This window comes from Anditalea andensis, assembly GCF_000714815.1.
GTDB classification, from domain to species: Bacteria; Bacteroidota; Bacteroidia; order Cytophagales; family Cyclobacteriaceae; genus Anditalea; species Anditalea andensis.
This window is the reverse complement of the sequence record NZ_JMIH01000014.1, coordinates 461,370-576,712: the sequence shown is the minus strand read 5'-3', so window position 1 is coordinate 576,712 and position 115,343 is coordinate 461,370. Positions and strand designations below refer to the sequence as shown.

At 38.8% G+C, this 115,343-nt stretch carries 98 protein-coding genes and 1 other RNA gene (2 of these 99 cut by a window edge); 54 read left to right on the top strand and 45 right to left on the bottom strand.

Translation table 11 applies throughout. The annotated features are described in order from the left end of the window. The 6 genes from EL17_RS06085 to EL17_RS06060 all read left to right on the top strand — a co-directional run. Nucleotides 1-649 carry the 3' portion of a hypothetical protein gene (locus tag EL17_RS06085; RefSeq protein ID WP_164674968.1) on the top strand. The gene continues 338 nt to the left of window position 1, outside the view, so 649 of the gene's 987 nt are visible here — the last part of the coding sequence; its start codon lies off the left edge, out of view; the stop codon is at nucleotides 647-649. A gap of 29 nt (nucleotides 650-678) precedes the next feature. After that, nucleotides 679-1,380: a class I SAM-dependent methyltransferase gene (locus EL17_RS06080; protein WP_035071448.1), complete on the top strand. Its 702-nt coding sequence runs from the start codon at nucleotides 679-681 to the stop codon at nucleotides 1,378-1,380. A 395-nt stretch (nucleotides 1,381-1,775) separates the two neighbouring features. Beyond that, entirely contained in the window at nucleotides 1,776-3,359 is a 1,584-nt protein-coding gene (locus EL17_RS06075) for an acyl-CoA carboxylase subunit beta (protein ID WP_035071447.1), read from the top strand. Between the two features lie 225 nt (nucleotides 3,360-3,584). Continuing rightward, the gene (locus EL17_RS06070; RefSeq protein WP_035071446.1) at nucleotides 3,585-4,652 is read left to right on the top strand and encodes a M28 family peptidase; all 1,068 of its coding nucleotides are present in this window, start codon (nucleotides 3,585-3,587) and stop codon (nucleotides 4,650-4,652) included. A 191-nt stretch (nucleotides 4,653-4,843) separates the two neighbouring features. Beyond that, entirely contained in the window at nucleotides 4,844-5,614 is a 771-nt protein-coding gene (locus EL17_RS06065; RefSeq protein WP_035071445.1) for a hypothetical protein, read from the top strand. Nucleotides 5,615-5,779: 165 nt separating this feature from the next. After that, complete coding sequence (locus tag EL17_RS06060; RefSeq protein ID WP_035071444.1) at nucleotides 5,780-6,538, top strand: ABC transporter substrate-binding protein; 759 nt, start codon at nucleotides 5,780-5,782, stop codon at nucleotides 6,536-6,538. On the opposite strand, the gene EL17_RS06055 is transcribed toward EL17_RS06060, so the two are convergent. From EL17_RS06055 to ald, 8 genes are all read right to left on the bottom strand, one after another. After that, a complete protein-coding gene (locus EL17_RS06055; protein WP_035071443.1) occupies nucleotides 6,539-7,387 on the bottom strand; it encodes a prephenate dehydrogenase in 849 nt (282 codons plus the stop codon). It lies immediately after the preceding gene. A gap of 13 nt (nucleotides 7,388-7,400) precedes the next feature. Continuing rightward, nucleotides 7,401-8,549: a pyridoxal phosphate-dependent aminotransferase gene (locus EL17_RS06050; protein ID WP_035071442.1), complete on the bottom strand. Its 1,149-nt coding sequence runs from the start codon at nucleotides 8,547-8,549 to the stop codon at nucleotides 7,401-7,403. Further along, nucleotides 8,546-9,388 carry a prephenate dehydratase gene (locus EL17_RS06045; RefSeq protein WP_035071441.1) on the bottom strand — a complete coding sequence of 281 codons (843 nt, stop codon included), beginning with the start codon at nucleotides 9,386-9,388 and terminating at the stop codon, nucleotides 8,546-8,548. The genes EL17_RS06050 and EL17_RS06045 overlap by 4 nt, the downstream gene beginning before the upstream one ends. A 2-nt stretch (nucleotides 9,389-9,390) precedes the next feature. Beyond that, on the bottom strand, nucleotides 9,391-9,759 hold the full coding sequence (locus tag EL17_RS06040) for a DMT family protein (protein WP_035071440.1): 369 nt from the start codon (nucleotides 9,757-9,759) through the stop codon (nucleotides 9,391-9,393). A 19-nt stretch (nucleotides 9,760-9,778) separates the two neighbouring features. Beyond that, a complete protein-coding gene (locus tag EL17_RS06035; protein WP_035071439.1) occupies nucleotides 9,779-10,984 on the bottom strand; it encodes a 3-phosphoshikimate 1-carboxyvinyltransferase in 1,206 nt (401 codons plus the stop codon). Then, entirely contained in the window at nucleotides 10,959-12,017 is a 1,059-nt protein-coding gene (gene aroB, locus EL17_RS06030) for a 3-dehydroquinate synthase (RefSeq protein WP_035071438.1), read from the bottom strand. Before aroB ends, EL17_RS06035 begins: the two co-directional genes overlap by 26 nt. Before the next feature lie 68 nt (nucleotides 12,018-12,085). After that, nucleotides 12,086-13,183, bottom strand: coding sequence for a chorismate mutase (locus EL17_RS06025; protein ID WP_035071437.1), 1,098 nt, complete (start codon nucleotides 13,181-13,183; stop codon nucleotides 12,086-12,088). Between the two features lie 459 nt (nucleotides 13,184-13,642). Next, nucleotides 13,643-14,761, bottom strand: a complete 1,119-nt coding sequence (gene ald, locus EL17_RS06020; protein WP_035071436.1) for an alanine dehydrogenase — start codon at nucleotides 14,759-14,761, stop codon at nucleotides 13,643-13,645. Between the two features lie 443 nt (nucleotides 14,762-15,204). On the opposite strand from ald, the gene EL17_RS06015 reads away from it, so the two are divergent. After that, nucleotides 15,205-17,619: an alpha-ketoacid dehydrogenase subunit alpha/beta gene (locus tag EL17_RS06015; protein ID WP_035071435.1), complete on the top strand. Its 2,415-nt coding sequence runs from the start codon at nucleotides 15,205-15,207 to the stop codon at nucleotides 17,617-17,619. A gap of 72 nt (nucleotides 17,620-17,691) precedes the next feature. Here the strand turns inward: EL17_RS06015 and EL17_RS06010 are convergent, their stop codons facing one another. After that, nucleotides 17,692-18,366, bottom strand: coding sequence for a hypothetical protein (locus EL17_RS06010; RefSeq protein ID WP_035071434.1), 675 nt, complete (start codon nucleotides 18,364-18,366; stop codon nucleotides 17,692-17,694). A gap of 84 nt (nucleotides 18,367-18,450) precedes the next feature. Between EL17_RS06010 and EL17_RS06005 the strand changes: the two genes are divergently transcribed. Continuing rightward, nucleotides 18,451-19,449, top strand: a complete 999-nt coding sequence (locus EL17_RS06005; protein WP_035071433.1) for a phenylacetate--CoA ligase family protein — start codon at nucleotides 18,451-18,453, stop codon at nucleotides 19,447-19,449. 24 nt (nucleotides 19,450-19,473) lie between these two features. Here EL17_RS06005 and EL17_RS06000 read toward each other — a convergent pair whose 3' ends face one another. Continuing rightward, nucleotides 19,474-19,863, bottom strand: coding sequence for a Dabb family protein (locus EL17_RS06000; RefSeq protein WP_035071432.1), 390 nt, complete (start codon nucleotides 19,861-19,863; stop codon nucleotides 19,474-19,476). A 274-nt stretch (nucleotides 19,864-20,137) separates the two neighbouring features. On the opposite strand from EL17_RS06000, the gene EL17_RS05995 reads away from it, so the two are divergent. Then, complete coding sequence (locus tag EL17_RS05995; protein ID WP_051719828.1) at nucleotides 20,138-21,112, top strand: endonuclease/exonuclease/phosphatase family protein; 975 nt, start codon at nucleotides 20,138-20,140, stop codon at nucleotides 21,110-21,112. Nucleotides 21,113-21,136: 24 nt separating this feature from the next. Here the strand turns inward: EL17_RS05995 and EL17_RS05990 are convergent, their stop codons facing one another. The 4 genes from EL17_RS05990 to EL17_RS23430 form a co-directional block, all read right to left on the bottom strand. After that, entirely contained in the window at nucleotides 21,137-22,351 is a 1,215-nt protein-coding gene (locus EL17_RS05990) for a GTP-binding protein (protein ID WP_035071431.1), read from the bottom strand. Next, a complete protein-coding gene (locus EL17_RS05985; RefSeq protein ID WP_035071430.1) occupies nucleotides 22,332-22,778 on the bottom strand; it encodes a hypothetical protein in 447 nt (148 codons plus the stop codon). Before EL17_RS05985 ends, EL17_RS05990 begins: the two co-directional genes overlap by 20 nt. A gap of 241 nt (nucleotides 22,779-23,019) precedes the next feature. Continuing rightward, nucleotides 23,020-24,132 (bottom strand): Gfo/Idh/MocA family protein, encoded by a 1,113-nt coding sequence (locus EL17_RS05980; protein ID WP_035071429.1) that lies wholly within the window; start codon nucleotides 24,130-24,132, stop codon nucleotides 23,020-23,022. A gap of 49 nt (nucleotides 24,133-24,181) precedes the next feature. After that, nucleotides 24,182-24,406, bottom strand: coding sequence for a Lacal_2735 family protein (locus EL17_RS23430; RefSeq protein WP_240485941.1), 225 nt, complete (start codon nucleotides 24,404-24,406; stop codon nucleotides 24,182-24,184). A gap of 595 nt (nucleotides 24,407-25,001) precedes the next feature. Between EL17_RS23430 and thrA the strand changes: the two genes are divergently transcribed. The 4 genes from thrA (at nucleotide 25,002) to EL17_RS23425 (ending at nucleotide 30,029) form a co-directional block, all read left to right on the top strand. Next, on the top strand, nucleotides 25,002-27,443 hold the full coding sequence (gene thrA, locus EL17_RS05970; RefSeq protein ID WP_035071421.1) for a bifunctional aspartate kinase/homoserine dehydrogenase I: 2,442 nt from the start codon (nucleotides 25,002-25,004) through the stop codon (nucleotides 27,441-27,443). 111 nt (nucleotides 27,444-27,554) lie between these two features. Then, complete coding sequence (locus tag EL17_RS05965; protein ID WP_035071418.1) at nucleotides 27,555-28,493, top strand: homoserine kinase; 939 nt, start codon at nucleotides 27,555-27,557, stop codon at nucleotides 28,491-28,493. Next, nucleotides 28,494-29,789: a threonine synthase gene (gene thrC / locus EL17_RS05960; protein ID WP_035071415.1), complete on the top strand. Its 1,296-nt coding sequence runs from the start codon at nucleotides 28,494-28,496 to the stop codon at nucleotides 29,787-29,789. A 96-nt stretch (nucleotides 29,790-29,885) separates the two neighbouring features. Next, a complete protein-coding gene (locus EL17_RS23425) occupies nucleotides 29,886-30,029 on the top strand; it encodes a hypothetical protein (protein ID WP_164674967.1) in 144 nt (47 codons plus the stop codon). 824 nt (nucleotides 30,030-30,853) lie between these two features. On the opposite strand, the gene EL17_RS05955 is transcribed toward EL17_RS23425, so the two are convergent. Both EL17_RS05955 and rnpB read right to left on the bottom strand, forming a co-directional pair. Continuing rightward, the gene (locus tag EL17_RS05955; protein WP_035071412.1) at nucleotides 30,854-32,011 is read right to left on the bottom strand and encodes a sigma-54-dependent transcriptional regulator; all 1,158 of its coding nucleotides are present in this window, start codon (nucleotides 32,009-32,011) and stop codon (nucleotides 30,854-30,856) included. A 25-nt stretch (nucleotides 32,012-32,036) separates the two neighbouring features. Further along, nucleotides 32,037-32,439: RNase P RNA component class A (rnpB, locus tag EL17_RS22595), an RNA gene on the bottom strand. Between the two features lie 228 nt (nucleotides 32,440-32,667). On the opposite strand from rnpB, the gene EL17_RS05950 reads away from it, so the two are divergent. Together EL17_RS05950 and EL17_RS05940 are read left to right on the top strand one after the other, a co-directional pair. After that, on the top strand, nucleotides 32,668-35,097 hold the full coding sequence (locus EL17_RS05950; protein WP_035071409.1) for a TonB-dependent receptor: 2,430 nt from the start codon (nucleotides 32,668-32,670) through the stop codon (nucleotides 35,095-35,097). A gap of 317 nt (nucleotides 35,098-35,414) precedes the next feature. Next, nucleotides 35,415-35,978, top strand: coding sequence for a DUF3109 family protein (locus tag EL17_RS05940; RefSeq protein WP_035071403.1), 564 nt, complete (start codon nucleotides 35,415-35,417; stop codon nucleotides 35,976-35,978). A gap of 36 nt (nucleotides 35,979-36,014) precedes the next feature. Here the strand turns inward: EL17_RS05940 and accC are convergent, their stop codons facing one another. The 8 genes from accC to EL17_RS05900 form a co-directional block, all read right to left on the bottom strand. Then, nucleotides 36,015-37,364, bottom strand: coding sequence for an acetyl-CoA carboxylase biotin carboxylase subunit (accC, locus tag EL17_RS05935; RefSeq protein ID WP_035071400.1), 1,350 nt, complete (start codon nucleotides 37,362-37,364; stop codon nucleotides 36,015-36,017). Between the two features lie 32 nt (nucleotides 37,365-37,396). Continuing rightward, on the bottom strand, nucleotides 37,397-37,891 hold the full coding sequence (gene accB / locus EL17_RS05930; protein ID WP_035071397.1) for an acetyl-CoA carboxylase biotin carboxyl carrier protein: 495 nt from the start codon (nucleotides 37,889-37,891) through the stop codon (nucleotides 37,397-37,399). An 86-nt stretch (nucleotides 37,892-37,977) separates the two neighbouring features. Further along, nucleotides 37,978-38,541: an elongation factor P gene (efp, locus tag EL17_RS05925; protein ID WP_035071394.1), complete on the bottom strand. Its 564-nt coding sequence runs from the start codon at nucleotides 38,539-38,541 to the stop codon at nucleotides 37,978-37,980. Between the two features lie 24 nt (nucleotides 38,542-38,565). Beyond that, complete coding sequence (locus EL17_RS05920; RefSeq protein WP_035071391.1) at nucleotides 38,566-39,564, bottom strand: beta-ketoacyl-ACP synthase III; 999 nt, start codon at nucleotides 39,562-39,564, stop codon at nucleotides 38,566-38,568. Between the two features lie 333 nt (nucleotides 39,565-39,897). Further along, nucleotides 39,898-40,089, bottom strand: coding sequence for a 50S ribosomal protein L32 (gene rpmF, locus EL17_RS05915; RefSeq protein ID WP_035071388.1), 192 nt, complete (start codon nucleotides 40,087-40,089; stop codon nucleotides 39,898-39,900). A gap of 18 nt (nucleotides 40,090-40,107) precedes the next feature. Next, on the bottom strand, nucleotides 40,108-40,677 hold the full coding sequence (locus EL17_RS05910) for a YceD family protein (protein WP_035071386.1): 570 nt from the start codon (nucleotides 40,675-40,677) through the stop codon (nucleotides 40,108-40,110). Nucleotides 40,678-40,748: 71 nt separating this feature from the next. Then, nucleotides 40,749-41,771 carry a 4-hydroxythreonine-4-phosphate dehydrogenase PdxA gene (pdxA, locus tag EL17_RS05905; RefSeq protein ID WP_035071384.1) on the bottom strand — a complete coding sequence of 341 codons (1,023 nt, stop codon included), beginning with the start codon at nucleotides 41,769-41,771 and terminating at the stop codon, nucleotides 40,749-40,751. Beyond that, nucleotides 41,761-43,209, bottom strand: a complete 1,449-nt coding sequence (locus tag EL17_RS05900; protein WP_035071382.1) for a leucyl aminopeptidase family protein — start codon at nucleotides 43,207-43,209, stop codon at nucleotides 41,761-41,763. The genes pdxA and EL17_RS05900 overlap by 11 nt, the downstream gene beginning before the upstream one ends. Before the next feature lie 53 nt (nucleotides 43,210-43,262). Here EL17_RS05900 and rsmA point away from each other — a divergent pair, with 53 nt between their 5' ends. From rsmA to EL17_RS05830, 14 genes are all read left to right on the top strand, one after another. Next, nucleotides 43,263-44,045 (top strand): 16S rRNA (adenine(1518)-N(6)/adenine(1519)-N(6))-dimethyltransferase RsmA, encoded by a 783-nt coding sequence (rsmA, locus tag EL17_RS05895; RefSeq protein ID WP_035071380.1) that lies wholly within the window; start codon nucleotides 43,263-43,265, stop codon nucleotides 44,043-44,045. Next, nucleotides 44,033-45,400 carry a magnesium transporter gene (mgtE, locus tag EL17_RS05890; RefSeq protein ID WP_035071378.1) on the top strand — a complete coding sequence of 456 codons (1,368 nt, stop codon included), beginning with the start codon at nucleotides 44,033-44,035 and terminating at the stop codon, nucleotides 45,398-45,400. Before rsmA ends, mgtE begins: the two co-directional genes overlap by 13 nt. A 39-nt stretch (nucleotides 45,401-45,439) precedes the next feature. After that, the gene (locus EL17_RS05885) at nucleotides 45,440-46,366 is read left to right on the top strand and encodes a 2-hydroxyacid dehydrogenase (protein ID WP_035071376.1); all 927 of its coding nucleotides are present in this window, start codon (nucleotides 45,440-45,442) and stop codon (nucleotides 46,364-46,366) included. A gap of 199 nt (nucleotides 46,367-46,565) precedes the next feature. Next, a complete protein-coding gene (locus EL17_RS05880) occupies nucleotides 46,566-47,363 on the top strand; it encodes a hypothetical protein (protein WP_051719826.1) in 798 nt (265 codons plus the stop codon). 131 nt (nucleotides 47,364-47,494) lie between these two features. Then, nucleotides 47,495-49,339, top strand: a complete 1,845-nt coding sequence (locus EL17_RS05875) for a gamma-glutamyltransferase family protein (protein WP_035071374.1) — start codon at nucleotides 47,495-47,497, stop codon at nucleotides 49,337-49,339. A 262-nt stretch (nucleotides 49,340-49,601) separates the two neighbouring features. Then, the gene (locus EL17_RS05870) at nucleotides 49,602-49,838 is read left to right on the top strand and encodes a hypothetical protein (protein WP_035071372.1); all 237 of its coding nucleotides are present in this window, start codon (nucleotides 49,602-49,604) and stop codon (nucleotides 49,836-49,838) included. Beyond that, nucleotides 49,823-50,116: a type II toxin-antitoxin system RelE/ParE family toxin gene (locus tag EL17_RS05865; RefSeq protein ID WP_035071370.1), complete on the top strand. Its 294-nt coding sequence runs from the start codon at nucleotides 49,823-49,825 to the stop codon at nucleotides 50,114-50,116. Before EL17_RS05870 ends, EL17_RS05865 begins: the two co-directional genes overlap by 16 nt. Before the next feature lie 820 nt (nucleotides 50,117-50,936). Next, nucleotides 50,937-51,782 (top strand): GLPGLI family protein, encoded by an 846-nt coding sequence (locus EL17_RS05860; RefSeq protein ID WP_035071368.1) that lies wholly within the window; start codon nucleotides 50,937-50,939, stop codon nucleotides 51,780-51,782. Nucleotides 51,783-51,920: 138 nt separating this feature from the next. Next, nucleotides 51,921-52,172 (top strand): hypothetical protein, encoded by a 252-nt coding sequence (locus EL17_RS05855; RefSeq protein WP_035071366.1) that lies wholly within the window; start codon nucleotides 51,921-51,923, stop codon nucleotides 52,170-52,172. Nucleotides 52,173-52,247: 75 nt separating this feature from the next. After that, nucleotides 52,248-53,060: a GLPGLI family protein gene (locus EL17_RS22540; protein WP_051719825.1), complete on the top strand. Its 813-nt coding sequence runs from the start codon at nucleotides 52,248-52,250 to the stop codon at nucleotides 53,058-53,060. Between the two features lie 290 nt (nucleotides 53,061-53,350). Further along, nucleotides 53,351-55,747 (top strand): hypothetical protein, encoded by a 2,397-nt coding sequence (locus EL17_RS05845; RefSeq protein ID WP_164674966.1) that lies wholly within the window; start codon nucleotides 53,351-53,353, stop codon nucleotides 55,745-55,747. A gap of 66 nt (nucleotides 55,748-55,813) precedes the next feature. Further along, nucleotides 55,814-56,008: a type II toxin-antitoxin system VapB family antitoxin gene (locus tag EL17_RS05840; RefSeq protein WP_035071362.1), complete on the top strand. Its 195-nt coding sequence runs from the start codon at nucleotides 55,814-55,816 to the stop codon at nucleotides 56,006-56,008. 570 nt (nucleotides 56,009-56,578) lie between these two features. Further along, the gene (gene greA / locus EL17_RS05835; protein ID WP_035071360.1) at nucleotides 56,579-57,052 is read left to right on the top strand and encodes a transcription elongation factor GreA; all 474 of its coding nucleotides are present in this window, start codon (nucleotides 56,579-56,581) and stop codon (nucleotides 57,050-57,052) included. A gap of 51 nt (nucleotides 57,053-57,103) precedes the next feature. Continuing rightward, nucleotides 57,104-57,499, top strand: coding sequence for an HIT family protein (locus EL17_RS05830; RefSeq protein WP_035072108.1), 396 nt, complete (start codon nucleotides 57,104-57,106; stop codon nucleotides 57,497-57,499). A gap of 71 nt (nucleotides 57,500-57,570) precedes the next feature. On the opposite strand, the gene ispE is transcribed toward EL17_RS05830, so the two are convergent. Beyond that, on the bottom strand, nucleotides 57,571-58,380 hold the full coding sequence (ispE, locus tag EL17_RS05825; RefSeq protein ID WP_035071358.1) for a 4-(cytidine 5'-diphospho)-2-C-methyl-D-erythritol kinase: 810 nt from the start codon (nucleotides 58,378-58,380) through the stop codon (nucleotides 57,571-57,573). Between the two features lie 531 nt (nucleotides 58,381-58,911). On the opposite strand from ispE, the gene ilvD reads away from it, so the two are divergent. The 10 genes from ilvD (at nucleotide 58,912) to truA (ending at nucleotide 71,139) form a co-directional block, all read left to right on the top strand. Further along, the gene (gene ilvD / locus EL17_RS05820) at nucleotides 58,912-60,594 is read left to right on the top strand and encodes a dihydroxy-acid dehydratase (protein ID WP_035071356.1); all 1,683 of its coding nucleotides are present in this window, start codon (nucleotides 58,912-58,914) and stop codon (nucleotides 60,592-60,594) included. A 25-nt stretch (nucleotides 60,595-60,619) separates the two neighbouring features. After that, nucleotides 60,620-62,314 carry a biosynthetic-type acetolactate synthase large subunit gene (ilvB, locus tag EL17_RS05815; protein ID WP_035071354.1) on the top strand — a complete coding sequence of 565 codons (1,695 nt, stop codon included), beginning with the start codon at nucleotides 60,620-60,622 and terminating at the stop codon, nucleotides 62,312-62,314. 119 nt (nucleotides 62,315-62,433) lie between these two features. Beyond that, a complete protein-coding gene (ilvN, locus tag EL17_RS05810; protein ID WP_035071352.1) occupies nucleotides 62,434-62,934 on the top strand; it encodes an acetolactate synthase small subunit in 501 nt (166 codons plus the stop codon). A 21-nt stretch (nucleotides 62,935-62,955) separates the two neighbouring features. Then, nucleotides 62,956-63,999, top strand: a complete 1,044-nt coding sequence (ilvC, locus tag EL17_RS05805) for a ketol-acid reductoisomerase (RefSeq protein WP_035071350.1) — start codon at nucleotides 62,956-62,958, stop codon at nucleotides 63,997-63,999. 1 nt (nucleotide 64,000) lies between these two features. Further along, complete coding sequence (locus EL17_RS05800; RefSeq protein WP_035071348.1) at nucleotides 64,001-65,509, top strand: 2-isopropylmalate synthase; 1,509 nt, start codon at nucleotides 64,001-64,003, stop codon at nucleotides 65,507-65,509. A 2-nt stretch (nucleotides 65,510-65,511) separates the two neighbouring features. Continuing rightward, entirely contained in the window at nucleotides 65,512-66,939 is a 1,428-nt protein-coding gene (leuC, locus tag EL17_RS05795) for a 3-isopropylmalate dehydratase large subunit (RefSeq protein ID WP_035071346.1), read from the top strand. After that, nucleotides 66,926-67,519, top strand: a complete 594-nt coding sequence (gene leuD / locus EL17_RS05790) for a 3-isopropylmalate dehydratase small subunit (RefSeq protein ID WP_035071341.1) — start codon at nucleotides 66,926-66,928, stop codon at nucleotides 67,517-67,519. The genes leuC and leuD overlap by 14 nt, the downstream gene beginning before the upstream one ends. A gap of 30 nt (nucleotides 67,520-67,549) precedes the next feature. Beyond that, on the top strand, nucleotides 67,550-69,133 hold the full coding sequence (locus EL17_RS05785; protein ID WP_035071339.1) for an alpha-isopropylmalate synthase regulatory domain-containing protein: 1,584 nt from the start codon (nucleotides 67,550-67,552) through the stop codon (nucleotides 69,131-69,133). Beyond that, nucleotides 69,102-70,184, top strand: coding sequence for a 3-isopropylmalate dehydrogenase (gene leuB, locus EL17_RS05780; RefSeq protein WP_035071337.1), 1,083 nt, complete (start codon nucleotides 69,102-69,104; stop codon nucleotides 70,182-70,184). Before EL17_RS05785 ends, leuB begins: the two co-directional genes overlap by 32 nt. Nucleotides 70,185-70,347: 163 nt before the next feature. Next, nucleotides 70,348-71,139 (top strand): tRNA pseudouridine(38-40) synthase TruA, encoded by a 792-nt coding sequence (gene truA / locus EL17_RS05775; RefSeq protein ID WP_035071335.1) that lies wholly within the window; start codon nucleotides 70,348-70,350, stop codon nucleotides 71,137-71,139. Between the two features lie 182 nt (nucleotides 71,140-71,321). Here the strand turns inward: truA and EL17_RS05770 are convergent, their stop codons facing one another. From EL17_RS05770 to EL17_RS05735, 8 genes are all read right to left on the bottom strand, one after another. Further along, nucleotides 71,322-72,137 carry an enoyl-ACP reductase FabI gene (locus EL17_RS05770; protein ID WP_035071333.1) on the bottom strand — a complete coding sequence of 272 codons (816 nt, stop codon included), beginning with the start codon at nucleotides 72,135-72,137 and terminating at the stop codon, nucleotides 71,322-71,324. 76 nt (nucleotides 72,138-72,213) lie between these two features. Then, a complete protein-coding gene (gene recN, locus EL17_RS05765) occupies nucleotides 72,214-73,866 on the bottom strand; it encodes a DNA repair protein RecN (RefSeq protein WP_035071331.1) in 1,653 nt (550 codons plus the stop codon). A gap of 27 nt (nucleotides 73,867-73,893) precedes the next feature. Then, nucleotides 73,894-74,796 carry a type IX secretion system protein PorD gene (gene porD / locus EL17_RS05760; protein ID WP_035071329.1) on the bottom strand — a complete coding sequence of 301 codons (903 nt, stop codon included), beginning with the start codon at nucleotides 74,794-74,796 and terminating at the stop codon, nucleotides 73,894-73,896. A 40-nt stretch (nucleotides 74,797-74,836) separates the two neighbouring features. Next, a complete protein-coding gene (gene coaBC, locus EL17_RS05755) occupies nucleotides 74,837-76,045 on the bottom strand; it encodes a bifunctional phosphopantothenoylcysteine decarboxylase/phosphopantothenate--cysteine ligase CoaBC (RefSeq protein WP_035071327.1) in 1,209 nt (402 codons plus the stop codon). A gap of 3 nt (nucleotides 76,046-76,048) precedes the next feature. Continuing rightward, the gene (locus tag EL17_RS05750) at nucleotides 76,049-76,360 is read right to left on the bottom strand and encodes a DNA-directed RNA polymerase subunit omega (RefSeq protein WP_035071325.1); all 312 of its coding nucleotides are present in this window, start codon (nucleotides 76,358-76,360) and stop codon (nucleotides 76,049-76,051) included. A 14-nt stretch (nucleotides 76,361-76,374) separates the two neighbouring features. Continuing rightward, the gene (locus tag EL17_RS05745; RefSeq protein ID WP_035071322.1) at nucleotides 76,375-77,316 is read right to left on the bottom strand and encodes an outer membrane protein assembly factor BamD; all 942 of its coding nucleotides are present in this window, start codon (nucleotides 77,314-77,316) and stop codon (nucleotides 76,375-76,377) included. Between the two features lie 68 nt (nucleotides 77,317-77,384). Continuing rightward, nucleotides 77,385-78,101, bottom strand: a complete 717-nt coding sequence (locus EL17_RS05740; RefSeq protein WP_051719824.1) for a T9SS type A sorting domain-containing protein — start codon at nucleotides 78,099-78,101, stop codon at nucleotides 77,385-77,387. 164 nt (nucleotides 78,102-78,265) lie between these two features. After that, on the bottom strand, nucleotides 78,266-79,909 hold the full coding sequence (locus EL17_RS05735) for an OstA-like protein (RefSeq protein ID WP_051719823.1): 1,644 nt from the start codon (nucleotides 79,907-79,909) through the stop codon (nucleotides 78,266-78,268). A gap of 48 nt (nucleotides 79,910-79,957) precedes the next feature. On the opposite strand from EL17_RS05735, the gene tilS reads away from it, so the two are divergent. The 4 genes from tilS (at nucleotide 79,958) to EL17_RS05715 (ending at nucleotide 85,726) form a co-directional block, all read left to right on the top strand. Then, nucleotides 79,958-81,277, top strand: a complete 1,320-nt coding sequence (gene tilS / locus EL17_RS05730) for a tRNA lysidine(34) synthetase TilS (RefSeq protein WP_035071315.1) — start codon at nucleotides 79,958-79,960, stop codon at nucleotides 81,275-81,277. Then, complete coding sequence (locus EL17_RS05725; RefSeq protein ID WP_035071311.1) at nucleotides 81,277-81,792, top strand: Crp/Fnr family transcriptional regulator; 516 nt, start codon at nucleotides 81,277-81,279, stop codon at nucleotides 81,790-81,792. Before tilS ends, EL17_RS05725 begins: the two co-directional genes overlap by 1 nt. A gap of 141 nt (nucleotides 81,793-81,933) precedes the next feature. Beyond that, nucleotides 81,934-82,872 (top strand): malate dehydrogenase, encoded by a 939-nt coding sequence (gene mdh / locus EL17_RS05720; RefSeq protein ID WP_035071309.1) that lies wholly within the window; start codon nucleotides 81,934-81,936, stop codon nucleotides 82,870-82,872. Between the two features lie 124 nt (nucleotides 82,873-82,996). After that, entirely contained in the window at nucleotides 82,997-85,726 is a 2,730-nt protein-coding gene (locus EL17_RS05715) for a hypothetical protein (protein ID WP_051719822.1), read from the top strand. Nucleotides 85,727-85,831: 105 nt separating this feature from the next. On the opposite strand, the gene EL17_RS05710 is transcribed toward EL17_RS05715, so the two are convergent. After that, the gene (locus EL17_RS05710) at nucleotides 85,832-86,548 is read right to left on the bottom strand and encodes a VTT domain-containing protein (protein WP_035071306.1); all 717 of its coding nucleotides are present in this window, start codon (nucleotides 86,546-86,548) and stop codon (nucleotides 85,832-85,834) included. Between the two features lie 81 nt (nucleotides 86,549-86,629). Here EL17_RS05710 and EL17_RS05705 point away from each other — a divergent pair, with 81 nt between their 5' ends. Further along, entirely contained in the window at nucleotides 86,630-87,775 is a 1,146-nt protein-coding gene (locus EL17_RS05705; protein WP_035071304.1) for a cystathionine gamma-synthase, read from the top strand. Here the strand turns inward: EL17_RS05705 and EL17_RS05700 are convergent. From EL17_RS05700 to EL17_RS05685, 4 genes are all read right to left on the bottom strand, one after another. Continuing rightward, nucleotides 87,772-88,602 carry a hypothetical protein gene (locus EL17_RS05700; RefSeq protein WP_035071302.1) on the bottom strand — a complete coding sequence of 277 codons (831 nt, stop codon included), beginning with the start codon at nucleotides 88,600-88,602 and terminating at the stop codon, nucleotides 87,772-87,774. The two genes, EL17_RS05705 and EL17_RS05700, sit on opposite strands and share 4 nt — an antisense overlap. Before the next feature lie 3 nt (nucleotides 88,603-88,605). Then, a complete protein-coding gene (locus EL17_RS05695; RefSeq protein ID WP_035071300.1) occupies nucleotides 88,606-89,559 on the bottom strand; it encodes a Smr/MutS family protein in 954 nt (317 codons plus the stop codon). A 74-nt stretch (nucleotides 89,560-89,633) separates the two neighbouring features. Further along, complete coding sequence (locus EL17_RS05690) at nucleotides 89,634-90,929, bottom strand: cryptochrome/photolyase family protein (RefSeq protein ID WP_035071298.1); 1,296 nt, start codon at nucleotides 90,927-90,929, stop codon at nucleotides 89,634-89,636. 56 nt (nucleotides 90,930-90,985) lie between these two features. Next, nucleotides 90,986-95,608, bottom strand: coding sequence for a translocation/assembly module TamB domain-containing protein (locus EL17_RS05685; RefSeq protein ID WP_035071296.1), 4,623 nt, complete (start codon nucleotides 95,606-95,608; stop codon nucleotides 90,986-90,988). Between the two features lie 8 nt (nucleotides 95,609-95,616). Between EL17_RS05685 and tsaD the strand changes: the two genes are divergently transcribed. From tsaD to EL17_RS05665, 4 genes are read left to right on the top strand one after another with little or no spacing between them, the layout of a single operon-like run. After that, nucleotides 95,617-96,627: a tRNA (adenosine(37)-N6)-threonylcarbamoyltransferase complex transferase subunit TsaD gene (gene tsaD / locus EL17_RS05680; RefSeq protein ID WP_035072105.1), complete on the top strand. Its 1,011-nt coding sequence runs from the start codon at nucleotides 95,617-95,619 to the stop codon at nucleotides 96,625-96,627. Nucleotide 96,628: 1 nt separating this feature from the next. Further along, nucleotides 96,629-97,093 carry an SsrA-binding protein gene (gene smpB, locus EL17_RS05675; RefSeq protein WP_035072104.1) on the top strand — a complete coding sequence of 155 codons (465 nt, stop codon included), beginning with the start codon at nucleotides 96,629-96,631 and terminating at the stop codon, nucleotides 97,091-97,093. Continuing rightward, nucleotides 97,059-97,868, top strand: a complete 810-nt coding sequence (locus EL17_RS05670; RefSeq protein WP_035071294.1) for a C40 family peptidase — start codon at nucleotides 97,059-97,061, stop codon at nucleotides 97,866-97,868. The genes smpB and EL17_RS05670 overlap by 35 nt, the downstream gene beginning before the upstream one ends. A gap of 7 nt (nucleotides 97,869-97,875) precedes the next feature. Then, nucleotides 97,876-98,385 carry an HNH endonuclease gene (locus EL17_RS05665; RefSeq protein ID WP_035071292.1) on the top strand — a complete coding sequence of 170 codons (510 nt, stop codon included), beginning with the start codon at nucleotides 97,876-97,878 and terminating at the stop codon, nucleotides 98,383-98,385. Between the two features lie 63 nt (nucleotides 98,386-98,448). Here EL17_RS05665 and EL17_RS05660 read toward each other — a convergent pair whose 3' ends face one another. Then, the gene (locus tag EL17_RS05660; RefSeq protein WP_164674965.1) at nucleotides 98,449-99,384 is read right to left on the bottom strand and encodes a DUF6929 family protein; all 936 of its coding nucleotides are present in this window, start codon (nucleotides 99,382-99,384) and stop codon (nucleotides 98,449-98,451) included. 283 nt (nucleotides 99,385-99,667) lie between these two features. On the opposite strand from EL17_RS05660, the gene EL17_RS23420 reads away from it, so the two are divergent. After that, nucleotides 99,668-99,886: a hypothetical protein gene (locus EL17_RS23420; protein WP_164674964.1), complete on the top strand. Its 219-nt coding sequence runs from the start codon at nucleotides 99,668-99,670 to the stop codon at nucleotides 99,884-99,886. A gap of 378 nt (nucleotides 99,887-100,264) precedes the next feature. Then, the gene (locus EL17_RS05655) at nucleotides 100,265-101,176 is read left to right on the top strand and encodes an SMP-30/gluconolactonase/LRE family protein (protein ID WP_035072103.1); all 912 of its coding nucleotides are present in this window, start codon (nucleotides 100,265-100,267) and stop codon (nucleotides 101,174-101,176) included. Between the two features lie 214 nt (nucleotides 101,177-101,390). On the opposite strand, the gene EL17_RS05650 is transcribed toward EL17_RS05655, so the two are convergent. From EL17_RS05650 to EL17_RS22535, 4 genes are all read right to left on the bottom strand, one after another. After that, on the bottom strand, nucleotides 101,391-102,824 hold the full coding sequence (locus EL17_RS05650) for a glycosyltransferase family 2 protein (protein WP_035071289.1): 1,434 nt from the start codon (nucleotides 102,822-102,824) through the stop codon (nucleotides 101,391-101,393). Nucleotides 102,825-102,826: 2 nt separating this feature from the next. Next, nucleotides 102,827-103,657, bottom strand: coding sequence for a hypothetical protein (locus EL17_RS05645; protein ID WP_035071287.1), 831 nt, complete (start codon nucleotides 103,655-103,657; stop codon nucleotides 102,827-102,829). Between the two features lie 28 nt (nucleotides 103,658-103,685). Then, a complete protein-coding gene (locus EL17_RS05640) occupies nucleotides 103,686-104,057 on the bottom strand; it encodes a response regulator transcription factor (RefSeq protein ID WP_035071285.1) in 372 nt (123 codons plus the stop codon). Nucleotides 104,058-104,134: 77 nt separating this feature from the next. Continuing rightward, nucleotides 104,135-107,770: a PAS domain-containing protein gene (locus tag EL17_RS22535; protein ID WP_051719821.1), complete on the bottom strand. Its 3,636-nt coding sequence runs from the start codon at nucleotides 107,768-107,770 to the stop codon at nucleotides 104,135-104,137. A gap of 674 nt (nucleotides 107,771-108,444) precedes the next feature. On the opposite strand from EL17_RS22535, the gene EL17_RS05630 reads away from it, so the two are divergent. Further along, nucleotides 108,445-109,011 (top strand): porin family protein, encoded by a 567-nt coding sequence (locus EL17_RS05630; protein WP_035071283.1) that lies wholly within the window; start codon nucleotides 108,445-108,447, stop codon nucleotides 109,009-109,011. Between the two features lie 98 nt (nucleotides 109,012-109,109). On the opposite strand, the gene EL17_RS05625 is transcribed toward EL17_RS05630, so the two are convergent. Then, entirely contained in the window at nucleotides 109,110-109,556 is a 447-nt protein-coding gene (locus tag EL17_RS05625) for a DinB family protein (protein WP_035071281.1), read from the bottom strand. A gap of 314 nt (nucleotides 109,557-109,870) precedes the next feature. Here EL17_RS05625 and omp85 point away from each other — a divergent pair, with 314 nt between their 5' ends. Together omp85 and EL17_RS05610 are read left to right on the top strand one after the other, a co-directional pair. Further along, entirely contained in the window at nucleotides 109,871-111,397 is a 1,527-nt protein-coding gene (gene omp85 / locus EL17_RS05620; RefSeq protein ID WP_035071279.1) for an Omp85 family outer membrane protein, read from the top strand. Between the two features lie 191 nt (nucleotides 111,398-111,588). Further along, complete coding sequence (locus EL17_RS05610) at nucleotides 111,589-113,400, top strand: SLC13 family permease (protein ID WP_084166119.1); 1,812 nt, start codon at nucleotides 111,589-111,591, stop codon at nucleotides 113,398-113,400. 149 nt (nucleotides 113,401-113,549) lie between these two features. Here EL17_RS05610 and EL17_RS05605 read toward each other — a convergent pair whose 3' ends face one another. Continuing rightward, the gene (locus EL17_RS05605) at nucleotides 113,550-114,455 is read right to left on the bottom strand and encodes an NmrA family NAD(P)-binding protein (RefSeq protein ID WP_035071270.1); all 906 of its coding nucleotides are present in this window, start codon (nucleotides 114,453-114,455) and stop codon (nucleotides 113,550-113,552) included. 436 nt (nucleotides 114,456-114,891) lie between these two features. On the opposite strand from EL17_RS05605, the gene rpsA reads away from it, so the two are divergent. Then, nucleotides 114,892-115,343, top strand: partial view of a 30S ribosomal protein S1 gene (gene rpsA / locus EL17_RS05600; protein ID WP_035071269.1) — the start only. Its footprint extends 1,345 nt past the window's final position; 452 of the gene's 1,797 nt are visible here — the first part of the coding sequence; its start codon is at nucleotides 114,892-114,894; the stop codon falls past the right edge of the window.

Sequence of the window (115,343 nt, the reverse complement as noted above, 5' to 3'; positions counted from 1 at the left end):
AGATTCAGCTTCTGGATATGCATTTTTAAATTCCCCAGCCAATGATTTATATGCCTTAAATTTGAATTTGTCTATAGATCAGCTGTTCGCTAATTTATCAACCAATCGTAAAAGGCAGGTGAAAAAATATGCCGAGATAAAGGATACTTTTTCACAAGATAAATCCATTCTTAAAACATTTTTTATCGAACATTTTCATGATTTTTTTAAAGACCGTGATGCAGCTTTGTTCTCCAGCTTTACAAAAGATACTTTGAGTCATTTGGTGAATTTGGATAATGTACTTTTAGTAGGGAAGATAGCGGATGGGAAAGTAGAAGCTGTTTCAGTTTTTGCATATACTGCCTATATAGCGGAATATCTGTTCAATATTTCCATACCTGAAGGAAGATCCCATACTGTATTGCTATTGTGGGAAGGAATTCACGTATTGAAAGGTATAGGTGTACCCATTTTAAATTTAGGCGGAGGTATAAAGAAAGGGGATTCACTTTCAGATTTTAAAGAAAGATTTGGTGCCATAAAATATCAGCACACTGTACTCAAACAAGTTTATAACAAACAGATATATATGGAATTGTGCCAGCGTAGAGAGGTAGAGGATACAGATCATTACTTTCCTGCTTATAGAAAGAGAAAATCAAAATAAATTTAAAGAACCAATTAATATTTTTAAAAATGTTCACAAAAACAGCTGAATTCTATGATGCACTGTATGCCTTTAAAGATTACGGGCAGGCCTGTAGCGAATTGACACAATTGATTAAAACACATCAACCAGAGGCCACCACCTTGCTCGATATAGCGTGTGGCAGTGGGAAGCATTTAACTTATCTAAGGGATACCTTTGATGTTCAGGGATTAGACCTAAATGAAGAATTGTTGAATGTAGCGAAAAGAAGGTGTCCTGAAATCAAATTCCATCACCAGGATATGACTGACTTTGATTTGGATATGAAGTTTGATGCAGTAGTATGCCTTTTTAGTTCTATAGGATATGTATGTACCGTAGAAAACCTTAATAAAGCCATCAAAGGTATGACCGATCATTTAGCTCCAGGTGGGGTCCTAGTCTTAGAGCCATGGATAACTAAAGAAAAATATTGGCAAAATCACCTTGCAGCTAATTATGTAGACCAGCCTAATCTGAAAATAGCCTGGATGTATAAGCACGAAATGGAAGATAACAGATCCATTTTTAACATTAATTACCTAGTAGGTACATCAGAAGGTGTAGAAAGCTTCACTGAGCAGCATGTGATGGGACTTTGGACAGAGGAGGAATATATGGACGCTTTTAGACTAGCGGGTATTGAAGTAACGTACGATGAAAAAGGGCTATTCGGTCGGGGAATGTATTATGGAAAAAAAGTGCAATAAATCTATCTATCTGTAAGTAAATATATGGTAAACAGCTATTTTTATAATAATAAAGTGTAGGGTATAAAGAAATTAAGGTTTGAAGTGTAAATTGTTCTTAGTAATAATTTACACTTTATTATCTACAAGATTGTAATTGAATTTTTAAGAAGTTCTTCATTTTTATCTATAAGGTAAATAACTAAGGCGAGGGGATGATAATTTGTCACAATATTGATCAATAAAGTATGGTTTGATATTGCTGTTTTCCAGTGTGAGATACCTTCATTGTTTTATTTGATTTTTATATAATCATACAGCTGTAGTATAGTCTCCTTTTATTAATCTATGGCTTTAGATTTTCTTGATAAAGATAGGGGAGTTATATTTGAATGAAATCATCTAATTGTCATTACATGGAAAGTTCTACTAAGGGAATATATACCCTGCCTGGGAATCAGGAAAAAATCGATCTGTTAAACAAAAAAAATGAAGAGGCACTTTTGGGAGGGGGAGAAGCTAGGATAGCTGCCCAACACAAAAAAGGAAAATTAACCGCAAGGGAACGAATTCATCTTTTGATAGACGAAGGATCTTTTCAGGAAATTGACAAATTTGTCATGCATCGGGGAAAGGATTTTGATATAGACAAAGAACATTTTTTAGGTGACGGAGTAGTAACCGGTTATGGAAACATAAACGGCAGGCTTACATATGTTTTTTCTCAGGATTTCACCGTATTTGGAGGGTCCTTATCAGAAACCCATGCAGAGAAGATATGTAAACTCATGGATATGGCTATGAAAAACGGTGCTCCTATAATAGGTTTAAATGATTCAGGAGGGGCGCGTATTCAGGAAGGAGTTAATTCTCTGGGTGGATATGCAGATATTTTCTACAGAAATACCCTTGCCTCTGGGGTGATCCCGCAGCTGTCCGGTATTATGGGACCATGTGCAGGAGGAGCTGTATATTCACCTGCCATTACTGATTTTATACTGATGGTAGAAAATACTTCTTATATGTTTGTAACTGGCCCCAATGTAGTGAAAACTGTGACCCAGGAAACAGTTTCTGCAGAGGAACTGGGCGGGGCAAGTGCTCATAGTACTAAAAGTGGTGTAACCCATTTTTCCTGTGCAAATGAACTTGAATGTATTCAAAACATCAAAAAAATATTGAGTTATGTGCCACAGAATTGTGAGGATATAGCTCCTATTTACCCTTATGAGTTAAAAGATGATGAAAGTAGGGCTGTGTTAAATGATATCATACCTGATAATCCCAATCACCCGTATGATATGCGTGAAGTTATTGCTGGTATCGTAGATGACAGTTCATTTTTAGAGGTTCATAAGAATTTTGCTGACAATATAGTAGTAGGTTTTGCCAGAATAGCAGGACGAAGCATAGGAATAGTAGGGAACCAGCCTCAGTCCATGGCCGGGGTTCTGGACAATGATGCTTCTATAAAGGCAGCAAGGTTTGTACGTTTCTGTGACTGCTTCAATGTACCGCTTTTAGTCCTCGTAGATGTACCGGGCTTTCTTCCGGGTACAGATCAGGAATGGAACGGCATAATAACCAATGGGGCAAAATTATTATATGCTTTCTCAGAAGCTACAGTTCCGCGAATTACTGTCATTACACGAAAGGCTTACGGGGGGGCATATGATGTGATGAACTCCAAACATATAGGTGCAGACCTTAATTTTGCCTGGCCTTCAGCTGAGATAGCTGTAATGGGAGCAAAAGGTGCTGCAGAAATTATCTTCAAAAAAGAAATATCTGAATCTGAAAATCCAGAAGCAAAACTGCAGGAAAAAGTAGATGAATATACTGCAAAATTTGCCAATCCTTACAGGGCAGCACATCGAGGATTTGTGGATGAAGTAATCTTTCCAGCTGAAACCAGAGCGAAACTCATCGGCGGCTTTAAAATGCTAGAAAATAAAGTGGACAAGATTCCAAGGAAGAAGCACGGGAATATTCCGCTTTGAGAAGTATAGTTCTCGGATCACTTTGTTTTATTTATTTTCTATAGTATTCATAAGCCACATAAATTTGATAACTTAAATGTTTGAGAATAGTCAGCTCAATATGCAATAGGAGTATATAGGTATTAAATAATATGAGGACCTGAATAGGGTCCTCCCATTACTAAAACACCCTATCTAAATAATTGCCGTCAGGATCGGTGGAGGGTGGAATTTAAAATACAAACTATGGACAACAACGAAAAATTTTTATACAAGTACCTCAACAATGCTTCTCCTACTGGATTTGAAGCCCCGGGGCAACAGATATGGCTTGATTATATAAGGCCGTTTGTAGATGATTATTTTACAGATAACTACGGTACTGTAGTAGGAGTAATTAATCCGGAGGCCGATTTTAAGGTGGTCATAGAGGCGCACGCTGATGAAATTTCATGGTTTGTGAATTATATAACTTCTGAAGGATATATTTATGTAAGGAGAAATGGGGGGTCAGATCATATGATAGCTCCTTCTATGAGAGTAAATATCCATACAGATGAAAAAGTAGTAAAAGGGGTGTTTGGCTGGCCTGCAATACATGTACGAGATACAGCCAAAGAAGAAACTCCTAAGATGGAAAACATTTTCATAGATGTGGGGGCCAGAAATAAGCAGGAAGTTGAAGACCTAGGCATCCATGTAGGATGTGTCGTGACCTTTCAAGATGAGCTTTCTGATCTTAATGGGAAATTCTATGCCGGCAGAGCACTTGATAATAGAATAGGAGGATATATGATAGCAGAGGTAGCCCGTTTGCTGAAAGAAAAAAGTACCAAACTGCCATTTGGACTCTATGTGGTCAATGCGGTACAGGAAGAGATAGGTCTACGGGGCGCCCAAATGATAGCCAATAAGATCAAACCACATGTGGCCATTATTACAGATGTGTGCCATGACACAACAGCTCCCCTTTATAATAAAATAAATAGTGGGGAACAGATTGCAGGAAAGGGCCCTGTCCTTACCTATGGAGCCTCTGTTCATAAAAAGCTTTTGGATATAATTATTTCCAGTGCAGTGTCTAGAGATATTCCATTTCAGAGGGCTGCTGCATCGAGGATTACCGGTACAGATACAGATGCTTTTGCTTATTCTAATGATGGTGTGCCTTCAGCTTTAATTTCTTTGCCGCTCAAATACATGCATACTACAGTGGAGACGGCCAGTAAATCGGACATCAATCAAGTGATACAATTGATTTTGGGATTTTTGATGGACCTAGACCCACAATATAATTTCAAATATATAAATTGATATAATGTATTGTTTCCTCACGATTAGATCAATAATAAAAAGAATCAAAGGTCATTTTGCTATTTGGTAAGAGGTACCAGCATATGACCTTTGATAACCATTTCTCCTAATAGCTTTTGTCAGTGGGTATTTTGGATAATTAATTATATGGAGAACGCTATAATATTTATAAATTAAATCTCTTTTATAACATGTCCCGATATATAGAATTAGTGGGAGTTCCAGGCGTCGGCAAGACTAGTACTTACAAATATTTAAAAAACCTACAAACCGATAATGACAAATGGAGCATGTTAGAGGATCTGTTTAAGAAACCCCTTCCAGCTAAAGTAGGTTTAAAGGAACAGCTTAAAAATTTCCTGAAAGGGATGATTGGATTGCCTACAACACCTAAAATAAAGATTGCTCATGAAAGTAAGGTATTGGATGATTTTATGGCTCAAAATGAAACCCTGATTGAGATATTTTGGGACATAACCATGACAAAAAACCAGGATATCTATGGTAAAGATCTGCGGTTTCATGCTGTTTATTATATGATGAGTATTTTTCAAAATTTGCAGGCCATCAAAACTAATGATTCAAAAAATTGCTTTGTTTTAGATGAAGGATTAGTACTTAATCTGAATTATTTCACTGATGAATCTAAACAGGAACCTTTACAGAGCCAGGTATCACATGTTTTAGATAATATTTATTTGCCTTCAGGTTTAGTCCTTTTTGAAGGGGATATTGATACCATCATAGAGCGGACTATGACCAGAGGTAAGCTAAAGCCCCGAGATGAAAATTTATCAGAAGAAATGATCAGAAAGTCGAGAGAGGAGACTGCTATTGAAAAACGGATGTTTGTAGAAGCTGTGGAAGCCCGTAACATACCCGTCTTACGGTTAAATGCCAATGAATCCATAGCATCCAAAGCCAAACAAATAACTGCATTTGCTGAATCTGTGATTTATTAACAGTCATTTTTAAAATAGATAATAGAATCAGATATGGCTCATTTGATGTATGTTTTAATTAATCCCTGTCAAGCTGCATTTGATCAAGGTAGGGTGAATGAAATATAGTTTGGACAAAAAATCAGCAAAGATTTTGCTTGCTATAAAATTTAAAAACGACAAGAAATGGAATATATAGATCAGCTAAATCGAACGGTATATCTAGAAGATACCCCGAAGAGGATTATTTCTTTGGTTCCCAGCCAGACGGAGCTTTTGGTAGATATGGGCTTGGGGGACCAGATCGTAGGGGTAACTAAATTCTGTGTGCATCCAAAAGGATTTAAGGATACAAAAACCATCGTAGGAGGGACCAAGAATTTTAGGTTTGATGTGATCGATAGGTTGGCGCCTGATCTGATAATAGGTAATAAGGAGGAAAACTACAAAGAAGGTATAGAGCAGCTGGCAGAGAAATATCCGGTATGGGTAAGTGATATATTTACCGTACAGGACGCTTTGGACATGATGACTTCTTTAGGTATTATAACAGAGAAGGAAGTAGAAGCTGAGCGCATCACCAATTGGATTTCAGTTAATTTTAGAAGAGATTTTATTTATAAGGGCACAGCCATATATTTTATATGGCAAGACCCTATCACGGTGGTAGGGACAAATACATTTATCGATCATCTACTGGAAAAGGCAGGCTTTACCAATTTAATAGATCGAGAAAGGTACCCGCAGTACAGCATAGAAGAGCTTCAGCAATTAAATCCTGAAAACGTACTGCTCAGTTCGGAACCCTTTCCATATCGGGAAAAACATATAGAAAACTTTAAAAGACTTTTTCCATACGCAGAAGTGAAACTCGTAGATGGGGAGATCTTCTCCTGGTATGGAAGTAGGCTTATTAAGGCTGCTGATTATTTCGAAACGCTCTGATCATTTATCCAGATCGAGGATGTCTTTAATTCTGTTTATGTTTTCCATTTCAGATTGAAGGTCTTCAAATTTACCTTCTGCTATTCTTTTTTGGAAACTTTGAAGCCTAATGATATAGCTGCCAAGGGCTTCAAGTATATGTAGTTTGTTTTCTTTGATAATAGGTACCCACATTTCAGGAGAACTTTTGGAAAGCCTCACTGTGGAGGCAAAACCACTCCCAGCCATATCAAAGATATGGCTTTCATCATCCATTTTATCCAGCACAGTTTTTCCTAGCATAAATGAAGATATATGGGATAGATGGGAAACAAAAGCCAGGTGGAGATCATGGTCCTTTGGATCCATAAACCTTAACTTCATGTTCAATGCATCTAAGAGGATATAAGCTTTCTCTTTGAGGTGGATATCCGTTTTTTCCATTTCACAGATGATAAACACTTTTCTTTCCAATAGATCCTCCTTGGCGGCTCTGGGTCCGGAGTATTCTGTGCCAGCGATAGGGTGACCTGCTAGGAATTGAGACCTCTTGGGATGGTTGGCTAAATTTTCACATATTGATGCCTTGGTAGAGCCGAAATCTATGATAAGCGTATCGGGTCCTATATTTTCCAATAGTTGTAACGCAATGGGCAGAAGTGTATCAGCTGGTGTAGCTAATAGAATTAAATCAGTATCCTGATCTGGAATTTCTTTGATTTCTGTTATTAAATTCAGGGATTTAGCATCTTCTTGATGCTGCTGTTTTTTATCGAAACCTGTTATGGTTACTTGAGGCAGGGACTTTTTTATAGCTAAGGCAAATGAACCGCCTATCAATCCCAATCCTATGATGTGTATTTTTTTCATGGTCATATATTTTTTATGTTGATTTAACCCGTTTTATGGCTTCAAGTATTTGATTCTCTTCTATACATAGAGAAAACCTGATGTAATTTTCACCCATCGGTCCGAAGATACTGCCGGGGGTAATGAATATTTTTTTGTCATAAAGTAACCAGTCTGCATATTTATAGGCATCAGTATTACCTGGAAGTTTTGCCCATACAAACATTCCCGCAGCATTTTTTTCACATGTTAGACCCAGTGTATCTACCAACTGCCATATAAGGGTTCTTCTGGTAGCATAGTGTTGATTGGTTTCTTCAAGCCATGAGTTGCTCAGTTCCAATGCGGCTATTGCTCCGGCTTGAATCCCCGAAAACATTCCGGAATCCATATTACTTTTTACCTGTAATATGGTATTGAGATTTTCTTTACTGCCTGCTACCATTCCGACTCGCCATCCGGGGATATTGAAAGTTTTACTAAGGGAGTTTAGCTCCAGCGCCACTTTTTGTGCACCTTGAATAGCTAAGATACTCTCGGGTTTATCATTGAGTATAAAGCTATAAGGATTATCATGTACGATGAGTATTCCATGCTTTTGTCCAAAATTTACCAGATTCTGAAATAGATTTTGTCCAGCCTTAGCACCTGTGGGCATATGTGGATAGTTCGTCCACATGATCTTTATCTTCGATAGATCTAGAGCTTCCAGTGAATTGAAATCTGGCTGCCAGTTATTTTCCTCCATCAGCTTATAGGGAACAGGATCTGCATGGACTAGATGCGCCACAGCTGCATAGGTAGGATATCCTGGATCGGGTACCAATACTTGGTCTCCAGGATTTAGAAATGCCATAGATATGTGCATGATGCCTTCTTTCGAACCCATCAGGGGAAGGATTTCAGAAGGACCGAGATTTACACCGTAATGTTCTGCATAGAACTTAGCCATAGCCAGTCGCAGTTCTGGACTTCCCTGATAGGGTTGGTAGCCATGAGCGTTTTCATTTGCAGCTGCAAGCTGTAGTGCTTTGATGATAGCGGGGTGGGGTGGCAGATCTGGGCTACCTATGCCCATTGGTATGATAGGCTGCCCTTCGGCTATTAGCTGCTTTACTTCTTTGAGTTTGGCTGAAAAGTAATATTCCTTTACCTGATCCAGCCTATGGGATGGCTTTATCATGGTTTTTGATTTATATATTCTCCTAGTATTTTCACTGTAGCACCAGTTGTTTCCAGTTGGTGGAGGGAATTTTTATATTGCATCCAATCAGATATTAGCACATCTATGAAAAATGCATAATCCCAGGGTCTTTCCATCAGTGGGATAGACTGGATTTTACTAAGATCAAGGTCGTGTTCAGCTAAGGTGGTGAGCAGTTTAGCCAAACCACCCTTTTCATTTTTTATGGTGATCTTCAGCGAAGCCTTAGAGGGGGGTAAAACTCCCGTAGATTTTCCTGATTTTAGTAGGATAAAACGGGTGTAATTTTCCTTGAAAGACTGTATGTCTTCCGCTAGAATGTCTAGACCGTATATATCTGCAGCAGTCTTACTGGCTATGGCGCCTATGGCTGATAAACCATTTTGCCTGATCTTTTTGGCCACGGAAGCGGTATCTTTTTCTGAAGTTAGCTTTATAGTAGGATACTTTTCAAAAAAATTATGACATTGTAATAATGCCATAGGATGAGACTGCACCTCAGTCAGATCTTCTAAAGTAGTACCGGGAAGGGCCATCAGATTATGTGAAATAGGTAAATAATGCTCACCATCTATATATAGCTTATGCCGGTCTATCAGATCATAATTTGGAAGTATGGCTCCTGCTATAGAATTTTCAATAGCCATGATCCCAAAGTCGCAGCTCCCTTCTGCTACCGATTTAGCCACCTGCTCAAAAACGTCATAGCATTTAATAGATGATGCATCACCAAAGCACTCCAAGGCTACTTGATGATGAAAGGATCCCGGGATACCTTGTATGGCTATTTTTGTCGAAATTGGGATGGAAGATACCATAGTTATTTTTTGAAAATAAAATATACGGCCAGGACCAAAAATCCAAAGCCTATAAGATGGTTGGCACGAATGGTTTCCTGTTTGAAAAATACCAATGTAAATATCATGAACACTAAAAGGGTGATGACCTCCTGAAGCACTTTTAATTCTACTAAGGAAAAAGGACCTCCATAATCTTTGAAACCTATTCTATTGGCAGGTACCTGAAAGAAGTATTCAAATAAAGCGATCCCCCAGCTGATCATGACAATAGATATAAGTCCCAAGTTTTCAAACCATTTAAGGTCTTTAAATTTAAGGTGGCCATACCAGGCAAAGGTCATAAAAGTGTTTGACAAGATTAGCAATAGAATAGTATATAAACTTTTCATAAAAGCCTGATATATAAATCTACTTGAGCAAGGCTACATGTTTCCAAAAACTGGGGTAGCTTTTATTTACCACTTCGGCATCATCAAAAGCTACATTGGTTTTGGTCATAAGAGGCATAAAGGCCATTGCCATCCTGTGGTCATCATAGGTATGGATATTTACCTGATCAGGAATATCCGCAGTGGGAATCAAGGTAAAGCTGTCATCAGTTCCTTCATCTAACCTTGCGTTTATTTTGGCAAGTTCTTGCTGCAGCGCGTAGATTCTGTCAGTTTCTTTAATACGCAGACTTTCAAGCCCTGTAAATATAGTTTTCTGTCCTATAATGGCACAAGTTACAGCTACAGTTTGAGCAAGGTCAGGGCAGTGGGTAAAATCAAAGGAGGGTAAACCGCTGACAGACTTTTTAAAAAGATGGACGCCATTGTCAGAAAATCTGCTTTCTACCCCTAGTTTGTCCATAATATGTACAATTTCGGCATCTCCCTGAAGGCTGTCTTTCTTCAGTCCTGTAAGTAAGATTTCTGCCTCTTCTGCACATGCCACTAGGCTAAACCAGTAACTGGCTCCTGACCAGTCACTTTCTACCTTATATGATGTAGGTCTGTATGGCTGAGAAGGGACATGAATCACATTATCTTCCCACACACACCGGATCCCAAAACGTAGCATCAGCTGCAGGGTCATTTCTATATATGTTCTTGATCCTATTTTCCCTGTCAGTTCCAAACTGAGGCCCCTGGTTAGAAGAGGAGCTATCATCAGGAGGGCGGATATGTACTGACTGCTTACATCTCCACGGATGCGGATTTTACTGGATTTCTGTTCAGGTAGCCCATTTACCGCTAAGGGAGGATATCCTTCCACTCCTAAATAGTGGATATCCGCACCTATTTCTCGCAGAGCATCTACCAGTATGCCAATTGGACGTTCGCACATCCGGTCCGTGCCTGACATTACCTTTTGCTTATTGGTCACAGCAGCATAAGCGGTCAGGAACCGCATCGTAGTCCCGGCATCTAAGACGTCATATATGGCTGGGTCATTTTTTAATAACCTGATCATCGTCTGGGTATCTCGTGCTTCTGCCAGGTTTTCAATATTGTTTTGCCCTTCTGTAAGGGAATCTATTACCAGTACTCTATTGCTTTCACTTTTTGACGATGGCAATGGGATGGTGGTATTTGGAAAGGATGTTTTACGCGGTAGTAGTATCTGGCTCATGTTTTAAATCATGGTAATATTGTAAAGCTGCTAAAATATCCTCTTCTGATATGGGAATGTTATATTCGCATTCCCCTATTCTTTTTAAGAGTGAGCAGTTAATGATTTTTCCTGTATTTTTTTTATCCTGAAGGCAAAGTGATGCGATGGCTTCAAAATCCGATTGGGCGACATACCTTATTCCAAACACCTCTAAAATCGTTTGGGTAATAGACGTTAAGTCCTCTTTGGCCATTCGCATTTTTGAATGGGAAAGATAAGCTTCAGCCAGCATACCTATGGCAATGGCTTCTCCATGAAGCAGGTGATTAGGAGTGTCCAAATAATGCGATTCTATGGCATGGCCTATAGTATGTCCGAAGTTTAAAATTTTTCTCAGCCCTTCCTCTTTAGGATCTTTCTCGACTATATCTTTTTTTATGCTGATCGACTTTTCAATGATCTCAGTCCAAGCCTGGTTTTGCCAGTCAGTTGTTTTTAAGCAGGAGAAATAATGTTCGTTTTTGATCAAACCATGTTTTATAACCTCTGCATATCCGGACCTGAATTCATCTGTAGGAAGTGTGGGCAGAAATTCTTGGGATATTATAACCGCTAAAGGTTCTGTAAACACCCCCAGGTGATTTTTGAACCCCATAAAATCAATCCCCAGTTTACCACCCACACTGGCGTCCACTTGTGATAGTAGGGTAGTGGGGATATTGATAAATCGCATCCCTCTCTTATAAGTACTGGCACAGAAACCTCCCATGTCACCCGTGACGCCCCCTCCCAGGTTTATGATCACCGATTGCCGATCAAAATCGTTTTCAGTCATCCATTTCCAGATATTTTGGCAGGTAGTAAGGTTTTTATGTTTCTCACCGGCTTCAAAATAGAATACGTGGTGCTCGGGCAATGTGGCAGAAATCAATGGATAGCAATCCCGTATGGTATTGCTATCGGCTATGATTCCTAGTTTAGTGTGTTTAGTATTGGCCAAAAACCTTTCGAGATTTTGGGATATTTTTGTGGAAAAGATAATGGATTCCAAAACAGGTATCAGCTAAAGGTGGAAGATAAACAGAGGGTAATTTAAGCAGATTTTCAATATCATCTATCTTATTTTATAACCTTAGCTGGTTCTCTTAATTGTTTTTCCTGCCTTTTTACCGATTCTTCATGTATGGTATAAAGTAATTCCTTCATGAATTTTTGGCTGAGATTCTTGTCTACACCTTTTTGGGTTCTGGACTCCATCACTTCTTTCCATCTCCCAGGCTGAAATACGGTCAGGTGGTTTTCCCTTTTATAGTGACCTATTTGGTCTATGATAGAGAACCTTTCCTGCAACAGGTCTAATAATTGGTCATCTAGATGATCTACCGCCTGTCTAAGGTCATTAAGTTTTTGGTCAGGCTGTTCTTCCTGTAAAGTGTCCTTGAAATCTATAGCGGCCAATATATCTCTGAGCTGGGCAGGAGTGACCTGCTGCTTGGCGTCCGACCAGGCTTTGTCGGGGTCATGATGGGTTTCAATCATCAGGCCGTCCAGACCAAAATTAATCGCTCTCTGGGAGGTTTCCAGTATACCCGCTCTATTGCCTACAATATGGCTGGGATCATTGATGACTTCCATTCCTTTCCATTCTCTCTTTAAGTGGATAGGCATAGACCAGTTTGGTTTGTTTCTGAATCTCTTATCGTATGCATCAGAAAATCCGCGGTGTATGGCTGCCAATTTATGGATCCCAACCGAATGCAGGCGCTCTAATGCACCTATCCATAACTGAAGATCTGGATTCATAGGGTTTTTTACCATTACAGGGATGTCTACGCCCTGGAGCGCGTCTGCTATTTCCTGTACTGCAAATGGATTGACTGTGGTCCTGGCACCTATCCAAAGTACATCTACTTTATGCTTTAGGGCAAGTTCTACGTGGGCTGCGTTGCCCACTTCTGTAGTGATGGGGATGTTTAGGTGGTGGCGGACGATTTCCATCCATTCCAACCCTTCTTCCCCTATGCCCTCAAAGCTTCCAGGTCTAGTTCTGGGTTTCCAGATTCCTGCACGGAACATAGATGGGATCATTTTTTCTTTGATCATGGCCTGACATATATTTTCAATCTGCTCTGGCGTCTCAGCTGAACATGGACCTGCGATTATAGTGTGACCGCTAAGTCCCAATCCCCAGTCTTTAATTTGTAAATGGTTGTGCATGATTTCTCTTTGTTTTAAATAAAAAAGCCCGACTCTTTCGAATCGGGCTTTAGGTTTGTATGATATCTTTATGTTATTTTTTAACTAGACTATACGCAGCTCCGATTCGACCTTGAGGGTGGAAGTAAAAGTAAAAGAAGCTAAAATATAGTGCTGCGAGAATTAACATATCCCAAATGTAAGTGATGTATTTATTAAAACAAAAAACATTTGGTAAAAATATTTCTAAAAAATCAATAATAAGTGAAATATTTTAAATATAATAAAAAAATATAAAGAATAAATGGCCTGCAGGGTGATAGGAAGATCAAATCAGGAGATTATTTTAAGCTGAATTTAACCTGTTTTTTAAAATAGAAATAGAACAGAAAAAAAAGAAGCGGCATCGTTTGGAGCCGCTTCTATTAAGATCAAAAATCTGAATTCAACCTGGTCAGTTTATTATTTTTATTCCCCCAGTTAATCTTGTAAGTATTTTTCTACTGGTACAAATGGCAAATCGAAAGCCTGGGCTACTGCTTCATATACAATTTCCCCATTGATGATGTTCAGGCCTGTCTTCAGTTCCGGAAGATCTAAAGCTGCCTGCTTCCATCCTTTTTCTGCCAATAGTATCGCATAAGGAAGGGTGGCGTTGGTCAAAGCCAAAGTAGATGTGTATGGTACGGCACCTGGCATATTCGCTACACAATAGTGTACCACACCGTCGATCACATAAGTAGGGTCCTGGTGAGTGGTAGGCTTACATGTTTCGATACAGCCTCCTTGGTCCACCGCTACGTCTACCAGTACAGCCCCGTTTTGCATAGTAGGTAACATGTCCCTTGTGATCAAGTGTGGAGCCTTGGCGCCAGGTATCAATACCGCTCCTACTATAAGATCTGCATTGGTGATCATTTTACGGATATTGTATTCATTAGACATCATGGTCTTCACATTTGCAGGCATGATTTCATTAAGATACCTCATTCTTTGAAGGTTTACATCCATGATGATCACATCGGCTCCCAAGCCAGCCGCCATAGCTGCTGCATGAGTTCCTACGATGCCTCCTCCTAGGATGATGACTTTAGCCGGCAGAGTACCAGGGACACCTCCCAATAATATTCCTTTACCTCCCAAAGGCTTTTCTAAGTAATTTGCACCTTTTTGTATAGCCATTCTACCCGCCACTTCTGACATAGGAATAAGTAATGGCAAACTTCTGTCAGGTCTTTCCACTGTTTCATAGGCGAGACAGGTGGCTTTGCTTTCTACCATTGCCCTAGTCAAAGGCTCATGGGATGCGAAGTGAAAATAGGTGAATAAAAGCTGTCCTTCTTTTATCAGTTTATATTCTGATTCGATGGGTTCTTTTACTTTTATGATCATTTCAGCTGCTCCATAGGTATCTTCTATGGAAGGAAGAATCTGAGCTCCGGCACTTACATATAATTCATCCGGAAATCCACTGCCTTCTCCGGCTGTATGTTGGATGTATACCGTATGACCTCTTTTTACCAGTTCTTGTGCGCCTGCTGGCGTTAAAGCCACGCGGTTTTCGTTGTTTTTTATTTCCTTTGGAACACCTATTATCATGATAGTAACATTTGAATGGCTATATAATGGGGGCAAATATAGCAAGCTTAGCATAAAGAAAGGTATACCGATTTGTTTATTTTATAGTGCATAATACATAATTACTCTATTTTGTGTAAAATTAAAATTAACATGCAACGGCTTAAAGGTTATTGCTGAAATCGATTGCTATATAATATAAAGAAATGCATCTTTATAAAAAAAAATGTTGGATCCAATCATATTTTATATATACCGTTAAAAAATGATGAAAAAGTAGCAAAATACCCTAATTCAAAATAATATTTTTAATAATAATTGTTTTAGCTAATTTGGCGAAATATATTATTGAAAAGCTTCAGGATTTATCTCTATGTTTTTTTGTATGCCGCACAAATTTCTGTATTTTTGGGTTAGATGCAATAGGTGTCTGCAAAACCCAAAATAGCTTTAAATTATTATATATGGAAAACGAGGTGACTGTATCCAAAACAATTAGAAATTTGAACCTCACCAAAGAGGAGGTACTTAAAGATTATAGACTTTCTCAGCAAAGCCGGCAAGCTTCTTTGATGGGGAGAAAGGAAGTGTTTATGGGTAAGGCCAAGTTTGGGATATTTGGAGATGGTAAGGAACTCGCACAGATAGCGATGGCAAAATACTTCAATGATGGTGATTTCAGAGCTGGATATTACCGGGATCAAACTTTTATGTTTGCCATTGGGGAACTTACTGTGCAGGAATATTTTGCGCAATTATATGCCCATACAGATATTGCTGCTGAGCCTGCTTCAGGAGGAAGGCTGATGAACGGCCACTTCAGTACCCGACTGCTTAACAATGACGGTACTTGGAAGAACCTCACTGAAAGGAAAAATTCTGCATCTGATATTTCACCTACTGCAGCTCAAATGCCAAAGCTTTTGGGCTTAGCATATGCTTCTAAACTTTTTAGAGAAAATAAGGGGCTTAATGGTTTTTCTCAGTTCAGTTTAGGTGGGAACGAGGTTGCTTGGGGCACAATTGGAAATGCATCTACTTCAGAAGGGATGTTCTATGAAACCATCAATGCAGGTGGTGTGCTGCAGGTACCTATGATCGTTTCTGTTTGGGATGATGAATATGGTATTTCTGTACCGAAGGAGTATCATACCACCAAAGGCAGTATTTCTGAAGTCTTGAGAGGGTTTCAGCGTAATGAGGACCAGAAAGGATATGAGATTTTAGTAGTCAAAGGTTGGGATTATGAGGCGCTTCTCAGGACTTATAAAAAAGCATCTACCATAGCACGTGAAGAGCATGTGCCTGTGCTGGTGCATGTAATAGAACTTACACAGCCTCAAGGGCATTCTACCTCAGGGTCACATGAGCGGTATAAGTCTAAAGAAAGGCTGGAATGGGAAGCTGAATACGACTGTGTTTATCAATTTAGAAATTATATAATTGAAAATGAATTAGCTTCGGATGAGGAGCTTATGGTTATTGAAGATGAGGCCAGGGCGTTTTCCAAGCAACAAAAAGAAGCGGCCTGGAAGGCGTTTGCTGATGAAATCAAAAATGAGATAAAAGAAGCTTCTGCCCTGATATCTAAAGCAGCAAAATCCAGTCGTCAGTCCGCTAAATTGGAAGCTTTATCCAATTCATTGGCCAAAACCATGAATCCTATCCGAAAGGATGTGATTAGTGCTGTGAGAAAAGCGTTACTGATCATGAGATTCGATTCATCTGAGGATAAAGCAGAATTAAAAAATTGGTATAACCTTCAGAAAAAGATTAACGAAGGCAGATATAATAGCCATTTATACAGTGAATCGCCATTTAGGGCTTCCGCTATAGATGCTGTTCCAGTAGCCTATGAAGATGATGCTCCCCAGGTAGACGGTCGTGAAATTCTACAGGCATATTTTGATGGTTTATTGGAAAAAGACCCAAGGGTTTTTGCATTTGGAGAAGATGTAGGTAAAATAGGTGATGTAAACCAGGCTTTTGCAGGTTTGCAGGCTAAGCATGGCGAGTTAAGGGTGACTGATACCGGTATCCGGGAATGCACCATAATAGGCCAAGGTATAGGTGCATCCCTTAGAGGTTTGAAGCCTATAGCCGAAATCCAATACCTGGATTATTTACTCTATGCCATACAGATTCTTTCTGATGATGTAGCGTCGCTTCAGTATAGAACTAAGGGAGGCCAAAAAGCTCCTCTGATTGTTAGGACTCGGGGCCATAGATTGGAAGGTGTATGGCATTCAGGCTCTCCTATGGGCATGATCCTTCACAGCCTTAGAGGTATGATCATCTGTGTGCCCAGGAATATGACCCAGGCTGCCGGTATGTACAATACACTGATAAAGGCAGATGAACCGGCTTTGGTAATAGAATGTCTGAATGGATATCGGCTAAAAGAAAAAATGCCCGCTAATTTAGAAGAACTGATCGTTCCGGTAGGCAGACCTGAAATATTAAGGGAAGGAAACGATATAACTATCGTGACTTATGGCTCAATGTGCAGGGTCATAATGGAGGCGGCAGGCCTATTAGATGAAATGGGGATATCAGTAGAGGTAATTGATGTCCAGACATTGCTCCCGTTTGATATAGACCATATGATAGCTGATTCAGTTAAAAAGACCAATAGGGTTATTTTTGCTGATGAAGACGTACCTGGCGGTGCTTCAGCATTTATGATGCAGGAGGTGATTGAGGTTCAAAAAGCATATTATTATTTGGATTCTGAGCCTGCCACCATAGCTGCCAAAGCCCACAGACCAGCCTATTCTTCTGATGGGGATTATTTTTCCAAGCCAAGTGTGGATGATGTAGTGGAGAAGGTATATGCTATGATGAGTGAGGCGGATCCAAACAGTTTTCCGGAACTGTAGAATAATAGGGTATACAAAAGAAAACCTCCAAGGTATCATCTTTGGAGGTTTTTTTTATGAACAGATGATAGATTACCGGCGTGTTACCTGATCCAAAGTAAAATCGGGAGTTGATATTACATTGCTTTTATTTAAATTTCTATCTTGTATCTGAATATCCAAACGTATGGTGTCATTTCTAAAAATGGACCTCCAGCCCGAAGATAGCATGCCATATTGAATAGTCCCTTCAATGGCTCGGGCCCTGTCTTCAGTCAGTATTCGTGGAAAACGGCCATTAAAGGTGGTGAAAAATGGTGGGTCGGACCATCTGTACTCCTGATAATTACCACCTCTTTTTATAAAAAATCTTACAAAAATATTGTGATGATCCGGATTATTTTCCACCCAAATGGTGTCCATCACTTGAACATTATTTACAAATTGATTAATCCGCCAGTCGATAGGATTATAACGTGGAGCATTGGGAGGTCTGTTACTATAAGTTATTAGATTCCCATTGGCATCTCTTATAAAATTAAATGCATTGAAAGGAGGGGCATTGTCTCCTGGGTTTAAGCCTAAGTCTCCTTCAGCATCCCTGAAATCTACACTAACAATAAGTGAATCTGATGCATTGGGGATAGGAACAAATTGCACGCCGTTGAAAGTAATTTCCGGTACGGAAGGGAAGTTGTCCGGTGGCGTAACACAGCTGATGGCCAGCGTGCAGATAAAAATTATGCCTATATAGTTTTTCGCCTTCATATTCAGGGACTAAATTTACGGATTATAAATGGTACTTTATTTTATAAAGTTGAACAAAAATCGCCATTCACAAATAAAGAAACGATGAATTATTTCAAAAGTTTTTCACATGAATTAGAAAATTTGGATTCAAATGATTTTGAGGGTCTGGCACTTCAGCTTTTTAGATTCCAGGCATTGAATAATCCCATATATCGAAGTTACCTTACTTATCGGAAAATAAATATTTCAGCAGTCCAAAATTTAGATCAAATACCCTATTTACCGATTTCATTTTTTAAAAACCACAAGGTTATAAGCGGTCCTCAGGATGATTTCATAGATTTTTATTCCAGCAGTGGAACTACAGGCTCGATTACCAGCAGGCATTACATCTGGTCAGAAGAGAGCTATCTGGACCATTCTGTTAAAATTTTTGAAAAATACTATGGCACACTACAAAATTATCATGTTCTGGCACTTTTACCTGCTTATCTGGAGAGAAATGGGAGTTCTTTAGTGGCGATGGCAGATCGGTTTATAAAGGAAACTAGATCTTCTTATTCGGGATTTTATCTCTATGAATATGGACAGTTAATAGAAAAGCTTAATACACTTCGATACGATAATAAAAAAGTGCTGCTGCTGGGAGTCACTTTTGCTTTACTTGATATGGCATCGCTGAACATAGATTTTCCTGCTATGGAGAATTTAATTATAATGGAGACTGGTGGTATGAAAGGGCGTAGGAAGGAAATGATAAGGGAGGAAGTTCATGACGTTTTGAAAGGGTTTTTTAAGGTTACTGAGATCCATTCTGAATATGGTATGACAGAACTTATGTCACAGGCCTACTCTATGGGGGATGGTAAATACAGACTTCCTTCCTGTATGAAAATATCGCTTCGTGATCCTAATGATCCTTATTCTCAGACATCTAGAAGGCAAGGTGGAATTAATATTATTGATCTGGGAAATTTCCACAGCTGTGCCTTTATTGAGACCCAGGATTTGGGTAGATATGATGAGCAGGGTATGCTGGAAGTATTAGGTAGGTTTGACAATAGTGATATCAGAGGATGTAACCTGATGGTCAATTTATAAAAAAGGGAAAGATTCCCTTTTTTATCAAATCATAAAGTCATATACTTTAACAGATTTCCATCGATCCGAATTTCTTTTAATAAATTCCAAATGATCTGGATCTACCTGATAGGCGGCCTGATCTTCCAGGCTTTCGAAAAATAGCGTACAGGCTAACTGATAGCTGTTGTCTACGACATCGCGAGCTTCTGTGGACGCAGGAGTGCCCATATAAGCATTTTTAACCGTCTTGCATTTGCCAAGCACAGAGGCTTCTTTTTTAAAATCCTGGACATCTTCACCATCTTTCAACCAAAAGAAGACCTGGTGTATCATCTTTCCTGAATTATCTTGTTTTCCGTAAGAGGTTAGCGGTAAAGTAGCTGCTGCGCCTGCCATAGATAAGGTTTGGATAAATTTTCTTCTTGATTTCATATTGTATAGCGCTAAATGAAGATGTGATTTAGCCAAAAATTTATAAATGTCAAAGAAAAATTTTTGGTATGTGGAAAAAGTATAGGGATTATTCTTATATAATAAAAAAATGAGGATGTAACAGATGCATAGTGGTTGATAAGGGTAGATCAATATAAATACTTGGACCTTTGATCAAAAAAAACTTAAAATGTAGCTATTGGACTATCTTATTTATAAAACCTTCTGGAAATGTCGATCAAAGCTGTTATCATTGTATCTTATTTTACATTTTATGGTCATAGTGACTGTTTTTCTTGTTCTTGTATGTACATTAGCCACATGGCTACCTTTGATCAGAACGCATAAATGGTGGATTAGAATATTTGATTTTCCTAGACTTCAGATTACTGTTTTGGCAGTTTTTACATTAATTTTAGTATTGGTATATTTAATAGGCCAACCTTCATTTTTCTATAGTTCGTTATTGCTGATTTTGTCGGCAATAATCTATCAGTCATTATCCATGGTCAGATATACGCCTTTATATCCGAACATTTCAGAAAAGGCAATTGGAGTAGATGCCAGTAATACTTTTAGTATCATGATGTCCAACGTAAAAATGGATAATGAAAACTATGATAAATACCTTGAGGTAGTTTATAAATCTGATCCAGATGTAATCCTGCTTAACGAAGTTAACCGGAAGTGGGTTGATGCTATTTCACAGCTTGACAGCATATATCCTTATCGCATCAAACATCCCTTAGAAAACACCTATGGAATGGCGCTATATTCAAAATTTAAATTGCATGATGCTGAGATAAATGAGTTGTTGGTAAAGGATATACCCTCCATCTATGTAAATTTAGAGCTTCCCTCAGGATATAAGGTTACCTTACACTGTGTTCACCCAGAGCCGCCAAAAATTGGGAGTGATACCTATGAAAGAGATACGGAGATTCTTTTGATAGGGAAAAGAATAGTAAATGAGAAAAAACCATGCGTGGTAGTGGGTGATCTAAATGATGTGGCCTGGTCGTACACATCAGAGCTCTTTCAGAAAAGATGCAGTTTAATTGATCCCAGAGAGGGCAGGGGCTTTTTTAATACTTACAATGTATTTGTCCCTCTCTTAAGGTACCCTTTGGATCATTTTTTTTATACCGATAATTTTAAATATGTCATGCTTCAGAGATTAGAGGCATATGGTTCTGATCATTTCCCGATGATGTTAAAACTAGAATATATTCCTGATGAGACGAATTAAAGATTAAATAAAAACAGCTGGCCCTTAAATAGGCCAGTTGTCTGAAAATACATTACCTTTAAAATAATCCACTTCTTCTTTTTCGTTTAGGAGGCAGGCTTCAAGTTCTGACATTATTTGTATTTGATCTAAATTTTGTCCTATAAGTACCAGTTCATTAAGCCTGTCTCCGAATTGTTTGTCCCATTTGGATTCGATTAATCCTTTATTTTCAATATAGGATGGGTACTTGATCCTTTGTTGAAATGGCATACTGGCCCACCATACACCTATAGATTCTGCTTTGATAGATCCACCTGCCTGAGACCAGGAAAAAGCTTGGTCCTTACGGGATGCCAAATAAAATAAACCTTTGCTCCTAAGTACTGTACTAGGCCATTTTTCAGACAGGTAGTTCCATAACCTGTCAGGATGGAAAGGTCTTTTGTTTCTGAATACAAATGAACCGATTCCATATTCTTCGGTTTCGGGAGTGTGTACCTTGTTTAATTCTTCCTGCCATCCAGCGGACTCGGAAGCTCTTTCAAAATCAAACAAATTAGTGTTTATGATCTCATCAAGATCTATTTGAGCATTTTTTGTTACCAGTATTTTAGCGGCAGGATTGAGTTTGGATAAAATAGCTTTGATCTCTGCTACCTTTTCTATTGGTACTAAATCTGCTTTGTTTAAAATTAGAACATTAGCATATTCTATCTGATCGATCAGTAGGTTTACTATAGATCTCTGGTCTTCAGCGTCATCATTTAGTTCCCTGCTATAAACTGTATCTGCTCCACCGAAATCTTTGTAAAAATTGCTGGCATCAACCACCGTAACCAATGTGTCCAGTCTGCTGAATCGAGATAGATCTATACCGTTGTTATCATCAATATAGCTAAAAGTCTGGGCCACAGGTAAAGGTTCGGAGATACCCGAACTCTCTATCAAAAGATAATCAAATTTGTTTTCGAGGGCCAATTTTTCGATTTCTACCATGAGATCTTCTCTTAGTGTACAGCAGATACATCCATTGCTCATTTCCACCAGTCGCTCTTCAGTCCTCGATAGGCTGTTCTCGCGGTTTATAATATTGGCGTCAATATTGATTTCGCTCATGTCATTTACTATGACTGCCACTTTTAAGCCTTGTCGGTTTTGTAAAATATGGTTTAGAAGTGTAGTTTTACCGGCGCCAAGAAACCCACTTAAGACAGTGACTGGTAATTTTTTAGTGTTTCTATTCGATGATTTTTGCATTTTTTAAAATGAAATTTAATTCGTCTACATCTTTTTCATTCAAAGTCAAAGTGCCTTTGACTTTAATAATTTGGTCAGTTTTGAATCTTTTGTTGGGTTTGTTTTGAAGGTAAGCTACCGCTACACTTTCTGATCCTGCACCTCCGCAGAAAAAACATTGGGCCATGGGGAATTTGGAGATGATGATCGTACGGTCTTCATCAAAATCCAAGGGGATGTAAAATCCGGAGAGTATTATTTCTTTACCATCAAGAGCCTTTACTTCATCAGGAAAGGTAGGGTATAAGAAATACATGGATAATTCCCTGTTCAACCGCTCTGTAAACCTGGTTTTTGAAAACAGAGCCCATATATCGGGTTCTTTAATGACGGTAGCTGTGCTTAGCAGTAAAACCAGATAAGGTAAGATAATTTTGAAAGCTTTCATGTCTTCGGCAATTTAAGAGACTTCACTAATGTGAAGTCTCTGGTGCATTCAGTATGAAGAGAACAAAGTAGAATGCAGATCAAAGATAGTAAAAAAAATTTAAATGCAATAATGTTGCATATATTTATTGACTACAATTTATGGAAAGCATTGTTTTAAGATTCATTCAATATTAAGGGACCAGAAAATTTGAGGAAAACTACTTTTGGGTATGCGACTTAAGTTTTTTTAAAATACGGACCTATTTTTCAAGAGGTAACCTAACTGTTTTACCAGATAGTACAGAAAGTTTTGCGGCTTCTAATATCTGCACAACGACCATGTTGTTTTCAATGGAATAAAGGCCAAATGAAGGGATATTGATCTTTCCCGATATTACTTCTACAAAATATTGAAAAGGATTGCTATATACGGTTATAATATCTCGAAGAGGTGTAGAAACGAGTTTGTTATTAGTTTGAGGGCTTCTGAATTTGATATGATTTTTGTCAGGTGCTATTATATAACCTTTAGTTCCATACACTTCCATATCTTTTCTGTCATAAGGCCAGTTCCAGGATGCTTGTATAATAGCCTGGGCACCATCATATTCCAATACAATAGTAGCCTCATCTTCTACTTTTGTATATATTTCAGGTTTATGATTTTGTGTGATAGCAGTGATCGAATGCGGCAGTTGGCCTTCTAATAAATACGTCATGATGTTAGCCCCATAGCAACCAAAATCCATTAGAACGCCGCCTCCGTTTAATATTGGATCAGTAAGCCATTCTAAAAATTCAGGTCCAACTCCAATTTCCTGAGGTCCTTTATGTCCATGATGGAATACTGCTTTTTTAAGGGGGCCAAACTGGTCACCGTCCAGCATATACTGATAGGTTGCTTCTGTACTAGGGTACCATGAAGTTTCATAGTTGGTCAATAGGTATATGCCATGATCCTGTGCTGCTTTTTCCATTTTCTTGGCATGCTCCCAACTTGTGGCCAGTGGCTTTTCTACCATTACATGTATGCCTCGAGGTGCCGCCGCTTCCACTACCTGTAGGTGCTCATATACAGAGCCAAAAGCCAGGACTCCATGTGGCTTCACATTATCTAACATCTCTTCTAGATTAGTATAGAAAAGATTACTATCCATGCCGTATTGAATCTGATATTTGCTTGCCAATGATATATTTGGTTCGTAAATGCCTACTATGGCATAATCACCTTTAAACTCATCTTGAAAAATCCAGTGAGAATGCCCATGGCTCAGCCCTGCCACTGCTAAAGAGGTTTCTGGGAAAGATGTATTTTGTGCATTAGTGGTAAGCCCGACCATGAAGCAGCAAATAAAAAAGCATATAAATTTCATCAGTTGTACAGTTTGTGCCTTCAAAGTACTAACTATAAATGAATTTGCCTTAAGATTCTGATCTATTTAATGCTTCAATTTCTTTCTGTACCTGTTCTGCTTCTGCATATTTTTCGTCACTGGCAGCTCGATTAGTCTTACTTAGGGTATATGCTTCTTCAGTTAGTTTCTGATATTTCTGCTGAAGTTTTTCTTTAGGGGATTTATTATTGAATAGTCCGAACATGTTATAGGTAGTGAAACGAATGATTAAATTGATTTTTTTTAGCACCATCTTAACTGTATGTTATCAGAATTGTTTAGTAGACAATAGCTTAAAAGATTGCTGACCAAATTAAAAAACGATGTTCATAATTTTATTTTCTTTTGATCCGTATCGTTGAGTGATAGAATAGCAATGGATAAAATATCCGTAGAGTGAATGGTACATAAACCATCCGACAAAAAGATTCTAATAAATTTCTAATCAAATTCTCATAAATTAATGTGAGTTTGTTAAAATTTTAGGACATTTTTAAAATAAAATACTGGAATGAAGATGGTTAATAGATATTGACTTTTGATGAATAGTTTATAACAAATTGGCTTAACTATTAATTAATATTTAATAATATTTGGGTTTTAAGTAAAAAGTGTTTAAAATTACAAATCAATCATGTACCAATGAACCTAATAGCCCTAAAAAGAATTTATTCTCAATCAGCTGAAAGTTTTCACATGGCTACCGGTGCTTATTTTTTATTCACCATCATTAACATGGTGCATACCTTTACCCATACGGGGAGTTCCCGTACTTTCTAATCATATTGCCCGCCTTATAATAGGTCCTGAATGGACTTCAATTTTAATTACCATAAACCAAGGATTTCATGAAAATATTAAAGTTTGGAGGATCTTCCATTTCCAATCTCGAGAATATACAGAAAGTTTTTTCCATTATAGGAAAAGAGCAAGAAGAGATGTCTATTGTTTTTTCAGCATTTGGAGGTGTTACAGAAGAGTTACTCAAATGTGCGGATTTAGCTCAGTCAAGTGATGAAAGCTATCAGGTAAAACTAGATTCCCTAGAGAAAAGACATTTGGATATTGTAAAAAACCTTATACCTGTACAGCAGCAATCGTCTACCCTGACTTATGTTAAGGTGAGATTTAATGAACTATCGGACTTGTATCATGGTATTTTTCTAGTCAAAGAATGTACCCCTCGTACTTTGGATTATGTGCTGAGTTTTGGAGAGCGGCTTTCGACCTACATACTATCATCAGGATTACGTGCATTGGGAATGGAAACAGTTTATGTAGATGCCAGGGATTTATTAAAAACCAATGATCGTTTTGGGAATGCCAAAGTAGACTTTCCTTCTACCAATGCACTAATATTGGGTTTTTATCAGCAAAATCCGGGGATAAAGGTGGTAACTGGCTTTATAGGTTCTACTCATAAAGGAGAAACCACTACTGTTGGCAGAAGTGGTTCAGATTATACTGCTGCCATTTTCAGTTCGGCCTTAGATGCCAGTATCTTAGAGATTTGGACAGATGTGCAGGGTGTAATGACTGCGGATCCTAAGTTGGTATATGCGGCCATTACCATTCCTTTATTAAGCTACAATGAGGCATTGGAACTTTCGCATTTCGGCGCAAAAGTGATCTTTCCGGCGACCATGCAGCCTGTCATGAAAAAGGGGATACCGATAGCCATTAAAAATACTTTTCATCCCGAAAAGGCCGGCTCTATGATCAGTAAAGTCACTGGTACCGGGAAGATGATAAAAGGGATATCTTCTATGGCTGATATATCATTATTGAACATTCAGGGGTCGAGCCTTACAGAGGTATCCGGAGTGGGAAAAAGGGTGTTTGGTACCTTAGCCGAAGCAGATATCAATGTGATACTCATAAGCCAGGCATCTTCAGAATTCAGCATGTGTATCGCTATCCAATCAAAAGAAGCCGGAAGAGCAAAGGAGATAATAGATAACGAATTTCATTATGAAATCAAGGGTGGCGAAATGGATCCTGTACTGATCGCACCAAATATGGCCATCGTGGCAGTAGTAGGAGAGCAAATGCAGAGAAATCCTGGGGCCAGCGGTATGATGTTTCAGGCACTGGGTAGAAACAACGTGAATGTTACTGCTATAGCACAAGGCAGTTCTGAATTAAATATTTCAGCAGTAATTTCACAAGCAGACCTTCAGAAGGCTTTGAATGCGCTGCACGAGGCATTCTTCTTGTCAGATTATAAAGTTTTGCATGTTTTTCTAATAGGTGTAGGGTTGATCGGAAAAGCCCTTATAAAAATGGTGGCAAACCAGTTGGAGAAGTTGCGAGAGGATAATTTACTGGACATTCAGATACATGGCATGGCTAATTCCCGATACATGAAATTCCATGAGGATGGCTTTGATCTTAATACAGTAGGGGCTCCTTCAGAGGGAGATGAGCAAATGAATATGGATAAGTTTCTTCAGACGATGAAAGGAATGAATTTTTCTAATTCAGTAGTAGTAGACTGTACTGCGAGCCAGGAAGTAGCAGATATTTACCAACAGGTGTTAGATGCTAAGATCGGTATCGTAACTCCCAATAAGAAGGCAAATTCAGGGCCTTTGGAAAAGTATCAAGAGCTAAAGAAACTAGCCGGTAAAAGAGGTGTCCGGTTTTTCTATGAGACCAATGTGGCAGCAGGTCTGCCAGTAATCAACACTTTACAGGATCTTATAGTTAGTGGAGACCAGGTTTTTAGGATAGAAGCCGTATTGAGCGGATCGATGAATTTCATCTTTAGTGAGCTAGAAAAAGGGATCCCTTTCAGTGAGGTAGTTGCTATGGCCAAAGAGAAAGGCTATACAGAACCAGACCCCAGAGATGATCTTAGTGGTATGGATGTAGCCCGTAAAATATTGATTTTAGGTAGGGAAGCAGGTCAAAGTTTACATTTCGAAGATATTTCTATAGAAAGTATGGTGCCGGCAGACTGTGTGGATGCTGCATCTGTTGATGAGTTTTTTGATAAATTGGTAGGTCATGACAGTCATTTCAGCCAATTGCTGTCTCAGGCCAACGCTCAAGATAAGAAGCTGAGATTTATGGCTTCCTTAGAAAATGGCAAAGCAAAAGTAGGTCTCAATGCAGTAGATAAAGATCACCCATTTTATAACCTTAAAGGAAGTGATAATATGATTCTCTTTACCACTGAACGATACCATGATTTCCCCATGATTATCAGAGGGCCGGGAGCGGGAGCAGATGTAACAGCTGCCGGAGTATTTGCAGACATTATAAGACTTGGTAATTATTCCAGGTAAATCGAGCATGGAGAAAGCATTATGCAGGGGAAAGATAATATTCCCAGAGAGATTTTATCCCGACCTATGGTACGGGACAGGTTTTAACCTTTGATAAAAAAAAATAAACAGATGAAAGAGGTGACCGCATTTGCCCCAGCCACTGTAGCCAATGTTTCTTGTGGGTTTGATATTTTAGGTTTTGCTATAGACGAATTAGGAGACAGGGTTACGGTAAGGCATGCAGAAGAATCCCGTTTAAAGGTAACAAAAATCACTGGAGACGGCGGTAAACTTCCATATGAAGTCGAGAGAAATACCTGCACAGTAGCTGTCCAGGCTATGCTAAAAGCTCTAGGGTATACAGGTGGAATGGATATCAGCCTTGATAAAGGTCTACCTTTGGGCAGCGGTATGGGTTCCAGCGCAGCCAGTTCAGTAGCAGCGCTTATTGCTGCTAATAGGCTACTGAATGACCCGTTTACAAAGGATGATTTGCTACCTTTTGCTATGCTGGCAGAAAAGATAGCATGTGGGGCAGCCCATGCGGATAATGTAGCGCCATCACTTCTTGGTGGATTTGTTTTGATCAGAAGTTATCATCCCCTCGATGTCACTGCCCTCCATGTTCCCAAAGGCCTTCACTGTACCTTGATACATCCCCATATGGAGTTAAATACTGCAGATTCTCGGAGTGTCCTGCGTAAGCAGGTTTCATTACAGAACGCCACTATTCAGTCAGGGAATATAGCAGGTCTGGTGGCAGGCCTTTATCAGGAAAATATGGGTTTAATCAGTAGATCTCTTCAGGATGTGATCGCAGAACCTTCCAGGTCTGTACTTATTCCCGGGTATGAAGAGATCAAAGAGGCCATTAAAGAAGCCGGTGCATTAGGATGTGGGATTTCTGGATCAGGACCGACTATTTTCATTTTGTCACCTGATAGAGATATAGCTGCTGAGGTGAAAACCATTAGCCAGAAGGTTTTTGATAAAATAGGGTTAGATGTTGATTTATATGTTTCCGAGATAAATTCCAGGGGGGCATATGTCTTAAATGAAATTATTTAAATGAAATTTTACAGTACAAATAACATCCACATAACCGTAGATCTCCAAGAAGCTGTAATTAAAGGGCTGGCAGCAGATAAAGGACTGTATATGCCTGCCATAATACCTTCTTTACCGAGTGATTTTATTCATTCGATGGCTGATCTTACTTTTAATGAAATAGGCTATAAAGTTATCGGTAGTTTATTGGCTGATGATTTAAGTGATGAGCAAATTAAAGACTTGGTGGACCATACATTACATTTTGATGCACCTTTGGTGGAGGTAGGAAGAGGGATATATGCTTTGGAACTGTTTCATGGGCCAACGTTGGCTTTCAAAGATTTCGGGGCCAGGTTTTGTTCTAAATTGATGAGTTTTTTGCTTCAGGAAAAAAACGTAAAGGTTTTGGTAGCTACTTCCGGTGATACGGGCAGTGCTGTGGCCAATGGTTTTTACAATGTCAAAGGGGTGGAGGTAGTTATTCTTTATCCTAAAGGTAAAGTGAGCAGTCTTCAAGAAAAGCAATTTACTACTTTAGGGGGAAACATCACCGCTCTGGAAGTAGAAGGCAATTTTGATGATTGCCAGCGCCTGGTAAAGGAAGCTTTTGCCGACCGGGAATTAAATGATCAGATGCTACTGACTTCTGCCAATTCCATCAATATAGCCAGGTGGATTCCACAGTGTTTGTATTATTTTTATGCTTACTCTAGACTTCCTGACAAAAATAGAGCAATTGTCTTCTCAGTGCCCAGTGGTAATTTTGGTAATTTAGCAGCAGGGATATTAGCAGAGCGTATGGGGCTGCCGGTATCTTTTTTTGTGGCTGCTACAAATCTTAATAAAATAGTGCCAGATTATCTTGGGGGCTTTCCATATTCAGCAATGCCATCCGTGCAGACCATTAGCAATAGTATGGATGTAGGTAATCCCAGTAACTTTCCACGCTTATTGGCACTATACAGTCAGGATGAAGTATTGCTTAGGGACAGTGTCAAAGGATACTTTTATGATGACGAAACCACCAAAGATGTTATGAAAAAAGTTAAAGAAAACTTTGGGTATATTTTAGATCCTCATGGTGCTGTTGCATACTTAGGTTTAAAAGATTTTTTGAATGATAAAATAGGATATGCTGGGATATTTCTCGAAACAGCTCATCCGGGAAAATTTAAAGAAACTGTGGAAAAAAGTATCGGAGAAAACATAGTGCTTCCAGAAAGGTTGTCCGCGTTTATGAAAGGTGAAAAAAAGGTGATATCAATAGATAATAGTTATATGGCATTCAGAAATTGGCTAACAAATTTGTTGTGAGCTTTTATACATATGGTTCTTTCATTAAATTAATATAACTGTATTTGATTTTTTAGTTGTTGTTTTATATGGTTAAGTTTAATAAAAATAACTGATATGTACAGAAGGATTTTAATATTTGCTATGGCTATTATTAGTATGCCGCTGTTGGCCCAGGAGGAAGAAAAACCTGTGGTGTATGATTATGATAATACCAGGTATGGGATGGCTATTGATATTATCCCTGTTTTTTGGCGGTAATTTACCTAATTCTATGTTTTATCGTAATAACTACCTGGCTAAAGGAGGAAAGCAGAGAAGTTTTTGTTTAATTTTTTCGGCAATGAATTAAAGTAATCGTTTAGAGATAAATTTAGATGATTCTATTTTCACCAAAGAGGCAATATTGAACTATTTTTTGTCAGTAGGGAAAAAGTGGCAAAAGCCAGTATTACATATTTTATAGGGTACACGGGAGCGGATATTGGTGTAGGCCTATTTAGTCAGCGTTTTCATGATATATAAGGATCTAGTCCTGGTCCGGGAGTAACTGAGTCTTTAAGATTTCAGAGCTTAAATTATAATTTAACCTATTTTTGGGGTGTGAAGTAATACATTTTGCCTAGATTGTCAATATTTGCAGAAGTGGGGCTTGCTGCCAAATATTCGGATAATAGGACGTTTGAAAGAAAGAATTCTTTCAATGCCAGAAGTGAACGGATAGATTCCTTCAGTAATTTCAGCTTAAATTTGCTGCCACTTCGATCCTTGAGCGTCGCCTATCATTTTTAGATGCTAATTCGTTATCATACACCTCCATACCGATATGTCAAATTATTAGGTTGATAAAAGTAGTTAGAATTATCCAGTGCCATAGGCAGAATATATTAACAAATAAATTTTGTATTTGCCTGATAAATAAAGATCTTTGAGTTTTTGAAACTAAAATCAATATGAGAAGATTAACATTCGTGATTGTAGCATTGGGTCTTTTGACCTTGGGAGCTTGTGCTTCCAGCAGACCTTGCCCTGCTTATGCCCAGGGTGAAGTAGCCAAAGAAATTAAAGGATAAAAATATGCTGACCTAATAGTCAGCATATTTTTTTATGTCCTCAAGTGAAATAGTAGGTCCTCCAAGGATGACCAACCTTTCTACCACATTTCTCAATTCCCTAATATTTCCAGTCCAAGGGAATTCCTGAAGCTTTTGGATAGCCTTAGTATCCATTATTTTTTTGGCAGTACCATGTTCCTGGGCAATATCATCCAGAAATTTATCCACTAATAAAGGAATATCTTCTTTTCTATCTTTCAAAGAAGGTACCTGAATCAGGATCACGCTTAGTCTGTGATACAAATCTTCTCTGAAATTACCTTCCTCTATTTCTTTTCTAAGGTCTTTATTGGTAGCAGCTAATACACGTACATCTACTTTAATATCCTTATCACCACCTACACGTGTAATCTTATGCTCCTGAAGGGCACGCAGTACTTTGGCCTGAGCAGATAAGCTCATGTCGCCAATCTCGTCCAAAAACAATGTACCTTCATTGGCCTGTTCAAATTTACCCTGTCTTTGTTTATTGGCAGAAGTAAAGGATCCTTTTTCGTGGCCGAATAATTCGCTTTCGATCAATTCAGAGGGGATCGCAGCACAGTTTACTGCTATAAAAGGCGCCGATGCCCTGTTGCTTTTTTGATGTACCCAATGGGCTACCAGTTCCTTTCCTGTGCCGTTAGGTCCCGTGATCAGTACGCGGGCTTCTGTAGGGGCTACCTTTTCTATAGTCTCTTTTACAAATTTGATTTCAGGTGAAGAGCCTACCATATCAAGTTTTTTGGACAGCTTTTTCTTGAGTACCTTGGTTTCAGTGACCAGGTTTTTTTTCTCAAGCGCATTTCTTACTGTCAATAATAACCTGTTAAGATCCGGTGGTTTTGGTATAAAATCAAAAGCTCCCATCTTGGTGGCTTCTACCGCAGATTCTATAGATCCGTGGGCAGAGATCATGATGAATTGGGGCTGTTTTTCTAAATGCCGGGCTTTTTCTAGAACTTCTAACCCATCCATTTTAGGCATTTTAATATCACAAAGTATTAGATCGAAATCTTGGTTTTCAATCATTTTCAGACCTTCTTCTCCGTCCCCTGCTTCAAATATTTCATATTTTTCGTATTCCAGGATTTCCTTTAAGGTAGCGCGGATGACCCTTTCGTCATCTACAATAAGAATTTTAGGCATATTATGATGTTTTTATTATTATAAAAAAGAGTGCAAGCCTATAAGCCGGATTCTGTTACCGCACTGCAAACAGGCGGCAATTTGTCATTTATCTAGGCCTTACCTTACGATAAGGCTCTATCGATCTACCCACCCCGAGGTCCCGCAGAGCGGGAGCAGGACGAGCAACCCTTCACTCGGAGCCTATTTGATCTTTCAACCCATAAGGTTTGCCATGCAACAGCAGTCACCTGCTGCCCGGTGGGCTCTTACCCCACCTTTTCACCCTTACCCTTATATTGCTATAAAGGCGGTATATTCTCTGTGGCACTGTCTGTAGCCTTATACTTTGATATAAAACCCCTTCCCGTTAGGAAGTATGGTGCTCTATGTTGCCCGGACTTTCCTCCTTCCCGCTAAAACGGAACGGCGACAAATCGGCTTGCACCTTGCAAAGTAAACCATTTATAATGAATTTACATTTTTGGCATTCAAAAAAAACCGATCGCATACTATAAAGATCAACTTTTATTTAATAAACGGGTATGGATACTATATGAATTTGTAGAAGTAATAGATTATTTCTATGTAATATAGAGGCGCTTAGCTTGTATCCCTTTCCTACAGAGGATATATTTGCAATATTAATTAAAATTAATCTAAATAAAATTAGATCTATGAATCCTAGATTTATACTTATCCTAATTACTGCCATAATTTTAAATTTATATTTATCCGCTATAAGTATAGCATCAGCTGGTTCTGATAGGGATTTAGCCATCTCCGGAAGCGTAAAAAACGATAAAGGTAATCCTGTTCCATATGCCAATATAGCTATATTAGGTACTGTAAAGGGGGCATTTTCAAACTTGGATGGCACTTTTGAGATTTTTGATCTGAGTGACGGTAGGTATACCATAAAAGTGTCTGCAGTAGGTTTTAAAACCATCACCAGAGAAGTAGAGGTAGTAGATGGACGTATCAATGAAGTTGATTTTATTTTTACTGAAACCGATGTGGAAATGCCCGAAATCACTGTCATTTCCGGTAGAGATAGATTGTTCAGCAAAGTACCGGGATCCGTGGCATATATCGACCAAAAAGAGATACAGACCATAGCGCCTATCAGTGGGAATGAAGTGCTCAGAAGGACACCAGGCGTTCATGTAGTGGATGAAGAAGGGGTAGGGATGCGGGTCAATATTGGTATTAGGGGTTTAGACCCAGATAGGAGCCGATCCGTATTGGTAATGGAAGATGGTATCCCTGTAGCTTTGGCTCCATATGGAGAACCCGAAATGTATTATACCCCTACTATAGATAGAATGGCTGGTGTAGAGATATTAAAAGGATCTGGTCAGATTCTCTATGGCCCGCAGACCATAGGAGGTGTAGTAAACTATATCACCCGTAATCCTCCTGAGGAGGAAGAAGGAAGTGTGAGACTGCAAGGAGGCCAGGGCAGATTTTTTAGTGGAATGGTCAATTATGGTAATTCAGTAGGGAATACAGGTTTTCAAGTTAACCTTCTGAAAAAAAGGGCTGATAATGTGGGCCCCACCAATTTTGACATAACAGACTTCAATACGAAGTTCTTATTCAATATGGGTGAGAAATCTGAATTAGGTGTGAAGTTAGGGATCTATAATGAAGTATCAAACTCGACCTACATTGGTATAAATCAGATAATGTATGATCAAGGGGGTAGGGATTTCACTAGGCTTGCTCCCGATGACCAGCTAGATGTAAAACGATATTCTTTGAGCTTCAGCCATCTATACAGATTTAACAAGCACGTGAAGCTTCGGACTATTGCTTTTGGCAATAATACCATCAGGAACTGGAACAGGCAGGATTTTACCATTAACCCTACCAATACTCCTCCTACTAACTGGACAGGCGTACTATGGGGCGATGTAGAGGTGCCAGGAGGTGCTATTTTTATGAGAAATTCTACAGGTAACCGAAATAGGGAATTTGAGGTAGCGGGAATAGAGCCTAGATTGGAAATAAACCATAATTTCCTCCAAAGAAAAAACGAATTGGTAGTAGGAACCAGGTTCTTATATGAGCGAGCATTCGAGCAGCGTATCAATGGTACTAAAGCTGGTGTTCAAAGCGGTAACTTAGTCGAAGATGAGGTGCGTACTGGGCAGGCCGTAAGTGCATATGTTCAAAATAAGATGGATATATCAGATAAGTTTAATTTTAATGCAGGTGTAAGATTGGAAAATTTCAACTATGATAGGGGTATCAATAGGAGAAATTTTGACCAACTTGGCGTGAGGGATACCATATTGGTAGCTTCCAGTGTGGTAAGTGAAATTATACCAGGATTGGGCTTTAATTACCGTCCTATACAAAAAATTAATTTATTTGGCGGTATGCACAAAGGATTTGCACCACCGAGAACGAAGGATGCCATCACAGCACTTGGAGAGCCACTTGACCTTGAGGCTGAACAAAGTTGGAATTATGAACTGGGCTTTAGATCTGATCTGACTAAATGGTTATATTTAGAGTTTACAGGTTTCTATATGGATTTCAGTAATCAGGTCATTCCTGTCGCTGAATCTGCCGGTGGCATCGGATTTGGGTTAGTGAATGCAGGAGCTACACTTAATAGAGGCATAGAATCAGCAGTAGTAGTGGATTTTAGCCAAATACTTGGATTGAGCAATGCCCGAGTTACCTATGATGCCAATGTAACTTATGTAAAAGCTACCTATAATGAAGATAGGTTTATGGATGATGTTAACATCAAAGGATTCAATACTCCTTATGCTCCGGAATGGTTGTTTAATTCAGCATTCACTGTAGAAACAAATGGAGGATTGGGGGTAAGGCTTTCAGCTAACTACGTAGCTAGTCAATTTGGAGATGAATTGAATACTGTTTTGCCTTCCTCAGATGGCAGAGTAGGCGTTATTCCCAGCTACTTGGTTTTGGATGCAGTAGTAAGTTATAATATTCCAAAAATAAATTCTCGATTCAACTTGGCTATTAAAAATATTACAGACGAGCGATATATTGCTACCAGGAGACCACAGGGGATTAGGGTGGGACTTCCTAGGTTTATTACAGCTGGGTATGAATTTAGGTTTTAAATAATATGGTCAGCCTCTATGTGACAGGTTGGCTATATACATTTGATTATTAGATCAGGTGCTATGGCTATGGGATTTGACGAGTACCCTACCATTTGGTATAAAGATATTGCCGTTTTTTAAAGCCTATCTACTATATAAAATATAAATTATTAAAGTCCAATTTAGAAGCCTTTCCGAAAGGGGGGGCTTTTGTTTTTATTATGGAGGCAAGTAGACACTTTGAACCAACTATAGAGGCCAAGTAGTTTAATACATAAAGGCTGATGCTTATAGTGGATTCTTTTATACCTTTGTGATCTGTAAATAATGATATTATGATTTTAGTGGGAAATGCGGTCATCAGTGATGACATAAAAGAAAAGTTCTTTGTATGCGATCTTGAGAAGTGCAAGGGGGCATGTTGTGTAGAGGGTGATGCAGGTGCACCGCTGGAAGATCAGGAAACCGTAAGACTTGAAGAGATTTATCCCCAGATTAAAGATTATATTACACCAGAAGGCAGAAAAGTAATCGAAGCTCAGGGCACATGGGTTTTTGACCGGGATGGAGATAAAGTTACGCCTACTTTAGGGGATAATCAGGAATGTGCTTATGCATTATATGATGAAAAGGGAATCCTTAAATGCGGGATTGAGCAGGCATATTTAGATGGGAAGACTGATTTTAAAAAGCCCATGAGCTGCCATCTGTACCCCATAAGAGTTACGCGGTATGATGAATATGAGGCACTCAACTATGATAGATGGGACATCTGTGATCCTGCTTGTAGTTTAGGCAGTGCTTTGGGAGTGGAAGTATACAAATTTCTCAAAGATCCATTGATAAGAAAATATGGAGAAAGCTGGTATGAAGAATTAGTGAAGGAAATAGAAGGATAGAAAAAAAGCCGGTCAATGTTTTGACCGGCTTTTTCTTTATTTTTTGATTTTGGAAAAATCAAAATCTTCTAGGAATTTGGTAGTGAAATTACCAGCTTTAAAATTTTCATCTTCCAACAAGGCAATGTGAAATGGAATGGTAGTCTTGATACCATCTATTACAAATTCTTCCAGGGCACGTTTCATTCGTACTATTACCTCTTCTCTGGTCTGCCCACTTATGATCAGTTTGGCAATCATGGAATCATAGTTAGGTGGAATGACATACCCTGCATATACATGGCTATCGATACGTACTCCTTTACCACCCGGCAGGTGGAGGTTTATGATTTTACCAGGGCTGGGGCGGAATCCATTGGAAGGATCTTCAGCGTTGATCCTGCACTCCATAGCAAACAGCTTAGGATAGTAATTTTTTCCGCTGATTTTTTCTCCCGCTGCCACTTTGATCTGTTCTTTGATCAGGTCAAAATCTGTAACTTCTTCTGTAATCGGATGCTCTACTTGTATACGGGTGTTCATTTCCATGAAGTAGAAATTTCGGTGCTTATCGACTAAAAATTCTATAGTGCCTGCACCTTCATACCCAATGGCTTCTGCTCCTTTAATGGCAGCCTTACCCATCGCGTCTCTCAATTCATCTGTAATAAAAGGAGAAGGCGTTTCTTCTACTAATTTTTGATGTCTTCTTTGAATAGAACAGTCTCTTTCTGATAAATGACATGCTCTACCGTCACTGTCACCGATGATTTGAATTTCTATATGTCGGGGTTCTTCAATATATTTTTCCAGGTAGAGGGCATCATTGCCGAATGCAGCACCTGATTCCTGTCGGGCATCATCCCAGCCTTTTTTGAAATCGGCTTCTGTTTTGATGATTCGCATCCCTTTACCTCCTCCCCCGGCAGTGGCTTTGACAATGACAGGATAGCCCATTTCTGCTGCTATTTTTTTGCCGTCTTCAAGGGACTTAAGCAAACCCTTTGATCCAGGTACAGTCGGTACGCCAGCTTCTTCCATCGTAGCTTTGGCTGTAGCCTTATCACCCATTTTGTTGATCATTTCTGGGCTGGCGCCGATAAATTTAATTTTGTATTCCTCACAGATTTTGGAAAATTCCGCGTTTTCTGAAAGGAACCCATAGCCAGGATGTATGGCATCAGCATTGGTTATCTCCGCAGCTGCAATTATTCTGGGTATATTAAGGTATGAGTCACGGGAAGGAGCGGCACCTATACATACGGCCTCATCAGCGAATCTAACATGAAGACTGTCCTTATCAGCGGTTGAATATACCGCTACTGTCTTTATGCCCATCTCTTTACAGGTACGGATGACACGAAGTGCGATTTCTCCTCTATTGGCGATTAATATTTTTTTAAACACAGTATATATTTTAGCTTATACAAAGAAGAAACTTATCCAGCTGGATCTACTAGAAATAATGGTTGGTCATACTCTACCGGAGTAGCATTTTCTACCAGTACTTTTACTATTTTTCCAGAAACCTCAGATTCTATTTCATTGAAGAGTTTCATGGCTTCTATAATACAAACGGTTTCCCCTGCAGAGATGGTATCGCCTACACTTACGAAAGGATCAGCATCAGGATTTGATGTTCTGTAGAAAGTACCGATCATGGGGGATTTTACTTCTATTAGCTTTGAATGATCTTCTTTAGCTGGTTCAGATGGGGCAGCGGGCTGCTGGCCGGTTTCATCAGCTCCGACTGCAGGAGCCGGGCTGGATGACACAGCTGAAACTGGAGCCGGAGCCGTCTCCACTACTCTCACTTTTGCAGCTCCCGCATCTTTTTTGATAGAAAGTTTAAATTCATCGGTTTCAATTTTAACTTCAGCCAAACCTGATTTTGCAATGAAATCTATTAATTCTTGAATTTCTTGTGCTTTCATAATTTTATATGTTTAGGAAACCTATATGTATTCTAAGGCTTCATTAGTATTAAAATAGATAAGTCATATGTTTATATGACCGTATTTTATTTTACTCTCTCGGAATAAGAACCATCGCGGGTATCCACTTTGATCATAATATCCTGATCTACAAATAGGGGGACCATTACAGTAGCTCCAGTTTCTACAGTAGCAGGTTTTAAGGCGTTTGTAGCAGTATCACCCTTGATGCCAGGTTCGGTATAAGTGATCATCAGTTCCACGAATGGAGGCAATTCTACTCCTAATACCGTTTCATTTTCTGCATGTACGAGTACATCTACCAATTGACCTTCTTTCATAAGGTCAGCTCTATTGATGAGTTTTTCTTCAATGGGTATCTGTTCAAAAGATTCTGTGTCCATGAAATGGTGTCCCATGTCATCGGCATATAGAAACTGATGCTGTCTTTTTTCTACCCTAGCGGTAGTTACCTTTTCTCCGGCATTGAATGTTTTGTCCAATACTTTTCCTGTAGTCAGGCTCTTTAGCTTTGTCCTTACAAAAGCGGCGCCTTTTCCAGGCTTGACATGCTGGAACTCGGTTATCGCAAAGATATCATGGTTAAATTCCAGACATAGGCCATTTTTAAAATCTGCAGTACTTGCCATTTATTTGATTTAGTTGATTGCTATTTATTTTGGGTCATACCCCCATTTCAGGTAGATGGATCCCCAGGTAAATCCACCCCCAAAGGCGGCGAGAATAATATTGTCACCTTTTTTAAGCTGAGACTCGTAATCCCAAAGGCAGAGTGGTAGGGTACCTGCTGTAGTATTGCCGTATTTCTCTATATTTAGCATTACTTTTTCAGGGCCGACTCCCATTCTGTTGGCAGTGGCATCTATGATACGTTTGTTGGCTTGGTGAGGCACCAGCCAATCCACATCCTCAGATGAAAGGTTGTTTTTGGCCATAATGCGTGCACTTACTTCAGCCATATTGGTAACAGCAAATTTAAAAACAGTAGAACCTTCTTGATAAGCATAATGTTCTCTGGCGGCCAAGGTTTCCAAAGTTGCCGGACGGGCACTACCCCCCGCTTTCATATGAAGATAAGGTGCTCCAGACCCATCAGCATGTAGCATCGAATCCATTACTCCCAGTTCTTCAGTAGTCGGCTCTAAAAGGACAGCCCCTCCACCATCTCCAAAAATGATACAGGTGGACCTATCTGTATAATCCACAATAGCAGACATTTTATCGGCGCCTACTATGATTACTTTTCTGTATTTGCCTGTTTCTATAAATTGACTTCCTATGCTCAATGCATATAGAAATCCGGAACAGGCGGCAGATATGTCAAAGCTAAAGCTGTTTATAGCGCCAACCTTGTCCGCTATAAGGTTGGCTGTAGCTGGGAATACCATGTCTGGTGTTACTGTGGCGCAGATGATCAGATCTATATCTTTAGCATCCGTTCCTGTTTTTTCCAGGAGCCCCTTTACTGCTCCTGCACCTATGACAGAGGTACCCTGGTTTTCACCTTTTAAGATTCTTCTTTCTTTTATTCCGGTCCGGCTGGTGATCCACTCATCATTGGTGTCCACCATTGTTTCCAGTTCCTTATTAGTGAGTATATAGTCAGGCACCCAACCATGTACTCCTGTTATTACAGCTCTAGTTTTTTCCATTAAAATTATATTTGGGCTAAAGTCCCAAAGGTATCTGGTCAATTAATATAATAGGATACCTCCAGACTTTATCCTTTAAACTCGAATTAGTATCGATTTTTGTGGATTTATGATAAAGATACGAAATTTATTGGCCTTCAAAATTATTTAAAATGTCCTACTCCACCAAAGTTTTTGACTATTAGAATTTTCAAAAGCAGAAGATTAAATAAAATTGCCAGAAATACGGTCATTATGAGAACATACATCAATGGATCGGCGCGCTCTTTAAACACAAAAAAAAATCCATTTGGGCATGCCAAATGGATTTCAAAACACGAATGTTTATGGATGTTATGCTAAAACTTCCTTTTCTATGATAACCTGACCTTTATGGTACAGTTTACCGTCAAGCCAGTAAGCTCTGTGAGGTAAGTGGAATTCTCCTGTAGTAGGACATTGAGCAAGTCCTGGAGCCGTCAACTTATAGTGCGTTCTTCTCTTGTCTCTTCTGGTTTTCGAAATTTTTCGTTTAGGATGTGCCATCTCTATGCAATTTTTAGATTAGTCTTTTTTCTTTAAGTTTTTTAACGCTTCCCATCTGGGATCCGTTTTGTCTTCTGTGTCAGTATCCGGCTCGTCTGATGACTCCTCTTCTTCCTGATCCCCAGACCTATATACTACTTCGCCTTCTGCATCAAAATCATCTTCATCCATTTCATCTCTGTAATCTGGATGGATTTTTTTGGCAGGAACGGCCAGTATTATAAATTCATATATCAACTGCGCCACGTTAATAGAAGGGGTATCTCTGGTAATCATGATGATATCCTCATCTATCTCCACCTCTTCGGGGCCATATTTATAGAGAATCTTCTGTTCCGTGCTTAATTCCTGATCGTATAGCTCTAAGCTTCTATCGCACGTCAGTTCTACCTTCCCTTTTATATCAAATAAAGCATTTATTAAATTAGCCTCTTTTGAAAGGTGTAAATCTACTTTTAGATTACCCTTATTTACTATATGGTTATCTTCAAAATTAGTTAAGAAAGCATCATCAATATCAAAACTGAATTCATGCTTTCCTTCTTTAAGTTTAATGACTTCTATATCGTAAGCTCTAAAGAATTTCACGCTTCCTCCTTATTTAAGACCGCAAATTTAGTGAACTATTTTAGAATAATAAAATCTAGGGACATTTAATTTTAATCTTCTTCCTCCCAATGCTCTGATTTTTTGATTATATCATAGGCCTGAAATATAGCTGCACGCATTGACCCGGGCTCAGCTATGTTTTTTCCTGCTATATTATATGCGGTACCATGATCGGGGGAAGTCCTGATAAAGGGGAGTCCGGCAGTGAAATTTACACCTGATTCAAAAGAAACTGCCTTAAAAGGGATCAGCCCCTGGTCATGGTACATCGCCAGTATGCCATCGAATTTTTTCTGATGCATCATGCCAAAGAAACCATCTGAAGCATAGGGTCCAAAGACCATTTCCCCCCTGTCCTTAAATGCTCTGATCACCGGGCTGATGATTTCTTGCTCCTCAGATCCCAGAAGTCCATCTTCACCCGCATGCGGATTTAATCCAAGTACGGCTATTTTTGGTTTAAGTATGCCAAAATCAGTTTCTAGAGATTTTAACATGATGGTTAACTTTTCTTTAATTCGTTCCTGAGTGATATTATGGACGACTTCTCTTAGTGGCACATGTCCGGATACTAACCCCACCCTCATGTCTTCCGACACCAAAAACATCATGCTCTTTTGTGATCCAAAAGCTGCTGTCAAATATTCTGTATGCCCTACAAATTTTAATTCCTCACTGTTTATATTGTTTTTATTCAATGGTGCAGTGACCAGTGCATTGATTTTTTGCTCCTTTAGATCACTGATGGCTAAATTTAGTGCCGCCAGTGCCATTTTTCCGGCTTCTCTTGTTTCTACCCCGGGAATAACTTCGGGACATTCGTCCACCACGTTGATGACATTTATTTTTTTGTGGTGTACATCATCTATGGATTTTATCTGCATGAAATTAAATTCATCCAAGTTGAGGTGCCTCTTGTAAAAAGTGAGCGCTTTTCCATGAGCGTAGATGACAGGAGTGACCAGTTTTGCCAGCCGACCATCTAGAAGTGCCTTCATGGTTACCTCAGCACTTATACCATTAATATCGCCTATTGAAATGCCAATTACTGGCTTGTTTTTTTTAATGTTCATCATGTTGTTTTGAAATATTGCATAAAAACTGGGTAAGTAACCTCACCCCAAATCCGCTGCCTCCAGCGGTCCGGTAATTTTCTCCGGATTTAGAATAAGCAGGACCTGCTATGTCCAGATGGATCCAGTCAAAATCCACAAAATGCTGTAGAAATTTACCTGCAGTAATCGCTCCACCAGTAGATCCGCCTAAGTTAGTGATATCTGCGATAGTAGACTTCAATTGATCATCGTATTCTTCCCAGAGAGGAAATTCTACCAACCTTTCAAATACTTCCTGACCTGCTTGTTTTAAGTTTTGTTTCTGTTCATCATTGGCATTTCCCATCATGACCGCCCCTTCTTTGCCTATAGCTGCAGCTGCTGACCCTGTAAGGGTAGCTACATCAATGACCAGATGTGGGTCATATTTTTTAGCGAACAAAAGGGCATCGGCCAATATTAACCTACCTTCTGCATCTGTGTTTAGGATTTCAACTGATTTGCCATTTGGATAAGTAATGACATCTCCTGGTGTAATGGCATTATAGCCAGGCCGGTTGTCTGTAGCGGGTATTAGCCCAATGATTTCTATGGGTAAAGCTAATTTTGCTGCAGCACAGATAGCGCCTATGACAGCAGCTGCACCAGCCATATCGCTTTTCATCATATCCATGGAGTTGGCGGTGGGTTTTAAGCTAAGACCGCCTGTATCATAAACCACACCTTTGCCCACCAGTACTATGGGGCGTTCGGTAGTAGGCACTTTAGGTTTATGATGCAGCGTATTAAATGTAGGAGGTAGCTCACTGCCTGCATTAACGGCCAAAAGTCCTTCCATTTTTAAAGACGCTATCTGTGTTTCATCATAACTTTCCGTAGCAAAACCGTATTTGATTCCCAATTTTTTTATTTCTTCGCTGAGCTGCAGCGCAGTAAGAAATATAGTAGGTTCATTTACAAGTGTACGTGCTTCATAGGTAGCATTAATTTTATGTTCCAGTTCCAGAAGACTGGTTTCCCTCACCTTTGTACTGATCACTTCTAAAGTTGGTGGGGTGTTTTTTTTATCTGATCTGTATTTCTGAAATGAGTAAGATGCCAGCATGAGCCCCTCTATGAATGCCAGAAGCAAGTGGACGGCTTCACCATTGTATAGAACAGCAGGGATGTCCGTATCCTTTAAGAAAGACCATACACCAGATCCTGCTTTTCTGGCATATTCCAATTTATAGCTTTCTTCTGAATGGTCTTTTTGTTTGATGATCAATAGACGCTGGGCATCATTGCTGAGCCATACCTGGTCCATGTTTTTTTCGTAGAGCTTCAGAGAAACGAAAGTTTTATCTTTTAAATTAAGTGATAGTGTATCAATTTCATCTTTGCTGGAGATAAAAATCACCCCCTCCTTCAAGTGATTATTTTCTGGAGAGTTTTTTAAAGTTATGGCAGTTAACATATATTATCTTAATTTTGATCTGCAATTTATAATAATTTTATCATAGAACTAAGATGGACAAAGTCAAACCTAAAAAGCACCTGGGGCAACATTTTCTTACCGACCTTGGGATAGCAGAAAAAATAGCAAAGGCGCTGACAGGTCATCGAGGTGTAAACCAGGTATTGGAAATAGGCCCGGGGATGGGCGTCCTTACTGATTATCTGCTAAAGGGAACCTGGGACCTGTATCTGGTAGATATAGATGCTGAATCTATTGCCTATCTTCACCAAAAATATCCGGCACTTTCGGAAAAAATTATAGAGGCGGATTTTTTAAACCATGATTTTGGAAAGATAATTGAAGGGAATTATGCCATCGCCGGTAATTTTCCTTACAATATTTCATCCCAGATATTTTTCAAAGTACTGCAGGATAGGAATAAAGTCATGGAAGTGGTCTGCATGCTACAAAAAGAGGTGGCAGAGCGACTCGCTTCTCCAAAAGGCAATAAAACATATGGTATACTTAGTGTGATGCTTCAGGCATTTTATGATATAGAATATCTGTTTACCGTGCCTCCAGGTGTATTTAATCCCCCGCCTAAAGTCAATAGCGGCGTCATCCGTCTCACAAGAAATGAGGTAGACAAGCTGAATTGCGATGAAAAACTGTTTTTCAGGGTTATTAAGCAGGGGTTTAGTACTAGAAGAAAAACACTAAGGAACGCTCTGAAATCTATGGGTCTATCTGAAGAACTAAAAAACGATCCTGTTTTTGATGAAAGAGCCGAGCAGCTAGGCGTCGAGGAATTTATAAATTTAACGAATAAAATACAGGAGTCTTGGAACAAATAAGAATTTTTGAACTCTCAAAGGAGTACCTTGAAAACCTGCGTGAGGCTATCTCTACAGAAGATAAAGGGTTCATAAAAGATTCGATGGAAGGCGCCAATGAGGCAGATGTAGCATCACTTCTAAACGAACTGGACCAGGATGAGGCACTCTATGTATTGAGGGCATTGGATCAGGAGCTTGCTGCTGATATTTTGATAGAGCTGGATGAGGATGATCAGTTTAAGATCATTTCCCATATGGAGCATCATGAGCTGGCTGGATTGGTGGACAGAATGGATTCAGATGACGCTGCTGATTTACTTAATCAGTTGACAGTAAATGAGCGTGAGGATGTCATCAGTCATCTTCAGGAAAAAGAGAAGTCGGCCCATATTCTCGACCTGCTCCGCTATGATGAGGACAGTGCCGGAGGTCTTATGGCCAAGGAATTTATCAGAGCCAATAAAAACTGGACAGTAGTCCAAACCATCAATGAAATCCGTCGCCAGGCTGAAAATGTAGAAAAAATATATTCCATTTATGTAGTGGATAATAAAGAAAGGCTTCAGGGAAGGGTTTCCTTAAAGAAGATGATCCTGGCAGCTGCAGAAACCAAAATAGCAGATATTTGCGATGATGATGTCATTTCTGTCCCTACCTATATGGATCAGGAAGAAGTGGCAGAAATCATGCGCCGCTATGACCTCGAATCAGTACCGGTAGTCAATGTCAAAAATAAACTTGTAGGAAGAATTACGGTGGATGATATCCTGGATGTGTTACGTGAGCAGTCAGAAGAAGATATTCAGGCCATGACGGGTATAGCTGGGGACGTAGAAGAATCTGACAGCGTATTCCGGATCTCCAAAGCGCGGCTTCCTTGGTTATTGATCGGAGTGGTAGGGGGGTTGATGGGATCACAGATCATTGATTTTTTTGAAGAAGGACTTCAGGCATACGTGGCACTAGCGGCTTTTATACCACTGGTAGCTGCCACAGGTGGTAATGTAGGCATACAGTCATCTTCTTTGGTGGTGCAGACGCTTGCTGCCAAATCTGTCTTTGCAGACACTCCTTGGCAAAGGTTTATCAAGGGGTTTCTCATTGCCATTATTAATGGTATTGTATTGGGTGTTTTCGTATTCTTGGTAATAGCTTTTATATTTAGATATGAACATATTTTAGGCATTACCATTGGGTTTTCGATGTTTTGTGTGGTACTGATGGCATCTTTTATGGGGACCATAACCCCATTGATTTTAAACAGGATGGGGGTGAACCCAGCAGTTGCCTCTGGTCCTTTTATCACTACCGCAAATGACCTTTTGGGCCTGGCTATTTATTTTGGTATAGCGGTTTGGTTTTTGGGTTTGTAGCATTTTTGGGCAAAAAATAATATTTGATCATTAAGAAATATGAAAATTCTGATTATAGATGAAATGCATGAGAGCATTGTACCACTTTTAGAACAGAGGGAGCATGAGGTGCATTATCGTCCTGAGATAGAGAAAAAAGAGATTGTAGATATAGTTGGTAATTATGAGGGGCTTATCATCCGGTCGAAGATACCCATGGACAGGGCGCTTTTGGAGAAGGCCGTACAGCTCAAATTTATAGGAAGGGCCGGAGCAGGTCTGGATAATATTGATCTTGAATATTTGGAAGAAAAAGGCATACAGCTGTTCCATGCTCCGGAAGGAAACCGTGATGCAGTGGGTGAACATGCCCTGGGGATGCTTTTGGCATTGTTTAACCATTTTTGCAGAGCCGATCAGCAGGTTCGAAAGGGGATCTGGAATAGAGAGGAAAACAGGGGGGAGGAGTTATCAGGAAAAACGGTGGGAATCATAGGATATGGAAACATGGGCCAGGCATTTGCTAAGCGTTTAAGTGGTTTTGATGTGAATGTATTGGCCTATGATAAATATAGATCAGGATATGATGATGCATATGCCAAAGCATCTTCTTGGGAAGAGATCTTCCAACAAGCTGATATATTAAGTCTCCATGTACCTCTCACACCCGAAACTAGGGGGTTTTTGGATATAAATCTTTTGTCAAAATTTGAAAAGCAGATTTATTTTATCAATACTTCCAGAGGAGAGGTAGTCTCATTTGATACGTTAAATGAGGCGTTGCAGCAAAATATTATTAAAGGTGCGGTACTTGATGTACTGGAAAATGAAAAGTTCAGCAAAATGACCCAGGCACAGCAACTTTCGTTTGATAGACTCTCCAAAAGAAAAAATGTACTTTTTACTCCTCATGTAGCCGGATGGACGTTCCAGTCTTATGAAAAAATCAATAAAATACTGGTAGATAAGATCAGCATGATGCAATAAAAGAATAAGTTTAAAAAGTTGGACCAAGAGGAATTGATTTTCATATTGGCCATATTAATATATTTTTTAAGAGGTTCTCATTTAAAACCCGAAAACATAAGTTTTATCTAGTTTTTTCTTGGGAGAATATTTTTTTTTGATCCTCAAAGAATGGATTTACCGACAATAAAAAGTATATTGAAAAGTAAATCAATAGTTTATGGCTGTCCCAAAATTTTTTTTACTGTTATGTCTAATCATTTATAGCCGTATAGGATCCCTATATCCGGTAAATGCGCAGACAGCGTCACTACAGAAAACAATCCGTGCCACCAATATTCAACATACCATGACCACTCGTCCTGATCTTCGGGGAGGAAATATGATCTTCGGCATACCGGATGCACCCAATCATTTGGTGGGAAACTACTATCTGGATAATAAATGGAACATGGCTTCCCTCATGCTTTATAAAAATGAAGAAATTCTACTGGACCAGTGGGTTAGGTATAATATAGCCAGTAATTACTTTGAGATCCTTTCCCAAAAAGATGGTACGGTAAAAACCATCCCTGGACTAAGGGTTCATAATCTGGTATGGGTAGATTCTCTGCACCGGGTGCCCCGGTATTTTATCAATGGTATGGATTTAAAAGAAATAGGAGCCCCCGTAACCGGGTTTTATGAAGTTTTGGTGGACGGTGAATTAAGCCTTTTGAGACGTACCATAGCTACCGTCAAAAAATCTAATTACAACACTGCTCTGATGATTGGTAATAAAAATGATGAAATCAAAAAGCGTGATGTTTATTATTATATCCAAAACGATCAGGTTATTGAAGTGCCCCGAAATCATAAGAAGCTGATTCAGCTTTTTGAGGAAGATAAACAGAAACAACTGGCACGGTATATCAAAGAGAATAATCCTAATAAGAAAGAAGTCAGTGGATTGTACAGGGTTTTTAGTTATTATAATAGCCTATTTGAAAATGCTGACCCAATACCACAGATAGATTGACCTCATGTAGGATATCTTGATGAGTTTTGATTCGTGGCGGATAACCATTTGTAAAATTTTAAGGCCACTTTTCTGCTACATGTGCTATATTACTGCTTTGATATGTAATCTATTATCCTGTTTTCCCTATTATGAAAAGAATTCTTACCCTTATCGTCACATTTAGCTGTTTTAATCTTTTTGCTCAGACCACCCAAAAGCCTGTCATTCACGGGAAAAACTGGATGGCCATCACCGGGAAGCCTTTAGCAGCCACTGCTGGTGCCATGACTTTCCAGAAAGGGGGGAATGCCGTGGATGCTGCATGTGCTATGCTGGCCGCTACCTGTACTATGTGGGATGTGCTCAGCTGGGGTGGGGAGACGCAGGCACTGATTTATCATCCGCAACAGAAGAAAGTGTTTGCAATCAATGCTATGGGGGTGGCACCATCAGGGGCTACAGTGGATTTTTATAAAGGAAACGGTATGGAGTACCCACCGGAATTCGGCCCATTGGCTGCTACTACCCCTGGGACTTTCGGGGGGATCATCACCATGCTGGCGGAGTACGGCACCATGAGCCTTAAGGATGTACTGGCACCTGCCATCGAGATGGCCAAAGGTTATCCGATTGAAGCCCAAACGGCAAACCAGATCGAAAGCAATAAGGATAAAATTAAAGAATGGCCTTATTCCAAAGCGGTTTTTCTTCCCCATCAGGGTGAAGAAAGAGAAGCTCCTAGTGCAGGCGAACTGTTTGTGCAAGAGGATCTTTACCAGACCCTACAAAAGCTTGTAGATACCGAACAAGAAGCATTAAAGGCCGGGAAGAGTAGAAAAGAAGCCCTGCAGCTAGCCTATGACCGATTCTATACAGGAGATATAGCTGAAGAGATCGTAAGAAGTGTAAAAGAGCAGGGCGGATTATTCGAATTGCAGGACCTGGCGGACTGGCAGGTGAAAATCGAACAGCCCACACAGGTCAACTACAAGGGAATAGATGTTTACAAGATGCAGGAGTGGACACAGGGACCGGCACTTTTGCAGTCACTGAATATCCTGGAGAATTTTGATCTCAAGGCGATGGGTTATAACTCTGCCAACTATATCAACACGATCTATCAGGCAATGAGTTTGGCCTTTGCTGACCGGGATTTCTACTATGGTGACCCTGCCTTTCAGCCACAGAGTCCCATGCAGGGATTGCTTTCCAAAGAATATGCCCGTGAAAGGGCTAAGCTGATAAGAGAGAATAAAAATGTGGCCGACATAGGGCCCGGTGATCCCTATCCCTTCCAGGGAGGTACCAATCCCTTTAAGCACTTGCTGGAAAAGCGGGAAAATATCCTTAGCTATTACGAACCGGAAAAACCCATATTAGGATTGGATGATCCTTTCCTACAGGAATTTTTACTGGGCACCACCACCGTACAGGCTGCTGATGCCGAGGGCTGGGTAGTATCCATTACGCCAAGTGGAGGCTGGGTACCAGCTGTGATCGCCGGTAATACCGGTATCGGTCTAAGCCAGCGGATGCAGAGCTTTGTGCTGGACGAAAAGCTTAATCCCTTCAATGTCCTTGAGCCGGGCAAAAGACCAAGAGTAACCCTCACCCCAAGCATGGCCCTGAAAGATGGCAGGCCGTTCCTATCTTTTGCCGTACAGGGAGGAGATACCCAGGACCAGAACCTGCTCCAATTTTTTCTGAATGTGGTGGAGTTTGACATGAACGTACAGCAGGCCGCCGAAGCTGCCAATATCAACAGCTACCAGATGCAGTCCTCCTTTGGAGCCCACGAAAGTAAGCCGGGAGCCATCACCCTACAGGAAAACACCCCGCCATGGGTAAGGGCAGACCTAAAGAAAAGAGGCTACAAGATGGACTTTCAGGAAAGAACTTCTGGTCCTATCAATGCCATCTGGTTTGACTGGAAGCATGGCACTTTCTGGGGCGGGAGCAGCAATCACGGGGAGGATTACGGGATTGGGTGGTGATTTTAAAACTTCATCATTCAGCGTTCATTATTAGGACTTCTTTTTATTTAAAGTATTTAATATCGAATTCCGAATGATGAATTTTCGAAAAATGAAGTAAAAAAAAATAATGTATTTAGCCATTATAAGGTCAAATAGGAACTTTGTTTTAAAGATTCATACAGTATAGTTTTCAAAATTTACAAAATCAAAAAAAAGGTAACCACAAAACATATTCTCCGTTTTTATAGCAAGAGAGATTCATCAATATAAATTAATAATTATGTCAGCATCAGCATTAAAAAATCGGATTATAGAAAAGGTCTCGTCTATTACAGATGAAACTATTTTAGAAGAGATAGAAAGATTCGTAAATCATGAATCTGACACGGAAGAGAAATATAAATTTACTCCCTTAGAAAGGCAAGCCATAAATAAAGGTTTAGAGGATATAAAAATGGGGGAAGTATATACATCTGAAGAAGCCGCTCAAATGATGAAAGAATGGCTAAAGAAGTAAGATGGACAAAGGTTTCCATTGTTGATCGATTTGATATTTATAATTATTGGATAGAGAGGACTAAAAGTGAAGAATTTAGTATTAAACTAGATTTGCTTTTTGTTCAGGCTGCTAGTCTTATATCAGATTTCCCGGAAATAGGAATGGAGTCAGAGGTACCCGGTATTAGGATAAAAATTGTCAAAAACTATAAAATTTTTTATTTAAACAACGAAGATAATATTCAAATCCTCAGAGTGTGGGATGCTAAGCAAGACCCTAAAAGATTAATATTTTAGATTTTTTTCTAATTTTATAGACCAAATATTTAACAATTTGGTATTGCCATCTGATTTAACTGGAAGCGCGGCACTTTCTGGGGTGGCAGTAGTAACCACGGGGAGGAATATGGGATTGGGTGGTAGTTTTTTTAACTTCATCATTCATCATCCTACATTCTAAATTCGGACTTCTTTTAACGTGGATGATTTAATATCGAATTCCGAATGATGAATTTCGAAGTGGGTTCCGTCAATAATTTCATCATTTAAGGATTAAAGTATTCGTTATTACACAATAGAAAGAATAACATTAATATCACACAACTATCTCAACATCAGGCCTTAAAACAATGAATATAGAGAAAATATCAGTCATAACTGATGAATCCATTTTAAAGGAGATTTCAAAATTGAAGGTGAATAATGGAAGCTATCTACAAGTTAAATCCATAAGAAAGGGAAGCAGTGGAAAAAGTACTAGAGGATGTTTAAGATGGAAAGGTATATACATCAGAAGAAGCCGATAATATGATTCAAAAATGGCTAAACTGATAAAATGAACTAAATCTAGAAGATGTTGCTAGCAAATAATTTATTTTGCATTTAATAAAGCCCAAGATGTATAGTAACTAATTCATAATCAAGAGATATTATTTTCAAACTATTTTTTCAAAATATATAACTAATTTCTTGATTCTTCCTTTCTTTCTTTCTTTCTTGATCAAGCATTAGATGCAGATGCAGTCTTCTGTCCTTGATTAAATTAAGGTATTAACTAATTCAACTGCATGCTGTTAACAATTAACTTTCAGCATGCAGTTTTGACATTTATAAAATTATGAAAATTATACTTTCCTTAAGTCTTATTTTATGCATTTCTTTTACTTTTCCTTCTAATGAAGAGGGTTCAGACTATGCCTTTTATTATGAAGTCGAATTTTCTGCTGATTCATTAAACCCCGAAGATAAAAGTAAGGATTTGATGGTGCTTTTTACTGTAAATGGTAAATCCAGGTATCAGAGTTATTATGGGTTTCAACGTGATTCTTTGACAGAAATAGCTAAAGCACAGCGAATGGATGTTAATGAAGTTATTCCTTTTGTTAATCAAATTCAAAAGCCCCAATTTTCTTATGTAATTATCAAAGACTGGAATAAGGACAGATACAAATATGTAGACCGGGTCTACCCTGATTATTTGATTTTTGAGGATCAATTGGCAAAGATAGAATGGACGATAAAAAATGAATTTGACGAGCATATGGGATTCAAAACTCAAAAAGCAATTACTTCTTATGGAGGACGGGATTATGAAGCCTGGTTTGCAGAGGAAATTCCTATTAACGATGGTCCTTATATTTTTGGAAATCTTCCAGGCTTGATTGTTAAATTAAGAGATACCCGTAATCATTATAATTTTAAATTTACCAAGGTAGAAAAAAAGTCAGTAAATGTGGACTATGTTACGCACAGAAAAACCATCACTACCACAAAATCACAATTTCATAAGGCCCAGCATGATTTTAATGCTAACGTAGTGGGGCGGATGGCAATGGGCGGAGTGACTTTAAATGATAAAAGTCAGGCTAAGGATGTGCAGGAACGATATAACAAGAAAAACAACCAATTGGAGTTGGATGTGCTTTGTGAAGTAATTTGTAATATACCTTATAATAGTTATTGACAAATACTCTCACGATATCTCATAACCGGTTCATTACGAAGGGTTACTTGTTTTTAAACTATTTATTAAAATATTTAACTAATTCCTTGCTTCTTTCTTTCTTTCTTTCTTTCTTTCTTTCTTGTAATAAGATAATTGATGGCCATTATTATTCATTTTATTTATTTTAACTTAACCAATAAAAAAATGAAAAGGAAATTTGCTTTAACATTATGTTTTGCTTTTGTAGGAGCTACTTATGGATTCTCTTCTTCAAATATACAAGAAGAGGATTTTGAGGGATGTGTAACAGCATCAGCCTGTGATATTACAGTAGTGGTATGTGGAGATACTTTAGATGAATTAAATGATCAGCATTCTGATTGGGAAGAAATTTTGGGATGTTCTTAAAAGATAGATTACAATGCAATGTAAGGAAGGCTAACCGTGGTTTAGCCTTCCTTATTTAATATTAAATATTTAAAGATGAAAATTTTCAATACTATAATTCTTTTTTTTATTACTTTACATATACTTTACGCCCAGAATAGTAAAGAACTAAGTTCAAATCTTGCAGTTTTTTATGAAATGAATTACATTCCCGATTTGTCTCAGCTTGATGAAGTAAAAAAAACTTTAACTATCCTATTGATAAGAGATCAAAGTAGTTTATTTAAAACCTATAATAAATATCGACAAGATTCTTTAGTAAACCATCATTCGAGTATTGGAACTAGTTTTAACGAATTTAATGAAATTAAAAAGCAAATTCCCAGTTCCAGCCATAATTTTCAAATTGTAAAAGAAAAAAAATTCATTACAATATATGATAAGGTAATACCGGATCAGTATATGTATGAAAGAAATTCGATAGATATTCAGTGGGAAATATTGGGAGAAAAACAAGAATTATTTGGGTTTCAGGTTCAGAAAGCCAGTACAGTGTATGGAGGTAGAAAATGGGAAGCTTGGTTTACAGAAGAAATTCCCTTGAATGAAGGACCATATATTTTTAATGGGTTGCCGGGATTAATTATTACAATAGAAGATTCTGAAGGTCATTATAAATTTTCTCTATTTAAAATTAAAAATGATATAAAAATTCCCCTTACACCATATTTAGTAAAGAAACCAATTAAAACGAATGAGAAGGATTTTTTAAAATTAAGAAAAGAGTTTTATCTCAACGCTTCTCAAAAGTTGGCTCAAACAAATATGAACATTAATGATAAGGAAATAGCTAATGCTGTTGATGTAAGATATAGGAAGAAATTAAATTTTATAGAACGGGAGCATTAAAATACTTAATGAGCAATTTAAGATTAATTTATTTTGTAATTATTTTTAACTTACTATTACTAAATTCTAATATATTAGCTCAGTCAATTATATCTGGAAAGATTGAAATTAAGGAAAGTCCAACTTCATCTTCCAATTTTGGTATAAATATTATTATAAAGAATCCAGAAAATTTTTCTACCATTTCATATGGTATTACAGACGAAAATGGAAAATTTTCGATTAAAATACAAGCAGATAATGATAGCTTAGTTTTGTTGTTTCGTTCACTTATTACTCTAGAGTATCAAATGAAGATAGGTAATAAGTCTCAAACTTTACTTATTGAACTGGAAGAAGCAGTTCAAGAAATTCCTGAATTTACCTTAGAATCAATTAAAAATCCTGTTTCTGCCAAAAATGATACGATTAGTTATTCCGTAGAAGGTTTTGCCACGCCAAATGACCGGGTAATAGCCGATATCCTGAAACGGCTTCCGGGCATAGAGGTGCTGGAAAACGGTACCATTCTTTACGAAGGAAGGGGAATACAGAAATTTTATATTGAGGGGATGGATCTCCTCGAAGGCAAGTATAACCTGGCCAATAAAAACCTTCCCGCCGATGCGGTGGAGTCGGTACAGGTACTGGAAAACCATCAGCCGCTGCGGGTGCTGGACAGTCTGGTTTTTTCCGATCGGGCTTCTTTAAACCTGAAGCTGAAAAAGAAGAATGTCTGGGTGGGGACAGGTAATATGGGCTTGGGGGCTTCCCCTTTGCTGTATGACGGCAAATTCAGCCCCATGATGTTCAGAAACAATCTTCAGATGATCAATACGGTACAGTCCAATAATGCCGGTAAGGATATCGCCAGCGAACTGAATGTCCTTACCCTGGATGATCTGCAGGAGAAAGTAGGGAGCCAGGACAATTTTAATCCATGGTTTGGTGTGCCCAAACTTTTTGCTCCCAATATCCATCCTGAACGTTTCCTTTTCAATCAGAGCCATCTGGTATCAGCCAATGTGCTGACGCGTAATCCTGACCAAACCGATTTCAGAACCAATATATCGTATTTGCATGACAGCCAGCGTCAGATAGGACAGGTACAAACCACATTTTTTCTGCCTATGGATACGGTGAGGATTTTTGAAGCCAATCAAAACCGCTACCTTACCCGCGATCTGGATGCAGAACTTTCCTGGATCAGAAATGTGAAGAAATCTTATATGAAAAACAGGCTTCAGGTAAATGTACAGAACAATGTGGAATTTGGACTGACGCAGCTGAACAACCAGCCCAGAAATCAAAAGGCAAATCTGCCCCTGCTGTCTCTATCCAATAATTTTCATTCGATCAAGCCGATAGGCCGTCAGCTGCTGGATATCAAATCTATTATATCCTACCGCAGGACCCATCAGGAGCTGTCGGTAAGTCCCGGTGGCTTTGAAAATCTGATTTCTGATGGAGCGGTTTCCGAAAGTCTGGTTCAGGGCCTGGATTATAATTCCCTGTACACCAACAATTCAATTGGGTTTACCAAGGGCTTACCAAAACGCTGGTCTTATAGTGGCACTGGCGGACTGATTTATCAGAGGGATGGCATGGAAAGCACTCTGGAAGCGCAGGAGGGAGGCGAAACTATAATACAGGAAGTCCCCTTTGTGAATGATATTACCTATCAGCAGATCCGGTCCTACCTCCAGTCAAAATTCTCTCTGAAAACGGACGCCCTTAACCTGAATATAGATTTACCGGTAAGTTATTTATTCGTTGATGTGGAAGATCCTGCATTTGCCCAGCGTCAGACTTTGGGCAGAGTGGTCTTCGAGCCACAGCTATTTGCCAAATACCAGCTTTCCGGCAAATGGAATACAAGTATCAGGTTGAGAAGAAAAAATGAGTTCAAAGGAATTCAGGATCTTCATTATGGATTTGTACTGAGAAATTTTAGGGTGATGCAACAAAGAGCAACATCAGTTCCCGAAGTCTTGAACCACAGTCTAAATTATGCTTTGAATTATAGGGACCCTATCAATTCTTTTTTTGCCACTATGAATTATGCCTATTCTCTCTTAGATTATAATACCATCATGGAAAATCAGGTGTTGTCATCAGGTGATGTCATCTATCGTGCCCTGGATATGGCTAATAGGGGAGAAAACCATGCTGTAAATCTGCGGGCCAGTAAATATATACCTATGCTTTTTACCAATATAACCCTAACTGGTAATTATCAAAAAAGGAGCAATCAGCAAATTATTAATGAAAGACTTTCGGATATCAGATTTCAAATGTTGGGTCCAGGCTTTGAACTCAGTATAAATCCCAAGACCACCGTTAATCTAAGTTATAAAGCAAATCTAAACCTGATAGCAACCCAAGTAGCTGAACGGGAATTGGGCAGCATCCAGCAGTTCAAACAGGTGGCAGAGCTTGATGTTTTTCCTCTCCAGGACCACTTGCTATCTGTGGTCTGGGAGTACTATGACAACACATTGGCGTCCAACCGGGAAATGACACATTTTGTGGATCTGCGCTATCGTAACCGTATAGCCAAAACCAAGTGGGATGTGATTCTGCATGCCCAAAATATACTGAACAATAATAACTTTGGGACTTTTACCGCAGATGCCTTTATGATACGTCAGCAGACCTTTTTGCTAAGGCCCAGACAGGTTTTAGTGAGTGTTAATTTTTCTTTTTGAAGTGGAAGTTCATTCAATTTGAGATTAAGAAATTGTATGTGTATATTGATTAGAAACAGACACATCATGAGGACGAATATCCAAATAGATGATAAATTAATGGAGGAGGCTATGAAAGTTTCTGGTCATCAAAATAAGAAAGCAAAAGTAGAAGAAGGGTTGAAATTATTTATTTTATTAAATCATCAAGAAAAGATAAAAAATCTAAGAGGTAAAATTAAATGGGAAGGTGATCTGGATCAAATGCGTTTGGACAAATGATTCTAATAGAGAATTAAAAGTGAGACAGATTTTCAAAAAGTGAACCATGTCATGTATGAACTTCCATTTTTCTCCTTGTGCTATATGGAACTTTTAATTATTGCTAAAGAAAATTACCATGTCTTAAGGAGACAAGGCATTACAGTAAGAAAAACAATAGGTATTATAATAGCACCATTCTGTATTCAAATCGAGCATGACTTTGAGCATCACTCACTAGTATAATTATGACGATGCGAGATTCCATCTGACCATTAGTAAACCAATTGTAAACAGATGAAAGCAATTATAAATTACTTCATAATGATATGGATTTTGATCCCTGTGGAGCAATCTTGGGATTGTAGGTTGTCAAATGATTCAACTGATTTTTTTCCATATTTTGGTGATGTATTAATAAAAGAAGAATGGTAAAAAGGAGGCGTGACCTTTCTTTTTAAACCTTATAATTGCTTAATCGTTACTATTACTTTACCTTTGCAATAAGAAAAATACAAGACATTATATGAAAGGCGGTTTCAGCAATGAGACCGTTCTTTTATTTTACATAGCCATAGTAATTTTAAGAACATGGGACAAATACAATACTACACAGAGGAAGGCCTTAAGAGACTTAAGGATGAGCTTCAGGAACTAAAGACTAAAGGCAGACATGATATCGCCAAGCAGATCGCTGAAGCTAGGGACAAAGGTGATCTAAGTGAAAATGCCGAATATGATGCTGCAAAGGATGCTCAGGGCTTGTTAGAACTGAAAATATCCAAATTGGAAGAGGTGGTAGGAAACGCACGTATCTTAGATAATTCAAAGATGGATACTTCTAAAGTAGGCATACTTAGCACTGTGAAAATCAAAAATGTAAAAAACGGTATGACCGTAGCCTATACCTTGGTGTCCGAAGAGGAAGCTGATCTAAAGGCAAATAAAATATCTTTGGCCTCACCTTTTGGTAAAGGATTAATAGGCAAAAAAGTAGGTGAGATCGCACAGATCAATGCTCCTGCAGGAATGGTAGAATTTGAGGTTCTTGAGATCAATTATTAATTAATCATGTTCCCGGTTGTCAGTCAGCCGGGTTTTTTTTATTTTTATGCTATGGCTTCTATATTTACTAAGATAATCAATAGAGAGATTCCCGGTTACATTATAGCTGAGGATGATCATTATATAGCATTTTTAGATATCATGCCCTTGGTGAGAGGACATGTACTGGTGGTACCTAAACAGGAGATCAGTTATATTTTTGATATGGATGATCAGCTTTTGGCAGGTCTTCATGTTTTTTCTAAAAGAGTGGCCAAAGCCATAGACAAAACCATCAAATGTACCCGTGTAGGTGTAGCGGTGATAGGACTGGAAGTCCCCCATGTACACATCCACCTGGTGCCGCTCAATACAATGGATGATATTAATTTTACCAGGCCAAAGCTGAAGTTGGAAGAGGAGGAACTGGCTGAAATAGCAGATAGGATTAAACTGAATATAAGTTAAAAAAAGGATCACTGAAGTTTGCCCCAGCATAAGATTTATCCCTTCGGTGCATACTGTGATCAATCTACAGCTTACTTCATTTCTGCTTTAAATACCCAATAACCCTCATCTAAACCTCCCGTCTCCGGCTCTTCATCGTATAATCCATATATTGTGGATCCGGATCCTGACATGGCGGCATAGAATGCGCCTTTATGATATAGTTGTGTTTTAAGTTTGTCGAGTTGAGGGTGAATTTTAAAAATGCTTTGTTCAAAATCATTGACCAGGTATTCACGCCAGAGACTAGTATCAGGTAATATTTCTTTGAGCGATTTGGCAGGGTCCTGGGGAGTCAGACCTGCATATGCTTCTTTAGTCCCGATATGAAGCATGGGATTGACCAACATGATCCATTTTCCTTTAAGATCTACATCGGTCACTTCCAGTATTTCTCCTCTACCTGAGGCAATCTTGGGAGTGTTTTCTATGAAGAAAGGGCAATCACTTCCCAGCTGAGCAGCATAATCTTCCAAAAACCAGTCTTCCAAATAAAGATCGAAGAGGTTATTGTATAGTTTCAAGGCAAATGCACCATCTGCAGAGCCTCCTCCGAGTCCTGCCCCCATTGGAATTTTTTTATGCAGGTGGATATTGACATGTGGAAGTTCGTTAAAATCTTTTCTGATCAATTTTAATGCTTTAAAAATAAGGTTGTCTTTTTCATTGCCTGGGATAGGCAAGCCACTTGCATTGAATGTAGTCTTTTTATCGATAATCATTTCCAATGCATCAAAAAGCGGAATGGGATACATGCAGGTCTCTATCTCGTGGTAGCCATCTTTTCTTTTAGCTTTAACGTGTAGTCCCAGATTGATTTTGGCATTTGGAAATAATATCATAGAAGCAAATTTTTTTATAAAACTAAGAAAATATGCTGAGGTAAAAAGTGATATTTTTTTTCAGTTAAGGTTTTTATGGCTAAAAATTGGAATTTTTACAAAAAAATCACCCAGACATTACCTTTTTGGTTTAAAGTGAGTGAAATTTATGTGAATGTTTAAAATAAAATAATATTCTGTGCAATCGTTGTATTCTTTAATTTTAAATTTTATTATTTTGAAAAAATAGTAATTGATTGTATTAAATTTTAAATAAATATTAGTTAGTATACTTAATATTTTAATAACATTACTAAAATTGATATAAAATATTGTTTCTATGGATAGGAATGCTTAAAATTGTACTGTTCTATTACCTATTAGCTAACAATGATATGTCAAGCGTCACCAATAAAATCAGCCCTACCGTCATTTTTTTTCTGATTATTCTCTTCGATACCCGATGAGGCGCTAACCTATTGTATTTACTCAATCAATAAAGTGCCTCCTACGTGAAAGGCACTTTTTTTTATATCCAATCGCTAAAATTCAATGAATAACCTAAAAAAACATAGTTGGGAAGTAAGTGATAACGATGCCCATCCTGCCGGTAAGGCGATGCTATATGCCACTGGGCTTACGGACCAAAAGCTAAAGCAGCCATTTATCGGTATAGCCAGTTGTGGCTATGAAAGCAATCCTTGTAACATGCACTTGAATGATTTTGCCAATCTCATCAAAGATGGTATGACTGTTCAGAATCTTACAGGACTGGTATTTAATACGATAGGCATAAGTGATGGCATATCCATGGGTACTGCAGGCATGCACTATAGTTTGCCATCCCGTGAAATTATAGCCGATTCCATAGAATCTTTTATTTTAGGTCATTCATTTGACGGTGTGGTAGCGGTAGCGGGCTGCGATAAAAATATGCCTGGAGCTATCATGGGAATGCTTAGGATAAACAGGCCAGCCATATTAGTATATGGGGGCACGATAAGTTCGGGAAATTATAAGGGAGAAAAGCTGAATATCGTAAGTGCATTTGAAGCTTATGGTAAACGGGTAAAAGGTGTGTTGACTGATGAAGATTACGAGGGTGTGATAAGGGCCGCCTGTCCCGGGGCGGGGGCCTGCGGCGGAATGTACACTGCCAATACCATGTCCTCAGCCATTGAAGCGATGGGCATGTCGCTCCCCTACAGTGCCAGTAATCCCGCAAAATCTGCAGAGAAAACCCGCGAGTGTTTCGATGCAGCCTCCTACCTAGAGATCCTCCTAGATCAAAATATAAAACCAAAAGACATCATCACCCAAAAAAGTTTAGAGAATGCCGTCAGGGTAGTGGTCGCACTGGGTGGAAGCACCAATGCGGTGCTTCACTTATTGGCGATTGCGCGTACAGCTGATGTTCCATTTACTTTGGCTGATTTCAAAAGAATCAATGATGAAACACCTGTAGTGGGTGATTTTAAACCCAGTGGTACTTTCTTAATGGAAGACCTGCACCATCAGGGGGGCTTGCCTGCCTTTATGAAATACCTTTATAATGAAGGGCTACTGCATGGGGACTGTGTAACTGTCACAGGAAAAACAGTTGCTGAAAATCTAGAAAACGTATCCCCTGTCACACCCTCTAAAGTAAATGTCATTCACCCGCTAGAAAGCCCTCTTCAAAAGAGCGGGCATCTATGCATCCTTCACGGCAACTTAGCCCCTGAAGGATCTGTAGCCAAAATTTCCGGTAAAGAAGGTCAATCATTTACAGGTAAAGCTAAGGTATTTGATAGCGAGCAAGAAGCCAATAATGCCATAAGCAGCAACCTGGTCCAAAAAGGAGAAGTAGTCGTCATCCGGTACGTAGGGCCCAAAGGTGGTCCTGGCATGCCTGAAATGTTAAAACCCACTTCTATGATCATAGGTGCCGGATTGGGGTCTGATGTGGCACTTATCACTGATGGCAGATTTTCAGGTGGTACGCATGGTTTTGTAGTAGGTCATATTACACCAGAAGCTTTTTCGGGAGGTCCTATAGGTTTGTTACAAGATGGGGATGTGATCACCATAGATGCCGAAACACATAGTATCAGCTGTGATTTAAGTGAAGAGGAACTGGAAATCAGAAGGAAATCATGGAAGAACAAGGATATTTCCCATCTTCAGGGTACACTCAAAAAGTACAGCCAACTGGTATCTACTGCATCTGAGGGATGCGTGACCGATAGAAAATAAATAGCATTTAATAAATCTCACATATATGAAGGATTCAAGAATCAGAGGAGCGGAGATCGTTATCAAATCATTGGTAGCGGAGCAGACAACTATCATGTTTGGGTATCCTGGTGGGGCTATCATGCCTGTTTATGATGCCCTTTATGATTATATAGATCAGATCAACCATATACTGACCAGGCATGAACAAGGGGCTATCCATGCAGCCCAAGGATATGCCAGGGTATCGGGTAAAGTGGGCGTATGCATAGCTACTTCTGGCCCGGGTGCCACCAACCTTATCACTGGTCTAGCGGATGCCTTGATAGATAGCACCCCTCTAGTCTGTATCACGGGACAGGTAGCTTCGCACCTCTTGGGTACTGATGCCTTTCAGGAAACTGATGTGATGGGATTTTCTATGCCGGGCACCAAATGGAATATACAGGTCCGGAAAGTGGAGGATATTGCTCCGGCTATAGCCAAAGGATTTCATATAGCGAGGACTGGTAGACCAGGGCCTGTATTAATAGATATTACCAAAGATGCCCAATTTGCATTAGGTGAATATAATTATGCCCCCTGTCTTAATATCCGGTCTTATAAGCCTTACCCAAAGGTAGAGCAGGGAGCTATAGCGCGAGCTGCTGCTCTAATAGATCAGGCCGAAAGACCATTTTTACTTTTCGGGCAAGGTGTACTGATAGGTGGTGCTGAAGATGAGCTTAGGCAACTGGTCGATAAAACGGGTATACCCGCTGCCTGTACCCTATTGGGGTCCGGAGCATTATCAGAGGATCACCCACTTTATGTCGGCAAGCTTGGAATGCATGGAAATTATGCCCCGAATATGCTCACCAATAAATGTGATGTATTAATAGCTGTCGGTATGAGGTTTGATGACAGGGTAACGGGAGACCTTTCCCGATATGCCAGACAGGCAAAAGTGATTCATTTGGAACTGGATCCTGTAGAGATCAATAAGAATGTGAAATGTGAAGTTCCTTTACTGGGCGACTGCAAAGAAAGTCTTAAGCTGCTAACCGCATCTGTTAAGGCCAATGAACACCATGAATGGCTGGAGAAATTCTTGGAGCTGGAGCAGGAAGAGAAATTTGCAGTAGTCACCCAAGACCTTGTTCCTACCAAGGTGGGCTTGACCATGGGTGAAGTGATCCGGTATGTGAATGAGTTTAAGGATGATGATGCCATATTGGTAACTGACGTAGGGCAGCATCAGATGATTGCTTGGAGATATTTTGATTTTAAAAAGAGCAGGACACAGGTGACATCAGGTGGATTAGGTACCATGGGCTTTGGTTTACCCGCGGCACTTGGTGCACAGATGGCAGATTTTTCGCGTCAGGTGATCTGTGTAGTGGGAGATGGGGGCATACAGATGACCATCCAGGAGCTTGGCACTATCATGCAAACCAAAGCTCCGGTTAAGGTCATATTGCTTAATAACAACTTCCTGGGAATGGTAAGGCAGTGGCAGCAGATGTTCTTTGACAAGCGATACAGCTTTACCGAACTTGACAATCCGGATTTCATCAAAATAGCGGAAGCTTATAATATTAAGACCAGTAAAGTAACACTCAGAAGTGAGCTCAGTGAATCCGTCGCCGAAATGCTGCTACATCAGGGCCCTTATTTTCTAGAAGTAGTTGTAGAGAAAGAAGATAATGTATTTCCTATGATAGCCACAGGAAGTTCGGTGGATGAAATCAGGTTAAGCTAATAAAAAAAAATGAACAAGCTACAGTATCGTATATTCCATAACTCCGATAATTATGGAGCCTTGAGAGGTCTTCAATTAACAAGGCAGTCAGGTGCGGTCAATAAAAGGAAATTAAAATCATGAAAAAAAAATATACTATATCCATATTCACTGAGCATTTTATTGGTATCCTGAACCAAATCACCATTATATTTACCCGAAGAGGTGTAAATATAGATGGGTTTACGGCATCAGAAAGCAAAGATGATGGTATTTACAGGATGATCATCGTAGTCCATACAGATGAAGCGCAGGTAGTACAGCTGGTCAAACAGATAGAACGGATTATAGATGTGATAAAAGCATTCTATTATGTGGATGAGGAGGTGGTATATCAGGAACTGGCCCTTTATAAGCTGCCTGTGACAAGTCTTGATCCAAGCCTGGAGAAGGTAATCAGGCAATTTAATGCCCATATTATTTCTGCGGAAAAAGATTTTGTGGTCATAGAATTGACCGGTCACAAAGAAGATACCCAGGCACTGCTTGAGATACTCAAAGATTTTGATTTGCTGGAATTTGCCCGATCAGGCAGGGTGGCCATAGCCAAGCCCATGCAGACAATAGACAAATATTTATAAATTATCAAAACGATTAAAACTATGAAACTGAAATTTGGAACAGTTGAGGAAAATGTAGTAACCAGGGAAGAGTTCCCATTGGAGAAAGCTAAAGAAGTATTGAAGGATGAGGTTATAGCCGTATTGGGATATGGTGTGCAGGGGCCTGGACAGGCATTGAACCTTAAAGACAATGGCTTCAACGTAATCGTAGGACAAAGAAAGAATTCCAAAACCTGGGATAAAGCTGTAGAAGACGGCTGGGTTCCTGGAGAAACACTTTTTGAATTAGAGGAAGCCTGTGAAAAAGGAACCGTAATTCAGTTTTTACTTTCAGATGCTGGGCAGATTGCCCTTTGGCCTACTGTCAAAAAGCATTTGACGCCAGGCAAAGCACTATATTTTTCGCATGGTTTTGGTATCACCTATAAAGAAAAAACAGGTATAGTGCCTCCAGAAGATGTGGATGTAATACTGATCGCACCGAAAGGGTCTGGTACATCACTGAGAAGAATGTTTGTAGAGGGCAGGGGTTTGAATTCATCTTATGCTATTTATCAGGATGCCACAGGTAAAGCAAAAGATAGAGTCGTGGCACTTGGAATTGGAGTAGGGTCTGGATATTTGTTTGAAACAGACTTCTATAGAGAAGTTACTTCCGACCTTACAGGGGAGCGGGGTACGCTTATGGGGGCTATACAAGGAATCTTTGCAGCACAGTATGAGGTATTGCGTGCTAATGGACACACCCCTTCAGAGGCATTTAATGAAACGGTGGAAGAGCTGACCCAAAGTCTTATGCCATTAGTGGCCGAAAATGGCATGGACTGGATGTATGCCAACTGCTCCACTACTGCCCAAAGAGGAGCGTTGGACTGGTGGAAGCCCTTCAGAGATGCTACCAAGCCGGTATTTGAAGAATTATATAAAAGTGTAAAAGACGGTAAAGAGGCCAACAAATCAATCGAATCCAACAGTAAGTCTGACTATAGGGTGAAATTGGAAGGAGAGCTAAAAGAGCTAAGAGAATCTGAAATGTGGCAGGCAGGAGCTGTCGTCCGTCAGTTGAGACCAGAAAATAACTAACATTATGGAGAAATTATGGATATTTGACACTACTCTAAGAGATGGCGAGCAAGTACCAGGGTGCCAGCTTGATTCATTTGAAAAAATCATTGTAGCCCAGGCCCTCGAAAGGCTGGGGGTAGATATCATCGAAGCAGGATTCCCAATCTCAAGTCCCGGTGACTTTAATTCTGTGGTAGAGATTTCCAAAGCAGTGTCTGACCCTATCATTTGCGCTCTATCCAGAGCTGTAGAAAAAGATATAGAGGTGGCAGCAGATGCTTTGAAGTATGCCAAAAGAGGTAGAATCCACACCGGTATAGGCGTATCAGAATACCATATACTCCATAAGTTAAGATCCACTCCGGAGAAGGTTATCGAGAGAGCAGTACATGCTGTGAAGTTTGCCAAACGATATGTGGAAGATGTAGAGTTCTATGCAGAAGATGCCGGACGTGCAGATAATGAATATTTGGCCAGGATAGTGGAGGCAGCCATACATGCAGGCGCCACGGTGGTAAATATACCCGATACTACAGGTTATTGTCTTCCAGAACAGTATGCCCAAAAGATCAAATTTCTAAAAGAAAACGTATCCAATATCCACAAAGCCATCATTGCTACCCACTGTCACAACGACCTTGGTATGGCCACAGCAAACACCATAGCAGGCGTGCAGCATGGTGCCAGACAGGTTGAAGTGACCATTAATGGGATAGGAGAGCGTGCAGGGAATACCAGTTTGGAAGAAGTGGTCATGGCCATCAAATGCCATAGCGATATCCCTGTTTTCACCAGTATAAATACACCGAAAATATACGAGACCAGCCGACTGATCTCTAAGTTGATGAACATGCCCATCCAGCCCAATAAGGCTATAGTGGGAAGAAATGCTTTTGCCCATTCTTCAGGCATCCATCAAGATGGGGTCCTGAAGCATAGAGAAAACTATGAGATCATGGATCCAAAAGATGTCGGTGTAGAGGAATCTTCCATTGTACTCACGGCTAGAAGCGGAAGGGCAGCTTTAAAGCATCATTTACAGCTCTTAGGTTTTCCATGTGAAGGAGATAAGCTTGAACTGGTGTACAATGATTTCCTGAAGTTAGCTGACGCTAAGAGGGATATTGGAAGAAAGGATTTATTACAACTTGTAGGGGAGTATCTGGAAGACAATTCCTTTGTGCAACTGGGAAAGGTAAGCTATCAATATGGGGATGTAGTAAAATCAACTGTTGAACTTACCATAGGCGATAAAAAAAGCACAAGTTCAGCGGAAGGAAACGGCCCGGTGGATGCTGTCATCAAAGCCATTGAAAAAGTAGTAGAGCAGGAAATCGAATTGGATGAATTCCTGATACAGTCCATGGCCAAAGGAAGTGATGACGTATGTAAGGTCCATATGAGGTTGATGCATAACAATAAGCCCTATCACGGCTTTGCCTCCCATACCGATATCGTACTAGCGTCTGCACAGGCCTTTGTAGATGCTATCAATAAATTACCCGTTAAGCAACCAGCTATAAATTAGTTATGGAAAAGAAAACATTATTTGACAAGATCTGGGATGACCATGTGGTAAAACAAGTGGAAAAAGGCCCTGATGTTTTATTTATAGATAAGCATTTTATTCATGAAGTAACTAGCCCTGTTGCATTTCTAGGCTTAGAACAAAGGGGCGCGTCAGTCCTTTTTCCTGAAAAAACTATAGCTACACCAGATCACAATGTACCTACCGTAGACCAGGAGAAGACAATCAAGGACAAGCTATCCCGTATGCAGGTAGACCGGCTTCGAGATAACTGCAGTCGGCATGGCATAGAATTGCACGATCTAGGATCTGCTCATCATGGCATAGTCCATGTCATAGGGCCCGAACTGGGAGTGACTCAGCCGGGCATGACTATAGTATGTGGAGACAGCCATACATCTACTCATGGTGCATTTGGTGCTATAGCCTTCGGTATAGGTACGAGTGAGGTGGAAATGGTACTTGCTACTCAGTGCATCATGCAGACCAAAGCTAAAAAAATGAGGATAACGGTGGATGGGCAAATAGGTCCTGGGATCACCTCAAAAGATATCATCTTATATGTAATAGCACAGATATCTTCAAGTGGAGGAACCGGTTACTTTATAGAATATGCAGGCTCAGCCATCACTTCTTTAAGTATGGAAGCACGGATGACCATCTGTAATATGAGTATTGAAATGGGAGCACGAGGAGGATTGATAGCCCCTGATCAAACCACTTTCGATTACCTGAAGGGTAAGCGGTATTCACCAAAGGGTGAGGAATGGGACCATGCAGTGGCAAAATGGCAAGACCTCCATACAGATGAGGGAGCGGAGTTTGATGTTGAATATCATTTTGCAGCAGAAGATATAGAGCCTATGATCACCTATGGTACCAATCCAGGAATGGGTGTCAAGGTAAGAGGCAATATTCCAACAGGCACAGATCTGGAAGGCAGTAATAAAAAATCCTATATCAAAGCGCTGGATTATATGGGTTTCCAGCCTGGAGAATCTTTGAGAGGCAAAAAGATAGACTATGTATTCGTGGGCAGCTGTACGAATGGCAGGATCGAAGATCTTCGTGCTGTCGCTGAATTTGTCAAAGGCAAACAAAAAGCTGAGAATATCACTGCCTGGATAGTGCCAGGATCCAAAGAGGTAGAGAAATTGGCCCATGAAGAGGGTCTGGTGGCCATACTGGAAGAGGCAGGATTTAAATTGAGACAACCGGGGTGTTCGGCCTGTCTGGCCATGAACGATGATAAGATACCGAGTGGAAAATATGCTGTATCCACTTCAAATAGAAATTTTGAAGGAAGACAGGGACCTGGCTCCAGAACATTACTAGCTAGTCCCCTTACGGTGGCAGCAGTAGCCATTACAGGGGAAATCACCGATCCAAGAGATTTATTATTAATAGAAGAAGAATATGGCGTACGATAAATTTAATGTTTTGAATAGCACTGTGGTACCGCTCTCTACAGAAAATGTGGATACAGACCAGATCATACCTGCAAGGTTTTTAAAAGCTACAGAAAGAGTCGGTTTTGGCGATAATCTTTTCAGAGACTGGAGATATGACAGTGAAGGGAATCCAAAAGAAGATTTTGTGCTCAATGACCCTACCTATTCCGGTAAAATTCTGCTGGCAGGTAAAAACTTCGGTTCAGGCTCTAGTCGTGAACATGCAGTATGGGCCATATACGATTATGGTTTTAGGTGCGTTGTTTCCAGTTTTTTTGCAGATATTTTTAAAAACAACTGTTTGAATATTGGTGTGCTTCCTGTGACAGTAAGCTCGGATTTCGCAGATGATCTGTTTAAAGCTGTAGAAGAGAATCCCCAAGTTCAAGTGGAAGTTGATATTGAAATGCAGACGATCACCTTGGTTTCAACCGGGAGATCTGAATCATTTGATATAAATCCTTATAAAAAGTCCAATATGCAAAATGGCTTTGATGATATCGATTACTTATTAAACATCAAAGAAGAAATTAAAGATTTTGCTACAGGAAGGCAATAAGAAAATTAAATCGGATTAAAGCATATACCAATGAATGGGCAGAGGAAAATAGAAATCATGGATACCACACTGCGGGATGGGGAACAGACCTCCGGGGTATCATTCCTGCCTGCCGAAAAGCTTCAGATAGCTAAACTGCTGCTGGAGGAATTAAATGTGGACAGAATAGAGGTCGCCTCTGCAAGGGTATCGGAGGGTGAACTGGAGGGAGTAAAAAAAATCACCCACTGGGCCAAAGAAAAGGGCTATTTGGGGAGAATAGAAGTTTTAGGCTTTGTAGATACGCCAATATCGGTAGACTGGATCTTAGCTGCTGGGGGGAAAGTGCTCAATCTGTTAACAAAAGGATCACTGAACCATTTGACCTTTCAACTGAAGAAAAAACCGGAGGAGCATTTTTCAGAAATAAAAGAAGCTGTTCAATACGCAGTGGATCAGGGAATGGAGGTAAATGTTTATCTTGAAGACTGGAGTAACGGAATGAGAAATTCCCAGGAATATACAATGGACCTGATTTCTTATTTAAATAAACTTCCGATCAAAAGAGTCATGCTACCAGATACTTTAGGTTTGCTGTCTCCGGATCAAGTGGCGCAATATATAGAGAAAGTCACCACCGCTTTTCCCGACCTTCATTTTGATTTTCATGCGCACAATGATTACGACCTTTCAGTCGCTAATGTATTGATGGCTACCAAACATGGTGTGCATGGTATCCATACCACTATAAACGGTTTGGGTGAAAGGGCAGGTAATTCTCCCTTGGAAAGTGTAGTTGCATGCATCAATGACTTTACTGAATTTGATTTGGATGTAAAGGAACACAAAATCTATCAGGTAAGTAAGCTGGTAGAACAGTTTTCCGGGCTTCATATCCCGATGAATAAACCTGTTATAGGTGAGAATGTATTTACCCAGACTGCCGGAATACATGCAGATGGTGATCAGAAGAAGAATTTATATTTCAGCGATCTTTTGCCTGAGCGGTTTGGAAGGACCAGGAAATATGCCCTTGGCAAAACCTCAGGTAAGGCTAATATCATGAAAAACATCATGGATCTGGGCATATCACTGGAGCCGGAAGAGCTCGTCAAAGTCACCCAGGCAGTAATAAAACTGGGAGATAAGAAAGAAAAAGTGACCCCTGAAGATTTGCCTTATATCATTTCTGATGTATTGCAGAATAATTCGATCAGAAATGATATTCAGATAGCCGGATATCATATGACCCACTCCAAGGATTTAAAGCCTACGGTGCAATTGAGACTTAAAGTGTATGATCTGTATTATGAAGCGCACGCTTCAGGAAACGGACAGTATGATTCCTTTATGAAGGCACTAAAGAAAATCTACAAAGGCTTGGGTAAATCATTGCCAAAGCTTACCGATTTTGGGGTGAGCATACCACCTGGTGGAAAGACAGACGCATTTGTAGAATCTATCATTACCTGGGAGTGGGGCAAAAAATTCAAGACCAAAGGGCTAGACAGTGACCAAACAGTGGCTGCTATGAAAGCTACTGAAAAGATGCTCAATATCATAGAGCAGATGGAACAAACGACAACAGAAAAAAGCAAGATATATGGAAATGAAAATAGCATTATTGGCGGGTGATGGCATCGGCCCGGAAGTAATGGCACAAGCGGTAAAAGTGGTAGATGCTGTAGCAAAAAAATTCGGGCATAACATCAGTTATACCGAGGGTAAAGTAGGAGCTACAGCGATTGATCATACCGGCCTTCCTTATCCGGAAGAGACCCATCAGGTATGCCTTGATGCAGATGCCATACTATTCGGTGCCATAGGAGATCCCAAATATGATAACGACCCCAAAGCTAAAGTACGGCCTGAGCAGGGGCTTCTTTTAATGAGAAAAATGCTTGGCCTTTTTTCCAATGTTCGACCCACTTTTACATTCCCTTCTTTACTGCACAAGTCACCATTGAAGCGTGAACGTATTGAAGGGACTGATTTGGTGTTTTTAAGGGAATTGACCGGTGGAATTTACTTCGGAGAGCCGAGGGGTAGAAATGAACAGGGTACGGTGGCATTTGATACCTGTGTGTACTCTGTAGAAGAGATTGAACGATTGGCCAGGATGGGTTTTGATTTTGCGATGAAAAGAAGAAAGCACCTGACCTGTGTAGATAAGGCTAATGTCCTTGCCACTTCCAGACTGTGGAGGGAAACCGTACAGCGCTTAGCTCCAGAGTATCCTGAGGTGACTGTGGAATATGAATTTGTAGATGCCGTGGCAATGCGCCTGGTTCAGTGGCCTAAGGCATATGATGTACTGATTACAGAAAATCTTTTTGGCGATATACTAACAGATGAAGCCAGCGTGATCAGCGGGTCCATGGGACTGATGCCGTCTGCATCATTAGGCACCGTAAATAAATTGTTTGAACCTATACATGGATCTTATCCACAGGCAGCGGGCAAAGACATTGCCAATCCTTTGGCAATGGTCTTATCAGCAGCGATGATGTTCGAATATGCATTTGGAATGCAAGATGAAGCTGATGCGATCAGTGATGCAGTGAACAGTTCACTGGAGCATGGAGTGGTCACAGAAGATATATCCGAAGGGGGTAAAGCCTACAAAACTTCGGAAGTAGGGGATTGGTTGGCGACGAAAGTGCTGGCGAAGGAGCCGGCACAGTGACCTAATCAGAAAGAGGGGACTATCTTAGTTTCCTCTTTTTTTTATTAAGATAGGGCAAAATTTTTTAAGTAATTATATTTAGGAGCCTCATGTCCGGGACCCGAATGGTCATAGCAGTGTTGAATAATTTCATCATCTATTACTAATTTTGTACTTTTGCCGGATGCAAAACCGACCTCATACCTATCTATTTTGGATTCAATATTTGGGATTTCGATATCATGGCTGGCAGAAGCAGCCAAATTTGAAAACGATACAAGGCAGGTTAGAAAGGGTGATCAGATATGTATTAGGCCATGATAATTTTTCGATTTTAGCTGCAGGAAGAACCGATTCAGGTGTCTCTTGCGAAAATGGGGCCTTTGAACTTTTCAATATAGATCCAATAATAATCGGTGCGTTTATAGAAGAAGTTAATATTTCCCTACCAGATGATATCAGGCTATTGAGCGGGCAAGTGGTAAGCAGTAAATTCAATATTATCCAAGATGTACAGTCTAAGGAATACCGGTATTATTTTACTCATGGAGAAAAACCTCATGCTTTTGTAGCGGGTAATATGGCGTGGGTGCATGGTACCTTGGATATTGGTTTGATAGAAAAAGCTGTGGATGCCTTTATAGGGGAGCATGATTTTCGTCGGTTTTGCTCAAAGAATAAAAATACTGATAATTACGTAAGAAAAATTTCCGAAGCTGAAATTATAGTGGTTGATCCTGTTTTTGGAAACTTATATCCAGAAAAGGTTTATTGCTTTAGGGTAAAGGGAACTGGATTTTTGATGCATCAGGTTCGCATGATGGTAGGAGCATTGTTTTTAATTGGACAGGGGAAATTAACCAGAGAGGATATAAAGGAAGCGCTAGTCAGTCCGGACCATCTGCCTCTGGCAGGAAAAGCTCCAGCTCATGGCTTGGTTTTGAATAATATCTGGTTTGATGAGAATAGGCTTTAAAAACTATTCTAATGATAATTAATAATATTTAGATGTGGTTAACATTTTAAATGCATAGGTATGACTTTATAGCACCGCTTATGTTAATATTAAAAAAAATAGCCCTGTAAAGTCCCAGGGCTATAATATGAAGATAAGAATTGAAGTTTAAGAAGGCCTGCAAGCCTGTTTCAAATAAACTATTATTTGTCTTTAAATTGTTCTATAATGTCTTCCGATATGCCGGTAAAAGAATAACCGCCATCGTGGAACAGATTCTGCATGGTAACATATCGGGTAAGGTCTGAAAACATCATAACGATATATGAAGCACAGGCATCAGCAGGCGCATTGCCTAGTGGTGACATAGAATCAGAAAAGTTAAAGAAAGAATCAAATCCGCCTATACCCGTTCCAGCCGTGGTTTTAGTAGGAGATTGAGAAATAGTATTTACCCTTACTTTCTTAAGTTTACCGTATCTATAACCATAACTTCTAGCGATACTTTCTAATAATGCTTTGGCTTCAGCCATATCATTATAAAAAGGATATACACGCTGAGCTGCTATGTATGATAAGCCTAAGATTGATCCCCATTCATTCATGATGTCCATCTTCTCGGCCACTTGCATCATCTTGTGAAAAGATATGGCAGATATGTCATATGACTTATGGACCCAATCGTAATTAAGATCCCCGTATTCTCTGCCTTTTCTGACATTTGGAGACATGCCTATTGAGTGTAGGATAAAATCAAAATTGCCTCCAAGATATTCTTTTGCTTCTGCATATAATTTTTCGATGTCCTCTACAGAAGTAGCATCTGCGGGTATGACTATAGTGTCACATTGCTTGGCAAGATCTTGAATAGCTCCCATTCTCATGGCGATAGGAGCATTCGTCAAAACAAATTTAGCACCTTGCTCCTTAGCTTTCAAAGCTGTCTTCCAAGCAATAGAATTTTCATCCAATGCACCTGTAATTATACCTCTTTTACCTCTTAATAAATTTTCAGACATAGATCTAATTAGTTGATTCTGTATAAAGGCTCAAAAATAAAGATTTTTTAATGTATAATGTCTATTTTATAAGGAATTATTGCCCTAGAAGTTCGCGTGCATTCTCAAATGCGGCCATGGAAGGATTGGAACCAGCTATCATTTTGGCGATTTCCTGAATTCTATCATCTCCATGTAACTGTCTGATTTTGCTTATGGTCTTGCTGCTACTATTATCTTTATAGACGAAATAATGCTTTTCACCACGTGCGGCCACCTGTGGTAAATGGCTGATGCAGATAACTTGGTGGTTTTTGGAGATGTTTTGCATCATCTTTACCATCTGCAGGGCCACTTCGCCAGAAATACCCGTATCTATCTCATCAAATATCAAAGTAGGCATGGCTATTTTATCTGCCATGATATATTTGATGGCAAACATCAGACGACTAAATTCTCCACCGGAAGCTACCTGTCTAATCGGCTGTGGTTTCACCCCTTTATTGGCAGAGAAGAGGATTTCTACTTCATCCATACCAGTAGGCCCAGGAGTGACGGAGGACAGGGCAAACTGCAGGCTGGCATTCTCCATTCCCAAGTGCCGTAGTAGCTCTATTATCCGTTTACCAAATGGATCAAATGCTGCTTTTCTCTTAGCAGTAAGGACTTCCCCTGCTTTGATCAGAGCTCTTTTATCTTTATCCATTTGTTCGTGGAGGGACTCCAGTTGATCATCCAGGTTTTCAATCTGGAATACCTTGTCGGCAAGGGCTGATTCTATTTCCAGTAAACCTGCGATATCATCTACTCCATGTTTTTTCTGAAGGTGATAGATTTTACTTAGCCTATCTCTGATGGTATCTAATTTTTCAAAGTCGACTTCTATTTTTTGATCCTCATCTTCCATAGTGGCTGCTATGTCATTCAGCTCAATCACCACACTCTGAAATCGCTCCTTGAGATCGTCAAAGCGGCTACCAAATTTAGATAGCTGGTTAAAATAAGTTTGTAGCTGACTCGATAAGGTGAATAGGCCAGCTTCCTCACTGTTAAACTGCGTGAGGGCATCATAAATTTTTGACTTTATTTCTTCTGCATTTTCCAGTATATCCTGTTCTTCTTCCAGAAGCTGCTGTTCTTCTTTTTGAAGTTTCAGCTCAGAGAGTTCCTCGAGCTGAAACTTATTGAAGTCAGCTTCTTTTCGGAGTTCTACAGCCTCTGCGGAAATTTTTTCAAATGCTTTTTTTGATTTGGTAAATGTTTTGTAAGCCTCTGCATATGCTTTTTTTTCGGTCTGATCTTCTGCAAAAGCATCTATCAAATCCAGTTGGTATTCTGTAGCGCCTAGAAGCAAGGTGTCATGTTGCGAATGAATGTCCATGAGAGATTTGCCCAGCACCTTTAGGGTTTCGAGTCTTACCGGTGTGTCATTTATAAAAGCACGGGATTTGCCAGATGGGGCTATTTCCCTACGAATGATGCATAGAGGATCAAAATCCAAGTCCTCAGATTCAAAGAAAGTTTGAAGTCCATATTCCTGAATGTAAAACTGCCCCTCGATGATGCATTTTTTGTTTTCATCAAAAAGTGATCTGACATCAGCTCTATTCCCCAGAAGTAAGCCTACAGCCCCCAGCATGATGGATTTACCCGCTCCGGTTTCACCTGTGATCATGTTTAGGGTTTTGTCTGGCTCCATCTCCAGTGACTCTATTAGTGCATAGTTAGAGATGGTAAGGTTTTTCAGCATAGGTTGATATTATTTAAGGATCTATGATTATCCTTTTAACAAGTCATTATATTTCCTTGAATTATTGGGATCCACTTTAAGAAGTAAAGATACTGCCTCTTTTCGGATATCCATAGGAGCATTTTTAAGTACTTTGCTTATCTCATCAGATTTAGCATCCATAAATGTGATGGGGAGGATGCTGTTTGGTTGGGCTTCATTAGCTCCTGTTACTTTTCTGATAGCCTCCAATATGTTTGGATAAGCCTCTTCTGGCCTGCTGACCAAAATGTCCATCCCTTTTCTATGATAGAGATAATAGGCGTCTCTGATAGGTACCATTACCTGTGAAGTGTATAACTGATCCGCCAGCCAATATCGGTTTCTTCTATCAGTAGTACTTTGATTCCATCCTGGACGAGGAGATTGCTGGGCATTAGATACTATGGTAGATGCTATTTCAAAATACGGTTCTCCTCCACGAGGTGAAAATGAATCATAATCTACGCCTATTACCAAATAGGCATAAAAAGCTAACAAGGATGAAATATTGTTTAAAAAGGTATTCCTGTTAAATTCCAGGGGCTGGGAATCAATAAATTCAAAAGTCCAGTTTCGGTCCGCAAAATTAAAAATTAGGCTCTCATAGTTTGAACCGAATATAGGCCTTACTGTCTGTACTTGTACAGTGGCGGTGAACATTCCCACTTGAGGCATATCATTTATAGTTATCAAAAGATTGCCTTTAATTCTTTCGGCAGGACGAAATTCATCTTCTGTCCAGTTCCTGCCATTTAGAAATTGCTCAAAACTATTTTTCATGTTTTCGAAGATCACTGTTTCCTGTGTCCTCGCCCTGTCACTGTTTATGGTAACAGTAAAATTTAGCTCTTGAGCATACATAGCCTCTGTATTGATCAAAAGCAGGAATATGACTATAAAATTTCTCATCATTTCGTCTAATGTATAAAGATAACGAAATAGAATATAATCAATTTGGTGGGGTCAGTGATTTTATGGCAGTAACAATATGTGCAGCCACCTCTTTCTTAGAAAGCAAAGCCAAATTTTGCCTGTCTCCATTTTTAAAATAGAAAGTTACTTTATTAGTATCATGTTGAAAACCAGCTCCTGAATCCCGCATCGAGTTTAATACTACCATATCAAAATTTTTGTTTTTCAGCTTTGAAAGGGCATTGATCTCTTCATTCTGTGTTTCAAGTGCAAAACCTATATGGATTTGTCCAGGAGCTTTTACCTTTCCTAAAGATGCCGCTATGTCCACGTTCTTTTTAAGCTTAAGAATTATTTCATCTTCGGACTTTTTGATTTTCTCAGTAGCCACCGTCTCTGGAGTGTAATCAGCAACTGCAGCAGCAAAAATACAGATGTCAGCTGATAAGTGGTGCTGCTGACACGACTGATACATTTCTGAGGCACTGCTGACCTTAAATACTTTAATAAGAGGATGGTCTACGGGGATGTGACTTGGGCCGAGTATCAGATTGACCAAAGCTCCCTGTTCCGCTAGTTCGTAGGCTATGGCTATTCCCATTTTCCCACTGCTATGGTTGCCTATAAAGCGCACAGGGTCTATAGCTTCATTTGTAGGTCCTGCGGTGAGGAGCACCTCCTTGCCGGTGAGGTCTTTTTTTTTATCAAAAAAGGAAACAACTTTTTCTACTATATGTTCCGGTTCCATGAGTCGGCCCTGACCGCTCAGGCCGCTGGCTAGTTCTCCCTCTTCTGCTTCCAGAATGATATTTCCATAGCTGGAGAGTGTGTCGAGATTTGTCTTGACAGAGGGGTGCTGATACATGTCCAGGTCCATAGCAGGTGCTACCATGATTTTACATCTGGCTGACAGATAGGCGGCTGCAAGTAAATTATCACAGGTTCCTTGAGCAAATTTACTGATTGTATGGGCACTTATAGGCGCAACTAAAAAAAGATCTGCCCATAGGCCTAGTTCTACATGGTTGTTCCATGAGCCAGTCTTTGGATCATAGAAGGTATGAAGTACAGGCTTCTTAGAAAGAGTCGATAAGGTAAGTGGGGTAATAAAGTCAAGAGCAGAGGTACTCATAATGATCTGTACCTCTGCTCCTTCCTTGATCAGTAATCTGGTCAAATGTGCAGCTTTATAAGCTGCTATACTACCGGTGACTCCAAGTAAAATTTTCTTTCCTTGCAGCTGCATGTTTTATTCTTGCGTAAGCTCAGGGTCACGGGAATAAATTTTCCCTTCCATAAACTCCTCCATAGCCAATGTGGTAGGCTTAGGCATTCTTTCGTAGAACTTAGAGATTTCTATCTGTTCTTTATTCTCAAATACTTCTTCAAGATTATCTACTGTAGATGCAAATTCAGATAGTTTATTGTTCAACTCTTCCTTCATAGTAGAAGAAATCTGCTTTGCCCTTTGAGATACTACATGAAGTGATTCATATAAATTGCCTGTCTTTTCCGCAATTTTGTCTAAATCTCTGGTAACGATAGAAGGATTAACTGCCATTGTATATTTATTTTTTATTGATTTCCTGTATTGATTTCTACGTTTCTCAAAGCCTCACTGGCTTCTTTGTTTCTTTTTTCTTCCTCAGCAGCTTCTCTTGCTGCGGCTGTTCGTGATTCATAATCCTGTTTTAGCTTCAAATGATTGGTCAGTTCTGCCCTGGACTGATTGCCCATGTTGGTGACTTTTCCAGTGTATGAACTGTCAGGGAATCTCCTGGAAAAGGTCTCTGCGAACCCGATTGACTGGTTCAGCCTTTCCTCTTTTTTATTGAAAACACTTCGCTCCGCATATGCGGCGCTAACTTCAACTAATTTATAGGCGAGTTCTTCATTATATTTACTGTCAGGATAATTTTTTGCAAAATTCTGAAAGTTTACTATACAAGCTCTGTAAAATTCTCCCGGAAATAATCCGTCTGTAAGCCTATAGTACATTTTGGACTCTTGGTATGCTTTTTCCTCAAATCTTCTTTGAAGATCGTCTATCATAGTCATGGCTCTTTCGTATGAATCTGACTCTGGGAATCTATTGATAAACATCTGAATGGCATTTACAGCATCCCGGCTGCTACGCTGATCCAAGTTAAAATCAGGTGAATCCATATATAAGGCATAAGCATGCATAAAAAACGCTTCCTCTGCCATAGGACTTCTGTTATAGGTATCGTAGAAGGTTTTGAAATATCCTGCTGCTTCTATGTATCTTTTGATTCGGAAGTGAGAATAGGCATAATTAAACTCAGCTAGTTCTGAGCGCTCACTTCCCCTTATTACAGGAAGTACTTTGTCATATAGAATGATGGCTTTGTTATAGTCACCTTTAACATAATATTCGTTAGCTGCTGTATATAGCTGATCCCAGTTGGTGCTTTTCTCCAATTTGTAGAATTTACCACAGGAGCTGACAGATACAGCTAGCATAAGGACCAATATATATAAACTTACTTTTCTCATCATTTTTAAAACTGCAAATATATGGGAATTAAATTTTGTATCAAACTTTAGAGAGGCGGTGTCGTGTTCTATCTTTTAACAACGAGCTTTTTGGTCACTATATTTTTATTGTCTACTATAACTGTATAAAAATAAATGCCAGGGTTTAGTTCACTTACGTTAATCGAGATGGTTTCCTGATCTGGATCCAATGTCAAATCATAAACAGGATTGCCGATAAAGCTGTTTAGAACTACTTTAACATTGGCATTTTTATTTTTAATTTTATAATCCAGGTGCGCGATCCTATTACTTGGATTTGGATAGATGCTACCGATGGATATATCTTTATGGTTGATTTCACCCCCATCGGCATTTGGATTAGAAACATCATAAACTGCCTCTATGATAAAGGTGTCTTTATTGTTTTCAATATGACTGAAATGAAGATCGAAGGTGCCACGTGTTTCAGTTATGCCTAAGCCAAATTCTATATAAAGATCAGTAATCACTTCCCCTGGCTTCATGACCAGCTTTATCTTATTCATGTCCTTTCTGGGGTCATAGCACTGCTCGCCTATGCAAAGTTTTATGTTTTGACTTGATCCGATGTTGCCCCTTAAGAATTTCAGTATATATTCTTTTTGTTGGTTGGACTCATTATGTAAGATCAGGGATTTTCTTTGTATGGTATTGATTTTTCCAGTAAATTCTACAGCTTGGTTTAAAACACGCACCTGTTTAGCTTCAGCATTTAGCTGAAGCAAACAAAAAATCAAGCACAGGAACTTTAAACAGTTATTCATGTAAAATTTAATCGATAAGCCTGTGAATCAATAGTTAGAGTTGATATAATATACTATAAAACTACTGATAAGGTTTTTACTTTTAAAGAATAACCGGTTAAATTATGTTAACCTCAATAAAATTTTTTTTGTACTGATTCGTTTATAGAAATCCTTTACTGGGGTTAGGGTATATAAGCTTGGTTTTCAGTATTTTCAAAATGGTGTTCTTCTATATTTATTTGGATTTCATCATCGCTGGGATAGGGTATGATGATATCAGGTTCATCAAAGAAGTTAAACCCTTTTTCTCTGATGCGTGGTGTTCTCCAGTCCAATACCATGGCCATAGTAGGTTTTTCATCTTCCCTCCAGGCAAAGCCTTCTAGTCTTTGGTCATCTTTTTTGATGATATGGGGAGGGGTAAAGCTTGCATCTGGTTTTACACTGTGATTGATCTTTTGGATCTGACCGTCCGAAAAGTGCATGATTATTCTTGCGCATAAAAGCTTATTCATTCCTTTGAAGAGCGTGTCTCTTTCCAAGGCAAAATAAAGTGACTCTCCATTTCCTTCTACGTCTAATTTGGTCATGTCTCCATTTAAAAAGAATCCGGTCATTTTTCTTCCTTTTATTTGGTTATAATTGTTTAAAGTATCTCGGGTGATAGCAAAGGTATTATGTTTAAGATAGGTTCGGTCGATATCTTCATTAGCTATAAGAAAATTAATGCTGTCAGCTGATATCTGGCTTTTATTGTTCCATAGAAGTGGATCCTTAAATAGGTAAATAGTGGAGTCTGAATAAATATATGTCAATGAATCCGCCTTTCCGGACATCCCTCCCTTTATAAATCTTACGCCGTTAAACGCTGTCATATATCTGTCTTCCACTATCTCACTGTCCTGCGTGATAAGTGTGTCTGCTATCATAAACATGGTGTCCGCTTCGAAATACTTCCTTACCAGGGCATTGCCTATTACCTGAGAATATTTTCGGTCTTCCCAGTATTTCCCCTCGTCCCCGAATACTTCCGTTTTTCTTTCTTTGTTATATATACTGACATTGTCCTTTGCTTCATAGTATTGCGCTAGTTCGTCATAAAAAAGCACATCACCTGAGATCAGACTGGTTTCACTTTCCGCATCTCCGTCATAAAATCTGAATGTTTTTAGCTGGGTGTCATAGAAGCTACTTATTTGTGCATTTAACCTGTTGCCTTCGGCTGATACTATATTGGTGACACCTACTGTTTCAGCAGTTTTAGGGATAGTGTAATAGTAGAGAAGTCTGGATTTCAAGGTGTAGTCAGGATTTACGAGTACTACTTTTTCGGTAAAGGTTATTTTCTCTATCTGTGTTTCATACACCCCTTTTTCACTGGTGAGCACATTGGTGCTGTCTACTACCCTGCCGTCATTAAAATAGGTGGCCACCCCTGTAAGTCTGTCATAATCCAAGAAGTCTGTATATAAGGTAGTTTCCTCATTTTTGAAAACTACATTGTTTCTCAGCTTGGCTAGCCTGGTATTGCCATCATATTCTGCATATCTGCTGGTAGTGGTGATAGGGTCTTTTTGGTCCACAATTCGGACATTACCAAAAAGTTTGGCAAAATTATCTTGGCTATAAAAATAGGCTGAATCACAGTATATCAGTGAATTTTGATGTTTCATCTTTACATCACCGATCAGACGTTCCACTCCCCGACCCCCCAGTAGGGTTTCTGCATTTAAGATTTCTAATTGATTGGAAGTGTTCTGGGCCAATCCCCACTGGATGCTTAGCATCCAGCATATCATTACAGGTAATAATTTCTTTATGATCATTTCTAAATACTAAACGGCAAAATTAGCAGAAAATGGTATTTTTGATTTATGATTGAGCACTTTATCCGACATATACGGCAAAAAAACCTTTTAGATTTCGAAAAAACATACTTCATAGCTATCAGTGGTGGCATGGATTCGGTGGTTTTATCCTACCTAATGCATTTATCAAAAATAAAATTCATTTTAGCCCACTGTAATTTTAGGTTGCGCGGAGAAGAAAGTGATGGAGATGAGGCTTTTGTCAGGGAGTGGGGTCAAAAATTAGGAGTAGAAGTGGTAGTGGGTTATTTTGACACAGATGATTATGCCAAAAATAATGGCGTATCCACACAAATGGCCGCACGGGATTTGAGGTATCAGTGGTTTGATGACTTAATAGCAGAGCGAAAGCTTGCTGGCGTAGTGGTGGCTCATCATCTTGATGATCAAGTAGAGACAGTGCTGCTCAATCTCATGAGGGGCACCGGTATAGAAGGAATCTACGGAATGGCCGATAAAAGAGAAAAAATCATACGGCCACTCCTTGATTTTTCTAAAACTCAGATTCAAACCTACGCTTTGTCCGTCCCCCTGTCTTGGAGAGAAGACAGCAGTAATGCTAAGGATGTGTATAAAAGAAATCATCTGAGAAATAAGATACTTCCTCTGATCCGAAAGCATGATGAGAATGCTATAGCACTGATGGAGATGAGTTTTGATAGGATAAAGGATACGGGGCGCGCTTTTTTTTATTTTTTGCAGGAATGGCTGGATCGCCATCTTGAAATCAGAGGGAATTATCAGATGCTGCCTCTGGATCAACTTAAATCTGTCCCTGGTTACAAATCTCTGATTTACTATTGGTTAAAGGATTATGGATTCAATTATTTTCAGACCGAGGATATTGCCCGGTCTATAGCTAAAAATACTGTAGGAAAACTTTTTTATGGGTCTTTAGGGGAAGCAAATATTGATAGGTATCAACTTATCCTGAAAACTGGCAAAGAATCTGACACTGCTCTTTTCCTAGAAGGTACAGAAGAAAATTTTATATGCGGAGGACAAATATTTTCCATGACTACAGCTTTTTCCGTTCAGATAGATAAAAGTCCACAAAATGCCATGCTAGATATGGATAATCTTACATTTCCCTTAATGATAAGAAAATGGGAAGAAGGGGATAGGTTTATTCCTTTGGGCATGAAAAACTTTAAAAAGGTAAGCGATTTTTTAATAGATTTGAAGATACCATTAATTCATAAGCAAAATGTTAAAGTATTATGCTCTGGGGGAAACATAGCATGGATTATAGGTTTAAGAGTTGATGATCGCTTTAAAATCACGTCCAAAACCAAAACAGTGTTACATATAAAAAGACAGAATTGATGTTAAACCCTTTTAAAAAAAAATATAGTGGTTCAGAACTCAAGACCTTTGATTTTTTATCCAGGGTAAAATTTTTCAATAGGTTAAAAAACAGTGAGCTGGAGAGGTTTCTCCCTGGTATCCATTATCGTAAATATAAAAAGGACGAAGTGGTTTTTTTCAGTAAAGACCCCTCTCAGGCAATATATATTGTAAGAAATGGATCAGTCAATCTCACAATAGACATCAAAGATAACTTTGAAGGGATTTTAAAGGTCAAAGGTGGAGAATGTTTTGGGGAAAATGCCTTATTGGAAAATACGAATAGGGTGTATACGGCTATAGTTGAATCAGATGAGGCTGATCTTATGGTTATACCTCATTATGCGATTCAGGAGATTTTTGATTCCAATGCGGAGATAAAATCAAAGATGATCACCTCATTGGCCGAATTTTATAATGAAAATAACCATAGATTATTTAAGTCTTATCAATCATCTTTTGGTTTCTTTAGTTTGAACCAAATGTTCAAATAATGAATTAATTGTTTCTTTAAGGCTTTTTTCTTGGAAAAGGGTGTTAAGTATTCAATGGATTACTTTATAAAACAGGCTTAGTTTAATAACTTAGCGGACTATTACAAAAATTTCTATAAAATCTATTTAAAAATATAAATCATGACTAAAGTAACCGTAGTTGGAGCAGGTAATGTCGGTGCCACATGTGCTGACGTATTAGCTTACAGAGAAATAGCAGAAGAGATTGTCTTGATAGACATCAAAGAAGGAGTGGCTGAAGGCAAAGCGCTCGATATATGGCAAAAGGCCCCGATAAATGTATACGATAGCAGGACAGTCGGGAGTACTAATGACTATTCCAAAACTGCGGATTCTGATGTAGTAGTAATAACATCTGGCCTTCCGCGTAAACCAGGGATGACAAGAGACGACCTGATCGAGACCAATGCAGGTATCGTAAAATCTGTAACTGAAAACGTAATCAAACACTCTCCAAACGCCATCATCATTGTAGTGTCCAATCCGCTGGATGTGATGACCTATCAGGCACATATTACATCTAAGTTTTCAAGAATGAAAGTTATAGGCATGGCTGGGATATTGGATACCGCCAGATATAGGGCATTTATAGCTGAAGAACTTAATATATCACCCAAAGAAATCCAGGCGATCCTTATGGGCGGTCACGGTGATACCATGGTGCCGCTTCCTAGGTACACTACTGTAGCTGGGATACCGGTGACAGAACTGATCGCAAAAGATAAGCTTGATGCTATTATAGAAAGAACCAAATTTGGTGGTGGAGAGTTAGTTAAACTAATGGGCACATCTGCCTGGTATGCACCAGGATCTGCTGCTGCACAGATGGTAGAGTCTATAATAAAGAATCAGAAGAGAGTGTTTCCAGTTTGTATAAAACTAGACGGTGAGTATGGCATCGATGATTGTTATCTTGGTGTACCGGTGATTTTAGGCAAAAATGGCGTTGAAAAAGTATTAGAATTAGAATTAAATAGCGAAGAAAAGGAATTGTTGGAAACTTCCAGAACTCATGTCAAAGAGGTGATGGGTGTTTTGGATAAAATCTCTGAGAAATAATACAAAAAAAATTTGTAGTGGAAATCCCGGTCATTTGGCCGGGATTTTATTTTTTTGTATGAAATATATAATTTAAATGCTAATCTTAAGTTTTTAAATTTTAACCTCAAATAAATGCCTCCCAGTGAAGATCATTAAGGTTTTGCTTGTGATATTATTGATAGCTTCCACGCTAGTGGGAGGGTATCTATTGGTAAGTGAATACTTGTTTAAATCTCACTATAATGCAGTACAGCTGGTACCTTCAGATGCTGTTATGGTATTTGAAACTACTGAGCCCATACAGACCTGGAATCAAATGGTGTCCCAACCCTTGTGGGAAAGATTATCGGATATCCCCTCTCTCAAAAAATTTGAAGGGCAGTTGGTAGCTTTGGACAGCCTCATGGGTGGAAGTGGAAAGCTGGACAAAACATTGAAAGGAAATCAAATGGTGATATCTTTTCATACTACAGGAAAAGAAGAGTTTGATTTTCTGTTTTCCATTGCATTTAGGGACAGTCAAGAAAATGAAGATTTTTTTAAAAATTTCCAAAGCAGCTTCCAAGAAGATACCAAAAAGAATAAACGGAATTATAGCGGTATTGCCATTTATGAAATCGAAAGAGCCAATGACGCTAATTCGTTTTCCTTTGCAATCATAAATAATGTTCTGATAGGGAGCTATACATCATTTTTGGTGGAAGATGCCATCAGAAGAACAAAAAATAAACGGCTTAAAAACTTTAAGGATGAATATCCGGAGCTTTTCCGGGCCGCTCCAAAAGGTGATGGGCTTGGTATAATAAGGGTATCTCATGTGGGGTTGGCCAATTTCCTTCAAACAATAGGTAGAACATCTGGAAATATGATGCAGGACACTTTTTCCAAAAACAGGATGTCTGCAAATCTCCAGGTAAGATTTGATAATAATAAATTATATTTAGACGGCGCATATTTTTATAAAGGTGGAAATGAGTTAAAATTCCCAAAAGTTTCAGCTGGAGGAAATCATGTATTCGGGCACCTGATTCCTAACAGGACTGCTGTATTGACTCAGTACAAGGTAAAAGACCCAAGAATGGTGAAGCATATCACCAATGATGCTTTTTTGACCAAAAGCACATTAAAAGGGGATCTTCAGCAATCATTTCCGGAAGAAGAATTTTTTGATTTGCTTAATGGAGAAATGATTTACATGATCATGGAAGAGGAGAATGGCAGTCAGGAAAGTGATCAGATCCTTTTGTTAAAGTCTAAAGATGCACCTGCCCAATTCAAAAAACTGAAAGAATTTGGTACGGGGACAGCCCAAAGCCGAATGCTCATATCTGATTTTCATAGAAACAAAGAGATTTTCTCCATAGGAGAGGAAGATTTTCCCGCCCATGTATTTGAAGGCCAGTTTGTAGGCTTTGCTGATACTTATATCACTTATCATGAAGATGTGCTGGTTTGGGGGAATAGCCTTAAATCAGTAAAGCGGTTTTTGGATGATCTAGAAAATGATAATACTTGGGGGAAAACGCTCAATAAAAAGAAATTATTGGATGCTATAGTAAAAGAATCAGGCTATAATTTTGTCCTGAATTTACCCCGCTTTTGGAATAGCCTTCTTGAGAGTAGTTCCCCAAAATGGACATCTCTTCTTCAAAAATATGCCCCTCAGATAAAATCCATCGATGTAGTTTCCTTTCAGCTGGAAGAAAAAGGTAATGAGCAGCTCATTCATATGGAAATAGGCTATAGTATTACTCCTTATACTTCTATAAGCGATATAGTCCTTCAGGAAAACCTTTCTGTAAGGTTTAACAGTGATCTCATTTATGGCCCTAAAGTGGTACGTAATTTTGCTGATAACAGCACTGAATATCTGGTTCAGGATGATCTGGGAAGGGTGCATCTGATTACCGAAGAAGGAGACTTGGTGTTTAGCGAGTATATAGAAGGTGAAATTATCAGTGATATATCTCAAATAGATTATTATAAAAACGGCAAACTACAAATGGTTTTTGCCACTGAAAATGCTCTTTATGGCTATGATAGGTTAGGCAATCTTCTGCCAGATTTCCCTATATCTTTACCAAATGGAAATTTAATCGACTATTTTAGCCTGTTGGATTATGAAAACACCCGGGACTACAGGTTTTTCGTAGCGACTACTACCGGTGAACTCTATTTGTTTGATAAATATGGGGAGATCATGGAAGGGTGGTCCCCTAAAAGAACGCCGGGTAGTTTAAGCACCAGGCCTGCCCACCATAGAATTCCGGGATTGGGAGATTATATGGTAGCGGTGAGTAAGACTGGCGAAATCCACATGCTTAACAGACGAGGAGAACTTCAGGCTGGCGAAGGAATCAATGTTGGGCAGGGCATTTCCAATCCATATATAGTACAGCAAAGAGGAAGATCAGCGGAGACTCAAATGGTTACCATTACAGATGAGGGCGAAGTCGTGAGTATTAACTTCAAAGGTGAATTTACCGATAGAAAACAACTGTATAGGCCTGATAGATCCAGTACTTTTCATCTAGTAAAGGACCAATCAGATGATAGATACCTGTTTATAGTCCATGATTATAACAGGATCAGTGTACTTAACCCTGAAACAGAGGTCATGTTTGAAAAGAATCTTTCCACTGAATCAGTTATTTTTCAGCTTTTTTCATTTGGTGGAGATAGAAGTATATTGGTAGTAATTGATCAGACCCAGGAATTTATATATTTATACAATCTTAAAGGAGACCTGCTCAATACCCGGCCTATCAGTGGAAAGCATCGTATAGATGTACGTTATTCACCCAGTAGAAATGAATATAGCATTTACAGTATCCATGAAAATATCTTGTCTGAATATAGAATGCCTTTTTAATATATGGAGTGTAAAGATTCATGCCCATAGTGAGCCAATTCCTGCCGATGGTAACCTATATCCCATAGTAAGACGGATATGAATTAAAAATAGGGATTGCTATAATTATTTTTTGTTACTGATAATAGGGCTTAATACCCTATATAATCCCCATATACTGGCCACAAAAAGCACTATAATTAATGTCAATTGAAAGTAATCCGTGGAGGTATCCATAGCCTCTGACAAAGTCTGGGCTAGGTATCCCGTCAGAAATGCTAAGGAGGTCCTAGGTAACATCCCCCACAGCCCTACCCAAATCACTTTCTTTAAATCCGCCCTGATCATGGCAAATAATAAGTTGGATAATGCAAAAGGAATAACCGGACTTAGCCGTAAAAAAAAAACAAGTTCACTCATTTTTTTTTCTTTTTTTAATATGAGGGCTTTAGTCTTGGGGTATCTTTCCAGAAGTATATCTAAACTATGTTCATCCAATGCAGTTCCTAATTTGAATCCAAGTATACTGGCAAGCGTATAGCTCAAGATTAGGACAAAAAAGGATTTCCATCCAAATACAAAGCCTGAAACTATTGCTATGAGTGTGGTAGGCATAACGGCGGCCCCCATGACCAAAGCTGTACCGATAAGATAGGTGAAGAAAATGGGCCACGTAAAGATGTCCATACCTTGGTAGGTATCTATATTGGAATAAAGAAATTTAAGAAAGAAAAAGCTCCCTATGGTAGGCATGATAGAAACCCAAATGACCGCCCATAGGATTGTAGGTTTGCGGCTCAGTATAATTTTCAATCGCTTGAAATTGGATTTTTTTTTGCTCATATTTGGGCAAATTTAATAGAATATTATAACGAAAGTGATTAAAATCTTTTCAAACTACACCTTATAATTGATAATAAAAATATGAAATTCGGAACAAAAGCTATACATGCGGGAATCATACCGGATCCTACTACAGGAGCCATCATGACTCCCATCTACCAGACGTCCACATATGTACAGCGATCACCTGGAGCTCACCAGGGATATGAATATTCTAGAACCCACAATCCTACCCGTACTGCTTTACAGGATAGCTTAGCGGCCTTAGAAAATGGTAAACATGGTCTATGCTTTTCTTCTGGTCTAGGAGCTATAGATGCTGTCATTAAGCTTTTGAACCCAGGAGATGAAGTGATCAGTACTAATGATCTTTATGGCGGATCGTATAGGATTTTCACTAAGATATTTTCCAAATATGGTATTAAGTTTCATTTCATCTCCATGGAGGAACCTGAAAATATAGAGAATTATATTAATGAAAAGACCAAACTTATATGGACAGAAACCCCTACTAATCCTATGATGAATATCATAGATATAGAAGCCATTTCTAAGATAGCTAAAAAGCATAATATTATGATGGGGGTGGATAATACATTTGCTACACCTTTCTTGCAGAACCCGTTGGATTTTGGTGCTGACCTGGTCATGCACTCTGTAACCAAATACCTAGGAGGGCATTCTGATGTAGTGATGGGAGCTCTGATAGTGAATGATGATGAACTGGCGGACCGTTTGGCTTTTATTCAAAATAGCTGTGGAGCCACTCCTGGCCCACAGGATTGTTTTTTAGTGTTAAGAGGTATTAAGACACTTCATTTAAGGATGGAAAGACACTGTCAAAATGGAAAAACCATAGCAGCCTATTTGAAAAATCATCCAAAGGTGGAAAAAGTATTTTGGCCCGGATTTGAAGATCATCCCAATCACCATATAGCTAAGAACCAAATGCGTGATTTTGGAGGAATGATATCCTTTACTTTAAAAAACAACCGGTTGGAAGATGCAGTAAAAATTTTAGAAAATCTTAAATTGTTTGCATTAGCTGAATCTTTGGGAGGTGTAGAATCTCTATGTGGTCATCCCGCTACTATGACTCACGCCAGTATTCCTAGAGCTGAAAGGGATAAGGTAGGATTATCAGATTCTTTGATTAGATTGAGCGTGGGTGTAGAAGATGTAGATGATCTTAAAGAAGATCTGTCAAATGCTTTAAACCAAATTTAATGTAATCTTTCTGTAAATAAGATTTTAGACTGGCTAATCACTTTCGTGGTTAGCTTTTTTTTACTCTTCTTAATGTCCTGAATTAAGTTTTTATATTTTTCGGTTATCATTTCTTTCTCAGAAAAAAAATGGGTGAGCTGCTGTAGTAAAAGGTGATTTTGGTACCATGAATAGAGGGATTTACTTAGATCATTCATGTCATCATGAATAGTAGGTGTAAATACAGCATTCAAGCCTGAAATCATTCTAAAATTTTCTATTGCTATAATTATCTGTAAAGATTCATAAATATCCTTAATGGATTTCGCAGTAGGCTCCTGTAAGCTGTCAAAATAAGAGAATTCCAGTTCTTCATTAATGATCTGAGTAGTAGCTGTATTTACCATTAAAGGCTTGATGCTGGTACTGTGCATTCTTACGTCCATATAAAGATCTTCCCATATACTGCCTGGTAGTGATAAGATATGGTCAAATATTTCTGTATATAAAATTGATTTTTCTTTAAGCAAATAATTTTCAAACGATCCATATGTCAGGGTGTGTGACTTGTCGGCCAATGCTTCACGTATCAATTTTAAATGAAGGACCTTTTTTAAAAGCTTAAAGAGCTTTTTAAAAGGTGAAAAAAGTTTGAATTTAAGGTCTTTTTCTTCAAAATGTATTTTACTGAGCAACTGGATATAAATTTCCAAAAAGATGAGCTTTTCTTCCAGTTCGATAGCCTTTTTCGTTTTAAATTGCTTTGATAGATCAGTAAATAGTTTACTGGAATTATCAAGTTGCTGTTCAAATAATTGAAAAACTGGCGTAACTTTTTCCTGATTCATATCCTAATTGATTCTGACCAATGTGGCGCCGTAGCCAAACCTGCTTTTTTGTGTGTCCTGAAAGTACTTAATATTTTCTAGTTGAGAAAGGTATTTATGTATTTCATTTTTTAGCACCCCGTTTCCTATCCCATGTATAAAAGAGATTTCGTCCATGCCGGAAGCTATAGCATAATTCAGGTTTTTCTCAAAAGTCTCCATCTGTAGTTTTAGCATTTCAGTATTGCTCATAAATTGATGGTCAGTGTTAAGCTTTTCTATGTGCAAATCTATTTCTTTTGCAGGTCTGTGAAATAGTGATTTGGGATCGTTAGAGATTTTATTGCCTTCATTTAAGGTTTGATTCAGTTGTTTGATATCTAGGTCTTGGCTATGCTGGTCGATCTGGAAGAGGTAACCTTCTTTTTCTAATAATGGAGCTTTCCCCCTGCTTTTAAAAAAAGCAGACGCTTTGAATTTGATTTTTCTTTCAAATGGCGGCAGCGTCTTTTCTGCCCGTTTGTTGATTGGGATCATTTGAAAAAGCAAGGAGGGCCACTGTTCAAAATCTTTGATTGATTTTTGATCAAATTTTTCATATGAATGGCGGCTAAGTACGCCAGAAGCCAAGGTTCTTGAATTAGTGCCGAATATTTCAGAAACCATGTACAGCTGGTCCTTTTCTGATAGATTGATAACGTATAAACTGTGATCTTTATCATTTAAAGGAACATAGCTGAGAAATATTCCTTCTTTTGTTATGGGGGATGTTTTATTTTCTATAGTAGGTTTTTCCACTACCTTCCCATCCCCAAAATACTGCCTTTCGGCAGCACTGATGAGTACTACCTCATTTTTCAACACTGGAATTCTAAATCCATCTTCGATTTCGATCTCCATTCTTCCGGCAGAAGATATTTTGGTGATCACACCTTCTTCGTTTCCTCTCAATAAACGTACTCTGTCTCCTATATTCATTTTATATTTTTTTTTCAGCGGTTACATGGAATCCCACATGAGGGCAATATGTGACGATATCGTCAGCTTGGATTTCATTTGTCCAATGCTTTTTTATATACTTCCAGTGCTCTTTTTCTGGCAAATTTATGTTCCACTATGGCGTCTGGATATTTATCTGTTCCATATTCTGGTATCCACTTTTTCACGTATTCTAAATTTTTGTCAAATTTTTTCATTTGGGATTCAGGATTAAATATCCGAAAATAAGGCTGGGCATCTGTACCGGTACCTGCTGCCCACTGCCATCCCCCGTTATTGGAAGAAAGCTCATAATCCAGTAATTTTTCTGCAAAATAAGCCTCTCCCCACCTCCAGTCTATAAGCAGATGTTTGGAAAGAAAACTTGCTGTGACCATCCGGACCCTGTTATGCATATAGCCTGTCGAGTTCATTTGCCGCATACCTGCATCTACCATAGGATAGCCGGTTTTACCTTCGCACCATGCTTGGAATTCTTCCTTATTGTTCTTCCATGTTATTTTATCATACTGAGGTTTAAAGGCTTGATCCACTACCCGGGGATTTTCATCTAAAATCATCATGTAAAACTCTCTCCAAATTAGCTCATTTAAATAAATTTTGTTCAATTCTTCAGCAAAAAGAGCAAGTTTTCTAATGCTTATGGTGCCAAACCTTAAATGTATCCCTAATCTAGACGTACCTTCTATAGCCGGGAAATCTCTTGTCGAGTCATAATTTTTGATCAGTGATTTTTTTACTTTTAAAGTAGGTATCGGTATAGGAGAAGTTTCGAAGCCCAAGTCTTTTAGAGATGGGATAGGCAAAGGGGGGGATGTAAAAAAATTATTTTTCAGAGGCCATGATTCAGGGTTTAAATTAGTTTCATAAAACTTCTGAAGCCATGCTTTACTGTACGGTGTAAATACTTTATAGGTAGTCCCTGAGCCTGATAGGATTTCTCCCTTTTCAAATATCACCTGATCTTTAAAATCCTTAAATTCTATCAGGTTATCGTTAAGATACTTTTTAATTTTAGCATCCCTCTCTTTGGCATATGGTTCATAATCTCTATTAGTATATACCTTAGCTATTTCATATTCTTTAATGAGATCCTTTATTATAGCTATAGGGTCTCCTGTTTTTACTAAAATGGAACTGTTGTGAACTTTTAGTTCTTCATGTATCCTGGATATTTGGTTATGGATAAAAGTGAGTCTGGCATCATGCTTAGGGAGTTCTGCTATGATATTTGTATCAAAAATAAATAAGGGAAGGACCTCTTCATCTGATTTTAGGGCTTCAGATAATCCTGTATTATCTTCTAGACGGAGATCTCTTCTCATCCAAAATAAGGTAATCTTACTCATAATTGGGTTTTATGTTTTATTCATAAAGGAATACATATAATCCCCATATTGTTTAATCAAAGATCATCTTCTTTGCGCCACATGCTAGAAGGTTCTATGATGCGGATCACTGTGGAGTCTGCATTTACGGGTGGAGATTTCCTGTTATCGCTTTCCTCAAAATCATATCTGAGAAAATCATCTATATCGTTTATCCTCAACCTGTCTCTTCGTCTCCTGCCTATCATTTGAAAAAGTTCCTGGAATGAACTGAAAGATAGGGTCTGAGATAAAGATACACCATAAGTTACTACATTAGCAGAGAGATTTAGTGAAGTGAAGGCATTATTAAAATTGTTTCTGTTATATATCCGCATGCGGTATCTTCCGTCTTCAGTAAGGAGATATTCTGCCTGCCAGTCACCGGCTATCGTATTGATGTCTGCATTGCCTTGGAGATCCGTAAAGCCTCCATCTCTCATGACCCTCAGTCTTCCATCTAAAAACGTATACGCTACCCTAAGTTGAAATGTCTCCATGGCGGCCTGGTTTAAACTGGCCAAATCAAAGTCGATTTCCAGGTTTTGGTCCACCTGAGAAATTAAGGAATTAAGCTGTGAAGATATCAGCTGGCTAAGGTTGGAAAAACCCAGTCCTGCTCCTGTAAACTGCCCCTCGGGAGAAAACCTCCTAAGCATTATGAGTGAAAACACCTGACGGTTTTTTTCCTGCTCGTCATTAGCTATTCTATTGCGGAAAGCGGAGATATAGGTTTGGATTTCTCCTTCCGGAAAACCACTGAAGTCAAAGTCAAAACCGATATCAGGTGAAAGTAACTCTCCGCTCATGTCCATAATGACTTTTAGCGGAAACCTTCTTTTAAGTTGGGAATCCATTAAATCAGCTTCGCTCGTCTGGGCAGGTTGAAGGCTAATAAGGGAAACATTTTCCTCATATGTGGCCTTTATGTTCATAATTCCTTCATAAGGATCCCCAAACCAGGTAATTCTGCCTCCCGGTTCTATATTAAATTCTTTATTTATAATATTATATAGTGAGAAATTATATTTGGCATCTACTATCTCATATGTTCCCGTCATCGAAAAATTACCTTGTGTATCTATTCCTAACCTCAAATTGCCACTGCCTCTTCCCTGAATTGATTCTCCTGTGCGGGGATCTATTTGTATTTCAGCATATGCATCAGGAGTAATGTCAAGATTAAAGTTCATCCGGACATTATTGATAGCTAGCTTTTCTACAGTTCTTTCAACTGTTATCTCTTGCAGGGTGTCCCTTACGTTTATGATATTGATATAATCCTCCTTAAACTGCCCGTCCGAGGAGCCTATGGGAATAAATATCCTAGTATTAGGCTGTGTAGTAGCCTGAGCAGTGATGTCTAGATTGTTGGCGGCCCCGAATATATCAAGTTTACCTGTTGCATAGGCCGTCCCATAAAAGAGGTCATTATCTCTGGTGGTAGTGTTTAATACCTGAAAGTTTGACAAATCAGAGCTGATGTCTAGGATAAAATTACTGAACCGGTCATGACTGATGCCACCTCTCAAAATGGCTTTATTACCTCTTACATCGGCTACATCTAATCCACGGAAGCTAATTTCATTAGGTGTAAAATTTATTCCCCCGTTAAGCGTATAGAGAGTGTTCAAATAATTTACCCGGAGCGTTCCTTGGGACAGTCGTCCCAGCCCGGTAACTGATGGTTCTGATAGTTTCCCTGCTATACGCAATTGGCCCGTTATAGTACCTCCCATATCGGATATATAATCAGATAGAAAAGGTTCAGCTACAGAGAGATTGGCTTGGTCAAATTGGGCATTGAGATCCAATTCATCTTCTCTAGTACCCAAATATCCGTGGAGTGTGATGATCTTCCTGTCTTCTCTTAAATTGGATAAATCGAGATAAATGCGTTCATTCTCGCTATCAAAATAGGTGGAAGCCTCTATATCTCCTATCAGAAAATTGTTGATGTGAAAATCGCTTATTTTGATACTTCCATTGACATTTGGTGTTTCAAATATATCTGAAAATGCAAACAGCCCATACGCAATACCCGAAAAATCCCTTCTGTCTAAGGTGTTTAATATAGAAACATCTACTTGTGAAACCTCCAGGCTAAGTACTTCGTCAGATGATACAGCCATCCTTCCATTTAGCGCTAAGTATTGACCATTGTCAAAGATTTTAAGGTTTTCTACTGCAATATTATCTGTGCGGAAAGTGATTAAATTATCAGGGTCAAATTCCCAATATCTATCCAGAATTTTAATGTCGGACGGTTCAAATGAAAGGCTGGTAAGCTCAGGAAAGATGTTTATTTTGCTCCTGATTCGTGCGTAACTTTCTGTATCTGGTTGATTCAGGGCCAAATTTAGATCGATGGCAGACTGATCCCATATCGCCTCCATTATAAAATTATTGAAATTAATGCCGGAGTTAAGTTCCTGATTTCTACTATTAATATAAAAAGATGCCAAAACTTCATCCTCGCGTCTTATTTTAGAGGTATTGAAATCAAAATTATTATCTAGGAACAGATTGCCATTATAATATATGGTATCAATACCTGAAAATAGGTTCAGGATAGTGTTTTCGGAAGTCTGATAAAACGCTCCCTCTATCTTGGTGTTTTGGGAGATAAAGAGAGATGGCTCTATGAGGTTGATAAGGGGATTTGGGTCCCTGAGATCTATATTTATATCAATGTTGTATTCACTATTATCTTCTATAATTACTTTTCTGGTATTGTAATTTTCGGTCTGGTTGGTAAGTAGTCTTACATAATCGTCCCATAGCTGGGTGACATCTCGGGTCAGTTCTTCTACCTGAAAATTACCTGAAATTCCAGCTACCAACAAATCTGAATTAAGTGCTATCAGGCGGCTATCTCCGGTAAAGAGCGATTGGAATAAAAAATTGTCTAAATATAAATTTCTGCCTTCATAACTGATCAGGATATCTTCAAACCTAGCTACCCCTTCTACGTCATCTAAGGTCACTCCTTTGGTATCCAGATCAAAATCACCACTTAAAAACAGTTCCCTGTCTACCAGATTCAGCTGTTGGAGGAAGGCGGTATCCACTCTGGCTACCAGTCTGACACTGTCTCTATTGTCCCTGAGATCCAGTTTTCCCTGTACCTGCATCTTAAGATTGGTGTCATTTATTGTAAGATTACCACTGAAAAGATCTTTGCCATAGGTGGCGTCTGTTTTTACATTGGTATAGTTATAATTATTTATACCTATAGATCTGACATCGGCATTGACTGCCAAAAGTGCTGATTCGACAGACAAGCCAGTGCCTCTGATTTGACCCTGCATGGTCACTTTTTGGAATGCCTTTCTATCCTCCATCAGTATACCTAGATCAAGGTTGCTCAGTTGAATAGAGGCATTGTAAGTAGGGACATTCAGGGCATTGCGGTAATTTAATTTCCCGGATAGATTACCTATGCCTGTTCTAAAATTACCACTGGCACTGAAATTATGAAAATAACCGGTGAAGTCTCCGTCAAAACGGATGTCCCGGAATTTGTTAACTTCTCTTCTCGCTTCGTTAGAGATATATGGTGAGAGATCAGCACTGGTAAGGGTAGAATTCACCAGTGATAGGCGAAAGAATGTTTCATTGACATAAGGAAGGCCTTGGATGGTGAACTCGCCAAACATAGCACTCCGCTCTCCAAACCTAATCAGAAGCTGATCTGATTTAAGGTTGTCGATCCTTCCGGTAATTACCCCACTGAGATATATCTTATCATCAAAATCAGGGATGTTGTCAGAGAAATACCTTAAGTCTTTCAGATCCAGGACAGATTCGGTCAGATGGCCTTCTACATTCACCAGCCGGTTGAAATCGTTTAATGCCCTGACATCATCATAAGTGAATTTTAGATAATTTTTAACTACCGAATCATTGCTTCTCATGAAGAGGTTATCGAATTCCATCCCTGTGTTAGAGTAAATAAAATCAGTGCGTAACTGCTGTACTTCTAATCCTGAAGTTGCTTCTATTCCTCTAAGGCTTTTTACATTAATCGCTACAGTATCCCGTTTGGTGAAAAAATCTTCCCCAATGGCAGTAAGGTTTCTAAATCGGAGTTTCCCATAATCAAAACCCTCCACTATAGGAGCTATCGTATAATCTAGGATGTCTAATGAGGTGCGCTCTAATGAGATTTCGGTTATGGAAAATTTCACAGGTACTTTTTCGCTGGATCTTTCTGAGGGAGATAGGAGGGCGTTGATCCTGGATACGAAGAGGACTATGTTCATTTCTTCATCTATGGGATCAGTTATTATACGAACCGTACCGTTTTTTAACCTTATTTCATCCAATCCCGGATTTTCACTATCAAGAAGTCCCCTAATCGAAAAATCTATATACACATTTTGAAGATTAGCCATCAGGCTATCGTTCTGATCATAGACCACCACATCTTTTAGACTGACGGCATCCCACCACCGGATGTTCACATCACTTATGCTGGTTTTGAACCCTGTATGTGTAGTTATGTATTCGGTCAGATAGGTAGTGATCCTGTTTTGGACCGCTGGTACCTGAAAAAGGGCAGCTATACCCAATAAAAATATAATCAGGAAAAGCGTCACACTCAAAAGCACTTTGAGTGCTTTCGTTAAAATTTGCGTAACTTTCGAATTCTTTTCCAATGAGTGTGATGAAAATTAATATCTTAGCAATAGAGTCATCTTGTGATGAAACGTCAGCTTCGGTCATTTCTGATGGCAAAATACTTAATAATATTGTCGCTACGCAATCTGTACATGAAAAATATGGTGGAGTGGTTCCGGAATTAGCCTCCAGGGCCCACCAGCAGCACCTAGTGCCAGTTATTCAGGAAGCGATCAAAACATCAGGGCTGGATAAAAAGGAGCTGTCCGCAGTAGCTTTTACCAGAGGTCCTGGTCTTATGGGTTCACTATTGGTAGGTGTATCATTTGCCAAGGCATTTGCCTATTCTCTCGGTATCCCCATGATTGAGGTAAACCATATGGAGGCACATATATTGGCGCATTTTATAGATCATCCTGCACCTTTGTTTCCCTTTATTTGTCTTACCGTGAGTGGGGGACATACACAGCTGGTATTGGTTAAAAGCCATCTGGAAATGGAAGTCATAGGCGAAACCTTGGATGATGCAGTAGGGGAAGCTTTTGATAAAACAGCCAAGCTGATGGGGCTTCCATACCCCGGAGGCCCTATGATAGATAAATTTGCTTTAAACGGTGACCCTAAGGCTTATAGTTTCCCGCTTTCGGATATGCCGGATCTTAATTATTCTTTCAGTGGGATAAAAACTGCCGTGCTTTATTTTCTTCGTGATAGACTAAAAGAAAATGCGACATTTATAGATGATAATAAGAACGATATTTGTGCATCCGTCCAGTATACACTTATAAAAATGCTAATGCAGAAGCTGAAAAAGGCTGCAAAAATACACCGGATCAATGAGATAGCCATAGCAGGTGGTGTTTCGGCTAATTTAGGATTAAGGGCTGAATTGGAAAAATTATCCAGTGAGCTTGGGTGGAAAGTGTATATACCAAGCTTTGAATATTGCACTGACAATGCCGCCATGATAGCTATGGCAGCGCATTTTAAATTTTTAAATCAGGAGTTTTGTGGTCTGGATATCAGCCCACTGGCTAAAATGAAAATTGGTAAATAATATGGCCAAAGACAACAGGTTTCAAAAGACCATCAATATAAAAAATAAAAAAGCAGGTTTTGAATTTGAGTTTATAGACAAATTCACAGCAGGTCTGGTGCTGAAAGGTACTGAAATCAAATCTATACGTGAAGGAAAGGTTTCACTTACAGAAGCTTTCTGCTTTTTTAGGAACAATGAACTTTTTATACGTCAGATGCACATCGCGCCCTATTCCTTTGCAGCAAGTTATAATCATGATGCCGTAAGAGAGCGTAAGTTACTTTTGAGCAAAAAAGAATTGGATAAATTGTCAAGGAAATTTGAAGAAAAAGGACTTTCTATCATTCCAGTTCGTATATTTATTAATGACAGAGGACTGGCCAAAATGGAAATAGCCCTGGGGAAAGGCAAAAAACTTCATGATAAGCGACAAGATATCAAAAATAAGGATGCAAAAAGAGACCTCGACAGAATGGCAGACTGAAAGTGAATATGGTGTATGCCGTTTATCAGTGATAAATTTATATGCTGAACCCCGACTGGGGACAGGGCTGATTACCCAATTGCTCTTTGGAGAGACATATGTAGTTTTAGATAGATCTTCCTGTCGCAAATGGTTAAAGGTAGTAGGTACAGATGATACTGGAGAGGGATGGATGGCAGCACTGCAGCATCAAGACGTCAGCCATAAAGAATTTATGCTTTTTAATGACCAAGATTATCAGATAACCTTAGCCCCAATATCTACCATATATTTTAAAGGACAGATTCTCCATTTATTGCCTGGCAGTAACCTTCATGTCAGCCAAAACGAACTTTTTGATATGGGGGAATCCATAAGGTTTACCGGAGAAAGCAGGCCTCAAAGTTTAAAAGCATCCCGTCAGCAAATTTCCCAAATAGCCCTATCATTTTTAAACGTACCTGCTCAGTTTGGCGGCAGGAGTTTTTTTGGTATAGGAGCAGGGGCATTTGTCCACCTAGTCTTTAAGATAGGAGGTTACAGTTTTCCAAGATTTCTTTCTCAGATAATTCTGAAAGGTAAATTAATGAATCCGGAAGGTGCTCTGCCGGGTGATATCTTGATATTTGCAAATGACCGAAAAGTTCACGATCATGTAGGCATTTACTTGGGAGAGGGAGAAATGATCCATGTAAATGGCAAAGTCACCAGAAATAAGGTAAACCTGAATGGGGCAAGTGTGGATAAAAACATTTCACCATATTGGCACGTACATGAAATCAGAAATATAATGTAGTATACTGATGGAAAAGAAGGTTCTTGTGCTGAATTTAGATCACACGCCAGTGGCAGTAGTCACAGCCCAAAAAGCCTTTGTACTGACTTTTCTGGAGAAGGCATCCCCTCTTGCTACTTATGAATACCTTACCATCCGCACAGTAGACAGAGAATATGTCTACCCTGCGGTGATCCGTCTTCAGGAATACAAAAATATTCCCTTTAAAGGGGTAATGCTGAATAGGAATAATCTTTTTAAAAGGGACCAAAACCAATGTCAGTATTGTGGGTCTACTAGGCATCTTACTATTGACCATGTCATTCCTAAATCTAAAGGAGGCAAAACCAACTGGATGAACCTGGTCACCGCTTGCCATCGCTGCAATACCCAAAAAGGGGACCGCACTCCTGAACAAGTCGGGCTCAAGTTAAACAATCCTCCCTTCAGGCCTACGCTAAGTCATTTTCTTGCTGAATATGCTCATAAGAATGCCATAGAATGGATGCCGTTTCTTGGTGTTAAGGAAAAAATATAAACAAATTGCCATGTAAGGTAACTAGGTAATGGTGTTTAGGATGCTTTACGACAAAAACGGGTTTTACCATATCAAATGCCCTTTTAATAATAGTGATTCTCCGCCATCACTGTCGGTTACCAATAATATTTCAATCTTACTTTCAGAGATTTTATTTAGGACCGTGACCGATTCAACTTTTATTTTCATAGGCTGGTTTCTATCCTCAATGAGGAAATGTTTTACTCCTTCATCCAATCGATCCAGATCAATCATACAGATGAAACTTCCAAGCACTTCTCCATCATCATAAGCGTTTGGTGTATCTTCCACAGAGGTGGTAAATATCAAAGTAGAGGTCTCAGGTATCACAGTAGCTCCCGAAAAGCCGGAAACAAAACCATTTATCTTTGGTAATTCCAGTTCTTTAACAGATGGTGGAGGATAAGGGGCTTTGCTATTTAAAAATCGGAGAAACTCCTCATAGTCATATATGAAAATAAGATTTTTTCCCCTGTTGAACAACATCAGTTTGTTTTCATATAGGGCTACTGCCTCTATATTCAACTCATAACCACGCAGTATTTTGTTATCCCTGAGTTGATTATAAAAAGATACCAGATTATAAGTTTTTATTACGGGCTGCTCTGCCAAGGTGACATGGATAAAAATATCCCTTTGTGGGCTTTTGGAACCTGAACCAAATATCAATACTTCGTCATCAACTTTCCCTTTGACCAGTTCCAAAGCTTCAAAATCTGGTTTTATACTTTTTGCTATTTCTCCGTCTTTGTAATTGTCTAATGGATAAATCGGGATTTTGCTTAAGGGTTTGGCAGTATGGTCAAGTAGATATAGGTAGGGGGAATTATCTCCTATGATTAGCATATGTTTCTCATGGATACCTATTCCTGAGGCCGCCGGTATATTTTCTAAGGTGGTGATTTCGCTAAGTTTAAAATTCATGTCAGGCCGATCACAGGAAAAGGTTAAAATAGCTAAAAGTATTAAGCGGTTCATTTTCATTATATTATCTTTTACTAAAATAAAGATAATTAGAGAAGAAAGACTTAAAATACTTTTGGTAATTTTTGATTAAAACAAAATCCTGATTATAACCATGGATATCATGAAAGCTTATTTGTAATACAAAATACATTGTTAGAAATATTATTTTACAAATACTATTATTATAAATTATTATTTTAATAATTTTATTTTTATAGAATTATTAGATGGTGTATGTGTTTGTAGCTATCTTGTACCTATCCAACAGATCTGGATTAAATTAATTAAAAATATTATGAAAATTACTTATTTATTCTTCGCATTTGCTTTGATATGGACAATGGGATGCAATGACCAGCCTGTAAAAGAGACCAAAACAGAAACGGTCAAAGTGATAGAAGTGGAGAAAGCTCCCGTCAAGGAAGCATCAGAAACAACTATCTCTGTAAGGCCTAATGGTGGATCAGTCAAAACAAAAAAAATTGACGTAAAAGTAGAAACCAATATTAAGTAGCTATAAAATCCGGACTTAAGCCCGGATTGTTTATTTTTTTAACTGCTGTTTTGGCACATAGCTTCTATTAACTCCATACTCCATATCTCTTCTCTTTGATATAAAAACACTGTTAGTAATGCTATCATTTGATATCAATAAATACGTTCCCTCCGTTATTTGTATAGCTTCCGCTTTCCGCTTGGCTGTTTAAGCAATGAATAATTTCTTCATCCGGCCTATTTTGCATTTCCTTATTATCTTTTAGATAAAGAGAATATCCGTAAGCATATTAAATTAGATCTTTATAAAGTGATTTAAAATTATTTTATGAAAAGCAATAAAAGTAGATTATCTTTCGCACTTCCAAATACTTATTTTACCCAGAAGCATCCATTAATGACCAAAGCCCTAACCCTTATCTGCTTGTTTATCATCACGGTATCATTTGATAGTAATGCCCAGGTAATAGATAAAAAAAACCTTATAGCCAAAAAAGCCATATTGCAAAAGGTATCCGATGATTTTGAATTTACAGAAGGACCTGCTGTACACCGTACAGGAGATGTATATTTTACAGATCAGCCAAATAATAAAATTATTAAATGGTCATTCGAAACCGGAGAAACATCTGTTTTTATAGAAGATGCAGGCAGATCTAACGGCATGTTCTTTGATCGAAAGGGGAATTTGATTACTGCCGCAGATATGGAAAACCAGCTTTGGTCTTTAGATGAAAAGGGCAATAAAACTGTCTTAATAGAAAATTTCAGAGGCCAGAGATTAAATGGACCCAATGATCTATGGGTGGCGCCAAATGGGGGGATTTATATTACAGACCCTCTGTATAAAAGAGACTATTGGACTAGGGATCCTGAAATGAAACAAGATGGAGAACATTTATATTACCTAAGTCCAGACCGGATCCAGTTTTTTAGAGTAGATGAAAACCTTGTAAAACCTAATGGTATAATAGGTACTCCTGATAATAAAAAGCTTTATGTAGCAGATATAGGTGATGATAAAACGTATGTATATGATATAGAGGAGGATGGCTATCTCAAAAACAGGCGACTTTTTGTAGAAATGGGGTCTGATGGAATGACAGTAGACCATCGGGGCAATGTTTACTTAACAGGGAAAAAAGGGGTCACGGTATTTAATCCCAAGGGAGAGCTGATAGCCCAAATTCCTGTAGATGAAGATTGGACAGCGAATGTGGTTTTTGGAGGTCCGATGAGAAAGACTTTATTTATAACAGCTATGGGTTCAGTTTATACCCTGGAAATGAAGGTACGAGGAACCCACTAAACCAAATATTTATAAATCGGCGATTATTTCTGTAGGAAAATGGGTATGATTTGAATTGACTTAGAAAGATACTGGGATTGATTATGCCTGATGGAAGCTTTATATGCCAGATTTAGGTACCTATATCATAAAGATTTCAGCTACTATAAAACCAATAGATTTTTTTTAATCTGGGACGTTAAGATCTTTTTATGGGAAACAGCATATTTAACCGCTATTGTTTTTTCTGAAATCCCTGTCTGGTCATATCCCCCCATGTTTTTTTACCTTTTATCTTTTCCCAATATCCTATTAAGGCGGCGTATACGGCCAAAGGGTGAAAATACAGCGGCTCTATTAAAGCAGCTGCAAACAGTTTTAAGAAATCTTTTATCCGGGGATATTTGTGATAAGTGAGTTCTTCTCCCAACAGGGCCAATAAAGAAAACATAGTCGCAAATATGTAAACAAATAAAAACAGTAGTAAGAATATTTTCCAATTGAGTATACCCAATATGACAAAAATTAAAGTAACTAATAGTCCTACAAATTCAATCAATGGAGCAAGAAATTCAAAGAAGGTCCAATATGGCACACTGATCATCCCTAATATTTTATATTTAGGGTTAAAAAACATTTTACGATGAATCCATAAGGTTTCTATAGTACCTCTCATCCATCTGCTGCGCTGTTTTTTAAATATGGCAGCATTATCGGGGGCCTCTGTCCAGCATAATGGATCGGGGATATAGGAGACGGTATATGGAATATTCCTTTCCAACATGTACCTTCTCATTCTGACGACCAGTTCCATGTCTTCTCCCACTGTTTTTGTATTGTAACCGCCAGCCTTTATGGCAATTTCCCTATCAAACGCTCCAAATGCTCCACTAATTAAAAGTAATCCATCCAGTCTTTCCCAAGCCATTCTTCCCAAAAGAAATGCCCGCAGGTATTCCAATACTTGGATTCTTGGAAGTAACTTATTTGGTACATTTACATCTATTAATCTGCCATCCTCTATGGTGCATTGATTGGCTATTCTTACTACACCTCCTGTAGCTATTACCTTTTTATCTATAGATTCTAGAAAGGGTTTTGCAAGCTTTAGTAGAGAATCTTTATCCAATATACAATCTACATCTATGCATACGGCATAGGGGTGTTTAGCTATATTCAAGCCCACGTTAAGGGCATCTGCCTTTCCCCCGTTTTCTTTATCGACTACGGTTAATTTTTTAAATGCAGCGTTTTTAGACCGATATATTCCCCGTATTGCTTTAGTGGTTATGGGTGTTTCATGGTCCAGATCCTTCTTTATCAAATCATAGGTGCTGATCAGCATGTCCATGGAGTTGTCTTTGCTTCCGTCATTTACCACTATGACTTCATAATTGTTATAATTCAGGGAAAGTAAAGATTTAACATTTTCCTCTATAGTAAGACCCTCATTATATGCGGGAGCTATTAAAGATAAATAGGGAGCCTGCTGACTGGATAGCAATATTTCATAATCAATGAAACTGTTTTTTTTGATATATTCCTTAAGCTCTATAAAGGAAAGAACGGCTAAAACCAAGTATGAGGACATAATCAGAATAGCATAAAGCAAAATCAGTAAAAGGTAGATGTTTACCATAGCGGTAATTTCAGCTGTAAAAAATGTCATGACTATGTATTGCTAGATTTGATTGCGGTGAGCGTTAATTGGCCCTCTTGTTTTAGATAAACATTATCAGTAGTACTTATCATCCTGATGATATCCAAGTTATGCTGTGATAAATGAAGTGACTGAATAATTTTTAATCCTAGACTTACTACAGTATCATTTTTTGAAGTCAATAGTATTTCGATTCCCTCAGTTAACCTTAGATCCCCATGCTTTATGGCGTCAATAATGGAAAGTTGTGACCATTGGTCCAGCGGGTCTTTATGCCTGATCAGGTGGGTGATACCTTTGGTACCATTTAATTTGATACAGCCTTTAATCGCCGCTATCTTCAGTAGTTTGTTTGATGATTTGGAAGTATCTACCAAATGTTCAAATACCGTAACCACATTCATTTCTGACAGTTCTTCTATAGCTAGACATTGAATTTCCCATCGTGCATTCTTTAGTTTTCTAAAAGAATCTGTGATCAAATGAGATTCGAGATAAAATTTTTCAAGCTTTTTCGCATATGATCCTTCATAATTCTTATGTAGGTTGATAATATTAGCCATCATTTGTTTTCTGAAAACCGTATTATTGAAAAGTGAAGAATAGTGTGGGTCGTTATTAAATGTGCTATAACTCCCTGTATCAAAAAGTACATTTAATAACATAGGCTCAATTAGCCTGTCATATTGCAGGATAAATTTTTGTTCTTTTATATGTGTATGCCTTGTCCATATTATGATGGCAAGAAGTGTCACACTGCCAAATAGTAATATACCTATGGCGTAGATCAAAAAAGGGACTACCCAAACTTTACTTTGATATAGATTCCAAAAAAATTCCATTATAGTATATGTACCATGGGAAATATTGTTAGTTGTCTGAAGATTTGCTGATCAATCGTTTCATTCTCACCAGCAGTACTGCCGGGCTCACTGGTTTGGGGATAAATTCATTGGCCCCTATATCAAATGAATCTAGCTCAGTCTGTTCTATATTGGAGGATGTAAAGATAATAATGGGGATGTTTGATAATAATTTGGTACGTACATATTGGGTTATTTCCATTCCGCTGATTCCGGGCATATTAATATCAGTGAGGATTATAGTATATGGTTTGCTTTTAATAGCTTCCAGGGCCTCTTTTCCATTAGAAAACTGATCCACGTCGAAACCTTCTGTTTGTAAATAGAATGACAATGATTTTCTCAAAAGATCATTGTCCTCTGCTAATAAAATTTTCATGATTCTATGTGTTTTAGCAATAAGTTAGGTGTAATACCTATCATCTTGCCTATTTAGAATAAGCATTAACCTCCTTATTATGATGAGATAGAGCTATAATGTATGCGTTTTAATTCTTCTAACTGATTAGATATTAATGGGATTTCGGACATCATCTTGTCAAAGGCCAGCATAGTATCTGCTGTAAAATGAAAGGAATTATCAAGATGAATGGCCTGAGCCTCTTTTTCTATCAAAGAACAAGTTTCCACTAGTTCATTTAAAGAGAATAAAGAAAGTGTAGATTTAAGTCCGTGTGAGATGTCTCTTATCATGACATAATCTTCCTTTTCAAAAGCCTCATTCAAACTTGTCATATCCGAAGCCACTTGCGGTATGAAAAGTTCTATCATTTCCTTTTCAAAATCTAAGTTTCCTGCAGAGAGCTCTTTGAGATAAGTTAAATCGATTTTGAGCTGATAAATAGCGTCTTTTGTCTGCAGCTTATCTTTTACAGATGACCTCGATTTAATAGCGGCAAGGATATTTTTAAGCAACTCATCTTGTCTAAATGGTTTTGGAACGTAGGCGTCCATACCCATTTCAAAACACTTTTGCCTTTCTCCAATCAGAGAATGTGCCGTCATCGCTATGATGGGGATATCTAATTTTAATTCTTCTCTGATGGCAATAGTTGTCTGGTATCCATCTTTAATCGGCATCTGAAGATCCATCAGCACTAGATCATACCTGTTACGCTGCAATTTTTCTAAACCCTCTTCCCCGTTGTCAGCTATGTCTATTTCAAAACCAAAGTTCTCAAGCACTTTAAAAGCCAAGCGTTGATTAATTATGTTATCTTCACACAGCAATATTGATAATTTTCCGTATGGATTATTTATCGGTAATACTTGACGGTTTTCCTTTAGCTGTTCCTGAATTACTTTTTTAAATTCCAGGGAGAAATAAAAATCAGAACCAACATTAATTAAGCTTTTTACTTTAAGTTCACCTTGTTGGAGTTCAATCAGCTGTTTGGAGATATTCAATCCTAATCCTGTGCCCCCAAAATTTCTGGTAGTACTTTCCTCTCCCTGGGAAAATCTCTCGAAAATACAGGTTAGTTTTTCATTTGATATACCTATACCTGTATCCTTTATGGAAAATTTGATGGTAACGGTCTGCTCTGTTTCCTTGATTTTTTTGACAAGAATGTTAACCTCACCTTGATTGGTAAATTTGATAGCATTTCCGGCCAAGTTCATGACGATCTGGTTTAGACGCCCTTTATCTCCCACTATCATATCAGGCATATCCGCATCTAAAAAAAGGTTGAAATTCAAGCCTTTTTCTTTGGATTTCACATGCAATAGATCATATACATGTTTTAGCGTAGTTTTTACGTTAAATGGATGTGCATCTATGACGAGTTTGCCCGACTCAATTTTCGAAAGATCCAAAATATCATTAATTAATAGCAATAGATTTTCACCGGCCATTTTGACATTTCCAACATAATCTTTTTGATCCTCATCTAAGGGTGACATAGATAGCAAATCTGTAAAACCTATGATGGCATTCATAGGAGTACGGATTTCATGACTCATATTGGCCAGGAAGTTATCTTTCATTTTAACTGCCTGCTCCGCCAGTTTTTTGGCATTTATCAGATCTGATTCTACTTTCTTTTTTAGGGTGTAATCTTCTGCCACACATAGATATCCAAGTACATTTCCCTCTTTGTCCCCAATGCAGGTAACGCTCAGCCATACAGGAATTCTTTTTCCATATTTAGAAATATAAGTCCATTCGTTGGCATCGGCCTTTTTTTCCAGCCGAGGTTTATAGGTTAATGTTTCGGAGAGTGGTATAGCCGTACCATACACTGTGGCGATCTTTCTGTTATGGGCTACCAACTCCGATTTGTCATGGAATAATAGGGGCTTGGCCTTATTTAAGATTTCCTCTTCTTTATATTCCAGAAGTGACAGACATGCCTTATTGATCATTTTAATATTCCCCTCTATATCGGTAAATATGATGCCATAGCTAGCCCCATCAAAGATGGATTTTTGGGTCTTTAGTAAATTAATAATTTTTTGGGAGCGTTGAATCTTTTCAGTGATATCAGACTCAATGGCTATAAAATTTATAAGCTCATGGTCGTCATCAAATACTGGGGTGATTTTGATCTGTATCCAATATTTTTCTCCAGATTTATTTTTGTTTAAAATCGCGCCCGAAAAAGGGATTTGATTTTCAATCGCATTTTTTATCTGTGCTTTAGTGTTTTTATCAGCTTCTTCATCTGTTAAAAATTTGAAAAGCTTAAGGCCACTTATCTCATTTAATTTGTATTGGGTAAGTCGTTCAAATGGTTCGTTTACCCATTGGATTCTACTGTATTTATCAGTGATAATGATGATGTTACTGGTGTTTTTTGCTACAAGAGAAAGCCGCTTATTATCTTCATCTATTTTTCTGCTTTGGGTCACATCCCTTGCTGTGGCATATACCATTCCGGTATCTGAATTTGGGGAAGCATTCCAACTTAATAGTAGGTGTTTTCCATCTTTACATATATACCGGTTTTGAAAGCTTATACTATAAACGTTTTGTTTTAGTTTTTCAAATTCTTTTATCGTAGCTGGAATATCCTCCTTGTGAACAAAATTTATGATAGGTTGGGATAAAAGCTCTTGCAGGCTGTATCCAAGTGCTTTGGAAAAGGTGGGTGAAACTTTCTCAAAAAAACCATCAGGGTTAGCTATACATAAGAAATCGGAGGATAAGTTAAAGAATTGATCTATTTTATTTTCCTCAAGTTTTTGACTGGTTATGTCACGTTTAAAGGAGATGTATTTATGTGCTTTCCCTTTTTCATTGAGGTATGGTACAATGATACTTTCTTCCCAATAATATGAACCGTTTTTTGCTTGGTTTTTGATTTCACCTTTCCATACAGAACCTGCCTTTATTGTAGCCCATAAGTGCTTAAAATAGTCTTCATTATGAAAGCCAGAATCGATTACTTTATGGGTTTTGCCCAGTAGTTCTTCGCGTGAATATTTAGAGATTTCGCAAAATTTGTCGTTTACATAAATGATGATTCCTTGGTCATTGGTGATGGCCACACTCGATGTTTCATCTAAGGCGAACTTATAACTTTCCAGTTCTTGTTGTATTCCTAGCAGGGCTTTTTCAGCCAATTTTTTAAATTCATCCTTCAGGCCAGTACTTTGCCTTCTTTGTTCCAGAAGATTCATCACATGTTTGGCCAGGGTGGTCAGAGCTAGCTTTTGCTCTTCATTTAATGTTTTGGGTTCCGTATCCAGTACACATAATACTCCTATATTCTCTCCTTCGGGGGTAGTTAATGGAGTGCCTGCATAAAAACGTATTTCAGGGCTGGATTTTACCGCTGCAAAATTCTTGAAGATCTCGTGTTCGGATGTATTTTGCACTTCATATACGGAATCACCCATGATGGTGTATTGACAGAAACTGGTCTCCCTGGGAGCTTCGGTCCCTTCCAATCCAAATGTAGATTTATGCCACTGTCTTTTTTCATCTATAAATGAAATTAAAGCTATAGGTACTTTGCAAATAAATGAAGCAAGTTTTGTGATGTTGTCAAACTCTTCTTCAGAAAAAGTATCTAGTACATTATAGCTGAGCAAAGCTTCTAATCTTTCCTTTTCATTATTTGGAATTGGGTGTATGCGTTCGGCCATTATCTGGTGTTTTCAAAATAATAGGCACCCAAACTATGACTAAATATATAATATACTCTGATTATGATCTTCTTATATATCTTTTGGTCACTCTTAGAACCTGTGCCTCTTGAGACAAAAGTATTTATAATTTCTGGGAGAAATCCTACTTAACAGGAAAAATATAAGGTTAAAAATAAGATTATTTTAAGGTAAAATTTGGACTACTCTAATTTGTATTTAAGTACTTGATTAATGAATTTTGTCAAATTCTAACGCATTCATTTTTGTGGTAAACGTAAACAGAGGTGTGGTGGAAGAATTAGGTTTTTATAGTAATTGGAAGTTTTTACATGGTTTATAAGAATATTATAGCGTACTAATTTTTCATCCGTATGTAAATCTTGGAATTACTCATATATTCTAATAGCTGGGAGGATAATAGTTTTTACGTTTTAAACCTAATAAAGGGTAAATGCTTCATTTTTATAAATGATATTATTACTATAAATTATTGGATGAGAATAGTTTACTCCTTATTGCCTTTAAAAATACTCAGGATCATGAATTAAGGCATCAAAAATGCTAAAGGAAGATTTGTATACTTTATTATAGGCATTTATACGGCAGTATTAATTGAATATGATGTAATGTGACCATCCAACTTAAATTTAAACCAAACAATTCTATAGATTATGAGAAATTATTTTATCGTATTTTTAATGACAGTAACCTTTTCAGGAGCAATTCATGCCCAGAGTGTAAACATAGGAGTAAAGGGTGGATTGAATGTTTATAATCTTAGCGGCCAGAATGATTTTAGTTCTAAGGCAGGAGTCCATATTGGAGTACTGGGCCATATACACATGGCAGAACACTGGGCTTTTCAACCTGAGTTAATGTATTCTTCTCAAGGAACCAGATATGCAGATGGAGATAATAGGTTTAATCTGGATTATCTTAATGTGCCTCTATTAGTTCAATATATGTTTGACAATGGATTTAGATTACAGGCGGGACCTCAAGTCGGTTTTTTGTTGAATGCTAACAACAGCATAGCAGGAAATGAAATTAATGTCAAAGAAGATTTTAAAAATATTGACTTAGGAGTATCAGTAGGGGGCAGTTATGTGCACCCCCCATCTGGATTTGGTGTGGATGCAAGATATAATATCGGTCTTACCACTATCAGTGAAAACAATACCTATAAAAATAATGGGTTTCAGTTAGGTTTGTTCTATTTGTTTAACCACAGGAATTGATCCTATCTAGATATACCTTTATATTTTGACTACTTTAATGATACTGTCAGCTATTAATGAGCTGGCAGTATGGTTTTAAAGAAACTGTCCTGATTTTTTTAATTAATCTCTAACATTCTCCTTAAGTAATTGATTTGTCCCAAATGATATGATAAGTGGGTTGTTAGATGTATCAGAAAATAGGTATTTGTCATTTCAAAACCAAGTACATCTTCTATGTAAGGCTGGTCTAAAATATCAGGGTCCATATTGCTAAGAGAGATGATTATGATCTGTTTTGTTTCTTGAATTTCCTCAAGCAACTTGCTTTTGGGGATATTCCTGCATGTGAATTCAAATTCCCGGTCTCTCTGATATGGAAACTGACCAATGTTTTTACCTATGTAGGTTTTTAGATTACCTATCAGGTGCATGCATAAGTTTCCGGATGAATTGGTTATACCACCTTTGGTGACCCATAGATTTTCCTCTTTATGAAATTGCTCGATTTCAAATGAAAGCTTATCTATATCTCGCTCAATTATTTTTAGTATTGCTGCCAGCATTATTTTATAGTACAAAATATTAATAAGAAATAGAAGTAACCTATTTATAATAAGTCAAACAATCTATATCTAGATTTAGATTGTTTGAGGTTACATTTATATTGTTTCAATTGGCTATTATTTAGGTGCTTAATTTATCCATATATAAGCAAAATGAGCATCACTAAATAGCCTGTAGGTAATTCAATGATTTTCACGGGCTTATATAAAAAATCCAGGTTTTTGCATTTTCTTTTTTGGCCTATGTATCATGATTGATTATCTTTACCATTTAAACATCAATACTTTCCATTAATTTATACTATTTAATTGATATGAATAAAGTTTTATCTATATATTTTCTTTTAACTATCATAATTTTTAATGTAAATGCACAGAATCCTGTGTTTCTGGGTACTGAAAATCTGGACAGGTCAGTCATACTTAATGGTGATACATTGGATTTGCCGTTTGCCATGTCTAGAGAAAAGCGATTGCTCCCGGAGGATATTTTAAATAAAAGAGAGGGCTGGTATGCTACTGGTCTACCAGAGTTAACGGTAGACCCTATTCGAGGTCTTACGGTAGGGGCCAATGCCTTTTTGTTTAATAATATGGATAGAACTGACCCGTTTTATTATTTTACACCATATAGAATTCGATATGCCGTGGGACTGAGAGTGGCACAGAACGGGAGGGTAGATGCGGAGTTAAATGTAGACGTACCTTTTATATTTAATTCCAAGTGGAGATTGAGAGGTGATTTTATCTATGCTAATGATCCAAATTGGCAATATTTTGGGATAGGATCACAAACACTCAATAACCTACGGTACCAAGATAAAAGAACTGGAAATATAGTAGAAAATGCAAGGTTTCCCGGGTATTATGACAACTTGGCTTTGACCAGATCCGGTAGAGGTGCCGAGTTCAATGAAGACCCCACAGAAATTTATACAGATGTTCATTTTAATGAAGTTGATTATAGCCAGTTTCTAGTAGGTTTAGCTTTGGAAAGGACCTTTTTTGAGGGCAGAATGAGGCTGATGCTGGGAGCTGAAATTCTAGTAGTGGGAATAGATCAATATGATAATAAAACCACTGTAGAAGCATTGGATATCAATACAGGAGAAGAAACCGGGGCAGTCCAAGGTCAGACTAGATTGACCCAGGATTTTTTAGCAGGCCAGCAGGGAGATTCCAATTCCTCATGGGGCAGATATAACATTGGAGGATATGAGGGAGGCCGTATAGGTTTACTACAGACGGGTTTGATGTGGGATACACGAGATTTGGAGCCTGATCCTTCTCGGGGTATGTTTATTGAATATGCCCAGGAAATTTCAGCCCCTTGGACGGGGTCTGAATTTACATTTACCAAACATTTGATACAGGGCATGTTTTACCAGCGGGTGCTGCCAGCCACTTTAGGTAGAACAGTCTTTGCCAGCAGGTTTGCATTAGGATATATAAGAGGTTCCAATATTCCATTTACAGAGGTATTGGATCTATGGGGAGCTTCAGAAGGTGGCGGGATTCCAGTCTTGGGTGGAGCCAGAGCTTTGAGGGGATATAGAGAAGGACGATTTGCAGGAATGGTTACTGCTCTTGCCAATGTTGAATTGCGCTCCCGGTTTTATCAAGCTACTGTTTTAAACCAGCATATGGCATTTTCAGCAGTGCCGTTTTTGGATGCTGGTAGAGTATATGACAGTTTTTCTGATATGAGTTTAGATAATATAAAAGTCAATCCGGGAATAGGGCTGAGGTTGGCCTGGAACCAGGCGACTATATTACGGATGGATTATGCCCGCTCTGCCGAAGATGCCCAGTTTTTCTTCGTATTTGGACATACGTTTTAGGTGCTGACCTATTGGTCCCAGCAGACGATGGTTATGGGGCAAGAGTAAATATGATGATCACTTATGTAAAAGCTAAAATATATGGCAATAGTTTATACCATAAATTATACATTTTACGGTTAAATTTTTGTAATTTTTAGTTTCATTACTATTAGGTATTGCAGCTATAACCTTTATTTCCCATCCACATTATGCCAATAGCGGTAGTCATTGTATTAGCGATTTTAGGTGTAGCGTTTGTTTTATTTTTTACCGGAGTCATTCGGCCAGATGCCATTGCTATATTGGTCATGCTTTCATTGGTCATTACCAAGTCTATTAGTCCGGAAGATAGTTTTATAGGATTCAGTAGCCACGCCGTGATGACTGTAGCGGGCCTGTTGGTCATCACTGAAGGACTGAAGCGAACAGGGGTAGTACTTTTAGCGGCAAGAAAATTAGAAAATCTAATAGGTAAAAGTTTTAACAGACTACTATTGATCAATAGTTCTGTTCCGGCTATATTATCTGCCTTTATTACTGTGATGCCGGCCGCCTCTTTTTTGATACCTGTTATCCTCAGACTCTGTCTTAGGATGAAGGTATCCCCTTCGAGGATACTTTTGCCCATGGCTACTATTGCCCTTATAGGATCTAACCTTACGCTGATAGGAGCATCCCATAATTTGGTTGTACATAGTTTATTGAAGGAGTCACAAGGGGCGGGATTCGGTTTTTTTGAATTTTCGATAGTGGGTATATGTTTACTGCTGGCTTCATTTCTTTATATTTTTTTTATTGGCCGTTATTTGCTCCCACATAGACAAAAGCTGGATAATCCAAGAAACTCTACAGTGACTGCCAATCTGATTCAGGAATATGATCTAAAGAACAAGCTTTTCGAAGCCTGGGTCTCCACTGACTTAGAAGGCAAGCACCTATCTATAGCAGCATTGGATCTATATGGGAAATATGGGCTGGACTTGTTGGAAGTAGTCAGGGAAGGGTCAAAATTTGTGGCACTGGATGATTTTGATCTTCAGTCAGGGGATACACTTCTTTTAAAAGGGACAGAACAGGCTGCCAAAGATTTTTGCGAATATTATTCCGGTATTACTTATATGGGGCCACCCCGTGCGCAGGAGAAATACCCTATCAGTTCAGCAGAACTGGCAGAAGCTGTGGTACCGCCTCGGTCTCCGGTGATGGGTAAGACTCCCAAAGAAATTAATTTCAGGGAAGACTATAGTCTAACTGTTATAGGCTATTATAGGGACGGGAAACCGCATGCCAGCTATGCACAGGATGTAAAGCTGAAGGAAGGGGACGGACTTTTGTTTTATGGACCAAGGAATGCCATCAGAGATTTTGAGCCCACTAAGGAGATCCTTATTTATTATAAACCCGGAATTCCGGAGGTGTCTGCTAAAAAAGAAATACTGGCACCCCTGGCCACGGCTATTCTACTGGCCGTGGTGGTGGTCTCTGTTGCTGATCTAGTCCCAATTTCTGTAGCTGCTATAGGTGGAGCCACGCTGATGGTACTAGCCGGGATCATCAATCCGGCTAAAGCTTATGATGCTATAGACTGGAAGATTATTGTTTTGATAGGAGGGATGTATCCATTGGGCATAGCACTGGTACAGTCAGGAACAGCTGACATGATAGGAGATGGTCTGGTAAATGTCCTTGGTGGATATGGGGCGCTGATAGTAATGGCTGGCATCTCTTTACTGACCATGATCCTAACCCAGCCGATACATAATGCTGTAGTGGCTATCATTATGACTCCCATAGCCATCAATGCTGCCGAACTGATGGGGTCAAATCCACGGGCTTTCTGTATAGCTGTAATGGTTTCCTGTTCCAGTACCTTTCTTATGTCAGTGGGGCATCCCGCACCCCTTATGGTACAGATACCAGGAAATTACAATGCTGTAGATTATATTAAGTTCGGGCTTCCGCTGAATATAATAGCCATGGCAGTGATTCTTATTATCATTCCTTTATTTTGGCCTTTGTAGATATTTAGGTGCCTGAAGTGGAGCTGCTTTGGCTATTGTTTTGAATGCTGGAAACTTAAATTTAAAAGCCGAATACTATCCATTCCATACCTGACATTTCCCTTTTTCAAGTATAAAGTACCTGTGTCTACCTATCGGGAATTTAATTTTTAATGTTTTTGCGCCTTTTTTTGTTCCAGGACATTTTTGACCTTGGTCCACTTTCTTTCACCGTACCGGTCATTGTCATATAGGCTTACCTTGGCTTTGCCTTCGGCCATGTCCCGCATGTATTGCATTCCCTGCCATGCAGGATATAGATCTTTTTCTGCTGGTGATAGTGTCCGGCCTATTGTGATAAAAGTATTCAAAAGACCTATTCCCCCGGCCCGTATCAGGCGAAACTTTTCTTTGGAGAGTGCTGACTGGATATCTCTGATCTCTCTGGCACTGATCTGATCTCCGGCTATCCATAGATAGCGTGGTGTGGAGTAATCCAGGGCTACCTTGGCAGTAAAAGCAGCTACGTCATCCATAGTAGTGAAGTCCATCTTTTGATCTGCATCTCCCCAGAATAGGACGCTTCTGAATTTAGGAAGGATCATAGGCATTTCATTGGTCAGCAGTTCAGTAAAGGGACCGTTAAAAATAGATGTGGCCGCGATGGGGGCTTTATCCAAAATCTGATGAAACTCTCTACGCAGGTCCAGGTTCCTATTGTTGCCAGGATCCAGCTGAGTAAAATCCAAGGAATAGTCTGAGGGAATAAATCTCGGCACTCCTGCCGCTACAGCTCCCTCTAACAAGACCTTCTGTGCATCTATGACGACATCCCTCAATCCAGCCAAAGCAGATACCACACAGGAAGCACCTTTACAGGCTTTGGCAATCTCCTCTGGGTGGGACATATCTACTTTAAAAATCTTAGCTCCTGAACTTTCTAGCTTCCGCAGTTTTTCACTGTCAGTACTTAGTCTGGCTAGCACCCTGACCTCAGTGTCCTTTGCCAGTAGTGCCCGTACTATTCTTTTCCCTAGATTACCGGTACCTCCAGCTACGATGATTATTTGTTTCATTAAGATTTAAATGTTTATGTAATAAAAAAGAGGATAATAAATGAATTAAGAAGTTGAAAAGGAATAATCAAAGTTTAGTAGTCAATGTTTACCGGTCTTTCATAAATTCCCTTGGCAATTTTTGTGCTGAAATGGTCACAGTCTGAAAGAATAGTGAAAAAAAGAACTTAGTTAGATATAAAATCTGGTTAAAGGTTTTCTATAGAAGAGGGTATGCCTAATTTTCTAATTTGAGTTTATTAAAAGCTATAGAAAATAGTGTTACTTAAAGAGTAATAGCAATACTTTTTTCCGAGTATCCTATGTCCCTGTTTCATTATTTTTAGTACCTTTGCAGTCCGGTCAAGTGAACGGTCCTTTAATAAAGGAAAATTTATAACTAAAAACCTCAGCCTGAAGACTCTAGGGCTGTTGAAAGTCAGAGTCATAGATTAATATGTCAAATAAAACAGAAGACTTTAACTGGGAAAAGTTTGAAACCAAGGGTTTTGGAGAAGGCTACACTAAGGCGGAAAGAGCCGAAATGGAGAAACTTTATGATAACACCCTGAATGAGATCACGGAAAAAGAAGTTATCAAAGGTACCGTAGTGGGTATCAATGATAAGGATGTGATCATCAACATAGGTTTCAAATCAGATGGATTGGTGCCAAGAACTGAGTTCAGAGATCTTCCTGATCTTAAAATCGGTGATGAGGTAGAACTTTTCATCGAAGAGCAGGAAAACAGCTTAGGACAGTTGGTACTTTCTAGAAAGAAAGCCAAAATGGTCCGTGCATGGTCTGATATCGAAGAAGCCCTTGAGCATGATAACATCATAGAAGGTCTAGTCAAAAGAAGAACTAAAGGTGGCCTTATCGTGGATATCTACGGTGTAGAAGCTTTCCT

Bases quoted from the DNA above. Each gene is read 5' to 3' on its own strand.
- EL17_RS05900 (WP_035071382.1), bottom strand. From the start codon at position 43,209: ATGTTAACTGCCATAACTTTAAAAAACTCTCCAGAAAATAATCACTTG.
- omp85 (WP_035071279.1), top strand. From the start codon at position 109,871: ATGAATAAAGTTTTATCTATATATTTTCTTTTAACTATCATAATTTTT.
- accB (WP_035071397.1), bottom strand. From the start codon at position 37,891: ATGAAAGCACAAGAAATTCAAGAATTAATAGATTTCATTGCAAAATCA.
- EL17_RS05995 (WP_051719828.1), top strand. From the start codon at position 20,138: ATGGTCATAGTGACTGTTTTTCTTGTTCTTGTATGTACATTAGCCACA.
- ilvD (WP_035071356.1), top strand. From the start codon at position 58,912: ATGAATAACCTAAAAAAACATAGTTGGGAAGTAAGTGATAACGATGCC.
- truA (WP_035071335.1), top strand. From the start codon at position 70,348: ATGCAAAACCGACCTCATACCTATCTATTTTGGATTCAATATTTGGGA.
- EL17_RS05735 (WP_051719823.1), bottom strand. From the start codon at position 79,909: ATGATCATAAAGAAATTATTACCTGTAATGATATGCTGGATGCTAAGC.
- EL17_RS06070 (WP_035071446.1), top strand. From the start codon at position 3,585: ATGGACAACAACGAAAAATTTTTATACAAGTACCTCAACAATGCTTCT.
- EL17_RS05950 (WP_035071409.1), top strand. From the start codon at position 32,668: ATGAATCCTAGATTTATACTTATCCTAATTACTGCCATAATTTTAAAT.
- EL17_RS05610 (WP_084166119.1), top strand. From the start codon at position 111,589: ATGCCAATAGCGGTAGTCATTGTATTAGCGATTTTAGGTGTAGCGTTT.
- EL17_RS05980 (WP_035071429.1), bottom strand. From the start codon at position 24,132: ATGAAATTTATATGCTTTTTTATTTGCTGCTTCATGGTCGGGCTTACC.
- recN (WP_035071331.1), bottom strand. From the start codon at position 73,866: ATGCTGAAAAACCTTACCATCTCTAACTATGCACTAATAGAGTCACTG.
- leuB (WP_035071337.1), top strand. From the start codon at position 69,102: ATGGAAATGAAAATAGCATTATTGGCGGGTGATGGCATCGGCCCGGAA.
- EL17_RS05875 (WP_035071374.1), top strand. From the start codon at position 47,495: ATGAAAAGAATTCTTACCCTTATCGTCACATTTAGCTGTTTTAATCTT.
- EL17_RS05830 (WP_035072108.1), top strand. From the start codon at position 57,104: ATGGCTTCTATATTTACTAAGATAATCAATAGAGAGATTCCCGGTTAC.
- EL17_RS06065 (WP_035071445.1), top strand. From the start codon at position 4,844: ATGTCCCGATATATAGAATTAGTGGGAGTTCCAGGCGTCGGCAAGACT.
- EL17_RS05605 (WP_035071270.1), bottom strand. From the start codon at position 114,455: ATGAAACAAATAATCATCGTAGCTGGAGGTACCGGTAATCTAGGGAAA.
- EL17_RS23425 (WP_164674967.1), top strand. From the start codon at position 29,886: ATGTACAGAAGGATTTTAATATTTGCTATGGCTATTATTAGTATGCCG.
- ilvB (WP_035071354.1), top strand. From the start codon at position 60,620: ATGAAGGATTCAAGAATCAGAGGAGCGGAGATCGTTATCAAATCATTG.
- EL17_RS05670 (WP_035071294.1), top strand. From the start codon at position 97,059: ATGCAAAAAGAGACCTCGACAGAATGGCAGACTGAAAGTGAATATGGT.
- EL17_RS05660 (WP_164674965.1), bottom strand. From the start codon at position 99,384: ATGAACCGCTTAATACTTTTAGCTATTTTAACCTTTTCCTGTGATCGG.
- ilvC (WP_035071350.1), top strand. From the start codon at position 62,956: ATGAAACTGAAATTTGGAACAGTTGAGGAAAATGTAGTAACCAGGGAA.
- EL17_RS05880 (WP_051719826.1), top strand. From the start codon at position 46,566: ATGGCTGTCCCAAAATTTTTTTTACTGTTATGTCTAATCATTTATAGC.
- EL17_RS06050 (WP_035071442.1), bottom strand. From the start codon at position 8,549: ATGATAAAGCCATCCCATAGGCTGGATCAGGTAAAGGAATATTACTTT.
- EL17_RS05855 (WP_035071366.1), top strand. From the start codon at position 51,921: ATGGCCATTATTATTCATTTTATTTATTTTAACTTAACCAATAAAAAA.
- rpmF (WP_035071388.1), bottom strand. From the start codon at position 40,089: ATGGCACATCCTAAACGAAAAATTTCGAAAACCAGAAGAGACAAGAGA.
- EL17_RS06075 (WP_035071447.1), top strand. From the start codon at position 1,776: ATGGAAAGTTCTACTAAGGGAATATATACCCTGCCTGGGAATCAGGAA.
- EL17_RS05865 (WP_035071370.1), top strand. From the start codon at position 49,823: ATGGCTAAAGAAGTAAGATGGACAAAGGTTTCCATTGTTGATCGATTT.
- EL17_RS06015 (WP_035071435.1), top strand. From the start codon at position 15,205: ATGGAAAACGAGGTGACTGTATCCAAAACAATTAGAAATTTGAACCTC.
- EL17_RS05665 (WP_035071292.1), top strand. From the start codon at position 97,876: ATGGAAAAGAAGGTTCTTGTGCTGAATTTAGATCACACGCCAGTGGCA.
- EL17_RS05985 (WP_035071430.1), bottom strand. From the start codon at position 22,778: ATGAAAGCTTTCAAAATTATCTTACCTTATCTGGTTTTACTGCTAAGC.
- EL17_RS05860 (WP_035071368.1), top strand. From the start codon at position 50,937: ATGAAAATTATACTTTCCTTAAGTCTTATTTTATGCATTTCTTTTACT.
- EL17_RS06000 (WP_035071432.1), bottom strand. From the start codon at position 19,863: ATGAAATCAAGAAGAAAATTTATCCAAACCTTATCTATGGCAGGCGCA.
- thrA (WP_035071421.1), top strand. From the start codon at position 25,002: ATGAAAATATTAAAGTTTGGAGGATCTTCCATTTCCAATCTCGAGAAT.
- EL17_RS05920 (WP_035071391.1), bottom strand. From the start codon at position 39,564: ATGGAAAAAACTAGAGCTGTAATAACAGGAGTACATGGTTGGGTGCCT.
- EL17_RS05940 (WP_035071403.1), top strand. From the start codon at position 35,415: ATGATTTTAGTGGGAAATGCGGTCATCAGTGATGACATAAAAGAAAAG.
- EL17_RS22535 (WP_051719821.1), bottom strand. From the start codon at position 107,770: ATGGCCGAACGCATACACCCAATTCCAAATAATGAAAAGGAAAGATTA.
- EL17_RS05845 (WP_164674966.1), top strand. From the start codon at position 53,351: ATGAAGATAGGTAATAAGTCTCAAACTTTACTTATTGAACTGGAAGAA.
- EL17_RS05640 (WP_035071285.1), bottom strand. From the start codon at position 104,057: ATGAAAATTTTATTAGCAGAGGACAATGATCTTTTGAGAAAATCATTG.
- leuD (WP_035071341.1), top strand. From the start codon at position 66,926: ATGGCGTACGATAAATTTAATGTTTTGAATAGCACTGTGGTACCGCTC.
- EL17_RS05955 (WP_035071412.1), bottom strand. From the start codon at position 32,011: ATGCCTAAAATTCTTATTGTAGATGACGAAAGGGTCATCCGCGCTACC.
- EL17_RS23420 (WP_164674964.1), top strand. From the start codon at position 99,668: ATGAAAATTACTTATTTATTCTTCGCATTTGCTTTGATATGGACAATG.
- rsmA (WP_035071380.1), top strand. From the start codon at position 43,263: ATGGACAAAGTCAAACCTAAAAAGCACCTGGGGCAACATTTTCTTACC.
- EL17_RS05785 (WP_035071339.1), top strand. From the start codon at position 67,550: ATGAATGGGCAGAGGAAAATAGAAATCATGGATACCACACTGCGGGAT.
- EL17_RS05965 (WP_035071418.1), top strand. From the start codon at position 27,555: ATGAAAGAGGTGACCGCATTTGCCCCAGCCACTGTAGCCAATGTTTCT.
- EL17_RS05690 (WP_035071298.1), bottom strand. From the start codon at position 90,929: ATGAGTAAGATTACCTTATTTTGGATGAGAAGAGATCTCCGTCTAGAA.
- porD (WP_035071329.1), bottom strand. From the start codon at position 74,796: ATGAGAAATTTTATAGTCATATTCCTGCTTTTGATCAATACAGAGGCT.
- thrC (WP_035071415.1), top strand. From the start codon at position 28,494: ATGAAATTTTACAGTACAAATAACATCCACATAACCGTAGATCTCCAA.
- EL17_RS23430 (WP_240485941.1), bottom strand. From the start codon at position 24,406: ATGGTGCTAAAAAAAATCAATTTAATCATTCGTTTCACTACCTATAAC.
- tilS (WP_035071315.1), top strand. From the start codon at position 79,958: ATGATTGAGCACTTTATCCGACATATACGGCAAAAAAACCTTTTAGAT.
- EL17_RS05655 (WP_035072103.1), top strand. From the start codon at position 100,265: ATGACCAAAGCCCTAACCCTTATCTGCTTGTTTATCATCACGGTATCA.
- EL17_RS22540 (WP_051719825.1), top strand. From the start codon at position 52,248: ATGAAAATTTTCAATACTATAATTCTTTTTTTTATTACTTTACATATA.
- EL17_RS05700 (WP_035071302.1), bottom strand. From the start codon at position 88,602: ATGAATCAGGAAAAAGTTACGCCAGTTTTTCAATTATTTGAACAGCAA.
- EL17_RS05750 (WP_035071325.1), bottom strand. From the start codon at position 76,360: ATGGCAGTTAATCCTTCTATCGTTACCAGAGATTTAGACAAAATTGCG.
- smpB (WP_035072104.1), top strand. From the start codon at position 96,629: ATGGCCAAAGACAACAGGTTTCAAAAGACCATCAATATAAAAAATAAA.
- EL17_RS05645 (WP_035071287.1), bottom strand. From the start codon at position 103,657: ATGGAATTTTTTTGGAATCTATATCAAAGTAAAGTTTGGGTAGTCCCT.
- tsaD (WP_035072105.1), top strand. From the start codon at position 95,617: ATGAAAATTAATATCTTAGCAATAGAGTCATCTTGTGATGAAACGTCA.
- EL17_RS05990 (WP_035071431.1), bottom strand. From the start codon at position 22,351: ATGCAAAAATCATCGAATAGAAACACTAAAAAATTACCAGTCACTGTC.
- EL17_RS05740 (WP_051719824.1), bottom strand. From the start codon at position 78,101: ATGAATAACTGTTTAAAGTTCCTGTGCTTGATTTTTTGTTTGCTTCAG.
- coaBC (WP_035071327.1), bottom strand. From the start codon at position 76,045: ATGCAGCTGCAAGGAAAGAAAATTTTACTTGGAGTCACCGGTAGTATA.
- EL17_RS05625 (WP_035071281.1), bottom strand. From the start codon at position 109,556: ATGCTGGCAGCAATACTAAAAATAATTGAGCGAGATATAGATAAGCTT.
- efp (WP_035071394.1), bottom strand. From the start codon at position 38,541: ATGGCAAGTACTGCAGATTTTAAAAATGGCCTATGTCTGGAATTTAAC.
- EL17_RS05770 (WP_035071333.1), bottom strand. From the start codon at position 72,137: ATGTCTGAAAATTTATTAAGAGGTAAAAGAGGTATAATTACAGGTGCA.
- EL17_RS06010 (WP_035071434.1), bottom strand. From the start codon at position 18,366: ATGAAGGCGAAAAACTATATAGGCATAATTTTTATCTGCACGCTGGCC.
- EL17_RS05705 (WP_035071304.1), top strand. From the start codon at position 86,630: ATGAAATTCGGAACAAAAGCTATACATGCGGGAATCATACCGGATCCT.
- EL17_RS06045 (WP_035071441.1), bottom strand. From the start codon at position 9,388: ATGGTATCTTCCATCCCAATTTCGACAAAAATAGCCATACAAGGTATC.
- EL17_RS05650 (WP_035071289.1), bottom strand. From the start codon at position 102,824: ATGACATTTTTTACAGCTGAAATTACCGCTATGGTAAACATCTACCTT.
- ispE (WP_035071358.1), bottom strand. From the start codon at position 58,380: ATGATATTATTTCCAAATGCCAAAATCAATCTGGGACTACACGTTAAA.
- mdh (WP_035071309.1), top strand. From the start codon at position 81,934: ATGACTAAAGTAACCGTAGTTGGAGCAGGTAATGTCGGTGCCACATGT.
- EL17_RS05870 (WP_035071372.1), top strand. From the start codon at position 49,602: ATGTCAGCATCAGCATTAAAAAATCGGATTATAGAAAAGGTCTCGTCT.
- ald (WP_035071436.1), bottom strand. From the start codon at position 14,761: ATGATAATAGGTGTTCCAAAGGAAATAAAAAACAACGAAAACCGCGTG.
- EL17_RS05885 (WP_035071376.1), top strand. From the start codon at position 45,440: ATGAAAATTCTGATTATAGATGAAATGCATGAGAGCATTGTACCACTT.
- ilvN (WP_035071352.1), top strand. From the start codon at position 62,434: ATGAAAAAAAAATATACTATATCCATATTCACTGAGCATTTTATTGGT.
- EL17_RS06035 (WP_035071439.1), bottom strand. From the start codon at position 10,984: ATGAGCCAGATACTACTACCGCGTAAAACATCCTTTCCAAATACCACC.
- pdxA (WP_035071384.1), bottom strand. From the start codon at position 41,771: ATGAACATTAAAAAAAACAAGCCAGTAATTGGCATTTCAATAGGCGAT.
- EL17_RS05630 (WP_035071283.1), top strand. From the start codon at position 108,445: ATGAGAAATTATTTTATCGTATTTTTAATGACAGTAACCTTTTCAGGA.
- EL17_RS05745 (WP_035071322.1), bottom strand. From the start codon at position 77,316: ATGAGAAAAGTAAGTTTATATATATTGGTCCTTATGCTAGCTGTATCT.
- EL17_RS05725 (WP_035071311.1), top strand. From the start codon at position 81,277: ATGTTAAACCCTTTTAAAAAAAAATATAGTGGTTCAGAACTCAAGACC.
- EL17_RS06080 (WP_035071448.1), top strand. From the start codon at position 679: ATGTTCACAAAAACAGCTGAATTCTATGATGCACTGTATGCCTTTAAA.
- greA (WP_035071360.1), top strand. From the start codon at position 56,579: ATGGGACAAATACAATACTACACAGAGGAAGGCCTTAAGAGACTTAAG.
- EL17_RS06040 (WP_035071440.1), bottom strand. From the start codon at position 9,759: ATGAAAAGTTTATATACTATTCTATTGCTAATCTTGTCAAACACTTTT.
- EL17_RS06060 (WP_035071444.1), top strand. From the start codon at position 5,780: ATGGAATATATAGATCAGCTAAATCGAACGGTATATCTAGAAGATACC.
- EL17_RS06025 (WP_035071437.1), bottom strand. From the start codon at position 13,183: ATGCACAACCATTTACAAATTAAAGACTGGGGATTGGGACTTAGCGGT.
- EL17_RS05840 (WP_035071362.1), top strand. From the start codon at position 55,814: ATGAGGACGAATATCCAAATAGATGATAAATTAATGGAGGAGGCTATG.
- EL17_RS05710 (WP_035071306.1), bottom strand. From the start codon at position 86,548: ATGAGCAAAAAAAAATCCAATTTCAAGCGATTGAAAATTATACTGAGC.
- EL17_RS06055 (WP_035071443.1), bottom strand. From the start codon at position 7,387: ATGAAAAAAATACACATCATAGGATTGGGATTGATAGGCGGTTCATTT.
- EL17_RS06005 (WP_035071433.1), top strand. From the start codon at position 18,451: ATGAATTATTTCAAAAGTTTTTCACATGAATTAGAAAATTTGGATTCA.
- leuC (WP_035071346.1), top strand. From the start codon at position 65,512: ATGGAAAAGAAAACATTATTTGACAAGATCTGGGATGACCATGTGGTA.
- EL17_RS05695 (WP_035071300.1), bottom strand. From the start codon at position 89,559: ATGAATATAGGAGACAGAGTACGTTTATTGAGAGGAAACGAAGAAGGT.